The sequence below is a fragment of the Nocardia alni genome (assembly GCF_019038435.1).
GTDB classification, from domain to species: Bacteria; Actinomycetota; Actinomycetes; order Mycobacteriales; family Mycobacteriaceae; genus Nocardia; species Nocardia alni.
This window is the reverse complement of sequence record NZ_JAGPOX010000012.1, coordinates 1-101,039: the sequence shown is the minus strand read 5'-3', so window position 1 is coordinate 101,039 and position 101,039 is coordinate 1. Positions and strand designations below refer to the sequence as shown.

The 101,039-nt window shown below is 65.5% G+C and carries 80 protein-coding genes, 1 pseudogene and 1 CRISPR repeat array; of the genes and pseudogenes, 41 read left to right on the top strand and 40 right to left on the bottom strand.

What is annotated here, in order from left to right:
* Positions 1-5: 5 nt before the first annotated feature.
* The 3 genes from JZ791_RS07520 to JZ791_RS07510 all read right to left on the bottom strand — a co-directional run bounded on the left by JZ791_RS07520 (position 6) and on the right by JZ791_RS07510 (position 2,934).
* Positions 6-1,508 carry a relaxase/mobilization nuclease domain-containing protein gene (locus tag JZ791_RS07520; RefSeq protein WP_216893456.1) on the bottom strand — a complete coding sequence of 501 codons (1,503 nt, stop codon included), beginning with the start codon at positions 1,506-1,508 and terminating at the stop codon, positions 6-8.
* Positions 1,505-1,915 carry a plasmid mobilization protein gene (locus JZ791_RS07515; protein WP_216893455.1) on the bottom strand — a complete coding sequence of 137 codons (411 nt, stop codon included), beginning with the start codon at positions 1,913-1,915 and terminating at the stop codon, positions 1,505-1,507. The genes JZ791_RS07520 and JZ791_RS07515 overlap by 4 nt, the downstream gene beginning before the upstream one ends.
* Positions 1,916-2,178: 263 nt before the next feature.
* Positions 2,179-2,934 carry a DUF4145 domain-containing protein gene (locus tag JZ791_RS07510; protein ID WP_216893454.1) on the bottom strand — a complete coding sequence of 252 codons (756 nt, stop codon included), beginning with the start codon at positions 2,932-2,934 and terminating at the stop codon, positions 2,179-2,181.
* Between the two features lie 297 nt (positions 2,935-3,231).
* On the opposite strand from JZ791_RS07510, the gene cas1 reads away from it, so the two are divergent.
* The gene (cas1, locus tag JZ791_RS44790; RefSeq protein ID WP_254205340.1) at positions 3,232-3,645 is read left to right on the top strand and encodes a CRISPR-associated endonuclease Cas1; all 414 of its coding nucleotides are present in this window, start codon (positions 3,232-3,234) and stop codon (positions 3,643-3,645) included.
* 167 nt (positions 3,646-3,812) lie between these two features.
* The gene (locus JZ791_RS07500) at positions 3,813-4,028 is read left to right on the top strand and encodes a CRISPR-associated endonuclease Cas2 (protein WP_254205339.1); all 216 of its coding nucleotides are present in this window, start codon (positions 3,813-3,815) and stop codon (positions 4,026-4,028) included.
* A gap of 285 nt (positions 4,029-4,313) precedes the next feature.
* A CRISPR array of direct repeats spans positions 4,314-4,921; the repeat unit is 33 nt; unit sequence GTGCCTCCGGCCGGAACGGCCGGACTCCATTGC.
* Positions 4,922-5,172: 251 nt separating this feature from the next.
* On the opposite strand, the gene csb2 is transcribed toward JZ791_RS07500, so the two are convergent.
* From csb2 to cas3g, 4 genes are read right to left on the bottom strand one after another with little or no spacing between them, the layout of a single operon-like run.
* The gene (csb2, locus tag JZ791_RS07495) at positions 5,173-6,549 is read right to left on the bottom strand and encodes a type I-G CRISPR-associated protein Csb2 (protein WP_216893453.1); all 1,377 of its coding nucleotides are present in this window, start codon (positions 6,547-6,549) and stop codon (positions 5,173-5,175) included.
* A 2-nt stretch (positions 6,550-6,551) separates the two neighbouring features.
* Positions 6,552-7,511 (bottom strand): type I-G CRISPR-associated RAMP protein Csb1/Cas7g, encoded by a 960-nt coding sequence (gene cas7g / locus JZ791_RS07490; protein WP_216893452.1) that lies wholly within the window; start codon positions 7,509-7,511, stop codon positions 6,552-6,554.
* Entirely contained in the window at positions 7,508-9,598 is a 2,091-nt protein-coding gene (gene cas8g1, locus JZ791_RS07485) for a type I-G CRISPR-associated protein Cas8g1/Csx17 (protein WP_216893451.1), read from the bottom strand. Before cas8g1 ends, cas7g begins: the two co-directional genes overlap by 4 nt.
* On the bottom strand, positions 9,598-11,928 hold the full coding sequence (cas3g, locus tag JZ791_RS07480) for a type I-G CRISPR-associated helicase/endonuclease Cas3g (protein WP_216893450.1): 2,331 nt from the start codon (positions 11,926-11,928) through the stop codon (positions 9,598-9,600). The genes cas8g1 and cas3g overlap by 1 nt, the downstream gene beginning before the upstream one ends.
* A gap of 388 nt (positions 11,929-12,316) precedes the next feature.
* Between cas3g and JZ791_RS07475 the strand changes: the two genes are divergently transcribed.
* The gene (locus JZ791_RS07475) at positions 12,317-12,682 is read left to right on the top strand and encodes a hypothetical protein (RefSeq protein ID WP_216893449.1); all 366 of its coding nucleotides are present in this window, start codon (positions 12,317-12,319) and stop codon (positions 12,680-12,682) included.
* Between the two features lie 85 nt (positions 12,683-12,767).
* Positions 12,768-14,441, top strand: a complete 1,674-nt coding sequence (locus tag JZ791_RS46270; protein WP_216893448.1) for a transposase — start codon at positions 12,768-12,770, stop codon at positions 14,439-14,441.
* A gap of 333 nt (positions 14,442-14,774) precedes the next feature.
* Here the strand turns inward: JZ791_RS46270 and JZ791_RS07465 are convergent, their stop codons facing one another.
* The 3 genes from JZ791_RS07465 to JZ791_RS07455 form a co-directional block, all read right to left on the bottom strand.
* The gene (locus JZ791_RS07465; protein WP_216893447.1) at positions 14,775-15,260 is read right to left on the bottom strand and encodes a hypothetical protein; all 486 of its coding nucleotides are present in this window, start codon (positions 15,258-15,260) and stop codon (positions 14,775-14,777) included.
* Positions 15,261-15,295: 35 nt separating this feature from the next.
* Positions 15,296-22,330: a helicase-like domain-containing protein gene (locus tag JZ791_RS07460; RefSeq protein WP_216893446.1), complete on the bottom strand. Its 7,035-nt coding sequence runs from the start codon at positions 22,328-22,330 to the stop codon at positions 15,296-15,298.
* Positions 22,331-22,476: 146 nt separating this feature from the next.
* Positions 22,477-22,770, bottom strand: coding sequence for a hypothetical protein (locus tag JZ791_RS07455; RefSeq protein WP_216893445.1), 294 nt, complete (start codon positions 22,768-22,770; stop codon positions 22,477-22,479).
* A 382-nt stretch (positions 22,771-23,152) separates the two neighbouring features.
* Here JZ791_RS07455 and JZ791_RS07450 point away from each other — a divergent pair, with 382 nt between their 5' ends.
* The gene (locus JZ791_RS07450; RefSeq protein WP_216893444.1) at positions 23,153-23,320 is read left to right on the top strand and encodes a hypothetical protein; all 168 of its coding nucleotides are present in this window, start codon (positions 23,153-23,155) and stop codon (positions 23,318-23,320) included.
* Positions 23,321-23,370: 50 nt separating this feature from the next.
* Here the strand turns inward: JZ791_RS07450 and JZ791_RS07445 are convergent, their stop codons facing one another.
* From JZ791_RS07445 to JZ791_RS07420, 6 genes are all read right to left on the bottom strand, one after another.
* Complete coding sequence (locus JZ791_RS07445) at positions 23,371-23,784, bottom strand: hypothetical protein (protein ID WP_216893443.1); 414 nt, start codon at positions 23,782-23,784, stop codon at positions 23,371-23,373.
* A gap of 131 nt (positions 23,785-23,915) precedes the next feature.
* Positions 23,916-25,409, bottom strand: coding sequence for a hypothetical protein (locus JZ791_RS07440; RefSeq protein ID WP_216893442.1), 1,494 nt, complete (start codon positions 25,407-25,409; stop codon positions 23,916-23,918).
* A 27-nt stretch (positions 25,410-25,436) separates the two neighbouring features.
* The gene (locus JZ791_RS07435; RefSeq protein WP_216893441.1) at positions 25,437-26,105 is read right to left on the bottom strand and encodes a DUF8176 domain-containing protein; all 669 of its coding nucleotides are present in this window, start codon (positions 26,103-26,105) and stop codon (positions 25,437-25,439) included.
* Between the two features lie 6 nt (positions 26,106-26,111).
* Positions 26,112-28,067, bottom strand: a complete 1,956-nt coding sequence (locus JZ791_RS46440; protein WP_216893440.1) for a glutaredoxin domain-containing protein — start codon at positions 28,065-28,067, stop codon at positions 26,112-26,114.
* A gap of 253 nt (positions 28,068-28,320) precedes the next feature.
* A complete protein-coding gene (locus JZ791_RS07425) occupies positions 28,321-28,524 on the bottom strand; it encodes a hypothetical protein (protein ID WP_216893439.1) in 204 nt (67 codons plus the stop codon).
* 207 nt (positions 28,525-28,731) lie between these two features.
* Positions 28,732-29,163, bottom strand: coding sequence for a hypothetical protein (locus JZ791_RS07420; RefSeq protein WP_216893438.1), 432 nt, complete (start codon positions 29,161-29,163; stop codon positions 28,732-28,734).
* A 307-nt stretch (positions 29,164-29,470) separates the two neighbouring features.
* On the opposite strand from JZ791_RS07420, the pseudogene JZ791_RS44765 reads away from it, so the two are divergent.
* Positions 29,471-29,602 (top strand): annotated as a pseudogene (locus JZ791_RS44765) (ATP-binding protein); the annotation flags it as partial.
* 205 nt (positions 29,603-29,807) lie between these two features.
* Here the strand turns inward: JZ791_RS44765 and JZ791_RS07415 are convergent.
* Positions 29,808-30,725, bottom strand: a complete 918-nt coding sequence (locus JZ791_RS07415; RefSeq protein ID WP_216893437.1) for a hypothetical protein — start codon at positions 30,723-30,725, stop codon at positions 29,808-29,810.
* 12 nt (positions 30,726-30,737) lie between these two features.
* Complete coding sequence (locus JZ791_RS07410) at positions 30,738-31,079, bottom strand: hypothetical protein (protein ID WP_216893436.1); 342 nt, start codon at positions 31,077-31,079, stop codon at positions 30,738-30,740.
* Between the two features lie 128 nt (positions 31,080-31,207).
* Here JZ791_RS07410 and JZ791_RS07405 point away from each other — a divergent pair, with 128 nt between their 5' ends.
* The 3 genes from JZ791_RS07405 to JZ791_RS07395 all read left to right on the top strand — a co-directional run bounded on the left by JZ791_RS07405 (position 31,208) and on the right by JZ791_RS07395 (position 41,051).
* Positions 31,208-35,599, top strand: a complete 4,392-nt coding sequence (locus tag JZ791_RS07405; protein WP_216893435.1) for a CHAT domain-containing protein — start codon at positions 31,208-31,210, stop codon at positions 35,597-35,599.
* Between the two features lie 725 nt (positions 35,600-36,324).
* Positions 36,325-39,930, top strand: a complete 3,606-nt coding sequence (locus JZ791_RS07400) for an NACHT domain-containing protein (RefSeq protein WP_216893434.1) — start codon at positions 36,325-36,327, stop codon at positions 39,928-39,930.
* A gap of 23 nt (positions 39,931-39,953) precedes the next feature.
* Entirely contained in the window at positions 39,954-41,051 is a 1,098-nt protein-coding gene (locus JZ791_RS07395) for a hypothetical protein (RefSeq protein WP_216893433.1), read from the top strand.
* 85 nt (positions 41,052-41,136) lie between these two features.
* On the opposite strand, the gene JZ791_RS07390 is transcribed toward JZ791_RS07395, so the two are convergent.
* Positions 41,137-42,300, bottom strand: coding sequence for an IS110 family RNA-guided transposase (locus JZ791_RS07390; RefSeq protein WP_216893432.1), 1,164 nt, complete (start codon positions 42,298-42,300; stop codon positions 41,137-41,139).
* Positions 42,301-42,733: 433 nt separating this feature from the next.
* Between JZ791_RS07390 and JZ791_RS07385 the strand changes: the two genes are divergently transcribed.
* Positions 42,734-43,681: an IS481 family transposase gene (locus JZ791_RS07385; RefSeq protein ID WP_216893461.1), complete on the top strand. Its 948-nt coding sequence runs from the start codon at positions 42,734-42,736 to the stop codon at positions 43,679-43,681.
* Positions 43,682-43,802: 121 nt separating this feature from the next.
* On the opposite strand, the gene JZ791_RS07380 is transcribed toward JZ791_RS07385, so the two are convergent.
* Both JZ791_RS07380 and JZ791_RS07375 read right to left on the bottom strand, forming a co-directional pair.
* Positions 43,803-44,339 (bottom strand): flavoprotein, encoded by a 537-nt coding sequence (locus JZ791_RS07380; protein ID WP_254205338.1) that lies wholly within the window; start codon positions 44,337-44,339, stop codon positions 43,803-43,805.
* Between the two features lie 5 nt (positions 44,340-44,344).
* Entirely contained in the window at positions 44,345-45,544 is a 1,200-nt protein-coding gene (locus JZ791_RS07375) for a helix-turn-helix domain-containing protein (protein ID WP_216893430.1), read from the bottom strand.
* A gap of 227 nt (positions 45,545-45,771) precedes the next feature.
* Between JZ791_RS07375 and JZ791_RS07370 the strand changes: the two genes are divergently transcribed.
* The 17 genes from JZ791_RS07370 to JZ791_RS07290 all read left to right on the top strand — a co-directional run bounded on the left by JZ791_RS07370 (position 45,772) and on the right by JZ791_RS07290 (position 63,338).
* Positions 45,772-45,942 carry a hypothetical protein gene (locus JZ791_RS07370; protein ID WP_216893429.1) on the top strand — a complete coding sequence of 57 codons (171 nt, stop codon included), beginning with the start codon at positions 45,772-45,774 and terminating at the stop codon, positions 45,940-45,942.
* A gap of 433 nt (positions 45,943-46,375) precedes the next feature.
* Positions 46,376-46,972, top strand: a complete 597-nt coding sequence (locus JZ791_RS07365) for a hypothetical protein (protein WP_216893428.1) — start codon at positions 46,376-46,378, stop codon at positions 46,970-46,972.
* On the top strand, positions 46,969-47,472 hold the full coding sequence (locus JZ791_RS07360) for a DNA-directed RNA polymerase subunit beta (RefSeq protein WP_254205337.1): 504 nt from the start codon (positions 46,969-46,971) through the stop codon (positions 47,470-47,472). Before JZ791_RS07365 ends, JZ791_RS07360 begins: the two co-directional genes overlap by 4 nt.
* Positions 47,466-47,810, top strand: a complete 345-nt coding sequence (locus tag JZ791_RS07355) for a hypothetical protein (RefSeq protein WP_216893427.1) — start codon at positions 47,466-47,468, stop codon at positions 47,808-47,810. Before JZ791_RS07360 ends, JZ791_RS07355 begins: the two co-directional genes overlap by 7 nt.
* A 320-nt stretch (positions 47,811-48,130) precedes the next feature.
* Positions 48,131-49,171, top strand: a complete 1,041-nt coding sequence (locus JZ791_RS07350) for an NAD-dependent epimerase/dehydratase family protein (protein ID WP_254205336.1) — start codon at positions 48,131-48,133, stop codon at positions 49,169-49,171.
* The gene (locus JZ791_RS07345) at positions 49,140-50,105 is read left to right on the top strand and encodes a thymidylate synthase (RefSeq protein WP_216893425.1); all 966 of its coding nucleotides are present in this window, start codon (positions 49,140-49,142) and stop codon (positions 50,103-50,105) included. Before JZ791_RS07350 ends, JZ791_RS07345 begins: the two co-directional genes overlap by 32 nt.
* Positions 50,102-51,814 carry a carbamoyltransferase family protein gene (locus JZ791_RS07340; RefSeq protein ID WP_216893424.1) on the top strand — a complete coding sequence of 571 codons (1,713 nt, stop codon included), beginning with the start codon at positions 50,102-50,104 and terminating at the stop codon, positions 51,812-51,814. The genes JZ791_RS07345 and JZ791_RS07340 overlap by 4 nt, the downstream gene beginning before the upstream one ends.
* On the top strand, positions 51,796-52,845 hold the full coding sequence (locus JZ791_RS07335) for a CgeB family protein (protein WP_216893423.1): 1,050 nt from the start codon (positions 51,796-51,798) through the stop codon (positions 52,843-52,845). The genes JZ791_RS07340 and JZ791_RS07335 overlap by 19 nt, the downstream gene beginning before the upstream one ends.
* A 50-nt stretch (positions 52,846-52,895) precedes the next feature.
* Positions 52,896-53,414 carry a P-loop NTPase family protein gene (locus tag JZ791_RS07330; protein WP_216893422.1) on the top strand — a complete coding sequence of 173 codons (519 nt, stop codon included), beginning with the start codon at positions 52,896-52,898 and terminating at the stop codon, positions 53,412-53,414.
* A gap of 27 nt (positions 53,415-53,441) precedes the next feature.
* Positions 53,442-54,257, top strand: a complete 816-nt coding sequence (locus JZ791_RS07325) for a class I SAM-dependent methyltransferase (RefSeq protein ID WP_216893421.1) — start codon at positions 53,442-53,444, stop codon at positions 54,255-54,257.
* Between the two features lie 2 nt (positions 54,258-54,259).
* Positions 54,260-55,006: a phosphotransferase gene (locus JZ791_RS07320; RefSeq protein ID WP_216893420.1), complete on the top strand. Its 747-nt coding sequence runs from the start codon at positions 54,260-54,262 to the stop codon at positions 55,004-55,006.
* Between the two features lie 111 nt (positions 55,007-55,117).
* Positions 55,118-55,768 (top strand): histidine phosphatase family protein, encoded by a 651-nt coding sequence (locus JZ791_RS07315; protein ID WP_216893419.1) that lies wholly within the window; start codon positions 55,118-55,120, stop codon positions 55,766-55,768.
* A complete protein-coding gene (locus JZ791_RS07310) occupies positions 55,678-56,601 on the top strand; it encodes a phosphotransferase (protein WP_216893418.1) in 924 nt (307 codons plus the stop codon). The genes JZ791_RS07315 and JZ791_RS07310 overlap by 91 nt, the downstream gene beginning before the upstream one ends.
* On the top strand, positions 56,598-57,890 hold the full coding sequence (locus tag JZ791_RS07305) for a UDP-glucose dehydrogenase family protein (protein WP_216893417.1): 1,293 nt from the start codon (positions 56,598-56,600) through the stop codon (positions 57,888-57,890). Before JZ791_RS07310 ends, JZ791_RS07305 begins: the two co-directional genes overlap by 4 nt.
* A 631-nt stretch (positions 57,891-58,521) precedes the next feature.
* Positions 58,522-59,100 (top strand): RNA polymerase sigma factor, encoded by a 579-nt coding sequence (locus JZ791_RS07300; protein ID WP_216893416.1) that lies wholly within the window; start codon positions 58,522-58,524, stop codon positions 59,098-59,100.
* Positions 59,097-62,141, top strand: a complete 3,045-nt coding sequence (locus JZ791_RS07295) for an ATP-binding protein (protein ID WP_216893415.1) — start codon at positions 59,097-59,099, stop codon at positions 62,139-62,141. The genes JZ791_RS07300 and JZ791_RS07295 overlap by 4 nt, the downstream gene beginning before the upstream one ends.
* A gap of 123 nt (positions 62,142-62,264) precedes the next feature.
* A complete protein-coding gene (locus JZ791_RS07290; protein ID WP_216893414.1) occupies positions 62,265-63,338 on the top strand; it encodes an MrcB family domain-containing protein in 1,074 nt (357 codons plus the stop codon).
* A 268-nt stretch (positions 63,339-63,606) separates the two neighbouring features.
* Here the strand turns inward: JZ791_RS07290 and JZ791_RS07285 are convergent, their stop codons facing one another.
* Positions 63,607-64,050, bottom strand: coding sequence for a hypothetical protein (locus JZ791_RS07285; RefSeq protein ID WP_216893413.1), 444 nt, complete (start codon positions 64,048-64,050; stop codon positions 63,607-63,609).
* Positions 64,051-64,100: 50 nt separating this feature from the next.
* On the opposite strand from JZ791_RS07285, the gene JZ791_RS07280 reads away from it, so the two are divergent.
* Positions 64,101-65,159, top strand: coding sequence for a nucleoside triphosphate pyrophosphohydrolase family protein (locus tag JZ791_RS07280; protein ID WP_254205335.1), 1,059 nt, complete (start codon positions 64,101-64,103; stop codon positions 65,157-65,159).
* Between the two features lie 3 nt (positions 65,160-65,162).
* Here the strand turns inward: JZ791_RS07280 and JZ791_RS07275 are convergent, their stop codons facing one another.
* Entirely contained in the window at positions 65,163-66,224 is a 1,062-nt protein-coding gene (locus tag JZ791_RS07275) for a nucleotide kinase domain-containing protein (RefSeq protein WP_216893412.1), read from the bottom strand.
* Positions 66,225-66,344: 120 nt separating this feature from the next.
* Here JZ791_RS07275 and JZ791_RS07270 point away from each other — a divergent pair, with 120 nt between their 5' ends.
* Positions 66,345-66,623, top strand: coding sequence for a hypothetical protein (locus tag JZ791_RS07270; protein ID WP_216893411.1), 279 nt, complete (start codon positions 66,345-66,347; stop codon positions 66,621-66,623).
* A 784-nt stretch (positions 66,624-67,407) separates the two neighbouring features.
* Here the strand turns inward: JZ791_RS07270 and JZ791_RS07265 are convergent.
* Positions 67,408-68,265 carry a nucleoside triphosphate pyrophosphohydrolase family protein gene (locus JZ791_RS07265; protein ID WP_216893410.1) on the bottom strand — a complete coding sequence of 286 codons (858 nt, stop codon included), beginning with the start codon at positions 68,263-68,265 and terminating at the stop codon, positions 67,408-67,410.
* Positions 68,266-68,362: 97 nt separating this feature from the next.
* Here JZ791_RS07265 and JZ791_RS07260 point away from each other — a divergent pair, with 97 nt between their 5' ends.
* The 4 genes from JZ791_RS07260 to JZ791_RS07245 are packed head-to-tail and all read left to right on the top strand — an operon-like array spanning position 68,363 to position 70,717.
* Positions 68,363-68,635, top strand: coding sequence for an acyl carrier protein (locus JZ791_RS07260; protein ID WP_216893409.1), 273 nt, complete (start codon positions 68,363-68,365; stop codon positions 68,633-68,635).
* Positions 68,632-69,000 (top strand): helix-turn-helix domain-containing protein, encoded by a 369-nt coding sequence (locus JZ791_RS07255; protein ID WP_216893408.1) that lies wholly within the window; start codon positions 68,632-68,634, stop codon positions 68,998-69,000. The genes JZ791_RS07260 and JZ791_RS07255 overlap by 4 nt, the downstream gene beginning before the upstream one ends.
* A complete protein-coding gene (locus tag JZ791_RS07250; protein WP_216893407.1) occupies positions 68,997-69,926 on the top strand; it encodes an ImmA/IrrE family metallo-endopeptidase in 930 nt (309 codons plus the stop codon). Before JZ791_RS07255 ends, JZ791_RS07250 begins: the two co-directional genes overlap by 4 nt.
* Positions 69,923-70,717, top strand: a complete 795-nt coding sequence (locus JZ791_RS07245; protein ID WP_216893406.1) for a thymidylate synthase family protein — start codon at positions 69,923-69,925, stop codon at positions 70,715-70,717. Before JZ791_RS07250 ends, JZ791_RS07245 begins: the two co-directional genes overlap by 4 nt.
* Before the next feature lie 37 nt (positions 70,718-70,754).
* Here JZ791_RS07245 and JZ791_RS07240 read toward each other — a convergent pair whose 3' ends face one another.
* The 6 genes from JZ791_RS07240 to JZ791_RS07215 all read right to left on the bottom strand — a co-directional run bounded on the left by JZ791_RS07240 (position 70,755) and on the right by JZ791_RS07215 (position 78,438).
* A complete protein-coding gene (locus JZ791_RS07240; RefSeq protein WP_216893405.1) occupies positions 70,755-70,985 on the bottom strand; it encodes a hypothetical protein in 231 nt (76 codons plus the stop codon).
* Positions 70,986-71,447: 462 nt separating this feature from the next.
* Positions 71,448-73,574, bottom strand: coding sequence for a hypothetical protein (locus JZ791_RS07235; protein ID WP_216893404.1), 2,127 nt, complete (start codon positions 73,572-73,574; stop codon positions 71,448-71,450).
* Between the two features lie 314 nt (positions 73,575-73,888).
* Positions 73,889-75,127, bottom strand: a complete 1,239-nt coding sequence (locus tag JZ791_RS07230) for a hypothetical protein (protein WP_216893403.1) — start codon at positions 75,125-75,127, stop codon at positions 73,889-73,891.
* Positions 75,128-75,640: 513 nt separating this feature from the next.
* The gene (locus JZ791_RS07225; RefSeq protein ID WP_216893402.1) at positions 75,641-76,081 is read right to left on the bottom strand and encodes a hypothetical protein; all 441 of its coding nucleotides are present in this window, start codon (positions 76,079-76,081) and stop codon (positions 75,641-75,643) included.
* 850 nt (positions 76,082-76,931) lie between these two features.
* Positions 76,932-77,285: a metallopeptidase family protein gene (locus JZ791_RS07220; RefSeq protein ID WP_216893401.1), complete on the bottom strand. Its 354-nt coding sequence runs from the start codon at positions 77,283-77,285 to the stop codon at positions 76,932-76,934.
* A gap of 19 nt (positions 77,286-77,304) precedes the next feature.
* Positions 77,305-78,438, bottom strand: a complete 1,134-nt coding sequence (locus JZ791_RS07215; RefSeq protein WP_308162818.1) for a septum formation family protein — start codon at positions 78,436-78,438, stop codon at positions 77,305-77,307.
* A 127-nt stretch (positions 78,439-78,565) separates the two neighbouring features.
* Here JZ791_RS07215 and serS point away from each other — a divergent pair, with 127 nt between their 5' ends.
* From serS to JZ791_RS07200, 3 genes are all read left to right on the top strand, one after another.
* Complete coding sequence (serS, locus tag JZ791_RS07210) at positions 78,566-79,825, top strand: serine--tRNA ligase (protein ID WP_216893399.1); 1,260 nt, start codon at positions 78,566-78,568, stop codon at positions 79,823-79,825.
* Positions 79,826-80,105: 280 nt separating this feature from the next.
* On the top strand, positions 80,106-81,986 hold the full coding sequence (locus JZ791_RS07205; RefSeq protein WP_308162816.1) for a putative bifunctional diguanylate cyclase/phosphodiesterase: 1,881 nt from the start codon (positions 80,106-80,108) through the stop codon (positions 81,984-81,986).
* Between the two features lie 65 nt (positions 81,987-82,051).
* A complete protein-coding gene (locus JZ791_RS07200; RefSeq protein ID WP_216893398.1) occupies positions 82,052-83,089 on the top strand; it encodes a Gfo/Idh/MocA family protein in 1,038 nt (345 codons plus the stop codon).
* A 4-nt stretch (positions 83,090-83,093) separates the two neighbouring features.
* Here JZ791_RS07200 and JZ791_RS07195 read toward each other — a convergent pair whose 3' ends face one another.
* Entirely contained in the window at positions 83,094-84,632 is a 1,539-nt protein-coding gene (locus JZ791_RS07195) for a Rieske 2Fe-2S domain-containing protein (RefSeq protein ID WP_216893397.1), read from the bottom strand.
* Between the two features lie 40 nt (positions 84,633-84,672).
* Positions 84,673-85,563: a hypothetical protein gene (locus JZ791_RS07190; RefSeq protein ID WP_216893396.1), complete on the bottom strand. Its 891-nt coding sequence runs from the start codon at positions 85,561-85,563 to the stop codon at positions 84,673-84,675.
* 78 nt (positions 85,564-85,641) lie between these two features.
* Between JZ791_RS07190 and JZ791_RS07185 the strand changes: the two genes are divergently transcribed.
* Both JZ791_RS07185 and JZ791_RS07180 read left to right on the top strand, forming a co-directional pair.
* Entirely contained in the window at positions 85,642-86,415 is a 774-nt protein-coding gene (locus JZ791_RS07185; protein WP_216893457.1) for a lysophospholipid acyltransferase family protein, read from the top strand.
* Between the two features lie 32 nt (positions 86,416-86,447).
* Positions 86,448-87,233 (top strand): lysophospholipid acyltransferase family protein, encoded by a 786-nt coding sequence (locus tag JZ791_RS07180; RefSeq protein WP_216893395.1) that lies wholly within the window; start codon positions 86,448-86,450, stop codon positions 87,231-87,233.
* 79 nt (positions 87,234-87,312) lie between these two features.
* Here the strand turns inward: JZ791_RS07180 and JZ791_RS46435 are convergent, their stop codons facing one another.
* Positions 87,313-88,158, bottom strand: coding sequence for an AraC family transcriptional regulator (locus tag JZ791_RS46435; protein ID WP_216893394.1), 846 nt, complete (start codon positions 88,156-88,158; stop codon positions 87,313-87,315).
* An 87-nt stretch (positions 88,159-88,245) separates the two neighbouring features.
* Here JZ791_RS46435 and JZ791_RS07170 point away from each other — a divergent pair, with 87 nt between their 5' ends.
* Positions 88,246-89,100, top strand: coding sequence for an NAD(P)H-binding protein (locus JZ791_RS07170; RefSeq protein WP_216893393.1), 855 nt, complete (start codon positions 88,246-88,248; stop codon positions 89,098-89,100).
* Between the two features lie 171 nt (positions 89,101-89,271).
* Positions 89,272-90,282 carry an agmatine deiminase family protein gene (locus JZ791_RS07165; protein ID WP_216893392.1) on the top strand — a complete coding sequence of 337 codons (1,011 nt, stop codon included), beginning with the start codon at positions 89,272-89,274 and terminating at the stop codon, positions 90,280-90,282.
* A 6-nt stretch (positions 90,283-90,288) separates the two neighbouring features.
* Here JZ791_RS07165 and JZ791_RS07160 read toward each other — a convergent pair whose 3' ends face one another.
* The 6 genes from JZ791_RS07160 to JZ791_RS07135 are packed head-to-tail and all read right to left on the bottom strand — an operon-like array spanning position 90,289 to position 98,169.
* Positions 90,289-90,951, bottom strand: a complete 663-nt coding sequence (locus JZ791_RS07160) for a hypothetical protein (RefSeq protein ID WP_216893391.1) — start codon at positions 90,949-90,951, stop codon at positions 90,289-90,291.
* 8 nt (positions 90,952-90,959) lie between these two features.
* The gene (locus JZ791_RS07155) at positions 90,960-92,630 is read right to left on the bottom strand and encodes an ABC transporter family substrate-binding protein (RefSeq protein ID WP_216893390.1); all 1,671 of its coding nucleotides are present in this window, start codon (positions 92,628-92,630) and stop codon (positions 90,960-90,962) included.
* A 40-nt stretch (positions 92,631-92,670) separates the two neighbouring features.
* A complete protein-coding gene (locus JZ791_RS07150; RefSeq protein ID WP_216893389.1) occupies positions 92,671-94,350 on the bottom strand; it encodes an ABC transporter family substrate-binding protein in 1,680 nt (559 codons plus the stop codon).
* 23 nt (positions 94,351-94,373) lie between these two features.
* Positions 94,374-96,242, bottom strand: coding sequence for an ABC transporter ATP-binding protein (locus JZ791_RS07145; protein ID WP_216893388.1), 1,869 nt, complete (start codon positions 96,240-96,242; stop codon positions 94,374-94,376).
* Positions 96,239-97,192: an ABC transporter permease gene (locus JZ791_RS07140; RefSeq protein WP_216893387.1), complete on the bottom strand. Its 954-nt coding sequence runs from the start codon at positions 97,190-97,192 to the stop codon at positions 96,239-96,241. The genes JZ791_RS07145 and JZ791_RS07140 overlap by 4 nt, the downstream gene beginning before the upstream one ends.
* Positions 97,189-98,169: an ABC transporter permease gene (locus tag JZ791_RS07135; protein ID WP_216893386.1), complete on the bottom strand. Its 981-nt coding sequence runs from the start codon at positions 98,167-98,169 to the stop codon at positions 97,189-97,191. The genes JZ791_RS07140 and JZ791_RS07135 overlap by 4 nt, the downstream gene beginning before the upstream one ends.
* A 250-nt stretch (positions 98,170-98,419) precedes the next feature.
* On the opposite strand from JZ791_RS07135, the gene JZ791_RS07130 reads away from it, so the two are divergent.
* Entirely contained in the window at positions 98,420-99,286 is an 867-nt protein-coding gene (locus JZ791_RS07130; RefSeq protein WP_216893385.1) for an HAD family hydrolase, read from the top strand.
* An 87-nt stretch (positions 99,287-99,373) separates the two neighbouring features.
* Here the strand turns inward: JZ791_RS07130 and JZ791_RS07125 are convergent.
* Positions 99,374-101,039: N-acetylmuramoyl-L-alanine amidase (locus JZ791_RS07125; RefSeq protein WP_216893384.1), on the bottom strand; the 1,666-nt coding region annotated here is incomplete at its 5' end.

Below are 101,039 nucleotides of genomic sequence, written 5' to 3'. Positions count from 1 at the left end.
GGTCATTATCGGGTACTCCTGATAGTCGTCGGATGCGGTGGGACGGCGGCGGTGCGGCGGGCGGACTCGGTCGGGTGTGGCGGCCGACGGTCGGTGTTCGCTGTGGGGGCACGCCGTGGCTGCGTGGATGCGGTGGCGGCTACGCCGGTAGCGACGGCGCGGGCTTGCTCGGCGTGGTAGGGGCGCTCTCTGATCTGGTGCCAGTGGGCGACCTCGTTCACGAGTTCGGCCAGGGCGGTGGCGAGTTCGAGTATCGGGTCTCGGCGCACGCCGAGCAGAGTGCGCAGTGTGGCGAGGTCGGCGGCCACCTGTCGCAGCCGGCGCGCGGCCAACGCGGCGGGCGGTTCTGGGGGCAGGACGATGTGTTCGTAGTCGTGCAGCAGCTCGCGTAATGACGGATCGGAGGTGACGACCGTGTACGCGGCGAGCACGGTGTGCAACTCGTAGGCGATGTGCTCGGAGGCCCGCGAGTTCGGGTCGGTGCGAAGCCGGGACGCGGCGTCATGCAGGGCGGTCGCGGCTTCATCGAGGGTTTCGCCGGCCGGGCGCGGTTGAGTCGTGGTGGTCCATCGGCCGGTCAGTCGCGGCCACGACAGGTCGGGAGAGATGTCGCGGGCGACGGACCACCAGATGGGCTCGCCGGTGCGGGCGGACACATCGCCCGATGCGGCTACCGCCCAGCCGATGATGCGACCTCGGGAACTGCGGCGCAGCTGCACGAGTACACCGATCTCGCGCAGTCGCTCCAGCAGTTCGTCCGGGCCGTTCGCGAGGGCGGCCGACTCGCGAATCACTTGACGCAGCTGTACCCGCGCAGCCGTACCTGGTTGGGCGGTGTGCACGCCGGGACGTCCTGTGGCGGCGCGACGGGCGGCCTTCTCCTGTTCGCCGCGTGAGGGCTCCGGCGCGGTGCGCGACCGGCGCGGCGCGGCGGTGGCCCGCAGACCGAGCTTGGTCTCCCAGCGGCGTACGACCGCGCGGACTCGGGCGTAGTCGTTCTGTGGATAGAAGCGGCGCCCTGTGTCTTGGCGGACGAGTACGGCCGCGATGTGGATGTGGTCCGAGCCTGCCCGGTTCGCGCCGTGATGCACGGCGATCCATCGGCAGCCTCCCGTGTCCTCGGCCGGGGCGATGCCGGTGGCGGCCATGATGTCCGCTGCAAGGGATGCCCAGGTGTCGAAGTCGAGAAGGCCGTCGGCGGGGTCGAGAGTGACCGAGGCGTGCCACACATAGCCGTGCTTGGTGTAGCCGTACTTGCCGGGCAACGGCTGAACACAGGGCAGGCCAGCCGCGTCGGCGGCCGCGTTGACATGGGCGCTGAGTTTACGAACTTCACCAGGGGCATAGTCGAAGTCATCCGGACCGATGCGCAGCGGTTGCAGCGCGGCCGGGTCGGCCTGCCACGCTGCGATCACGGTCGGGCGGGTGTGTTCGTTGTGCCGACCGGGCCCCATCAAGTAGCCGACCAGTTTGGGCGCGTTCCAGCCCTTGCGGATCTTGCCGATCACGGCCGGTCCTCCCGCAGCCGGGTCATCAGCCAGTCGTCGATGCGGGCGACGACACGTCGTGTGAACGACAGGGCGGCGGCGATGTCGCCGACGGGTTCGCCGGTGGCGTTGGCGCGGGCGGCGATCTGGTTGAGGTTTCCGCCCGCCAGGCCGAGCAATCGCCGTAGTTCGCGGACCTCAGCGCGTAGGGCCTGTACATCGGCGCCGGTGCGCGGTGCGGTCGGAGGTCGTGGCAGCACACGGGCTTTCGCCGCGGCGACCGCGGCGGAAGCAGCGAAGGCCCCCGGTTCCAGTCCAGCGGCAGCCGAGGCTTGTTCGACAAGGGCGAGCTCGTCGGGGGTGTAGCGGACGCGGCGGTGAATGTCGCGCTTGGCCGCGGCATGGGACCGCCGGGCTCTGCCGACCACGCGACCACCGACCTCCCTGTTGTTCTAGTTGTTCGCCCCTGGACGAACAATTAGAACAACTAGACACACTCGAATCACTTTCGAGTGTGTCCGCGCCCGTCGCCGGGCGCAACGAAAAGGCCCCCTTTTCAGATATCTTGCTCCCCCGAAGTGGGACGTGTTCATCGTCAGTGAAGCTTCCTGATTCGACGGACTGCTCGCCATCGACGAGTCGACCAACTGCTCACTGACCGAGTGGCTCGATTACCGCCATGCTTGTTAAATCAACAGTCGACGGCTGACTCTGCTCGGTCTGACTGGTCACGGTAGGCGACGCTCTTTCGGTTGGAAGATGAGCGAGCACCCTTTCGGCTGGACCGGCCAGGTGGGAGTGCCTTCGGTTCATCTCTTCGTTCGATCGCTTCGCGGGCACCTGCGGGCAGGGTCTCGAACAGGGCCTCGACCTGCCGCGGCCGGGTGAGGACGTGGTGAACAACCAGGTTCAGTATTTCGAACAAGGCTGGCACAAGTTCGGCGTCACCGTCGACATCGAGTCGACCTGGATGGACCGCGTTGTTGCCGACCACTCGCAGAATGTCCATGGCCTTCGCGGCCGACGGCTCCAAGCCTCGCTGAACGAGGCGTCCGATCTTGTCGTTGACAGACCCTGCTCCCGGCTCCAACGTGTCGATCAAGTTTTGCAGGGCAAGGCGCAGGAGCCCTGCGGCGGCTCGCGGCGATATCGCGAGAACCTGACGGGCTTCCTCATAGGTCGCCAGGATCTCTGGAGGCATGTCCTCGTTGGCGCAGGGGCCGGGCAGCGTTCTGTTCGGCCAAACAAGCAGCTGGTGATGTCCCCACAGTGCGAGTGTGTCGCAGTGTGAGCAACAGCTCCACTTCCAACCGTGGTAGAACCGCGGCTTGACGTTCCACCACTTGGGCCATTCGACGTCGGTCCAACGTTGTGTGGCGTACACGTTGCAGTACGGGCATGAGAATGCGTCGCCCTCGTAGCTCGGCACACGACCGTTGCTTGCCATTGAAGCTCCCCCTCATCCGGATTCGAACCGGGGCCACATTACTCAATATGGCAACTCGTTGGCGAGCAGGTTTCACGTCGGGCAAGTCCTGCCTCGCCGGACAAGGTTGTCCCGCTCGAAGCGGACGTGTTCGCCAACAGCCGAACCCTGTTGCACCGCAATGCTCGCACCGACGTCGCGGAGACCAATCGCCGCGCTCGACCGGCTGTCACGGGCCGCACGCACGTGTGATACTTCGCGCCTCGCTGCTCGGCATCGAAGGCACCACTGCGCGCCTACTTCCTCTCGTTCGCGGACATGCTGTCGCCCGGCGCGGCGATGTTAGCCACGGAATTCTCGGCCAACGGCCGCAACCGGCAATCGCCACGCTATCCGGTCAACGCACTGCTGTCGTTCTGGTATGTGATGCTCACCAAAGACCTCGTCGTCACCACTATCGGGGTCGGCCTTGATCCGTATCTCGGTGTCTACCACCGTTCTCGTTGCGGTCGGCCTGTGCTCGCATTGGACCTCGCCAAGGAGTTCCGGCCACTCATAGCTGACTCGACGGTGCTCGGCCTGCTCAACAACGGCGAAATCGGCCCCTCCGACTTCATCCGCCGCGCCGGTGCCGTGGGCGTTGACGCCAAACGGACGCCGAACTGTGCTGCGCGCCTACGAGCGCCGTCTCGATCTCGAAGTCCGGCACCCGACCTTCGGATATCGGATTAGCTACCGCCGCGTCCTCGATCTGCAAGCTCGAATGCTCGCCGCCGTCATGGTGGGAGAACTGCCGGAGTACATTCCGATGACTACAAGGTGAGCGATGTCCCGCCGACGCTATCTCATCGCATACGACATCGCTGATCCCCGACGGCTCCGGAGGGGTCTGCACCCTGATGGAGGATCACGGGCGCAGGCTGCAGTACTCAGTGTTCGTTTGCGACCTCTCGCACGCCGAACTCGCCGAATTGGAAACCGCCGTGCACCACATCATCGACTTCAACGCCGACAGCATCATCCGCATCGATCTCGGCGACGCCGCCCACCCGGCACCGATCGTGACCACCGGACACCGTCGCTGGCGACCGCCGTCTGGCCCTCAAATCGTCTGACATCCCCACCCACAACTATGAACACGTCTGCGCATCCGCCCGATCCGCCCGCGTCTGGGATTCGGTACATTCGGTACACGAACAGCATGGTCCTGGATAACAACACAACGAATCACGGCGAGCGGTCAAGTGGTGGCACGACACGCCTTCACCGCTCGCACCCAGGTCAGAAGGGTTATCCCGCGCGTGCCGGGCACTGCCTCACTCGGCGTGTCGCACACACTATCCGGACTGCTCGCAAAGCCGGGCATTCCTGCAGGTCACACCCGCCACATTCACGGAGCTGTGCCTCCGGCCGGAACGGCCGGACTCCATTGCGGGTCCCACCCGTACCCGGATCTCGCGCGTGCGGGGGAGGTGCCTCCGGCCGGAAGGGCCGGACTCCATTGCGGGCTCAACGGTGCCGCGCGCTGGGTGCCGATGGACGCGTGCCTCCGGCCGGAACGGCCGGACTCCATTGCGGGCGGGAGATCCGCGCGTGGCGCGGGCAGTCGCTCGAGGTGCCTCCGGCCGGAACGGCCGGACTCCATTGCGGCGTGCAGGATGCGCGCGGGCGTCTCATGCTGTCCCCGCTCGTGCCTCCGGCCGGAACGGCCGGACTCCATTGCGGCAGGACGTCTACGATTGGGCTGGGCAGTTCCGCACGGTGTGCCTCCGGCCGGAACGGCCGGACTCCATTGCAGCCTGGTGGTCAGCACCGGCCCCCACGGGGCCAGCACCGCGTGCCTCCGGCCAGAACGGCCGGACGCCATTGCGGCCACGAGACCGCATTCTGTTTCGCGTCGGCCTACTGGGTGCTTCCGGCTGGAACGGCTGGACTCCATTGCTGCCAGATTTGCGTGGCGATCGACAGTATCCATCTGCCTCCGGCTGCAACGGCCGGACTCAATTGCGGCATCGAAGGACAATTGCACGATGTCGTGGACACTCACGTGCCACGGCTGGAACAGCTGGACTCCATTGCGGCACGGGCCAGGGCCCGCCAGGTGCCGGGCGCGGTTAGGACGTGCCTCTGGCCCGGAACGGCCGGACTTCCATTGCGGCTAGGCATCTAAACGGCTGTCAACACAAGAATGCCTCGGCCTGGTTCCCGGGGATTCGGGCCTGATGGTGCTTGGCTTGGGGATGGACGGCAAGCCCGGTGTCAGGTTTCGGGAGTGAACAGTCCGAGGCCGAAGTGGTTGAGTCGGCCGAGCGCGATGGGACCGGTGATCGGTTGTTCGAAGTGTAGGCGGAGGAATTCGGCGGGTTGGCGGGCTTGGCCTTGCTTTGTATCGCCTCTTCGGCGGGCGCTGGGGCGGTGGCGGACGAAGGTAGTCCAGGGGCGGTCGAGGAATTCGATGCTGGTTGGTGGTGGAATGTGTGGTGCGAGTTCGCGTTCGATCTCGCGGATGATGAAGCTGTGCCGGTGGTCGCGGTTCTTTTTCGGGTACCGGGAGGGGGTGAAGGGGGTGACGCTGCGCCAGGTTGCGGCCAGTTTGGCGAGTTCGGGGGCGATATGGCCGATTTCGCCGATTCCGGCCACCCGGACGGGGGTGTGACGTTTGTGGTCGTAGAGGGTGCGGACGTCACAGAGTGCGTCGAGTTCCTTGTCGGGCAGGGTGCCGGGGATCCAGACGACGAGGCCGGTGAGTCGGCGGTTCTGGATGATCGGCAGGTAGTGAGCGTGACCTGCGTTGCGCATCGGTTGGTTATCGAAGGTTCGGCCGCCGAGCATGGTGCCCTGCGGTGCGCGGCCCAGTTTGTCGATGGCCGCTTGGCGGAGGAGGTCGGTGTAGATCGCGCTGTGGGTGTCGGGGGGGAATGCGGGCTGTAGCAGGTCGAATCGGACTGCGGTGACCTGACGGGTTGGCCGTGGCGCGGTTCGGGATTGCGGGCGGTGTGCGGGCGGTTGACTCTGGTACGTGATAACTCGTGAACCGACGGGCAGCCGACGGCCGCTGCGGCGGACATCCACGGGGCGTGCCAGCAGTGCGTCCAGGTTCAGTGGGGTATCCGGCGCGAGGACAGGGACCGCTTCGCCCTCGGGCTTTTCGGCGTCGGCAGTTGGCCGCCATATCGTGTGTTGTCTTGGTGTCCAGGCGTTGTCGATGGAGCCGTCGCAGATGCTATCGGCGCGGCCGAGGTACGGCAGGGCTTCGGCGAGACGCTCCAAGATACCGCGTTGTTCGGGGTCGAGGTCGCATGGCCATGACACCGCGAGCTGGTCGTCAGGGCCGAAGGCAGCGAACGCGTCGAGGATACGGTCGGTGCCGTCCGCGGAGTCCGGGTAGTAATGGCGAGTGTGCGAGAGCGTATGGGGCGGTATGGAGAACGCGGGCGGCTCGGCGAGCTCGGTCAGCAGCGCGTGAACCATCGACTTGGGCAGTTCCGGGCATCGGTTCTGCCATACCGCGTACAGCGCACGCAACAGCCGCCACGGTGAGGGTGGCAGTTCGACGGCGCCCTCGTTGACATGCCGGTCCCAGGGGGTCGCGTGATATCGCCCGAGAGGGAACGTCAAGACCAGTGTGGTCGGCACGGTCAGCCTTTCTTCCCGGACCAATCGACGGTGATCGGGTCCCCGCTGCCGAAGATCCCGTTCGAGTTCGCGACGAGTTCACGCAGTTGAGCGGTGAGTTCGTCAGCGGACGGCAGTTCGGGCCCCATGCGGGCGTTCACCGGAGAGTTCAGCGTGAGGTCGCAGGCTGTGCGCAGCCGCAGACCACCGTCGAGCAGATGACGGATCTCCCACAGAGCCAGCGTCTGCAGGGTCGCGGTGGCGGCGTCGGGCAGACCATAGGACCGCAGCAGTTCGACGTCGACGACGAACGAGGCGGCGATCCGTTTGGCGGTCCATTCGGTGCGGCTGAACGGCACCGATCCGTATCCCTCCGACGTTCCGCCGGTGCCGTCCTCGCCGAGTTGATGCCGGACGCGGTCGGCTTTCCGGCCTCCGCTGACGGCCGGCTGCACGTCGTGGGCTTCGATGACTGCGGAGACAGCGCGGAGAAACCGTGGCTGGCCGAGCCATTGTTTGTGGGCGAAGAAAACCCCGTGCACGAGGCAGAATGGATCCAACACGGCCACTGCGGCGGCCATGGATCGGTAGTCCAGTGGCGTGTCGGCTGCCAGCTTAAGCCTAGTACCGATGACGTCGAGCATTTTCGCCCCGTCCAAGGTTGCTTCGCGCACAAAGGGCGAGGCAAGGCGGTGTGCCTCCAATCGGCTCGAGGTGAGGAATTCACCGGTCTTGGCTCGCACGACCCGGACCCAGGGCAGGCCCGCGACCGCTGGTGCGGGCTGGTTGTCTGCACGGTTCCATGCAGTGGCTTCCAACCGGTTCGCCATGGACTGCACCGATTCGACCAGCAACGCGTCGACGGGGTGACCGTCGTCGAAACGGGTGAACGTCGCGGCACCGATGTCGGGAAAACCGGTGGGCTGAAAGGTGCTTCCGGCGATCGGAGCGAGCTCGACGTCGTAAACGTACCGGTTGGTCATATGGTTTCCTTCTGGCGTGCGGTGATTCGAGGTGTGCCGACGACCGCGACCCGCGCCAGCGCGGCGCGGCGATCGGGCAGGGTGGGTGTCATGAGGAGGGCTGCGGCCAGGCGTGTGCCGTCGAAACTGCTGGCCGGGGAGGTGATCACGTACCGTAGTCCCGCGATGCGCAGTCGCCGGGCGGCATCGTGGAGAACTCGATCGGTGTGGTGCGCAGTGAGTCTTGCCACCCATTCGTGGCCTGGCCGGACGAACAGCGATCGTTTCTGGCCGTCGAGATCGGTGTAGTCGAGCTGCCCTGGATCGGTGAAGAGCGCGAGCAGGTCGGTGGTCGGATCGGATGCGGGCGCTCCCGGTAAGCTCGGCGCGCCTGTGACGGGCCGCCAGTCGACGCAAACCAGCCCTTCCAGTAGCGCCGCGATGCGGGTGTCGTCGACGGCGCCGAGGATGAAGGCGAGGACATCGGCGGCGTGCAGCCGCAGACCGTATTCGAACGCGATCCGGGCACCGCGCACCGACGGAACACGGTCGGCGACAGTCTCCAAGGTGGCCTGCGGAAATCCCCGGCGGCGCGCGATATCGGCGAGATCCGCGGCCAGCCGACTGTGCTCCAGGGGTGCACGAAGCCAGTCGACGAAGGTTGTCTTGCGGTCGCGGGAGGTCGCCAATGCCAACGCGATGCGCAGCTCGGGATCGGTCTCCAGGGCCGGTTTCAGGTGGTCGAGGAGTTTGACGCCGGAGGGCACGCGTGCTGCGCTGGTACTGCGCCGCACCGTGCCGGATCGGTCGGCCGCGGCCCGGCAGCGGCCGAGTGCTGCGAACACCTCGGCCAGGGCCGCGGCGGAACCGCTGGTGGCATGGCTGAACAGGGCTTGATCGAGAGAACGCAGTCGCGCCGCGACCTGGGCAGGCGGATCGGTGGAACGGACGGCGTCGCGCCAGCGGTCCAAGGGCGCCAGCAGATCGACCCCGCCCCGCACACCCACGGTGATTTGCCCGGCCGGCACCGCGATCGGGTTCTGGCCCAGCCGGTCCACGAAGACATAGCGCTGGAACGCCGCGATCCCGCGATCGACGCCCAGCGTCGCCGCGGCGCGCGCCATGTCCAGCCCGGATCGTGCCGCGCCCGAGTTCCAGTCCGCGCGGCCCTCCCCGAACAAGTGCTCCACCTCGGGGATCTGCATCGGCGACGGCCATTGCGGTGTCCACAACTCCGCCAGCGGCCGCTCCCCGGCGGCAGCGGAAGCGAATCCGGCCGCCGACCCCGCCACTTGGAAAGGCAACGCGGCATTGGCATACGCGGCGCCGAATTTACGCACCATCGCGGTAGCGAACAGCAGAGTGCCCTCGATCGCAAGCAGGAAAGTCCAAGGATTGCCCACGGAGTTCGGTTCATCGGACATGCCGACTCCGCCGGGATCGTATTGTCCCGGTGAATCTTTCGGTAGCAGTGCCCGGGGGACGCCGTCGAGTGCCGAGGCCAGCCATGCGGCGCTGTCGCGGTGCTCTAGCACGGCTCGTGCCTGCTGCAGATAGGTCGCCGAGAGGTCTTGGCGGCCGAGGTTTCCACCGGTGCCGAGCAATCGGGAATACGACGGGCTGTCCTCGCCGAGCGCGACCGCAGCATCCAGCCACGCCAACGCGGCGTCGGGAAGGTTGTTGCGGCACAACTGGAGTAGATCGGGTTTGTGCTTCTTGTCCCAGGGATCGTCGGCGCCGCGTTGCCGCAGCTCTGCAACCACACCATCTGCGGCGGACACGGCGCGCCGTAGGGCGCTCCGGCGGTCGTCGGTGCTGTCGCGGACCCACTGGAGAATCTTCTCCGCCGAGACGCTCTTGCCGTTCCCGGCGAAACCGGACCCGGAATTCCATGGTGACACCACAGATTCGGGGCGGAACGCCGTCGACAGCGTCTCTGTCAGATCCTCGACATCGTCGAAGGAGCTGTGCAGGACGTAGACGCCGGAATCCCAGCAACCGGCCACTGCTGGATCGAGCAGCCGATGCACCACCCGATGCACACCCAGAGCCGACAAGTATCCCGACAAGGGTGTCGTCCGGCACCCGGACAAGGCGAGTTCACCCATCACTCACCATCCTGACCGGCGCTGGCCTGCCAGTCCGCGGCCCGCACCGCTGCCTCACAGAACGCCAACCGGAACGGCCCCACATCCGGACGATCCCGCAAGCGCAACGCGCGCGCCGTCAGCGACTCCTGACCATGCGTGGTGTGCTGTAGTGACACGGTGACCGGCGGGATCGACCATCCGTTCAGATCGATACCGAGGGTGCTGCTGCCGTCCGCCACACCGAGCACAACGCCCACCGACTCGTCCTTGCGGCCTCGGATCGTCACCCGCACCTTTCCGTGATGGGCCGCAACCAGATATACGACGAGATCTGGTTCGGCAACATCCTTGAGCAGTCCGGACGATTCGTCCAGCAACCACAGCGCGCTGACCAGCTCATGGCGAAAATGCGGTGGTCTGTAGATCAGTCGATTACGGCTGGGCGACTTGCCCCACACCGAGGTGCGATCCGGTGGCGGCGAATCGGGATTCGCCGCCACCAACGCGGCTGTGAAGGTGGGGTGGGCCTTACCCAGGTCGTGCAACAACGCCGCGCGGACCACCGCAGCACACTGTTCAGGCGACAGGTCGAGCACGGAGTCGAACCGTGAAATCAATTCAGCAGCAGCCTGTTCGGTATCCACGAGATGCTTCGCCAGCGGTATCCACGAACCGTAGCCACACGACAGCGGATCATCATCGAAGCCGCTGTTGCCGCGCACCGGAACCGGGACCGGCTCGACCGGCAATCGGCTACCGGGATCGAACCCCCGATCAGGGAGGTATCCGCCCTGACTCGCGTCCATCACGATCACCGCACCTGGGCGCACATCCCGCGAGACGGCTGGCCGCCAGGCGCCGTCGGCCTGATCCCAGATGTGTGCCGACCCGCTAGCGGCCACGGCCTTCACGTCGCCGATCGGCGCTTGGCACAGTTCACTCCTGTCGACCGCCGGCATCTGCGGGGAGGGGTCACGCCAGGCCACCGACACAGTGCGGTCGGCCGCGTCCCGGATGAAGGGGCTCACGTCGATGTCATTGCCCGCGAGATCGGGCGTGGTATCGAACAGGTCCAGCAGGTCCCGTCGGCGCAGAACCGGATACAACGGCCGGGTCGCGGCCACATCCATTCCCGCGAGTTCCTGCCCGGTCACCGCAGTGCCTTCCAGTTTCGTCAAAGCCCTAGCGCTGCTGTCCACATCGCTTGCCTCATAGGGAAGATGTGCCTTGCCGCCGAGCGGGAGCGTCCACAACAACCGGGGCCGCTTGGCCCGGCCGTCGCGGTTACACCGCCCGGCACGCTGCACAATGGACGACCACGGCGCGGCCTCGGTAATCAACGTCTCCGAGGTAACGTCAACACCCGCTTCCAGAACCTGTGTCGCCACCACGATCAGCCCCTCGGCGTCGGGCTCGCTCAACGCTGCCCGCGTGTGGCGGTCACGATCCTCGGGGCGGAATCGCGAGTGCAGCAGCACAATCCGGGCAGCTGGTGCGAGCTTGCCTAGTGTGGCGTGCACGCCCAACGCCCGCTCCACCGTATTGACCACGACCAAAGTCCTTGTCCCCTCCCTGTGCTCATCGACAACACGGGCCGCCAGCGCCTTCTCGTACGTCCGTGCATCGGCAGCCAACGCCAGCCGGTGAACCGTCCGCGTCGCGGCCAACCGCCGTGCCAGTTCGTCGTCCCCGCTCGTGACATCCAAGACGCGCAGTTCGCGACGCAGATCAACTGTGGATAGTTCGGATTCGTCGATCGTTGCCGACATCCACATCGACTGGCACGGTATCGCGGTCCCGAACTCCTCGCGGAGCCCCTGCAACTGCAGCGAGGTCTGCAAACCAGGGCCCATCAACTGCACCTCGTCGAACACGAACTGCACACCGGCATGCAGCAGACCGAAACTCATCGGCCACGCAGCACGGGACTCGGCGAAGCCACGCATCAACAACCGTGACAACACCATGTCCTGGGTCCCCACGAAGATGTGTTCACCATCCGGGTGCGCCTTCCACTCCCGATCTGTCTTGTCCGCACCACCCATCAGGACGTGCACGCCGATCGAGAGGTCGAGCGCGGTCACCCACTCGCGCACTTTGCCGACGGTCTGCTCCACCAAGGTCCGCTGAGGCAACACCACCACCAGCCAACGCGGAGTCACCTCACGCACACCCGGATCCGGATGTGCGACACGCCGATACAACCATGGCAACACCGCCGCCAGCGTCTTGCCCGACCCGGTCGGTGCACGCAGCACCTCGGGCAGACCCCACTCGGCCATCCGCGTCTGATACTTGTACGGAACCTGCCCGCCGGTCGCCGTAGCGACGAAATTCTCGAACAACATGCTGATCCCCCAGGGAACGACCGCTTTTCGATACGCTCGGCACACAGTACGTGGCCCCACCGACAAGTTGCTGAGCATCCAAGAACTCGGGCCCGAAACAGGCAAAGTAGTGGACCTCGCCAGACTGATGGCAACGAACCACGTGCCAGTGCAACGGATCATGCATCAACGGCACGAACCCACAGCGTGAGCGTTCGGCTGCCGTGATTTCACCATTGGTCGCAGCGTGGTCCGCCGCTGCGGCGCAGTTATTTGGCATCATTGGAATAACTGCTCTGTTCGATGTGTCCCCGCACCCGAGCGTCGGCGATCCAAATTCACGCCGATCGGCTTGGGTGGCGAGGCGGCCAGCCGACGAACAGCGGCGGCTCACGGAAAGGAAGTGGTGATGGCGCGAAAGGAAGATCCGGCTGCCGCCGGCCTCGAGGCGTACCAGCGGGTGATGATCGGCTCGCGGATCGAACAGGCGGTACGGGAGTTGGCGGTGAGCATTGGCGAACATCAACAGCGCGTGCGCATTCGGGAGGAAGAGACGGAGCGGCTGCTTGCCGAGGAGCGTGCGGCCGAGGAAGCGGCGTGGGCGGCTTACGAGGCCGCGAAGGAGGTCGGCGCGAAGGTTGGCGATCTCGACCGCGCCGGGCTCAAACCGAGAACGACGAATCGGTCGCGCCGGGTCCGCTCGGACAGCCCATCGGAGGCCGCAGCCAGGGGGCCGCTCACGCCTCCTGCTGTCGGGCTGGAGCTGTCCGAATAGCGCTGCGGCGCAATGTGGCACGACGGTGGCTAGGTGGTTGGTGTTTTTCGTGCGGTGATCGGCCGGGCTCGAGCACGATGCTGGGGTGACGTTGGGGTGTGTGCCGAGTCAGGGTGATTTGCTGCGGTCGACGGTGGAGTTCTGCGCCGGGCGGATAGCCGGGGACTCGATTTATGGTGTGCTGCACCGTGACTGCGGCCGGTTGTTCCCGGATGAGATGTTCGCTGATCTATTCACCGATGTGGGGCGCCGGTCGGTGCCGCCGTCGATCGTGGCGGTGGTGATGGTGTTGCAGCGTATCGAGGGACTCTCGGATCGGGAAGCGACCGAACGCTTCGCTTTCGACGCCCGCTGGAAATACGCCGCTGGTGGTCTGGACTTCGATTATCCGGGGTTCGTGCATACGGTGCTGGTGGACATGCGTGCCAGGCTGGCACGGTCGGAGCGGCCGAACCGGATCTTCGACGCCGTGCTCGAGGTGGCTCGGGCCGCGGGGCTGGTGGGCCGGCGCCGCGTGCTGGACTCGACTCCGTTGTATGACGCGGTGGCCACGATGGACACCATCACCCTGGTCCGGTCGGCGATCCGCGGCCTGCTCGCCGTCGCCGGCACTGAGCTGGCGGCGTTGTTGCAGGCGCAGGTCAGCAGCGGTGACGACTACGCCAGCGCAGCCAAACCGGTGATCGATTGGGACGACCAAGCTGCGCGTGAACAGCTGATCGATTCCCGGGCCCGTGACGCGATGGCGATGCTGGCAGTCCTGGACGGGCGCGATCTCGACAAGCCGATCGGCAAAGCCGCGCAGCTGCTGGCCACCGTGCTCGGTCAGGACATCGCCGAAGACGACGGATCCTTCCTGATCGTGCGTGGCACCGCCGCAGACCGAGTGATCTCCACGGTCGATCCCGAGACCCGTCACGGGCACAAGACCTCGGCGCGCGGGTTCGACGGCTACAAGGGCCATATCGCCCTCGACCCTGACAGCGAGATCATCACCGCCGCCACCGTCACCCCCGGCAATGCCGGTGACGCGGACCCCGCCACGGAACTGCTCGCCGACATCCTGCCCTCCGAAGCCGAAGCCGAAGCCGAAGCCGAAGCCGAAGCCGAAGCCGAAGCCGAAGCCGAAGCCGAAGCCGAAGCCGAAGCCGAAGCCGAAGCCGAAGCCGAAGCCGAAGCCGAAGCCGGGCAGGCGGCGGTGTTCGGTGATGCCGCCTACGGTGCCGGAGACTTACTGAAATTGTTGGACGACAACGGGATTCGCAACCATATTAAGGTGCAGCCATCACCGGCGGTGAAGGGGCACTACTCCAAAGACCGTTTCACTATCGATCTGGACGCCCGCACGGTGACCTGTCCGGCCGGGGTCACCACGACTCTCGGTGCCCGCACCGGCCGCCGCACCGGCACTGCTCATTTCGGTGAGGCCTGCACGGCCTGCCCCCTGCGCGGGCAGTGCACCAACGCGGCTGGTGGGCGCACGATCACCATGGGTGCCCACGAGAAATACCTTGTCACCGGCCGCGAGCGGCGCAACGATCCGGACTGGGCCGCCGAGTATCGCGCCACCCGCCCCAAGGTGGAACGCAAGATCGGACACCTGATGCGCCGCCGACACGGCGGACGCCGCGCCCGCCTGCGCGGACGAGACAAGATCAATGCCGACTTCGGGCTGCTGGCCGCCGCGGTCAATCTCGCCCGCCTGGCAGTTCTCGGAATCACCCCCGCCGCCGGGACCTGGACCGCCGCCGCTACCTGATGGCACTCGACACCACCATGAACGCCGAATCGCTACCGATGCAACCGGAAACAACCCCCCAGCCACTGCGACCCGGTTACCGACAAAGAACCCCCGGTGCGGGGCCGGCAACCTTACCGGGCCCCGCACAAGGGGCCGTTCGACACCAAACACCTAGGGCTTGTAGTTACGGGCGGTCGCCGAGACGAGGGCCCGGCCAGAGTATCGGTGCGGGGTGGGAGGCGGTGATCGCAACTGTTGTTCGTCTACACGGATTTCTACCGTACGGCCTTGCCGAGCGAGTACTTCGAGGAAGTTGGCTATGGATGGGGACGAGAAGTATGTGCTCAGCGGCTACGCATTGTCCCATCCGCACGACAGCTCGGTGTGCCCTGCCAGCGTGCCGGTCCCCCCTTTCCTTTCGGCGGCTTGGTAGTCGTCGATGTGGATCAGATACGGCAGTGGAGAAGGGGTCCAGGTGGTCTGGACGTCGTAGGCAGCGAATAGGGAGGCGTCCGCGGGGATTTGGGTGAGTTCGCGTAGGCGCCGGTCGAAGACGTTGCCACACATGGGATGAGGGCAATCACGGTGCGCGAGGTGGTCCAGTGCGACCAGCGTCAAGCCGCGCTCGGCGTATATGCCGACCAGTAGTCGAGCTGGGTCGACAGGGTTGGCGAAAGCAGGGAACGGATTTATCCAGTCGAACGACAGGTCTGCCTGTCGAGAGCCGTGCGTGTAGTGCCCGGCCAGCGCAGCCGGGACCACACCGAGAGTCGAACTGTCCTCTTCCAGTAGGTGATTGAGGGTTTCGTGGTGAACCGGTGTTATCTCGGGTGTCATTGAGGGTCCTTCAGGGATAGGCGGGGTCATTCCGGTCAGCGGCCGAGACCATTGCCGGGCACGTCTGCGTGGCGAGCTGGGCCGATGTGGCCGAACATGATTCGCCCGGCCATGAATCCGCCCGGAACGGGTGGGGTCGGTGTTCTGGGGGTGGGTTTCTCCGGTGGTGGCGTGCTGGTGGAAGGAGAGTTCGAGTGACCGCGATCGATAGCTCGGACGAGTTCGTCGCGTCCGGTGTGCAACTGCAGGCGGTCGCCGAGGTGGGGGCTTTCCCAGTCGAAGGCTGCGCCGGTGGCGTCACGGGCGGCTTCGAGGCGGTTGGCGAAGTCGAGGGCGGCGTCTTTGTTGGGGTGTCCGGCACCGAGGGGCATGACGGTGCCGGAGTGGATGTGGAAGACCTCCCAGACGGCGTTCGGCCGTGCGCGGGTGATTAGGAAACGGCCGCCGTTGGATAGTTGTGAGCCGCGGGCGGGCCTGTAGTAGTGGAAGACGTCGGAGCTGAAGTCGATTCGTGCTTTTGCCTTCTCGTCCGTTGTTGCGTCGGCGACTGTGACTTCTGCGCGCATTCGGGGTGGTCGGGACCAGCGTGGCGGTTTGCTTCTGCCGCGCAGGTGGGTGATGGCCGCGGTGACGCTGCCGTAGCGGCCGATGCTGCTGGGGCGCTGTGTCGGGGCGTGGTCGGCCTCAGGCTGCTGGTCGGCTCGGTCGATGTCGGTGTGTTGGTGCGGGTTCGGCTGAGACGTCGGCAGCGGTTGTGAGGTAATGGACCGTAGCCGATGTTCGTCCGGACGGATTTCCACGACGCGGCCTTGTTGTGCGAGTGCGTCGACGAAGTTGGCGACCGACAGCGCGGTGGTGACTGCGAGGGTGCTGGAGGGGCTGACCCATGCTTTAGCGTTGCCCGACCAGGTGAACCCGCAGGAGCGGATGAGTTTCTTTATCTCGTCGTCGCGTTCGGTGCCGTGGATGTGTGCACGTCCGTCGTCGTAGTGGATCCATATCGGATCGCGGTCGGCGGTATCGACGTGGGTGAGCAGGTGCTGTCGAATGACGTGATCGAGGAGGTCGCGGGGGTAGGAGGGGCCGGGGACTGCGCGTCCGTCGCGCATTTCGGTGATCCAGGCGCTGTGGTGACGGGTGCGATGGCGGTGTCGGGTGCCTGTGGCGATCATCGTCCCGTCCGGTCCCCACACCGTGATGTGGTCGGCGGGGGCGAGTGCGTAGCGATAGATGTCGGCGCCATGGGCGTGGGTTTCAGCGTCGTCGGGCACGCTGGCCTGCCAGCGGGCCCGGGTGTCACGGCTGGTGATGGTGTCGCACATCCCGCGACCACCAGGGGAATGCAGTCGGTCGCGCAGGCCGTCGCTGGACCAGTCGAACGGCACTCCATCCACGGTGAAGGTGGCCAGTTCGCTGGCCCAGCGGTGGGCGGTGTCGCGGTTGGCGGCCGGACCGGCGATACGCAGCGCAGTGCCGATGTGCAGCACGGTCCAAGCGCTCGTGCCAGTGGTTGCAATGAGGAAGGTGTCGGCGACGAGCTCGGCGGTGGCCGCATCGAGGTCATCGGCACGTTTGAGCGCCGATCTGATTCGAGCCACCGATTCTGAGCGCGTCTCGGCGACCCGGTAGCCATCCGCGCCCTCGCGCCAGTGCGCCAACACCGTGTCGACGTCCGTGAACCGGGAAATGGAGACCTGGTCAACCTCCTCGGCCCGGAGGTGCAAGGACGGCGCGGGCGGGTTTGCCTGTATCAGGGCCGTTGTTGTCACCGCGGTCGCAGGCGTGAGCACTGCTGTATGTGTGTCGAAGGCGGCCTCCTGTTCTGGGATCGCGAATTGGGGGCCGTCTGCGGTGATGAGTTGGCGGGTCTGGCCTTCGACCTGCGGAGTCCTAACGATCGTCGCCGAGTGCGGATCGGGCTCGACATCGGCGGCGGTTGGCCCGGTGGATGACGCGCGGGCCTCGTGCCGATCGGTGGGCGCATCGTCCGGCGGGGGTGGTGGTGTGGTGGCCTCATTGGTGGGATCGGTCGCAGCCCTGGGCGGCGTCGACTCGATCGGCTCTGGCTGGGACGGAATTGCCCGACTCGGTGGGGCCTCGAGTTCCTCGCCTTTCTGGATGCGGTGTTCCTTGGCGATCTCGGTCTTGAGGCGGTCGACTTGGGCGTTGGTTTGGTCGAGTTCTTCGCGGAGGTGCTCGGGGATGTTGTCTCCCACAGCTCGCGCGAGCAGGTTGGAGTGTTTCTCGTTGGCGACGACGAGTTTGCCGAGAAGGCGTTCCTCACGTTCCTTGGAACGGGCGGTAGGTCGATAGGGGTTGTCGGTTTTGGGGGCCAGACGCCCGGAGATGGCGTCGCGCTCAATGCGGTTGTCGGCGAGTTGGGCGTCGATCGCGGTGATGTCGTCGTCGAGTTTGGCCAGGAGTCGTTCCAGCGCGAGGATCGTCTGCCGGGCTGGATGGTCGTTGTGTCCGTCGGTGTCTTCGGCCTCTGAAGCCTCGGCCTCGTCGGCTATGGCGATCTGCTCCAATTCCTGTGCGGTCCATAGGGGCCGACGGTCCATCAGGAGGCGGGGATCTTTCCAGCCGAATCCGATGCGGCCGACCCGCAGGCCGGCGTCGAAGTCCGTGAGGACTGGCAGCCCGCCGAGCTGACCGACGGCTACGGGATGGTCGGGTGCGGGGCCTGCCGCGATGCGCAGCAGCTCCTGTGTGAGGGCTTGGGCGGCGTCGGCGCGTTTGCGGTGGATGCTGCCATTTATGGCCATGGCGAACCGGTCGCCGGTCGTTGCTGTGCGTTGGGTGGCGGCCGCGCGCATCACCTCGACAACGGGCGCGGCGAGTTGGTGCCAATTGTCGAGGTCGGCGAGTTCGGCGGCGCGGGTGTCCTGTTGGCGATCCCAGGTGCGGGCGAGTCCTTCCAGGCGGGCACGTTCGGCGGTGGCCTCGGCCAGGTGCAGCAGGGTGGGGTCGCCGGAGGCGAGGGCGGTCAGCATGCCGAAGTTGACGGCGTCCTCGCCGATGTCCTCGATCTCGCGCAGGTTGAATCCGCGTTTTTGCATCTGGTTGATGAAGCGGGCTTTACGGGCGAGGGTGTTGAGCCGGAACTCGTCGAAGGTGCGTTCGGTGATGTAGTACAGGACGCGGACCTCGTCGGGGGTGCCCGCGATGTCGGGGTGGTTGAGGTTGCCCTGGCGTTCGATGCGGCCGTCGCGCTGGGCCATGTCGGCAGGCTTCCACGGGTACGACAGGTGGTGCAGCGCATACGCGCGGTCCTGGACATTGGTGCCGGTGCCCATGGTCGGGGTGGACCCGATCAGCACGGTGACGCGACCGGTCCGGCACTCGGCGAACAGTTTGTCCTTCTTGGCATCGGTGCCTGCGTCATGCATGAACCGGATTGTGTCGCCGGGCATTCCGAGCGCGACCAGCCGCTCGCGCAGCTCCTCGTAGAGGTTGACGCGGTGTTCGGCTTGGGAGTTGGGGGTGCCGTCGTCGAGGAACACCAGCTGCAGCGCGCCGGGCAGCTCCTGGGGTGCGGGGTCGTCCTTGGATCGTGGGTAGAGGATGTCGCGGGTCTGTCGCCAAATGCGGGTGATCTGCTCGGCCGCGACGGGCAGTTTGCTGCCGTCTTCGCTGCTGTAGCCGACCAGGCTCATGTCCAGGCTGGCGCGAAGGCCTTCGCCGAGGGCCTTGAGCACACCGCCGGGCTTGCGAACCCACGGCTGGGACGGCAGCAGTTTCACGAACTGGCGCTGTTCGGCGCTGGCGGGGATGAGGAACTTCTCGCCGCGCTGTCCATCCTCGCCGGCCCGCACGGGCGGGGTGGGGAGCTTCAGGTCTTCGGCGGTCTGGACGTCGGCGAAGCCCCAGTAGACGGCAAGCAGTTCGGGGACGTTGAAGAAACGCGCGAAGCGGGCCTTCATCCTGTAGCCCTGGCCTTTGGGGTCGGGTTCGAGCGAGCTGACGACTTCGCCGAACGTGCCGGCCCAGTTGTCGAAAGCCTCGAGGCCCATCTCGTCCAGGATCTCGGGCACCATGTAGCGCATCAGCACGTAGGCCTCGGTCACGCTGTTGGCGATCGGGGTGCCGGTGGCCAGCGTCGCGACGCGGCCGGTGCGGTTGTTGCGGCGCAGGAAATCCAGCAGCATGTGCAGCTTGGTGGCCTTGTCCGCGCCGTCGATCGCGGCGCCGGGGATCGCGCTGACGGTCCGCAGATTCTTGAATTCGTGGCTCTCGTCGACGAAGACGTAGTCCAGGCCCGTGTCTTCGAGGTAGACGCCGCTGCGGTCGCTGGTCTTGGCGATCTTCTGCTTGATCTTCGCTTCTGCCCGCGCCAGCGCGGATTCGATCTCTTTGACCCTGCGTTTGTCCATGCCGACTTCTTGGGCGCGGTCGACCTGGCTGCGCAGGTTGGCCATTTCGCGGTCGATGTAGTCGGTTTGGGTCTGCGGGCGCAGCGGGACGCGCTCGAATGCCTTGTGGGTCAGGATCACCGCGTCCCATTCACCGCCGGCGATGCGGGCCATGAACTTCTTGCGCCGCTTCTCACTCAGGTCCGAGGCGGTGATGGCCAGCAGTTTCGCGTTCGGGTAGAGCCGTCGGAAGTCGCGGGTCCACTGCTTGAGCATGTGGTTGGGCACCACGATGGCCGGTTTCTTGGCCAGGCCGGTGCGCCGCAGCTCCATCGCCGCGGCCACCATCGTGGCGGTCTTGCCCGCGCCCACGACATGCGCCAACAGCGCGGTGTTGGAGGCCAGGATGCGCCGAATCGCGGCGTTCTGGTGTGGCCGCATCTCCCAGTCGGTGACCAGACCCGGCAACGTCAGGGGCGCGGGGGAGTGTTCGACAGCGACGAGGTTGTTGAAAGCGTCGTTGTAGATGCGCGCCAACTGCTGCGCGCGGTCGGGGTCGGTCCATACCCAGTCGGCGAACTCGATGGCGATCTCGCGGGCCTTCTCGCGTGCCGCGTCGGTGGCCTCGCGGTCGACGTAGGTCTTCTTGTTCGCAGTGCGGGTGATGGTGATAGTGGATTCGGTCTGGCTCAACAGCGCCGAGAACAACTCCTTGGCGTTGCGGTCGGGTGTTCCCCACTCCGCTTCGGCCAGGTCGCCGTAGGTCGCGCTGTCGCCGCGGACCTCCCAGGCCGTGCCGCCGGCGTATTTGACTCCTGCATCACCGAATCCGAGATGACGCAGGAACGCGGTGTAGACCTCGGCGGGAACCCAGGGGGCACCGATCTTGGCTTTGATCTCCGAGGGGTGCAGGTCCGGCGGCAGCACCGCCTCCAGCGCGGCGACGTTGGCCCGATAGGCGGGATCACGCTCAGCGACCGCTTGGGCGGCGGCGAGTTTGGTTTTGACGTTCCCGGACAGGTACAGGTGCCGCGGTTCCCACTCGCCGGGCCGATCGGGGTCGCGGTAGGCCAGGCCCGCGGATCCGACTCGGTCGGCAGCTTCGAATGCCGAGACCTCCAGCAGCGTCGCGACGCGGTTGATGTCCAGGCGGCCACCGTCGTGTTCCAACGCGATGGCGATGGCGTCCTCGGGTGTTGCCGCGTGGGTCGGCAGGGCCCGCGGCGCGAGGACTCGATCGTGTAGAACCTTCTGCTCAATGCCCTTGCCGGCCTTGTCGTCCCACACTTCGAGGCCGAACAACAGGGCTGAGTCGGGATCGTCGTCGATCCAGCCGTACGCGGTGCGTTGCTTCCACTCGTCGGGGACCGGGATGCCATCGGCCTTGGCTCGCTGTTTCGCCTCGCGCGGAGTGAACAGCCGGTACTGGCCGGGCTTGGCCAACACCGGGTGCCGGCGGCGATAGGTGCGCAACGCCTCACGCAGCCGGGCGCGATGGGAGGCCAGCTGCGGGGTTTCCTCCTGTGCGGTGGAGGAGGCTTCGGCGGCGTAGAGGCGGTTGGTGAGCTGCTTGAGGCGGATCAGTTCGACCAGCTGGGCGCTGTAGTCCGGGTGGATGTCGACCGGGACCATCACCCCGTCCTCGACGACGGTCGGGGTGCCGGCCGCGTCCAACCCCAGCGCGCCGTCGGGCAGCTCCTGTTCGTCGAAATCGTCTTCCGGTTCCGTCGCCGCACCGATGCGGGCGGCGGCTGCTGCCAGGCCATCGGCAACCTGCGCGTCCGGGTGCAAGACGACGGTGGGTTCGGGCCCGAACCGGCCCATACGGGAACGCAGGTCACCGACCACTTGCTCCGGATGATCCAGAAAGTAGGAGTTGACCTCGACGGGCTGATGATGGCCGGGCAATTCCAGGATCTCGGTCCGCAGCCAGCTGGCATCACCGGGCGGGTCACCGTCGGGACGGCGCCGTAGGAATAGGACATCGGTAACGACGTCGGTTCCGGCGGCGGCGATATGGGCGCGGGTAGGCAGTCGCACCGCGCCGACCAGGTCGCCGACCGCGTGTATCGCCCGGCGAACGTCATCATCGGAGGCATCCAGCGTCCAGCGGGAGGTTATCAGCGCGACAAGGCCGCCGGGCTCGACCGCGTGCAGGGTCTTGAGGATGAAGTGGTTGTGGATGTTGAGCTTGAGGTCCGGGTTGTGGACTTCGTCGTACACCGGATAGTCGCCGAAGGGCACATTGCCGATCGCGGCGTTGAAGCGACCGGCCCGCAGTCGCAGCGTCTCGAAGCCCTGGGCGTGGATCTTGGCGCCGGGGTGCAGCAGTCGCGCGATGCCCGCGGTGGTGGGGTCGAGCTCCACGCCGGTCATCCGCACCGGGGTGGCGGTATCGGTGGGGGCCAAGGCGATGAAATTGCCGCTGCCGCACCCCGGCTCCAGTACCGCGCCGCCGTCGAAGCCCAACCGGCGCATGGCCTGCCAGATCGGGCTCACCAAGCCGACGTCGGTGTAATGGGCGTTGAGGGTGTTGCGGGACGCCGCGTTCCACTCGGTGTCGGTCAGCAGACCGCGAACCTGTTCGCGCTCGGCCGCCAGCGATCCCCATCGCTTGAGGGCTCTAGCGTGTTCGTCGTCGGACTCGAAGCCCGCAGGCACCGGTTCGGTCGCGAAGATGCTGGGAAGCGCGCCCCATCCGGACCACCGGGCGAGCACTGCTTGCTCCTCGGGTGTGGCCGGGCGAGCGGCCTCGCGCAGGGTGTGCAGTAGCCGTATCGCGGCGAGGTTGGCGTGCGCCCGCGCCTTCTCCCCCGACGGGGCCAGCTCGTCCTGGCTTGCGGGCCGGAATCCGTTGGGAGTGGCTACATCTCCAGGTGTTCGGTCCCCGGTTCCTTTGGCAGCCAGATCTTCTCGGCGTAGACGATCTCCGTCGCTTGAGCCCGCGTCGCGTTGCGCGCTGTCGCCCGCTGCGTCAGCGGCAGCTTCGCCAACAGCTCGTCGGTCAACGTCCCGATCCGCTCGCTCACGTTCAAGTCCAGAGCGTGGAAGTACGCCGTCTGCGCGGCTGGGTCGCCGAGCTGGTGCAGGGCTTTCGGCCGGTAGGTCTGCCAATACCGCATCGCTGTGCGACCGTGTCGGCTCAGTTGCTGTGTCATCATGATCCCCTTCCGAACCGGCGGTGGCAGAGTCGTTCTCGTCGTCCGACGGTACTGCGGTGACAGGACCGGCATCGGCCGCGTCGCCGATCTCGACGTCGCCGGTTTCGATGACTTGGTCGGCGTGATTCGTCTCGGCGGTCCCGCCGGGCGGGAGCAGAGGTGTCGACTCGGCGGAAGGCTGACGAGGCTGCGGGGCAGGCAGATCGGACTCGGCCTCCGCAGCCTCCGGCTGAGGTGCGGCCGGGAGGGCAACGGCGGGAGCCTGGCTGGTGTCGGGTCCGGGTTGATCGGTCGTGGGCGGAGGAACCCAGCCGAACCGCAAGACCGCTTTGGCGTCCAGAGACCGTGGGTCCACTCCGAGGGCGTTGAGGCGGCGCTCGTGCTCGGCGACAGCGTCTTCCAGGACGCGGTAGTCGGCCAGCAGCGCGTCCCGGCGATCGACGAGCCGCTGGATCGAGCCGCGCATCCGAGCAGCCAGGCTACGGTCGGCGGCAGCGGTTTTCCGGGCGCTGTCCAGCGCCCGGCGCGTTTGCATCCCACGCGATAGGACACGGTCGCGGTCGCTGACCGCGCGTGCCCAGCCGGTGACGAGCTCGGCTAGCCCATTGATGCCGCGCTGCGGCGCAGCTGGCTGGTCACCATCGCCTCCAGCTCCCGGCGCAGCGGATCGTCCGGATCGATCGGGACCGGCATCCGATCCTCGATCCGCTGCTGCACTAATGCCGTTGCCAGCTCCCGGAACTCCAGCGGCAGCGGCGCCGCCCACAGCCGATCGACCATGCTCATCGCTTGATCCTGCTCCGGACACGCCGTCACCAGCAGCTCTCGCCACCGGTCCGGATCTCGCTGATCCCGTAGCAGGCGGGCCTGCTCCTCGGTCCGGTCCTCCCAGTCCGGTGCCGACTCGACGGCCTGCGTCAGATGTGGGTGGTTTTCCGGTGTCCACGGCACTGCGGCGGTCGTCGTTTCCCGGTTGTGTCGCGACCACACCGCGCGACGGATGTTGCGCATCGTTGTACCCCTTCTGCTCGAGGACCGGGTCGTCGAACTCGGCCCACAGCGACTGCTGCCCGTTCTCGGGCGGTCCGCCCGTTCGACCGGCCACTCTACCGTGATCCCTTCTACTTGTTCTAGTTATTCCCTCAATGCGTGCGCTGCGGTTGATCCTGCTGCTGGTGAGGCAATGCGGTTCTGGAAGATGAGGCCGCAGGCCGCTGCGGGGGCTCGGCCGCCGCGGAAGCTTGACTCGATGCGGGCGGCGGGGTGAGCGGCCCTAATGCCGTCTCCAATGCGGTCGATTCCTGTGGTTGGGCGGTATCGGCATCGCGCGTGGTTTCTCGCACGCTCTCGAGCGCTGGCTTGGTGCCGAGATCCTGGCCGTGTAGGAAGTTTGTGACGCTGTCGCGGGGCGGCAGTAGATGGCGTGGGAGGGCAGCCTTGATGGAAATCTCGAGGTCCGTGGACGCTGCGGTGAGTGCCTGGTCGGTAGGCATCCCGGCGTAGCGAGAGCCTTCGAGTTCGGTGGTCCAGTCGATGTCTTCCCAGAGTCCGGGTTCGTGGTAGCTGGACTCGAACCAAGAGCCGAGCCAGTCGCGCTTCAGATCGTCGGTGACTTGGGGCCACAGAGTGACGGCAGTGACGTAGTTGGCGTCGAGTTCCGGGATAGGAGGGATGCCGGAATTGTGGGCGCTCAGGCCGAATTCGCCAGCCATCCACAGCACTTCGACCGGGCCGGGAATGGCGACCTCCTCGGCGCCGCGCCAGCCTTGCAGGTACAGGTCGCTATGAACAGTGCGGCCGTTGCGGGTATCGCGAAGCTGCCACAGTTGATCGGTATCACGGTCGGACAGATGGGCCAGGATTCCGGCGGGCGCGGTATCGCCGGGCTCGGCGACGACCTCGTACAACGGTTCGTCGAGGTGGTCGATGGATAGGAAATGGACGCGGCTGCCGAGGCGAATCGCATTGTCGCTGGTCTGCGTGTGGCGCAGGATGAACTGGGGCTGCTGCCCGGGGAATCCGGTCGGCAGGGCGGAGGACTCGGCCCGTACCGCCGCCGGGTCCTCCCGTCCCTCCTCGGCGTAGGGGCTGAAGATCCCGGCTATCTCGTCGGACTCGGCAGTGCTGCCGAAGTCTGCGTACCAGCTCCCCCAGTACGGATCGCCGCCCAGGACATCGCGGTGCTGTTGCAGATACACCGACAAGCGGGCATCGGCCTGGCTGATCACTGCGGCCTGCTCGGCGGCTTCGGCGTCGTACTGTGCCGTGGCGTTTTCGACGTAGACGTATGCGTGTCGAGATGCCTCCTCGAACACCGATTCCAGATGGCGGGCATGGGCTCTGATCTGCGCTGGGCCGGTCAGGCTCGCGGTGTTGGGCGTACCAGGATGTGCGGCGATGTCACGTAGAACATCGTCGGTTGTCCGGTTTTCGGCGGTGGCCAGGTCCGACACGGCCCGGCGAAGCACCGCCGGATCGTCGGGGTATTCGATGCTCGCAGGGACGAGCAGCCGAACATCTGAGTCGTTCCGGGTCCAGACGGGGGCACCGCGCCAGGTGCCGTCCTGCCGCCATCCTCGATCGACCAGGTATCCGAAGAGCGCTTGTGAGTTGATCTCGTTGTCGGGCTGGGTCATTCGGTGCAGTTTCCTTTCGGGAGATTGCTACGAGGCAGGGTTGATGGCGGTGATGAGCACGCCCTCGGTGGTGGTCGCGGTGGTCACGATTTGCCGGTAGGTAAACGGTGCGTCGTGGCCGTGGCGGGTGATCAGGTCGACGCGGTAGCGGCCCGGCCCGTCGGCGGTGATTGACAGGCAGTGCTGGGTGCCCGCAGGCACGGTGGTGATACCGGCCTGGAGTCGTTCGATAGAGCCGACGGCTGCGGTCGGCGCGACGAAGCTGCGGGCCGCGGCGGCGTCGCGCAGCACGTAGTAGGCGTAGTCGAAGCCCAGAATGGCGTGCGGCCCAGTGTCGGTGCCGCCGGGCTCGCCGCCACGCACGACGGTGCCCGCCTCGCTGGTGCGGCACGGTCCGCCATCGGCGAACGCCGTGGGAGTCGTGTGGGCCGACAGAGTGGGCGGCGCGGAGCGTGAGGGATTTCCGTTGTGGGAGAACAATATTGCGACCAAGGTCACCACCGCGCCCGCCGCGAGGACACCGGCGGCCACCACGGTGACGCGGTGACGCGATGGCGGGGCGCGATGCGGCCGGTTCGGTCCTTGTGCTCCGTCGTCCTTCGGTGCGTTGCTGTAGATCTCCCGCGGGGGGCGCAGAACCGGGCGGTGACGCCGCGGTGAGGGTGCCGGACCGGAGTGATCGGTTGTGTCGATCATGGGCGGTCACCGCCGGCGGGCATGGGTGGGGCGCGCCGGCGACATGGGCCGCGCCGCCCAGGTCGGCGGCCGCGCCGAGATGGCCGGCTGTCGATGCGTGGCGTCGGCGGCGGTGATGACGCCGTTGTCCACGCGCCAGGTGTCGGCAGGCTCCTCGAGCGGGGCAGTGGTGATGACGCCGTTGTCGATGTGCCAGCTCGATTCGGGCTGTGCGGAAACTGGATTCGGCCTGTGGTCGGTGTGGGACTGGCCAAGGGCGGCGAGTCTGTCCGGGCGAAATCCGGCGAAGTGGCTGTCTCCGGCGAACACGACCGGGGCCGTGGTGTAGCCCATCCCGAGCAGCCAGCGGCGGGCGTCGATGTCGGTGCTGACATCGACCTCGGTGTAGTCGACGCCGAGACGCTCTAGCGAACGTTTGGTCGCGGCACACTGAGGACAGTCCGGCTTGGTGTAGACGGTGATCGGATCGTAGGGATCAGGCATGGCGAGTTCGTCCTTCCGGGCTGGGGTGTTGTTGGGATGCGGGGGCTGGCTTTCCCCGGTCACGGTGACCTCGGCGGGGTCGAAGAGGAGGTAGGTGAGATGGTTGCCGATGTCGGCTTCGCCGCCCTCGACCGTGAGCAGGCCGGCGTAACCCTGCGTTCGGAGGTGGCCGGAGAACAGCTCGCCGCAGCGTTGGGTGATGCGTTTGAGTTCGCCGACCCTTATCTGGTCGCGGTGCAGGATCTCTCGTAGATCCCGCAGGTTGTTGATTCGGATCCAGGACGGGCGTTCGGCGCGCTCGGCCAGATCCTTTTCCGCAGCCAGCACCTGACGGAATCCCGCCATCACCTGATCAAGGGTTGTCTGGTCGGTGAGGTCGATCAGACGTGCGTCGCGGACGGATACGGAGTACAGCACCGGTGTGTCGGTGCCGACCTGACGCGCCCGGTGCCGGGCGTATCCAGCGGCGATATGTTCCTGTGCGAGATACACGCCACTGCCGACCGTGTCCTCTTCGGCCTTTTCGATCCGCTGAATCCCGGATGTGGCTGACCCGTGCCACAGTGTGGCGCTACCCAGCTGTACCTCCGACCACCCTTCGACTAGCGGGCTGGCCGACCGCAGCGGCACTAGTTCCTCAGGTTTGAGACCAGCGGCGAGATGATCGGAGATGTCCTTGCCGACTGCGGCCTCGACGATCTCCACCGAGCCGACCCGTCCCCGCAGGAGCTCCGCGATGGTGACGGCATGACGGCGGCCGGCCTGGTCACGGTCGGTCACGATCACCACCCGTCCCGCCCCAGCCAACTGATCGGCATGCTGGACGCGGAACTTGCCCGCTCCCATCGCATTACAGGTGGCGGTTAATCCAGCCTGGGCTGCGTTGTCGGCGTCCTTCTCGCCTTCGACCAGATGAATCGTCCGGCCGTCGCGTACTGCGGCGATCACCTCGGGCAGTCGGTAGAGCAACGCGGGGAATCCTCCGCGCGCCCAGGTACGCCCGTCCCATCGGTGCTGCCAGAAGACGCGCTCGGTCCCTTTTTCGTGCGGGATGTAGGCGCGGGTGACTCGCCCGGCCGGGGTGCCGTCGGGCAGCCGGTAGTAGTAGCGGGCCGCGATGCGCGGCTGCCCGGTTCGCGCGCCGAGCGAAGCGTCGCGCGGGGTTGGGGGGACCGGGCGCGGCGAGGAGGAACCACGTGCCCGATAAGGGGCGGCGTGGCGGGAGGTAAGGCGGCGTGCATCGTCGAACAGGTCGGGCACGCCCAGACCGATCGCGGCCAGCACCTCGTGATCGGCGCAGCCAGTGAAGCATCGCAGGATGCTGCGCTGCTTCGCCGGGTTGTAGACCAGGCCGAGGCTGGGATCGGAGTCCTCGTGCGTCGGGCAGTTGTAGAGAGTCCAGGCGCCCGAGCGCCTGCCGAATCGCCCAGCGTCCTCCAGGGCCGCGTTGATGCGGTCGAAGGAGGTCGTTGAGCTCATGGCGTTGTTCCACTTATTCCAGTAAGGAGCCCGGAGGTAGGGGCGCGGCCTCGTCGTGGTCGCATCGCTGGGGTGAGGACGCGGAAACCGATGCGACGAGGTGACTTTCCCGCTGGCTGTGCAGCGTCGAGGCTCTTCGTCTGCCGTTCACGGTGCTGTCTTCGCTTCCGTCGATCACCCTATGATTCTACTTATTCTAATGGCTCGCAGCCGCAAGGCCCTCGGCAATCGGAAGGCGACCGCGTGCGAGACGCTACGACAGGCGCTTGCCCACGCCGGCAAAGCCGATCAGGATAATGATCGGTGCGGTGATCAGCACGCCGATCACGAATGCGACGGCCCGCAGGATCGGCCGACCGGCACGGGCTTTGGTGGGCCAGGGGCCGGTGAAGCGCACAATCGCCAGGACCGCGGCAACGATGAGTAGGACCGCAGGATAGACCAGCAAGATCGACATTGGATCCTCCTCCTTATTCCAATGGTTCCAGAGTGTAGAGCGCTGGGGCCACATCAGGGAAGAGGTTTGCGTCAGATGCGTGAACCTCCTGGTCCGGGGCACGGCCGCGCTTCTGGTGGCCTGATAGGGAACTACGATATGGGATGCGTGGGAGTGACTGTAGCTCAATAGAATTGACCGGGCGACCACAGCTGACGGCGCCCGTTGCTACCGATCATTGTCTGTCGGCGGTACATAATCGGCCTTCTTGGTGACGGCGTCCTCGGCCCAGTCAGCCCAGTCCGGCCAGTCATCCCGGTCCGCCCACCACGCATCGCGCGCCTTGTCCCAGATGGCAGGGGTGCAGGTGAATCCGCGTTTGATCCGACCTCGAGGAACTGCGGGCGGCAGGCGGCGACCCGTGGGCAGACGGTCTGGGGCCGGTGGGAAGTCTTCAGCTTTTCGCAGGCGGTGGCGTTTGCGGGTGGAAGCGGTCTTGTCGGCCAAGGCGGCTTCGAGCCAGTCGGACCACGCAGGGTAGAGGTCGCGGTCGGCGATCCATTTCTTCTTGGCCGCTTCCCACACTGGGTCGCTGATGGAGAGACCGCGTCGTTGGCGCCGCCAACCCGCGGAGGGGTCGATTCGAGGCTGCTCGTCCACCCGTTCCCTTCCTCCAGTGATTCCAACGGCCGGAGGCAATGGTACCTACGGGCACTGGGTTCGGCGGCACTCAACATCGTCAGTACGAATGAGCCGTTGTGGCGTCGGGTGCCGTACCGGATCGCGGGTTTGAAGCGCCTGTGGTTCGGCGCACAATAGGCGTGCGGTGCCCGGTGTAGTTCATCGTCCCGCAGGCGCTCTGCCCGATCCAGGAAGGGGCTCCGGATCGGACAGTGCGCATTCACGATGATATTCGCGCCGTGCAGTGGGCGACATCGCCTGTCAGCGGCGACTGAGAAATCCCCGTGCCCTCCTGGACCGGCTGCTCCACCGCTCAATCGTCATCAACCTCGACGGCGACTCCTACCGCCTGCGCGACCACGAAGCCGCCGCCGACAACCTCCGCCGAGCCACCACCGGACACCGCGAACCCCTCTAATCGACTTCGCTCACGGGTGAGAAACTTCGGCGAGCGCAGGCTGGACTTCGGCGAGCGCCGTCAACAGAAGGGTGAAGTTCTCGAGCGCACTCTCCGCGTCGACACACCGGCCGATCGCCGACCTAACTCGCTCCGGTCGGCGACAAGGCAAGCGGTTTGAAACCCGAGGCAAAAGACAAGCTCTGAGACTGAGGGGCCGCCCGGCTCAGGTTGCTTTGCGTGCGCGTGCAGTGATGAGGCGGCCGGTGTGGCGGTGTACGTGTCCGTCGATGGTGGGGATGCCGAGGGCCTCCGCGAGAGTGGTGGCGTATAGGTCGGTGGCGGTTTCGACGAGGTCGCTGAGGGAGGCGATGGTGCTGCGGGCCTGGTACCAGGCTGCGGTGTAGGTGCCGAGGCCTGCGAGCAGGGCCGGCCACCATCCGGTCCATGCGCCCACGAGGGTGTAGAGCAGGCCCCAACCCGCGAGGACTGTCGTTCGATCGAAAGCTATACGCGCGGCTGTGATGTCGGCGCGCATTGTTTCGGGCAGCAGCGGCCACAGTCGGGGCCACGTGCTGCTCAGGTCGATGCCGTACTGGTTGTCGATGCGGGTGGCGGTGGCGGCGACCCTGTCGCCGATCCACGTGGGCCGCTGCGGTGGAGCCAGGCAGATTCTGTTTCGACGCTGCTGGGCGTCGTCCGGGTTGCGGCGGTTCCACCAGTACAGCAGCCGCATCGACAGGGGTGGTTGCCCGGGCGGTGGGGTGGCGCCGAGCGCGGAGTGTTGCGCCGCATTCCAGCGTTGGGTGCGCCACCAGGTCAGGGGCTTCCCCAGCCAGTTCAGGCGCTCCGCCAGCCATAGGCGCGTGATCAGCCAGCTCGCGGCATTCGCGGTCAGACCCGCCGCCGCGGCCGCGAGCAGGACCGCCGTCGCGGCTAGTGCGACCGCGACATTGCCGTGGCTGGTCAGGGTCTGGGCACGGCCGGTCAGTTGAGTGCTCACAGAGGTCGTGTCGTTCCATGCCTTCCCGCGCGTCAGATACGCGCAGGCGGCTGTGGCAAGCAACAAGAGCCCTGGAAGGACGAGCAGGGTCAGCCATTTGTCGGCGAGCTTCTTGGCGAGCTCACCCATGAAGGAGGACACCGAGGTCGCCCCCTAGACCAGCGCCATATTGCGTGAAGTGGCGCGGTCACGGTGGCACTCGGGGACGGGTCCGCCCGGGGAACGCCGCGCTTGCCGTCCGCACTGTGGGTCGCGGGGGCATTCGTAGAGTTCCGAGATGGGTTTTCCGCCGGCCGTTCCCGGCAGGCCGACCCGTTCGTCCAGATCGGGGGCATCAAGATCGCGTCGCAGTACGGTTATCGGATCGGTGATGTCGATTCCGGCGGCGGCGGCCGAGATCAGACTCTCCAATTCGCTTGCCCGGCCTTTGACGGCCGCGGCCTGCCGCAACTCGGGCAGGGTTTCACACAGTTGGGCCAACCCGATCGCGACCATTTCGATGTCACCGGCTCTATGTTTGTCATCATCTTGGCATGGACGTAACTAGTATCGGACAACGCTGGCCAGGTAGCGGATAAACCGGCGAGACTGTAGCGGGGCCCGCGCTGACAGGGGGTCGATCGGTGACGACGTTGATGAGCATGGGGCGGTGGCTCGCGACGCTCCGCGCTGCGAACTCGCTTCGAAGTGCTATCCGCACAAGCAATCTGGAGCAGGTCAACCGCGCAATCGTCGGGTTCACGGGCGTGCTGGAAACCCTTCCCACCGCCGATGCGGACCGGGCCGCCTTGCTGAACAATCTGGGATATGCGTTGCTAATCCGGTTCCTACAGGCCGAGGACCCGGATGACCTGGACGAGGCGGCGCGCCTCATCGGGTTGGCCGTGAACGACGACCCCGCAAATGCGTTGTACCTGAACAACTTCGGGGATGTTCTGCTGACGCGGTTCGAGTGGTCCGAAGACACGTCCGACCTGGATGAGGCGGTTCGAACCGGGCGCTCGGTCATGGCCCGCGCAAGTCGTTCGGGAGTCATCGATCGGAGGTTCCGTCGCCGGTTGCGCCGTGCGCGTTCGATTTTGGCCGGAAGACTCGGTCCCCGCGATCGGCTGGCATATCTGATCCACCTCGGGAGGGCGTTCCAGGCCCGGTTCGAGCGGCTCGGGGACGTCACAGACCTCAACGAGGCGGTACAGGTCGGACAACAGGCCGTCGACGCCACTCCCAGCGACCACTCCGATCGGGCGGTGTCCCTGAACGGACTCGGAAACGCGCTGCGAGCTCGTGCCGAGTTGCTCAGGGATCCAGCCGATCTGGACGGTGCGGTCCAGGCGCTGCGGCGGGCCGTCGACGCCGTCTCCTCTGACAACTCGCTCTTGGCTATGTGTCTGACCAACCTCGCAAATGTGCTGCTGACCAAGTTCGGGTCGTCCCGGGATACAGCTGACTTGGACGACGCGATACAGGCTGGACAGCGGGCTGTTGACATCGTCCCCTCGAACCACCCTGCAAGGGCTACGTGCATGAACACATTGGCAGTCGGGTTGGTGACCAGGTTCGGGTGGTCCGGGGATTCGGCTGATCTGGACAATGCGATAGACGCCGCAGAAATGGTCGTCGCCCTCGCCCCGATCGGCCACCCGCAGCGGGCGACGTGGCTGAGCAACCTCGGAAGCATGTCGCTGACCAGGTTCGGGCGGCTTGAGGATTCGGCCGATCTGAATAATGCGCTTCGGTTCGGGCAGGAGGCTGTCGACGCTGTCGCCATGGGCGACCCCGACCGACCGGGCTATCTGAGTAACGTCAGCAACGCCTTGCTGACCAAATTCGAATGGTCCAGATCTGCGGCTGATCTGGATGACGCGGTGCGATTCGGGCAGGAGGCTGTCGATGCTGTGGCCGTTGGCGACGCGAACCGAGTGGCGTCCCTGAACAGCCTCGGGAATGCACTGCTGACCAGGTTCGAGCGATTCGGAGCTGCGGCTGATCTGGATGACGCGGTGCGGTTCGGGCAGGAAGCTGTCGATGCTGTCGCGGTGGGTGACCCGGACCGGGTGGCCTGCCTAAACAACCTCGCGAACGCCCTTCAGGCCCGGTTCGACGCGACCCGGGATCCGGCCGATCTGGACGCCGCGCTTCGAGCCAGACAGCTCGCCGCCGACGCCGTTCCCCCACACCACCGGGACCGCGCAAGATATCTGTGCTACATGGGAAGCACGCTGCTGACCAGGTTCGAACACCTCGGGCACACGGCGGATCTGCGCGATGCCGTACGAGCCGAGCAGCAAGCCGTCGACGCCGCTCCCCTGGACGACTGCGACCGACCCAGGTATCTGGACAGCCTCGGGACCGCTCTGAGAGCCAGGTTCGAGCGATTCGGAGACTCGGCCGACTTGGATAAAGCAGTCGAAGTCGAACAACAAGCTGTCGATGCCATCACCGACCCCAACCGGCCGGGCTACCTGAGCAACCTCGGGAATGCATTACTGACCAGGTTCGAGCGGTTCGGAAACTCGGCTGATTTAGACCGAGCGGTAGCAGCCGAGCAGCAGGCCGTTGACACGATCACCAACCCAAACCGTGCGGGCTACCTGAACAATTTCGGGAATGCGCTGCTGATCAGGTTCGAGCGGTCCGGAAATCCGGCCGATCTGGACAAGGCGGTACAGGCTCATCGAGAAGCCGCTACCGCTACCGCCGTTGATCACCCCGAGTCGCCGAAATACCTCAACGGCCTCGGAGTAGCACTCCGGACCAGATTCGACTGGGACGGGGACTCGGTTGATCTGGACGATGCGGTACGAGCCGAGCGGGATGCCGTCGATGCCACTCCCGTCGACCACCCAAGCCGATCGGGGTACCTGAGCAATTTCGGGAACGCATTGCTGACCAGATTCGAGCGATTCGAGGACTCGGTCGATCTGGACGATGCCATACGCACCGAGCAGGGTGCCGTTGATGCCGCTCCTGCCGACCACCCCGACCGGGCGATGTATCTGAACAGTCTCGGGATCGCGTTGCGCGCCCGATTCGAGCGAGCGGGCGATCCGGTCGATCTGGACGATGCGATACGAATCGGACAGCAAGCCGTCGATGCCGTCGCCTCGGACCACCCTTACCGGGGGAAGGCTATGAGCAACTTCGCCGACGCTCTTCGTGCCCGATTCGAACGGTCCGGGGATCCGGTCGATCTGGACGATGCGATACGAGCCGGACAACAAGCCGTCGAAGGCACCGCGATCGACCACCCCGACCAGTCAGCGCTTCTAAACAGTCTCGGGATCGCGTTGCGGGCAAGGTTCGAACGAATCAGGGATCCAGCTGACCTGAAAGCGGCCGCGCTCGTGCACAAGCGGGGTGCAGGCATTCAGGGCGCATCACTGCCGATGCAGTGCAACAACGCCGCCGGTTGGGGGGAATCGGAGGGGATGCTCGGTCGCTGGGATACCGCCACGATCGCCTATCGGCAGGCGGTAGAGCTGCTTCCGCAGCTCGCCGGTCGCGAGTTGGCTCGCACCGATCAAGAACACCGGCTCGGTCAGTACACCAACCTCGCCACTCGGGCCGCCGAGGCCGCTTTGCACACAGGAGACGCGCCTGCGGCGTTGGGGTTGCTTGAGCAGGGCCGTGGTGTCTTGCTGGCCCAAGCACTGGAAGTGCGCGACGACCTTGCAGCGCTACGGGAGAAGAAGCAGCTCGAACTGGTTGCACGCTTCACCCGCGTTCGTGACGCATTGCAGCGCGAACCCACTCTTGTCGCCGCTGTGGCGGCCACACTTGCCAGTCGCGATGAGGCTTTGCATGAAAAGCGTCGCCGACTTGAGGCCGAGCGGGTCGCCGTGCTGGCCGAGATCCGGAAACTGCCGGGCTTTGAGACATTCTTATTGCCTCCGAATGCCGCCGAACTGGGTGTGCTGGCCGTGCCCGGGACGATCGTCGCTGTAACTGTCAGTGCCACCGGAGGTACCGCACTACTGTGCACCGCCCACCACGATCGCTCCGGCAACCTCATCGGCCGGGTGGAGCGGGTAGATCTTCCGGGCGCCACCGAATCAGCCGTGCTGGCGCAACTCGCCGTGTTCCGGGCAGCCACCATGCCGCGTGCCTGGGGTCGCGATGAAAAGTTGCGCGCTGTGCTCGGCTGGCTGTGGGAAAACATAGTCGGCATCGTCCTGGACAAGCTCGGCCGCGACATCACCCCGCACTCGGAGGCACCGACGCCGCTACCCCGCCTCTGGTGGATGCCGACCGGACCTCTCGTTGTGCTGCCCTTACATGCCGCGGGCCGGTACCCCAGCATCGAGGAGGCCGAGCAGGGTGTCCAACCTTGGGGCGCATTGGATTTGGTCGTATCCTCCTATACGCCCACCCTGCGGGCACTGCAGCACGTCCGCGGCCGGCACGCACACGACGCCGCGGGGCAATGCCCGCTCATCGTCGGTGTGAATGTCACACCCGAACGCGACGGAACCTTCTACCCAGCCCTGAAGTCCGCGGTAGCGGAAGCCGAGCGTGTCCGCGAAATACTCGCCGCGGTAGACCCCGTTCTTTCCGACAACCAGGCCACTCGCGCCGAGGTTCTGGAGCGGCTCCCACAGACCGATATCGCCCACTTCGTATGCCACGCAGCCACCGATCCCTACGATCCGTCGGCCAGCCACCTCGTTCTGTACGACCAGAACCTGTCCGTCGTCGACCTCGTCGAACTGCGCCTCGCGGAGGCGCAATTGGCCTTCTTGTCCGCATGCGGTACCGCCGACCCCGGCGGCACCCTGCTCGATGAGGTGATTCACATCGCCGGCGCTTTCCATCTCGCCGGTTTCGCCCACGTCATCGGGACGCAATGGCCGATCAGTGACAGCATCGCCGAAAGTCTCACCGAAACCATCTACGCCAGCCTCGCCGGCGACCCGGCCTGCGCCGCCCGTGCCGTCCACGCCGCCGTGCATCCCCTCTATCAGAAGCGCCCCGCCGAACCACGGTGCTGGGCCGCATATATCCACATCGGCCTGTGACCGTGCGTGGCTGGGTAGTAGCGAGGCGGCGCGGGAGCCGTGCGCACCGTGCGACGCATGCCGCTGACAGCCGCCGATCGGGACGGCGAAGTCCGCGGTGACTATCGGCTCAACAACGTCCATTGGCATCTCCCACAACGCCGAGACCTGCTTGGTTACATCGGATTCCAGATAGATGCTGGGTAGCACTGCGCTGGAATGATCCGTACCGGGAGAATCACCACGGCTCCACTGCGTCCCGTCCCACCAATACACAAAGGTCAAACAGCGGGTTTTGACGCGCGAGTCCAGCACATAATCAGTTACCCACTCCGGAGCGCCGCTTTACGTCCTACCCTGCATGGGCTTGAGTCGAGGTCCGTCGCCGCGGGCTCCGAGATGGCGGGGCGGGTGGGGAGCTCAGCAGCGGCTTGCCACCATAAGCACCCTTGTCTGGTCGAACGTACTCATCTGCTGCGTTTCGGTCGTTCGACGGGGCGTAAGTTGAAGCCCGACAACCGATCTCCCTAATCATCCGGTACTGTCCAATATCGCCCCGTACTCCGAGACCGCCATCTCTGTCGTCGTCCGACGGTGCAGTGTGGGTGGCGAGGGGTCGGTCCGCGGCGTCGTTAAGATCGTCACATGCCCCTTCGAGGTGACCCGTCCACTCCGGTCGTGCGATGAGCGCGAGAGCCTCAAGCGGCGGAGCTGCGGGTGCGTCTGGCGTCCGATTCCAGGATCGCGTGTTTGCGTGGGCCGCCGCGCCGATGGTGGCCGAAGAGTCGACGCTGATTCCGCTGGTGGCTGGCACGGTGGTGGGTGTCGGCGCGCAGACCGGGTTAGCTGTGGACGATGTCGCGGTCGTGACCGATGCCGGCGACTATGCACTGTTTCAGGCAAAAGTGGGATTGAAGCTGGGCACCACCGAGGACGGTCCGCTTGCCAAGGCACTTGCCCAAGCGGTCACCCAATATCTTGCAGATGCTGTGCCGCAGCGCGCGGGAGGCTCCCGCCCGATCGACTCTCATCGTGACAAACTCGTGCTTTGTACCGATACCTCTGCGCCTGCCACCGTACGCGAGGATTTGGCCAGTGTGATCTCGCGCATCGGATCCGCAACGCCAGGAACACCATTCGACCATAACCTGACCGGACCGGAGGAGAAAGCGCTCAACGTGGTGCTTGCGCACGTTCGCCGGCTGTGGACAACAGGTGGACGTGGGGTGCCGGATGAAGAGGACCTGCGGGGTTTTTTTCGCGCTCTGCACATCCTCGTGCTCGATATCGAGCCCGGCAGAAGAGATCATCAAGCAGCCGTGACGGCACTGGCACGAGGACTACCCAACGCGGCAGATGCTGCGCTGGCCTACGACGTTCTTGTCGGCGAGGGCCTTGCCGCGGCAACCGCGCAAGAGTGGCGGCACCGGCCCGAGGTTGGTCTCGCCCTATCGCGAGCAGCAATAGCACTGTCGCCTCCTGTGAGATTCGCGGCGGACATCGCCACACTCCGGCAGCAATCCGCGACAAACCTGAAGTTGTTGCAGGCCGACGCCCAGCTCCCGGTGCCCGGCGGCCTATACATCTCCCGGGCAGCCGCTACCGACCTCATCGCCGACGCCGGTCATGAGAACCTACTGATCGTGGGCGATGCGGGTGCCGGCAAGTCTTCGGTCGCTCAGCAGTTTGCGGCCGACCGCGAGAAAGTCGGGGAATTGGTGGTCCTGCGTGCCACCGATATAGCCGGGATGAACCCGCTCCCTCTTTCCGCGCCGTTGGAGCACATACTCGATGCCTGGGTCGGGCTGCCCGGCGTGGTCCTGATCGACGGTGTCGATGCGCTGCGCGGCTCCACAAACCGGGACTTCCTCAGTAAGACGATCGATGCGCTGAAGGGATCCCGCTGGCAGATCATCGCCACAGTACGAACGTTCGACGCCCGCAACAACCGCCAACTGCAACGAACGTTTCGGGGTACGCCGATATCGTCACGTCTCGAGGCACGCGACGACCGACTCGCGGCTGTGCGCCATTTACTGGTCGGCGACCTCACGGAGACCGAACTCGACGAGGCGATCCGTCCCCCGATGGCTCTGGCAACGCTGCTCGCCGAAGCGAACCCGGAACTTCGTCGCCTGCTGCGCAATCCGTTTAATCTCCGGCTCGCCGCCGAACTGGCCGACGGGCTCCCACAAACTCAACACGCGCAATTGGTCTCGGTCCACAGCCGTATCGGACTGCTCGAAGAATTTTGGTCTTGGCGAATTCGTGACGAGGACACGACCGCCCGCGAAACGCTACTGGCGCGTCTGTGCCGGGCCATGACGGACCAGCGCGGCCTTGAAGTGGCGCAGGAAGAACCTCATGTCCTTTCCACCGAGTCCCCAGTACTTGACGACTTGCTCAGCAGAGGCGTGCTACGCAACGAGGGCGGGATTCTGCCCGGTATCCGGCCGGTGCTGTCGTTCACCCACAACATTCTGTTCGACTACGCCACGGCCATCTACGTGCTCTTGTCTCCAACCGACCAGGACGGGCTTGTTCACACGCTGGACACGGATCCGACGCTCCCGCTCATTGCAAGGCCGAGTTTCGAGATCCTGGTAGACCTGCTCTGGAATCGCCGCGACGCCGGAATCTTCTGGCCGGTGTGCCGGGCTGTGGCGGCCTCCCCTCACCTTCTCGCGTCGCTGGCCTTCGCGTCACGGATCGTGAACCTGGTTCGTCGACCCGACGATTTACTCCCGCTCGCACCTACCCGCGGTGACACAGACGTCTCGACCGCCATGACACCGACACAGCGTTTGGTCAGTCAACTGATCGGCGCGTTCCGCTCCGCCGCAGTATTACCCGACGAGTCCGCGGCCATTGTTCCGCTGGCGAGCCTTGCCCGCCGATTGGCCGAAAACTCCCCCTCATCCGATATCGACGGGTTCTTGGCCATAGCTCTTGTCGACGTTTTGCAGGGCCGCGCTCCCGCCGTTGCATTGGGTCCGTCCCTTGATGACAGATGCCGGGCTGTGGCTGTCCTTCTCGATCGATGCCGGACCGAGCCCGAACGGATGGAATCTCTCGCCGGCGCGACTGCACGGCAGCTCCAGCACCTCGTCGCGATAAGCGAGGAGGTGCGCAGAGCCGTCGCGCGGCTTCTCGATGACAGCGAGGCGCTGGCTCAGTGGGGTGGAACCGTCGTCACCTGGCTTGCCGAATGCGTCGCACCCACAGCGTCCCAGGACCCGGCGCTGACGCGTCGCATGGCGTCAATCGTGATGACGCTGAAGGAGACCCGCGACGAGCAAGTGCCACTCGGCGGCGGGGGAATCCTGTCCTTGAACGAATCCCGTCGCCAACAAGCAGATCACGGCGCCTTCATGCTGGCCGAAAAATTCGGAGATGTCTGCGCCGCCGACCTACCCCTGGCAGCGGAGATTTTCTGCGACTTCACCGACAACGAAGACGGCTCACAGGAACAGACGACGTGGCCCATCACCGTCGCGGGCGCCTCTGGGTTCCTGGTGCATGGGCTCGATCTATCTTTGACCCGTCTCGACTCCGGCACAACAGCTGCCGCAGCCCTCTCGAACGCACTGGCCCAAAGCCAGCCGCAGCAGACAGAGCCCGCCATCAGGGTGCTGGTCGGACGACTTCACAACAGCTCTGCCTGGGCTGCCGTGCTCACGTCCCATGGAGATCCCACAGCGCTGGGTCGCACGGTACTACCAGCGCTGGAGACCGGATCACTGCTGACGCACCCAGACACACATCCGGCCGCAGCCCGCCTACTTGCAGCACTTGTGAACGACGACAGCATTCCCCCTGACAGCCTGGAGGCAGCCGTGGCCGAAGCGGTCGCGCTCGCCGAACGCAACGGCATACACCATCAGGTAGGTGATGTCCTGATCGGGATCCTGACACCCGACAGGATCATCGACCCTGTTTTGGGAGCCAGACGCTCAGCTCTCGGCGATGCCCCACCCGACATCCCGCAACCGGTCACAATCGTCGGGCGAACCACACCCTGGACGATCATCGACTCCGTGCTGGACTCCGGCGCCACGTTGGCCCCCACCGTCGAGACCGCCGCACGCACCTTACACACGGAGTTGAACCTCGCCCGCCCCGACGGAAACCCATCGACGGTCACCCGCCCCGAGATGACCGAAGCATTTCTGCGGACCGATCAAGCCTTCGTGGAAGCAGAATCAGTACCCGACCAACTCCAACAGCTACTCATCGACGCAGCAACGGTGCTCGCCCGCGCCGACGAGATCACACCCGGAACTCCGGTCGGGGACCGGGTTGTCGCGATCCTCGTTACGGCGACCGCAAGCCCGAATGCAGGATCGTTCTGATGGCAGTCGTCTGGGGGCCCGGGATGCGGGACATGGCCGTCGGGGGTCTCATTCACTTGCTGAACCGGCCGGCATGGAGAGAGTCCGACCACGGACCCGACATACACCGGATCGTCAACAACGCGCTGCACGACGACAGCGAGGTCGTCCGGATGGTCGCCGCTCGAGCCGCGCGTCTCGTACTCGCCGATTCGACTCCACCACAGCGGGTCAGAGCATTGGGCGGCCTCCTCCTCGCCGAAACCAACACAACGGTCCAGACCGTTCTGATTTGCCGTCTTGCGGAGGAACTCGGTTCGGCACCTACCGAAGTCGACGCCGTTCTCGAACGTTTCGCATCCAGAGACGACCGGCCCGACGCCACCAGCGAACTCGGCCGAGCATACGTGAGCACCCTCAGCTTTCTCGCGGTCGACCAGCAAACCCCATTCGCGACCCGAACCATCGAAACATGGATGCGGACTGCACCCACCTTCGCCGACGAGGCCCAATTCGTGGCCCAATGCACCCGCGAATACTTGACACCGGGCGAGGAATCCACCCAAAGCCGAGTGTTCAAGCTGCTGACACAGGCCGCCGACAGCGCCGCGGAACGCTGGGGCCGCCACCCCGAACAGCTTCTGGCCACTGCCGAGCTTTCCGAGGACGAGCGCTCCGAACTCCAGGGTGCGGCGAAGATCGCGGACACGGTAGCCCAACAACTCTTCTTCGCCAGCGGAGCGTTCCAACACCAGCACAAGCAAGGCCCTCCGGCAGGGCCCAATCTGACGAATTTCGCCGACCTCGCCTTTCCGATCCTTGCGAGGTGCGCGGTCACATGGATTCCGCATTCGGTCCACTATGTCGTCGAAACCATGAAATTCCTGGCCCCGCTCGACGAAAAAAGAGCCCTGATCGCCATCAGCGATGCCATAAACGGCAATGGAGCGTACGCCCAGGACCGTATCGCCAGCGACGCGGTAGTCCCACACCTGACACACCTCCTCACCCATCACCGCCCATTGGCGCTGCACGATCATGACGGAGCAGCAGCCTTCCAACACCTACTCGCCACGTTCGCCGCAGCGGGAAACGAGGACGCGCTCGTCCTCGCCTACACCTTCGCAGACGTCTTTCGGTGAAACCTGCAATAAGCATTTCCGGATGCTGTCGACGGTCAATCTGGCGATAGTTATTCATAGTGAGCGATAATGGCTCCCCTTTATGTCAAGTGGCGGTTGGGAGTTCGCCGTTAGACTGGGTGGCGGTAGGTCCGGGTTGTGGCTTGTCCGAAGGATCGGTGTGCGGGGTAGGGCCGGTCGCGCTGGAGTCAGTAGTCGCCCCCGAGTGCCCTCCCGGGCTTGCCGCGTCTCGTCGCCGCTGGTCTGTGAGCATCCGCTGGTAGACGACGTTGGACAGGCGTCGTTTGAGGGCCCGCATCGCCTCCATCGAGGTTTTCCCGGCAGCCTTCTTTCTGTCGTAATAGACCCGGCCTGCGGTCGGGTGACGCAGCTGGACTACTGCCATGGTGTGCAGGACGTGGTTGATCTTGCGGTTGCCGGCCCGGGACAGTCGGTGTCGCTTCTGATCTCCCGATGACGCGTCCAGGGGCGCGGCGGGGTTCCAGGACGCGAACCGGTCCCGGGAGGTGAAACGGTAGACGCTGTCGGTGTCAGCGAGAAGCCGTGCCGCACCACAGGGCCCGATGCCGTTGAGGTCCATCAGGGTCGATCCGCGCGCGAGGACCAGTTGTTTGAGTTCTTTGTCCGCCGCTTTGGTTTTCCGGTCGACGACCTCGAGGTCGTCGATCAGTTCGCTCACCAGCCGCAAACGGACCCGGGCCGCGGCATCGCCGGGTTCGATGATCTCGGCCAGGGCGCGGGCCTGCATGGCGGAGAGAAACCGTTTGGCGCCTCCGGGCACCAACTCCAGCAGCAGGCGGTGGATCCGGTTCAACAGCTCGGTGTGGGCCCGGCCGAGTTCGTCACGACGATCGACCAGCAGGCCCAACGCGAGCAGCTCCGGATCCGCCTGCACCCGCCGCAGATTCGGCGACCGCAACGCCGCCAACGCGACCGAATGCGCGTCGACTGGATCGGTTTTGCGGCCGTTGCCGGTGGCGAACACCCGCACCTGCGCCGAGAGTTTCGCGGGCACATCGATGACGGTTTCCCCGTCGGTGACCAGCCGGTGCGCCAGGTGCCGGCCGACACCGTTGCAGCCCTCGATCGCCCACACCCGCTCGGGGAATCGTTGTGCGGCGGTGAGCATGTCACCGTATCCGGCGGTGTCGGTGCCGTAACGACCGGTCGCGAGGATGCTCGCGTCACGGTCGATGAATTCGATGGTGGCCGAGCGTTTGTGCGGGTCCATTCCGATGATGACCGGCATCGGTATCCTTCCAGATCGACGGATAGGTATCCGTGCAGGAAGGCACCGCTACTTCGAGCCAGGGCAAACCCCTTTCCAGCCACGCCCGTACGGTAACCCGATGGGACGCAAGCCATTAGCGAGCCACACCGATCACACTGGCGGGCAGCCGCATAGGGAGCCTCCCACCGGGTACCTGGGACTGATCCTGGCCGGGATCAAGCCCTACCACCAGTCTTAAGTAGCCGCATATCGCTCATTCTTTAGACGCCCACCGAATCCCGGTGGGGTTGCCACTGCGGCCAGTCGACTCCCGCCACGTGGCTGCTGATGGGAAGTTGCAGCTGGCCGCCGACAATCGTCCTGGTTACGGGTGCTGACCTATAAAACTGACGGAGATGCTTGACACTCGGATCCCTTGAACAGTAGGGAGATTCGGGTGAGTGAGCTTGTCATGGACCGCGAGGTGCGTCGGTGCCTGGCGGTCCTTCGTCATGTCGAGGAAGTCACCGGCAACGTCGCGATGACCTGTCGGTACTTCGGAATCAGCCGCCCCACGTACTACACGTGGCTGCACCGGTATGAGAACGAGGGCGTCGATGGGCTGCGTGAGCGATCGCGGCGCCCGCGGACCAGCCCGACCGCGACCCGCGCCGACGTCGTCGAGAAGATCATCCATCTCCGGCAGCACTACCACTTCGGGCCGGACAAGATCCGCATGTACCTCGCGCGCTACCACGACATCCAGATCAGCAAATCCGGGGTATGGCGCATCCTGAAGCGCCTCGACATGGGTCGGCTCCCGGCCTCCCAGCGTTACAAGCGGCACGACCGCCGCTGGAAACGGTACGAGAAGCAACGCCCTGGCCATCACGTGCAGGTCGACGTCAAGTTCGTCGAACCCCTGCCAGGCAAGGCCGGTACCCCGACGGTGAAACCGGTTGGCCGGCGCGGGAAGTTCTACCAGTACACCGCGATCGACGACTGCACCCGGCTGCGGATCCTGAAGATCTACCCGCGCAACAACCAGAAGACCGCGATCCAGTTCCTGGACTACGTCGTGTCGCAGCTGCCGTTCGCGGTCGAGACGATCCAAACCGACAACGGGGCGGAGTTCCAGTCCGGGTTCCACTGGCACGTGCTGGACAAGGGCATGAACCACGTCTACATCAAGCCGCGAACGCCCCGCTTGAACGGCAAGGTGGAGCGCTCGCACCGGATAGATGCCGAGGAGTTCTACCGGCTGCTCGAGGGCGTCGTGATCGACGACGTGAACGTCTTCAACGCGAAACTCAAAGAGTGGCAGGACTATTACAACTACCACCGGCCCCACGGCGGCCTGGACGGCCAGACCCCGTATGAGAGACTTCAGCAGAAGACACAATCCGGGATCCGGGCGTAGTCGATCTCCGTCAGCCGCACAGGTCAGTGCTTGGTCTGCCCCGAAGGATATCGATAAGTTCCGCCGGCTCGGGCTGGGGTGTCGCCCAGCCACCAATACCCCGGCTCCTACCGACGATGGCTCATTTCGTATTCGTTGGAGCTGGTTCCAACCGATCCAGCGCCAACTCCCATGGAAAATCTGCGCCGCTGCCACCACCGAGACCATGTGGTCCTTCCTCACCGAGGAGAATCTGCACGCCGGCGCCGCGAAGGATCTCCACACTGCGTGAAAACGCTGGATGCTTGGCTTGTGCCTCGTTCAGAAATGGCAACGCTACCAGCGGCAGGCCCTTGCCGATTGCCTCAGTGATCAGCCCGAGTGGCAACGTGTCGCTGATGCCGGCGGCCCACTTGTTGATCGTGTTGGAGGTAGCCGGTGCTACCAGCATGGCGTCTGCCGGTGGCAGTACGTCGGGCCGCCCGGGCAGCTTGTAGTTGGTTCGGATCGGGTTTCCGGTGAGTTCAGTCAGTGTGTTGGTTGAGTCGGCCAGCCAGCGGTCCGCGGTCGCTGTCAGGATCAGGCATGTATCCCAGCCTCGGTCGATCGCGCTGGTGATCAAGGTCTGGATCTTCAGGACCGGCGGAGCGGCGCATCCGATGACATACAGAACTGGCATACCGCTCATCGAACCACGCCGGATCGCTGGGCCAATCCTTGAAGGGCCCAAGACCCGCTGCCTTTCGCTTGGTGCAGCATGTCACCGATCAGTTGTCGCGTCGCAGGTCGGCAGTGAACTTCTTGCGGCGCATGGCGTTCGGCGTCCAGCAGGTAATCCAGGGCATGGTCATCTTGGTGGAGACCGTGGTGGGCCACAGCGGTGTCGATGAAGTGATGCGTTCTACGTTCACGGGACAGCGCGGCCAACGCATCAGGAGTGATACGGGCGGCGGCGTCGATGGCAGCGCTGTACTCACCGAACTGACCCAGCACCGACGCTTCGTGCAGCAGACAGTTCGTTATACCGAAGCAGGTATGGAAGTCGTTCCGATTGTCGCCGGTACGTCCGGCCGCTTCTTTGGCTTCGGCAATCAAATCCCTCGTGGTGCTGATATTTTCAGTTGCCGCAACGGCAACGGCGGCCTTCAGGAACATGCTGCCGTAAACCGACCATCCCGGTGGTCCGAGGGCTTGCAGCTCGGCGGCGAATGTCTCGGCGGTGCTGATCGACAGCTCCGCACCCGCTTGTGCTTGTCCCTGACCGAACATCGCGTAGGTGAACATCTGAGCTGCCAGCCCGATCGAGGCCGCGTCGCCGCTCCGATGAGCGGTGGTCAGGGCGCGATCGGCAGCGTGCCAGGCCAGTGTCGCATCCGAGAATTTCATCAGCACCAGCGCCGTCACATGGTAAATGCTCGACAATGTGGCAAGCGCCGCTTGGTCGTTGGATTGGGCTGCTCGTTGACCCTCGAGGATCAGATCCGGGAGGACCCGGCCCAGAGTTGAGTAGTGCGCCGCTTGATACGCCTCGAAGCAGTAGTCGGCACGGCGGGCGAGCGAGTGTAGATCAATCGGCTCAGCGGTGGCGTGGACGCCGGTGATGACGTCCGGCCGCAAAAGAGTATCGCGAATCAGTGCGATTTCGGTGGCGTCGACGCATTCCCGACGGGGCATCTCCGCACCAAGGAGTACCTCGAGTGGGATCGACAGCGCCGATGCAACCCGCTCCAGCACGCTGATACGCGGATCTGCCTGTCTGTCACCGGATTCGAGCTTCTGAACCCACGATTTCGAGCCAGCGAGCCGAACGGCCAAGTCGCTCTGTGTTAGACCGCGCCGATCGCGCCAATACGCGATCCGCCGGGGGATGCCGTCGATGTCCATAACGATTCAATCCTCCCGGGCCGGATCACGCCAACAGGCACACAGTTCGTGTGCCCTGGTAGCCATCGGTTCTTCATAGCGTTGACGACATGGATCCCTTGCCGCTCACAGCCAAACGGTTCGATACCAGGGTATATCCGGCCCGGGTATCGGAGACGGTCGAACGTGTCCGAAGTGGGCCAGGGCAGACCAGAGGTCCCGGCAGCGGTACCGGTCGAGGATCTGCGTTGCTGATGCTGGACACCTCGATACGCGAGGAATGCGCGGCGGAGCCGACTGGCTTCGCCAACTCTCATGAGGCATACGCGGACTTACAGCACCACGACGGGCACGGGCCGGAGTGCAGGCGCTACCTGGCCGCCCACGCCTACGTCTCAGCTCAGTTGAACGACGACTGAGCGCGGGGCGGCGGCGGACGGAAGGGCACGTATGGAACTGCACGTGATCGTCGAGTTCCCTGTCCTGGACCGCCCGCTGCACTTCCGTGCCGAGGAATCCGCTGAGCCTTTCTCACCGATATGGCGCGATGGAATGACCGGGCCGCGGTCCGGTTGGACCGGGCGATCACAGCAGGGATGCGTTTGCTGCCGAATCACCGACTGTTCGAGAAATAAGTAAGAGGAATCCATGACCTCCAGCCACAGACCCTCGCCACTACCTCGGCACACACTCGGGACTACCGCGATTCCGGCGGCGGCCGGGCCGATCGAGCGGGAAACGGACCGGTATCACATTGGTCATGTGCTGGCTGGTCTCATGGCCCTTACGCCCGATTCTCCGGGCGATCAAACCCATTGTCCTGGTTACCGATTGGAACAGGAGCAAGAACCCATGTCCGACGAGGAAGTGACTCGACTGCTCATTCCGGCCGAGTCGGAGCAGCCCGATGTGGACGCATGGAATATCGCGACTTTGCCCCGGCCGCGCGGCGCCACCGAGGCGGAATGGCGATTGTTCGCGGCGTACGGGCCGATGCGGCTGGATGAGGCGCACGAATTCCTGTCCAAGCTCGGGTGCACGGCCGTCAGCGTCGAAGATCGGTCCGAATTCCCAATTCTCGAGAGTCTGAATCTTCCCCCGGCCGAAGTCATGATGAGGGCCGACGACGACAGCCCGCTGCCGCGGGCCACTGCGCTGGTCACGCAACTGAACAGGGAGTACGGATCCGAGTACACGAGGCTGCTTTCCCTCGCGGTCCAGGACGCCTCGCACGGTTACCAACACAGCTACATGGCGGGTCTGAATGCGGCAATCGATGTGCTGACCAGGGGAGTTGGTGACCGGCCGAGATGCAGGGCATTGGCCATCAACCACGTCGGGCTCTTCCTCACCGAGATCCGCGCTGACCTCCGCACCGCCTCGCATGGCGGTGCGGTGCCGGACATGCCGCCTCCGACGTATAGGCGTTCTGAGGAGGAGCGACCATGACCGCGGCAGCCGAGCTCACGACGGTTCTGCCGATGCTGCCCGCCGACACACTCGCGTCTCGCTGCCGGTTCTATCGGCGAACCTGTCGGCTCGATGCCCGGATACGCCCGGAGTTGCGGGCCATTGTCGCCGTCGCTGGCGACACGATCGGCGCGATCACGATGCCCGCGGAACTCGCCGCACGGGTCCGGCTGCATATGCAGCGGCAGGGCATTCGCTTGGGGCCGATCATCTCGCATCCTCGGTCTTCGCGCTGGACGTTCCTCTGTAAGCCGGACATCCCGGACGACATCACAACGTTCGCGCGCCTGTTCCGGGCTCAGATCGCGGTGGCGCGGCCTGGCACGGAGATCGCGCTGCCGTCCCCCGGGCGCCGCAGCGGCGGGTTCCGGTGCTGGTCGCAAGCACCTGCGGACGACTATCGCCCTTCCGGCGCGGTTGTTCTGGCCGCGGTCGATGCGTGCGGCGGCGGACTGAGCAGGAGGGCTTTTCGATGCTGATGCATCCGGGCCACACCATGATCGGCAGACCGACTGCGGACGCGATGCTGTGGCTGGACCGTCATGATGTCGCGCGCTCTGTGGGAGCGTTCTCGAGCGAGGTGGCCCAGAAGTGGGCATTGCAGCCGTGGGCCATCGACGCCGCGAGCGAGACCTCTGCCCGGCTGGCGGGCAATCTGCTGCGCTGGAACGACACCCGTCCTGATGATCGCCGTGCCCTGGTAGGACAGCTGGCACTGCGCTGGACATCGTGGCGGATGTTGATCGTGGAGGTCTGGGACAACGGCAACCCACGCTGCTCGCCGGCATGGCCGGAACGGGACGCCTGGGCGACGTAACGATATTTCGCGATGGCCCGCCTGCGGGTGCGCTGATGCCCAAGGGACGGTGTGTCATCTACCCCAAGCATGGAGGGATGAGCAACAACTCCAGACGGACCGCCCAGCGGCGCGTGGTCCACGAGGTCAAGGATCGTTCGTCCCGTCGTCGGATATGAACCTCGAAATCTGTTTGCTCCCAAGAGAAAGAAAGAGTCCATGAGAGCCGAAAGACGTGCTCGCATCTGCTCGTATGGCGGGGCCGTCGTTGTCGAGTTACAACCCGCTGTAGTTGAGCGCCACGCTGTCAGCGTCACGCAGGAAGTCGGAGAGACGCTGCGATGGTGACGATTTCGGGCTCACCACCATCCTCACGCGTAGTTGTGACCGGCGCTGCGGGGTTCATCGGTTCCCACCTTGTCGATGCCCTGCTGGTGCACGGCTACGAGGTCGTGGCTGTCGATCGACGGGGATCAGAAAGCATTGTCGCCGTTGCGAATTTGGGCGGCGCAATGGGGTACGAGCGGCTGCGGATGCACTGCGGCGATCTCGCCGAGATGGACATTTCCTCGATGCTGACCGGAGCTGATGTGGTATTCCACCTTGCTGCCGTGCCCGGCGTACGTGACTCGTGGGGCGCACGGTTCGACGAGTACGTCCGCACCAATATCAGTGCTACCCAGCGGATTGTGCTCGCCTGTGAGCAGGCCGGAGTACGTAGGTTGGTGCTGGCGTCCTCCTCGAGTGTGTACGGCGAGGCCAGCAGCCCGAGTGCAGAATTCGACCACGCCGCTCCCTGCTCGCCGTACGGGGTCAGCAAGTTGGCTGGTGAGCAGCTTGCGCTGGCACACGCCCGGCGCCGGGATACGCGGCTGAGTGTGGTTGCGCTGCGGTACTTCACGGTGTTCGGGCCGCGCCAGCGGGCTGGAATGGGCATCAACCAAGCATTGGTAAGCGCATTGTTCGATGTCGCGGTACCGCTGTTTGGGGACGGCACCCAGCGCCGGGAGTTCACCTATATCGACGATGTGGTCGCCGGGACTCTCGCGGCCGCGTGGATCCATGCCCAGGCCGAGGTCATCAATATCGGTGGCGGCGCCAGTACATCGATGCGTGAAGTGCTCGATACCGCCGAGTCCGTCACGGGCCGCTCGACGACGGTGTACCCGATGCCGGAGCAGGCAGGTGATGTGACCACCACCTGCGCCGACTTGCAGCGCGCCCGGCAGCTGCTGGGTTATCAGCCCGCGGTTGGTCTCGAAGAGGGGATGAGACGGCAGGCCCGATGGCTGCAAGACCTGCCGCCGGATGTGCGGATATCTCTGCTGCCAAGCGAATCAAGGAGATTCGATGATTACCGTCGCTGCCGATTCGGCAAATGAACTGTTCGCCGGCGCATGCCAGCAACTACTCCAGTGCGGGGTTGCCGTGAGCCCTCGCGGTATGCCTACCCGGGAAGTGCTTGGGGCGCACCTGCATTTGCGTGACCCGCGTCGCCGGCTGGTGGATCTGCCGCCTGGCCGGTTGCTGAATCCGGCCTTCGCGGTCGCGGAGACCTTGTGGATTCTGTCGGGCTCGGATGATCCGTGGATCTTTCGCTACAACCGGAATCTGACCCGGTACACCGATGATGGTCGCCTGCAGGGGGCGTACGGACCGCGGATGCGGCGCTGGCACGGGCGCATCGACCAGCTCGATCGGGTCCGTGACTTGTTGTCTCGGGACCGGGATTCGCGTCAGGCGGTGATACAGCTGTTCGACCCTGAGCAAGACACCCGCGGGCACCGGGATGTGCCGTGCACGCTGAATTATCGGTTCTTCGTCCGAGACGATCGACTGCATATGCACACTACGATGCGCAGTCAGGATCTGTGGCTCGGATTCGGCTACGACATTTTCGCGGCGACCATTCTGCAGGAGCTGCTGGCGGGCTGGCTCGATGTCGAACTAGGCGAGTACCACCACGTCGTGGATTCGCTGCACCTCTACGACAAACATCTCGCCGGTGCGGGTGAAATTCCTTGCACACCAGAGGCTTCGGAGTTGATGTCGCCGATCTCGGTGGACTGGGCTCAATTCGACACGGTGCTGGCGGCTACTGTCGCGGGACGGGATCCGGCCATCGAGTGCCCAATATGGACGACGTTCGCTGCGGTGATGGCGAGCTATTCGCAGTGGAGCGCCGGCGAACGCAGCCGCGCACGCGAGCAGGCGACGCAGGTGCCAAGCGAGCTGGGGCGTGCACTCGAACGCTGGCTGGACCATCTCGCTACCCAGGTCGAGCCGACCGGAGACACGGTAGGAGCGATCGGATGAACGCGGTAACAGGGCCTGTCCTTGGCTTGTGTTCGGACACTCACGATTCCGCGGCTGCGCTGCTGCTGGACGGCACGCTGGCCGGGTTCGTTGAAGAGGAACGTCTCGCAGGGGTGAAACACACCGGCGCCTACCCTGCTCGCGGCGTGGATTGGCTTCTGCACGAACATAATCTGTCTCCGAACGATATCGACTCGGTGGCCTACAACTTTCAATTTCGCTCGTATCTTGCTGCGTTGAAACAACTTCCGCGCCACCTCTGTCACACCGAAACCTTGGCTCGGGCGCTGCCGCGGGCGGGTAGTTTCGTGCGGGTCGCGGCACGTACCCGGTCGCGGGTTCGGCGGATCGCCGGACGGTTTCCGAACGCGGCGGTGCAGCCGGTCTTGCATCATCGCGCTCACGGGCTGTATGCGTTCGCCTCGTCCGATTACGATGACGCAGCGGTGCTCATCGTCGACAGCCTGGGCGAGTCCCAGTCCACCACGATCGGTCACGCCGTCCGCGAACCGGCCCGGTACCGGATCCTGGACTCCATTGCCGATCCGGCGTCGCTGGGATTGGTGTACGGCGCAGTGACCGATCATCTCGGCTGGCGGCGAGGTGATGAGGAGGGCACGGTCATGGCCTTGGCCGCGCTCGGAGATCCCGGGCGGTTCGCCCAGCTGTTCGAGCGCGCCGTGCCGCTCACCGACGAGGGCTTCGCGGTAGATCCGGCGATATTCCCGTTGCGGGTGCTTTCGAGTCGCTACACCCGCCTCAGCGAAGCGTTCATGCGCGCCACCTGCCCACCACGGGACAAGGATGCCGCTGTAGAGCAGGTGCACCGCGACCTCGCCGCCGCCCTGCAGCAGCGCACCGAGCAGGTCATGATTCATCTCGCTGTGCGAGCTCGCGCACTGAGCGGGTCACGGCTGCTGTGTGTCGGCGGTGGTGTCGCAGCAAACTGCGTCGCGGTCGCGAAGATCGCCGAAACCGGTCTGTTCGACGAGGTCCATGTACCCCCGGCACCCGGTGACTCCGGGACCGCCATCGGCGCCGCCCTGGATGTCTTCCTCGCCGAGACCGGCGCGTTTCCGGCTGACGTGATGAACCGTTGCTATCTGGGACCGTTCTATCCGGATCTGCCGTTGCCGCCCCGCCCGGGTGAGGGGACGACCGCGATCAGGCCGGACCAGCCGGCCCGATTCCTGGCCCGCCAGCTCGCCGAAGGCCGCATCGTGGGACTGTTCCAGGGGCGGGTGGAGGCTGGTCCGCGGGCCCTGGGTAACCGTTCGATCCTTGCCTCCCCGCTGCGTCCCGATGTCGTCGACCGGCTGAACTCGGCGGTGAAGTTCCGGGAGCCGTTTCGTCCCTTCGCTCCGGTTGTACTGGCCTCGTCGGCGGCGGAGTATTTCACGCTCGGTCAGCCGGCACCGTTCATGTCGTTTGCATCCGGCGTCACCGCGCTGGCACGCACCGCGATCGGAGCGGTCGTCCACGCCAACGACACTGCCCGAGTGCAGACCGTCACCGCGGACCAGAATCCTTTCCTGGCTGCGGTATTGAGCGAGTTCGCCAGGTTGACCGGGGTGCCTGTGCTGATCAACACCTCGCTGAATGTCAAGGGCAAACCGATCTGCGGGACGCCGGACATGGCTTTGGATTGCCTGATCGAGTCAGGTCTGGATGCGTTGATGATGGAAGGCTGGTGGGTAACGAAATGCTGATCGGCTACAGCTTCTGGGGCTTCCTGGGGCCCGGTGTTCTGGACACCCCTGACGGTGGCCGCTCCCACCGTCGCACGCTGATCGACGGGCTGCGCGCTCGTGGCCACGACGTGGTCTTCCTGCAAGCCGACCGCGATCTCCTCGAGGCCGGACACAACCTGACCAGTACCTACCGATGGGACGACGGGTTCCCCGAGATCGACGCCCTGTTCCTGGAATGGCGCTGGCCGATCCCCGCCCGCAACACCACCCCGTGCGGCGCAGAAGGCCACACCTGCGATCTGCACCGCCAGCAGGACCTGCTCGACCACTACACCCTTCACGGAGTCCGCACGATTATCTGGGACAAGGATCTTCGCCAGGCTCCGCACGATCCGGTACGAACACTGGGCCACGTCGTGACCTGTGAGGCGGCGCTGCACCCTAGCAGCGAGGCGATCTCGCTGCTATTCCCCATCGACGACATGGCACTGGATACCGCCGACCCTGCCAGCTTGGCTGGGCAGACCCGGGATCTTGATTTGGCCTACGTGGGAAACCAATACGACCGCGACGATATGTTCGATCACTTCTTCGCCCCGGCCGCCGCCCAGCACCGCCACTTGGTCGCGGGCAAGTGGACACGCACCATGCGGTGGCCACGAGTGCGATTCGCCGGTCGAATGCCGTTCACCGAGGTTCCGCACATCTATGGCCGAGCCGTGACCACCATGCTGCTGCTGCCACAGAGGTACGCGATCGCCGGCCAGATGACCCAACGCATCATCGAGGCCGTCACGGCCGGGTGCCTGCCCCTCACACCCGCACCCATTCACGCTGCGGAGGTATTTGCCCCGGCCCAGCTGCACATCACAGACGGAGCACATGCCTCACGCCTGATCACGGGGCTGTGTGCCATGGTCGGTACGGATCGGCACATCGAATTGCTTGCCGACTGTCTGCACAGACTGGAGATCTTTCGGCTGTCCAGACAGCTCGACATCCTGGACACATTGCTCGCGCCGCGACACACCGCCGGACTGGTGTCATGACCGCGACGCCTCCACCGCCGCCCGGGGCGCGGCCAGTAGCCTCTCGGGCCATGGACAGGATCGCCATCCTCGGTTGCGGCGGCTCGGGCAAGACCGTCGTAGCAAATCAACTGGCCGCGCTGCTCGACCTTCCCCTGACCCATCTCGATGCGGTGTACTACGACCAACAGTGGAATCCGTTGCCGCAGGACGAATTCGCCGCGCTGCAACGCCAGCTCGTCGCCCCACAGCGGTGGCTGCTGGAAGGCAACTACGCGGGCACCCTGCCGATCCGGCTGGAGGCCGCCGACACGGTGATTTTCCTGGATCTCCCGGGGATCACTTGCTTGGCCGGGATCCTGCAACGACGTCTGCGCTACCAGGGCGGCCAGCACACCAACGGCGTCTACGACCGCATCACCTGGAATTTCGTGAAATACATCTGGGGATACCGCAAGTCCATGCGTCCCAAGGTCCAGCAGTTGATCGCCGAGCACGGTGCCCATGTGCAGCTGATCACGCTGTCCAGCCGCCGCCAGACCAACCGATTCCTCAAAACCCTGCACGCGGAGCACTCCACGCACCGCTGACACTCGCGCCTGGGAGGCGACCCGTCCATGCCCGCGACTCCCTTCACAGACCCCCACCTGATCGCCAACCTCTACAACTCGCCCGCACGCCTCGTCAGGCGAACCCGGAGCCTGCACGCCGCCAAAACCCGCGGCGCCGACGCTGCGGCCACCATCACCGAACTCGCAGCACAACACACGTCCCACCTGCAGACGGTCTGCGATATCGGCTGCGGACGCGGCAGCACCACACTGCGCTTGGCTACAGGTCTGCGACCAACCAAGCTGCTGGCTCTGGACCAGTCACCCGCGCTTCTAGATGTCGCTGTCGAGCGGTGCCGCGCCGCCGGACACGCGGTGACGCCGATCTGCGCCGACTTCCATACGCTGCCGATGCCATCGGGATCTATCGATCTGGCCGTCGCGGCGTTCTGCCTCTATCACTCCACACGCCCAGAGGCGGCCGTGGCAGAGATCGCCCGTTGCCTAGCACCGGCAGGACGCGCGGTGCTGGTGACCAAATCGGCCGACAGCTACGCCGAACTCGACGAGCTGGTCGCGGCGGCCGACCTGGATCCCGACGCAACCACACGTCCCAGCCTGTATCAAACCTTCCACGCCGCAAACGCACCTACCATCGTCGCCACCAGCATGACGGTAATCGAGGTCGTCGAACAGCGTCACGAGTTCCGATTCGATGACCTTGAAGCCGTCTCGACCTATCTCGCGACATCCCCCAAATATTCAGTCGCCGAACACCTTCGAAGCTACAACCGGATCACCGACGAACTGCGGCGCCGCCTGCCGAACACCCCTGTGCTCACTACCTCGACTGTTAGTTACATTGTCGCGGAGGCGAACTAGAAATGCGAAACACACAGGACTGCAAATATTCACACGGCACGTGTCGGCAAACTTGCTGCGGTAAAACAGTATTCAGGAAAATCTACGCTGACCCCGAACGTGCCGCTGCTGCTGCCGCTCACTACCGCTGGATCTCGGCACTCGGCGCGGTGCAGGTTCCCGCGCTTCTGGCGGCAACGGAATCGGAGCTAACGTTCGAGGATCTCGGCAGCCATCATCCAGGGCCGGACGACCTGGTTACCATCGCTTCGGCCATGGGGGACCTGCACGCCGCTGCCTGGGACAGGCATCTGTACCGAGCCCGACTCGACCGTCCGTTCCGATGCGGCGAGCTGACGATCAGCGATTTCATCTCACCACGTCGAAACCTGCTGGCACGATTTCCTGCTGCGGCGACGTCCGGGCCGGTGGCGTTCTACAAGGACTGCAACATCCGCAACTTCATGACCGACAGCGGTCTGGCCGTGATCGATTTCGACGATCTCACCCTCGCGCCATTCGGATACGACTTGGGCAAATTGATCGTCAGCAGTGCCATGACCCACGGCCGCCCCGACCCCGTCGTCGTGTCGGACGTCCTGGACGCCTACAACGACCGGCTCCCGGCCGGCGCGACATGTTCAGTTCAGCGTCTACGTCTCTATACCTATATCCACCACGAGCTGACATCGCGGTACTTGCACCAGCACGGCTACCGCTACCTCTGGCCGGACGTATCACCTTGGCCCGCTTTCACTTACACGAAGTGAGCTCGGCACAGATCTGCACACGATCCGGCTGATCTATCCGAATTCATTCTCGCTCTGCCCTGTTCAGGACCGATCGTGCTCGCGAGCACGATGGTCGCCTCAAGGAGTGACATGCCTGCTACCGAACTGCTGCTTGCTCGACATGGTGAAGCCGTGTGCAACGTCGAGGGGATCGTCGGAGGGAAACGCGGCTGCACTGGCCTGACCGACCGAGGACGGCGCCAAGTCGTTCAGCTGGCCGAGCGCCTGCTCGCCGAGCACGCCATCCGCCCATTCGACGTCATCTACAGCACACCCCGGCGACGCTGCCAGGAAACCGCCGAGATCGTCACCACCGTCCTGGGCATGCTGGTGCACGTCGACCCCGAGCTGCGCGGCGCCGACCACGGCGACGCCGACGCACGGCCGTGGCGGGAAATCAAAGACGCGTTCGGCGGTCTCCCGCAACACGATCCGCACCGCCCCTACGCCCCGGGCGCCGAATCCTGGTTGCAATACCTGCATCGCAGCACCGCCACACTTGCGCGCATCATCGCCAACCATCCCGGGCAGCGGATTCTCATCCTGGCCCACGGTGAAACCATCGAGGCCGCACACACTCTGCTTCTCGGCTTACCACCGGAGACGTGCATCCGTACCCGGTTCGCCACCGATCACGCCAGCCTCACCCGATGGCAGCAGCAGACCAATCGACTCAGCCAGACCGTGTGGATCCTGTCCGCGCACAACGATATCCAGCACCTCACCGAGGACCACCGGTGACCGAACTTGGCGCCGCCGGACTGCTCGAGCTGTGCCGACGTCACCTCGATCCCGGCAGCCAACCCCTGGTCGAACACGCCAGCAACACCAACACCACGGTCCTGCGCGTCGCGACGCCTTCGTATGGCCCGGTCATCATCAAAGCCCACCGCAGTTTGGAACGCTATGCCAACGAACTTCACGCCTACCTGCACTGGACCTCCGCGATCCCGGATGAGGTACCCCGGCTACTCGCGCATATCGACGAGCCACCGACGCTGATCGTCACTGCCGTGCCCGGATCAGTGCTGACCGAGCTGGACCTACCAGTCGAACATGAGCGCGCGGCGTACGAGCAGGCCGGCGCGCTGCTCGCCGCCTGGCACACTGCTCAACCGCCCACCCACACCGTCGATATGACGAGCTGGTTGGCCGACCGCGGCCACGCCTGGCTCGAACTGGCCACCGACGTGCTCTCAACCGGGGACCGCAACACAATCCGTGCACACCTGCGCGACCTTGCCACCATCAGAGATGTCCCCGTCGTGCCGTGTCACCTTGACTTCACACCCCGCAATCTCATTCTCGCGCCCGACGCAACAGTGCGGCTCATCGACTTCGAGCACGCGCGAATGGACCTCGCCGCCCGCGATCTCGTGCGCCTGACCGACCGCTATTGGCGCCACCGCTCGGACCTCGAAACCGCGTTCCTAATCGCGTACGGCCCGTTGACCGATCTCGACCGCCAGATCATCGAACACTGCACCTACCTCGACCGGCTCACCAAGGCAGTGCGCGCAACCGGATGTCATCCGCCGCTTGAGCCGAACCAAGAACCTGGAGAACACCATTGAGCATCGCCGGCCACATCGCTGTACTCGGCGCCGGCTACGTCGGCCTCACCACCGGTGCCTGCCTGTCCTCGCTCGGCCACACCGTGACATGCATCGATCACGATCGTGCCCTGGTCGATTCGCTGCGTACCGGTCACACCTCACTCGCCGAGCCGGACCTCCCCGGCCTCCTTCGACATAGTCTGGCAGCAGAAACGCTGCGCTTCGACACCGACATCGGCTCTGCTTTGACCTGTGCGAATACCGTCATCGTGTGCCTGCCGACCCCGTCTCAGCCCGACGGGGCGGCCGACCTCACGACGATCGACGATGCGGTTGACCGCATCAAGCACCACACTCGCCCTGGCACGGTGGTCATCATCAAATCGACTGTCCCCGTGGGAACATGCGCACGCATCGCCAAGGAAATCGAGTGTGGAGATATCGCAGTCGTCTCCAACCCAGAATTTCTGCGCGAGGGCCACACCGTCTACGACTTTCTCCACCCCGCTCGAATCGTCATCGGCAGCCACGACCCGGCAGCGGCCAAATCCGTCGCGAACCTATACGAAGCACTACGGACCGAGGTCATCTTCACCGACCCCGCCTCCGCCGAGCTCGCCAAGTACGCCGCCAACGCGTTTCTGGCCACCAAACTGTCGTTCGTCAACGACATCGCCACCCTCTGTGACACGCTGGCCGCCGATATCACCGACATCACGCACATCCTCGGCGCCGACCCGCGCATCGGGAGTGACTATCTGCGACCAGGCCCTGGCTGGGGAGGCCCATGCCTACCGAAAGACACCACCGCACTGGCCCATCAAGCCCGGACAGTGGGTATCGCTCTGCCAGTCGTCGACGCTGCTATCGAGGCCAACATCGCTCGGCAGCAGCACATTATCTCTAGAGTTCTTTCCGAACTCGGTGAACAAAACCCCCTACGCATCGGGATCCTCGGTCTTACGTTCAAAGTTGGTACCAACGACCACCGTCACTCACCGGCGATCGACATCGCCCAGGCGCTGGCTCGCCATGGTGCCCGCATCACAGCCTGTGACCCAACAGTCGAAACCAGTGCCGACAGAATCAACAGCACCCCTGATCCATACGACGTCGCGCACGGGGCACACGCGCTGCTTCTGCTCACCGACTGGGATGAATACCGACGACTCGACTGGCGTCGAATCGCGACCGCAATGACCGGACGCATCGTGTTCGACACCCGGAACTTCTTGGATCCGAACGAACTACGCGATGCCGGCCTCCATCACATCGCGCTAGGCTCTAGCAGAGTCGGGCCCGCATGATTCCGCCGCAGGCCACTCGCCCGGAATGCGCCAATCCAGACGAAAATCGCAGCGAGTCTCCGGGATCCGCCGGTCACATCAACGGCACCGCCAGGCGCAACGCCGCGGCCCCCGACAGCTGTTGCAGTACTCCAGTCGCCAACCAATCTCACCACGAACCGCGCTCGAACGCAGTCGTATACGGGCCGTTGACAACAGCGAGGCAACATCTGTGGATTCGGCAGGTGGTGCGGAAGCGACATCCCTCGGAACGATCGTGAACTGCATCTGTTGATGCCGCCTTTCTTGCGGCTGAACTGGGCTTCTCAAGGTTTCTGTTATGCGTGCGAGAACCAGGTGTGACAGCAGTACAGGTGGTGGAGTTCGTGCAGTCCCGTGCGGCTGGCCCGGGGACGTGGGCTGCTGCTGTGGTGCTTTTGCTCCCGGGATTCATGTATCTGGTTTTGATGCGGGTGCGTGATTGCCAACAGCACTTCATAACTCGCATGATCCTGCGAGAATCTAAGCCCGGCACGGTCGTTCGGATCATAGACACGAGGCGAGGGGGTTCGGTGTCCAGCTACACCGTCGAGATCGCCCCGGAACCGGCCACATCGGTGTGCGCTCGATCCCGGCGAGCGAGGTCGTCTCGGTGACCAACGGGGACCGCCTGCTGACGGCGCACATCGAAGCCTTGTACAGACAATACGCGCCGGCGGTCTACCGTCTGGCGTTCCTGGGCCTGCGCGGCGACGCCAATGAAGCGAACGATGTTGTCCAGCAAGTATTTGTGGCGGTCTGCGAACAGTACGACACGCACTTTCGGAACCACTCCGCCGATCGGCAGGGCCGACTGATCACTACCATGACCAAGCGTCGCGTGATCGACTGTTACCGGCGCGCCCATCGATCCCGCGAGATCCTCTGCGGCGAACTCGCCGAGCTCGATCGGCCGACCAGCGTGCTGTCCGAGTTCCCTCACGCTGTCGAACGATCCGATCGGATCACCGAAGACCCTCAGCTCAAACAGCTTTGGGACGTGCTGACCCGCGATCTCACTGGAACCGAGTACCGGGTGGCGTTCATGACCTGGGAGCTGGATATGACCCCGGCCGATATAGCCAAGACGCTGAACACGACCTCCAACGCGGTGTGTACCCACAGGTCGCACGCCAAGAGGAAGATAAGAGAAGCACACGATATAGGGCATAAAGGAGGTGCCGACGCATGACGTCCGACAACAACGGACCCGACGAGCGGCGGCTCTTCCGGGAGCTCGACGGATATCTGGCCGACAGTCAGCACCTCGGCTACGGCTTCGATGTTGAGGCTGGTTTGGATCGCCTGAAGTCTGCCCTGAATGATCGCGCGACGGAGGCTGGCACAGCAGAGGGCACGGTGGAACCCGAGAAGACCATTGCGGATTCGGCAGCTGCTGCTACCTCGCAAACAGAGGGGCGGAGTCGGTGGGGTCGGCAGGTGATCAAAGGCTCGAATCGGGAGGTTACCCGTGAGGATCTCGCGGCGATGACGACCCCGACCGAATTCGGCGCGGCGCTACGGAAAATGCGGGATGCGGCCGGACTGTCCATTCGTCGGCTGGAGCAAAAGGCGTCCGCCCAGAGCAACGGTGCGGCCCGGCGATTCGTCGATCTGTCGAAAAATCTCATCGAGGATATGGAAAAGGGCAGGCGCCTCGAGGGCAGCCGGATCGCCGGGGAGAGCGACAACCGGTTGGAGGTGTACCTGTGGTGTTGCGATGTGGTGCGGGAGGATATGCCGGCCTGGCTGGAAACCCGCCGCCGGGTGCTGCTGGAATCGCCCGTCGCGCCGGAACCCGCACCCGAGACCGAGGCGCCGCTGCGGCCCGCGGTCACGACCGCACTGCGGCGGGATATCCGCACCTTCCTCGGTCGGGACGTCGAACTACGGCGCATTCTGGCCGCGGCCGATGCCGGGGCGTCGATCTACACCATCGACGGCATGCCCGGGGTCGGTAAAACCGCGCTGGCGACCCACGCCGCGCACCTGCTGTCCGACCGCTTTCTCGACGGCCGGTATTTCGTCGAGCTGCACGCGCACACTCCGGGCCGCGCGGTCGCCGACTCGACGGATGTGCTCGCGGGCCTGCTGATCGGCCTCGGCGTCGATATCCATTACCTTCCGGATACCTTGGAGGGCCGCCGCGATCTGTGGCGCGATCGGCTCAGCGGCAAACGGGTGCTGCTGGTGCTGGACGATGCCCGCGACGCCGAGCAGATCGAGCCACTGCTGCCCGGCACCGCAGAGTGCTTGGTGCTGGTCACCAGTCGTCGTCGGCTGATCATCCCCGACTGTGCGCTGGTAATGGCGTTGGACATCCTAGAACCAGAGCCGGCCGCCGAGCTGTTCACCACCTTGGCGCATCGCGTCGCGGTCGACGCCGAGGATCGGGAGGCCGTGGCGCGGATCGTGCAGATGTGCGGCTATCTGCCGTTGGCGATCACGCTGCTGGCCGGACGTCTGGCGCGTCATCCACGCTGGAGGAAGATCGCGGAACTGGTCGATGGATTCGGGGCCGCGACCAACCGGCTCGGCGAGCTCGACGCCGGGACCCGGGTTGTGCGCGCGGCAAGCGATCTCTTGTATCGGGACCTGCCGCCAGCGCATCAGCTGCTGTTCCGCAAGCTGGGTCTGTACCCAGGATCTGACATCGACGCCCACGCCGCAGCCGCGCTGACCGGTCTCGACGTCGCGACCGCGCGCTGGGATCTGGAATCCCTGTACACCGACCACCTGCTGGATGAGCCCGCCGTAGGGCGCTATCGCCTACACGATCTGCTGCGCGAGTACGCCCGGACGCTGGCCGATGCCGAGCTGGGCTCCGAACAGGCCGAGGCTCAGCTGTTGGACTACTACGAGCACACTGCGGCTGCGGCGGACCGGTGGCTGGCCCGCTGCACACGTCCGGACAGCGAAATCTCCACTGGTTCACGGACATTCGACAACGAGATCCAGGCGCTGGAATGGATGCGCCTCGAGCGCGACAACCTGCTGGCCTGCCTGGACCATGCGGCGAACCGTCAGCCGGCGCGGATCGTCGCGCTGACCGGTGTGCTGGCGGGGCTGCTGGATCGCGACGGGCCGTGGACGCTGGCGTTCCGGCTGCACCAACGCGCCATCGTCGCGGCTCGTGGTCTCGATGACCGGTTCGGCCAGGCCGGTGCGCTCAATGATCTGGGTGCTGTGCATTGGCGGGCGGGGGATTACGAGGGGGCCATGGATCGGCTCGGCTCGGCCCTCACGCTGTATCTCGACCTCGGTGATCGGCTCGGTGAGGCGAACGTGCTGAACAGTCTGGGCAATGTGCACGAGGGCACCGGGGATTATGCTGGCGCCGCGGAACTGCACCGACGGGCGCTGGCGCGGTATCGCGAACTCGACGATCCGCTGGGTGAGGCCAATGCCCTCAACAGTCTCGGCAATGTGCACGAGGAAACCGGGGATTACACCGAGGCCGCCGAACTGCACCGGCGGGCATTCGAGCTGTATCAGATGCAGGGAAATCAGCTGGGGCAAGCGAACGCGCTGAATAATTTGGGCATCGTGCGGACCAGGACCGGTATGTCTGTCCAGGCGATGGATCTGCTGCAACAGGCCCTGGTTCTGTATCGCGAACTGGGCAATCTGCTAGGTGAGGCGAACGCTCTGAACAATTTGGGTATCGTGCGGACGCGGACGAGTTCGCACGGGGAGGCGGTGGACCTGCACGGGCAGGCGCTGGCGTTGTATCGCCAGCTCGGCAACCGGGCGGGTGAGGCCAATGCGTTGAACAATCTGGGCATTGTTCGCACGCGAACCGGTCTGTACGGGGAGGCGGTGGATCTGCATCGTCAGGCGTTGGTGTTGTTCCGGCAGTTGGGTAATCGGGTGGGCGAGGCCAGTGCGTTGAACAATCTGGGCATTGTCCGCACACGGACCGGCCGGTACCCTGAGGCGATCGACCTGCACCGGCAGGCGCTGGCCCTGTTCGATCTGCTCGGCAATCGGCCGGCCGCGACCGAGGTCCTGATCGATATCGGGACATTGTTGCTGGAAACCGGCCAGGCACGTACCGCGCTCGGCACATTCACCGAGGCGCTCGAACTCGCCCACGACATCGGACTAGAAACCGAACAGGCCCGTGCACTGGAATGGATCACCAGATGCCGGGCCGCCATGGGCGAAACGGACAGCATCGAGGAGTTCCGCGTCTATGAGTTGAAAGAGGCCATTGCCATATTTACGCGCTGAATTCGTCGTCGCTCGGGCGGTCATCGGTACTTGCGATTTGGCCCCCACCCCGACGGTCCAGCACTGTCGCCACCACTTCGAGGGATCGGAAGCTTGTCGGTGGTCGCGCGTAGCGTCTTGCTGATGGAGCTCGCTGACATGCTGACCGAAGTGTTGACCCTGCAGAAGGCCTGGACGTCACGCAGCGCCGATGTAGCTATGGTCCGGCGCCGAGAGCTTGTGGAGGTGAATATTCCACAGTGGTTGCAGCACGAACTGGCCACCTTCCCGACCTGGATTGCGAAGGGCAGCAACGGCAAAGGGGGAGCAGCTGAGGTCCCGTGGACCCGGATCTTTGATCCGGAGAGCAGTCCGAAAGCTGGGATCGGTTGGTACCTGGTCTACCTGTTCGACATCAAAGGCGAGTCGGTGTACCTATCCTTGATTCAGGGCACGACGCAGTGGAACACGGTCCGCAAGGACTTCGACTATCTGCCTGACAAAGTCCTCTCGAAGCGCGTGGCATGGGCAGCTGACGTGCTTGCGGCGAAGGGCCTCCACAAGCGGATTCCGATCGACTGGCTCTCGGATGGGCGGCTCGGCAGGATCTACAAGCTCGGCAGTGTCCATGCGATTCGGTACGATCGAGATGCGATTCCCTCGGACGCACAGCTCCGGGCTGACGTGCTCACCATGGGCCAGCTACTAGCGGCAATCTACGAGGCATCCGCTAATGCCATCTACCTTCCCGGCGAAGTGCCTCCGGAGATCGCGATGGTCGAAGTCGCGGCGGAAGGACGTGACCGGCCGCGGCGTGGCGGTCAGGGGTTCGGTACGAACTCGGTCGAGAACAAGATAGTCGAGTTGCACGCTGTCACCTCGGCTCGGCAGTACTTCGAGGGGCTCGGGTACAAGGTTCGCGACACTGGTAGCAACAACCCGTTCGACCTGGAAGCCACCAAGGGCGACCAGAAAGTTCGTATCGAGGTGAAGGGCACCGTATCGCCAGGCGACCAGATTCAACTGACCTACGGTGAGGTGAAGTTCCAGCTCAAGGCATACCCGAATAACGCGCTGGTCGTGGTTCATTCGATCCGGCTCGATCGCGCCCAGACTCCGCCGAAGGCTTCGGGAGGTATTCGTGAGGTGATGCAACCGTGGGTGCTCGACGAGTCTGCGCTACAGCCGATCTCATACAAGTACACAATCAGGGGGTAGATGGTGTGGCATCCGTGACGGAACTACACCACACCTGGGGGAATTACCTGACGGTTGATAATCGCGGTTCAGTGCGATGTCGGTGCGTGCGGTCGCAGGTTGGGTACGTCGACGGTCGTGTCTACGCATGTAGTCACCGGACCGCGGAAGCGCGCTAAATCTGGCAGTTGTGCGGAGTCGTCGAAGTTGTGCCGGACGGCATCGTTGCGTATGCATCCGCTGGAGATGCAGCCCACAGGGTGATCTGTCAAGAGCCTTTCAGTGACGGCTAGTGTCCGGCGATGGTCAATATGCCGGCGATGACGAACAGCGTGAGGGAGAGCTGCATTCCTTCAATGATGAAGCGGTAGGAGAACAGTCGGCTCGCTCGTGCGTCGCGGGCTGCTTCGATAAGTCGCGGGCTGATGTTGTCCTCGGTGGAGGCGCGGGCATCCTCGAGCCGAAGTAGCGCGGCTTCGGCGACCTGAACCAGCTGGCGAGTACGCGCATCCAACAGTGCGAACCCGATGCTCGCAACCGCGCCGGCGATACAGACGCCCGCGGCGACCGCCGGCATCCGGCCGATCCGGGCCTGGACATAGGCGGCACCGAAGAAAGTCACTGCGACCAGCCAGAAGTTGACCAGCTGCATACGTTGCCCGGCGTGCAACGCGAACCAGTTCCACGCATACGCCTGAGCGTCCGAGGTCGAGTCCGACACCTCACGAATCATGCGGTTTGCCCCTGGATGCAGGTAGTGGGACCGTGAAATGACAATCGATCATGCAAAAGGGGTGGATGATGGATTTCGACGACTACCAGACCGAGGCATGGGCTTACGACCAGCAGCGGGAGGGTGACCAGGGCCGTGCGCTGACGATCGCTCTGCTGGGACTGGGCGGCGAGGTAGGGACCTTGCAGACCAATCAGAAGAAGTTGGTCCGTGACGGCCCCGTCCATCTCGATCGTCACGCACTCGTGGTCGAAGACCTAGGCGATATCCTGTGGTATATCGCCGATACCGCCACCTGGCTGGGAGTGGGCTTGGACGAGGTGGCACGTGCGAACCTTTCGAAAATCGCCGCGCGCTGGCCACGCCACACCAGCCAGCCCTCGGCGATCTCGAGTTCGTTACCCGCTGCGGTACCCTCTTCGCCTACACACCGGATCGGTCCGGCACGATTGTTCGACGGCGCCGATGTTCCGGACTCCCAGCGCCTGCCGCGGCGTCTGGAAGTCCACATCGCCCCCTTTCCCCACAGTGATACCGACACCGACGGACTACCGCCGCGGGTATTGCCGGTTCATGACGGCCGACCGTGTGGAGATCCCTTGGGTGACAACGCTTACCGCGAAGATGGTTACCGCTACCACGACGTGTTCCACCTCGCCTACCTCGCCATCCTGGGGTGGAGCCCGGTGATGCGGGCACTGCTGAAGCGTAAAAGGAAAGCCAGTCCGCTGGTCGACAACGTCGAAGACGGCGGGCGCGCGATAGCGATCGAGGAAGGCCTGTCCGCCTTCATCTTCGAAGCGGCCGGACGCGCCAGCTATTTCACCAGTGCGTCACTGGTCGACAGTGAAATCCTGCGCCTGTGCCGTCGGATGACAGCGAATCTCGAAGTCGGCCTGTGCACCGAAATGGAATGGGAGCGCGCCATCCTCGACGGCTTCCGGGCCTGGCGTGCGGTGCGAGAGCACGGCGACGGTTCGGTCGTCTGCGACCTGGACGCCCGAACACTGGTGGTTCGTCCGCTGACCGCCACGGAACGCGCTCGTCATGCACAAGTGTGGGCTCCCGCGATCGGCGACCTCCGAGCGCGCGATCAGGCAGATCACTAGAGCTCAGCCGAGCTCCCATTTCGGTGGGAACCAAGCACCGACCCGATCGGGCACTGGTGCGAACAACTGCTTGATGCGAGTGCGGCCACTGCGCCCGGCAATGTCGGGGTGCATGACCCGCGCGTACTTGTCCACCTCGCAGAACAGGTTCTGGCAGTCGATCAGCTGCAGAGGTCGACGCCCGCCTAGGCCGTCGAATCTCAAGCCCAGTCGCTGGAAGTGCGGCTGCTGGTGCTCGGCCATGTACCGGATCACCTCCGATTCGATACCGTCGGCCTCGGAGCCGAAGCATTTGCGGATGCCGTCACGAGCCCCGGGGCCGGGCACGACGAATTCCATCTCGTCGAATTCCAGCGCGCTGGAATAGTTGAGGTCGATCGCGAACTGATAGGCCAGGAAATCCCCCATCGCCGGATAGTCCAGCAGGGTGAGGAACACCTGCTGCAACGACGTCGCCGCCGCCAGGTGCTCGACCAGCCCGGTGGTCATCATGTGTTGCAGCAGCCGCAGATGATTGGTGTGTTTGCGCTCGGCCCCCAATCGTGGTGGCGGCACGACGTACGCGGCCGAATACAATTTCACACCGCGGGCGAATGCTGAGGTCAGGACCTCGTCGTAAGCGCGCAGATCGAACTCACGCCAGCTCACCTCACCGAACGCCTCGGTCAGCAACTGCCACGTGGACACTCGGTTGAACAACTTGAACAGCAGCGTGCGGAACACCACCTCGTCCAGATCCTGGGACCCCTGGTAGGAGACTTCCCGGATCAGAAACTGACTCACCCGATCAGCGGCGCGGTAACAGTTGGTGAAGCGGTGCCGCCGCAACACCGGGTCATCGGTCCACGGACCCGCCCGCCCGGCCAGCCGGGCCTCGTAGATGGCCTGACGGCGCGCGGCGAAATACCAATAGGTATCGAACACCGGCGTCGGGTACACCGTCCGTCCGCCGATCCGCAGACCCTCGGGCAGGGGCGCGGGACGGTGCGTGCTTGACGGCGAGGCCGTGTCGGAGACATCCAGATCGAGCTCACCTTGGGTGGAGACCGTCGCTGCAACCGCCATTCGCGTTTGTCCTCCTTTATGCGTTACACGATTCGCGTAACGCGTTACATTATAGAGGTGTCACATGCCGAAAGAGACGCGATCCGGGAGCGATCGGCAGCGATTTTCGGTAACCGCTACATGGTCGATGTTGCCGCCGCGATCGCCGATCTCGCAGCACGCTCACCCGGCGGCATCACCGTCCGGATGATCCACTCACAAACCCGGATACCGGATGGCCAGGTCAAACAGGTCGTCAAACGGCTGGTCGAGGCCGGACTCCTGCTGGAACTACCCCGCAACACCCCACGTGCGCCTCTGTATCACGCGATTGACTACTCCGGCGGAAGCTGGGTGGCGTTGGTCCAGACGTGCCGGACCTTCCAGACGACGACCACCGATTCGCAGGTGGCGCAGTAACAAGACGGGCCCGGGGCACCCGTGACGATACCGACTGGACGGATAATCGGCCCACGGCAGTATGCGCCCGAGTGAAGTGGCATCCCGGTGGCCGGGGCGCCGCCGTTACTGCGGCTCACACCGGGATGGCCCGCACAGCGAGCAGCTCCTCATCCGCTCACGCCCGGGACGACTCGGAGGCCGATGGTCGGGGAACCCCGATGATCAATGGACCGAAACCGAGCTGTCCGGAGGGAGGATGGCGTAAGCCATTGCAAGGCAACGCTATACGGTGTCCTTCCGAGGGTCCGCGAAACTCTACAACAATCTGAATCGATGGTCTGCCACCTACCCGCTCGGGGAACGACCAGCCCCGCCAAACACAAAGTTCTCTTCCGACTCGATCACGCGGGCAACCTATCCATGCGGCTCCCACGCCGAGCTTTACCACCTGCCCCAACCTCGGATTAATAGGGCATGCACAGGATCTGTCAGTTGAACAACCCTGTGATCAGCGCGCCGCATTCGCATGACGCGCTGATCGGTGCCAGGGAGGAAGATAGTCGACGTGAGTTGCCGGTGTGCGAGCTGGAACTCAAAGAGCCACGATGGCAACCGATCTGGGCGCCGTGCACCCGGTCGTCGCCGACCGCGTCCACATGCTGACGGCTATGACGGCTCGAACGTCTCACAGGGCACGCTCATCGGCCGAGCTGGCGGGAACGATGACCGCACCGGCACAGTGCCGGATGACCGAGTCCGGGTGCGCCTCCCACAGGATTTACGGACACTACGCGAGGCGATCTCATGCTTGCGGCAGGTACCGCAGCGTGCGGTGGTCGGCGTCGAATTCGACCGCGCCGCCGCCGTGGGCCAGCAGCTGCCGGAACATCGCGTGCCCCTGCAGGATTGCCGATTCCCACTCTGCGGCGGAGCGTACGCCGACTTCGAGTGTGGCGGTCATCAGCGTGATGGAGTCCAGGATGGCCTGGTCGAGCCGGGTGATGCCATCGAAGTGGTTGTGCAGCGAGGCGTAGGTGAACACGAACGAGGAGACGCCTTCCTCGATGACGATCCCGCGGCCGCCGTCTTCGGCCTCGTCGATGTCGGCCACGGACTTGCGTTTGCGCCGCAGCAGCGACCGGGTCACCGGAGACCAGCCCAGAATGGCGGCATAGGCCAGGTGAAACACGTCGTGGAATCGGTAGCCGTCCTCGTTGAGCGCGTTGTCGGTCAGCGGGTTACCTACCTGCCGGCCGTCCATGTGGACCTGGACTTCCCAGCGGCCTGCCGCATTGCGCTGCTGGCTGAAGATATAGGTTCCGCGGCGAGGCAACTGCTCGTCGGGCGGCACGGAGATGTCGAGTTGGTGGCCCGGGCTCGGTAGCCAACGGGCGCGAGTGCGGTGCAGGTTCGCCTGCGCGATGTCATCGAGGTCCAGGCCGACGTCGTCGGCGATGGCGGCGACATGCCACAGGATGTCACCGAGTTCCTCGCGGACCTGCTTGCGCCAGCCGCCGAACGCCTCGCCGTACCGCATCCGGGTCTTGGACACCGAGGCCATCGCACCGGTCTCGGCGCACAACCCGATGAGATGTGCGGTCAGGTCGATGTCGGGCTGGTTGGTCTCACGCGCTCGCCGCTGGTACTCACTGAGCTTCATCCGCTCTCCTACGATGGAAGATCAAACAAGCTGTCGGGATACCCGACAATGATGTACTATCGGACATGATGTTGGCAAACCAGACAAGGTGGTGGTGATGACCGAGGCCGAAGTGTCCAATCTGATCGTGGATCTGCTGGCCGAAGACGCCGGCTGCGATCCCGGGCAGCTGTACGCCGAGCTCGCCGAGCTCGGTGAGGATCTGCCGATCGACTCCTTGCTGGCTGTCGACATCCTGGCGCGGGTGCAGAAAGCAACCGCAACCTATCTTCCGGCCACCGAGGAAACCGCCCGCGCGATGCGCTCGGTGCGCGGGTTCGCCCGCGCGGTGTGCCGCAGGCTCGATGCGCAACGAGAGGACACCGCATGAGCAGCGTGGAACCCGAAAGCGTGGAACCCGAATTCGATCAGTCCGAGCTGGCCCGGCGGCTCAGAGAAGTCCGCGAGTATCTGGGGTTGTCCCAGCAGTTCGTCAGCTCCTCGACCGGGATCGCCCGTTCGGCGATCTCGGAGATCGAACGGGGCAACCGCAAAGTCGACAGTCTCGAGCTGCGTAAGCTGGCGCGGCTGTACCAGTACCCGGTCAGTTACTTCCTGGGCGGGGACAACAGCCCCACAGTGGAGCCCGCCTCCGTGCTGGGCCGGGTCCTGGTCGACCTGACCGACGACGACCACGAAGAGATGCGCAAATTCGCCGAGTATCTCAGCTACACCCGCCGTGCACGGCGCTCGTGACCGGGGTGCTGATGTCCTGGCAGATGGCCAACCGGATCGCGTCGATCGAGGCCGCCCACGCCCACGACGAGTTGGATATCGACCTCGCGTGCACCCCGATCGCCGTCGGACCCGCGATCACCCGCGCCGGGGTGGCATTGATCTGGAGGCCGATGCCTGGACTGTTCGGCGCCTACATCGCCGAGGAGCTCGAACGCGACCCGGGAATCCTGGTCAACTGCAGGCTCACCCGCGCGGTCCGCAGGCATTCCGCAGCCCACGAACTCGGCCACCACCGCCTGGAACACTCCACGGTGCTGGACTGCGGCGCCGGCCACGACCCCACCCTCGAACTGGGTGCGGCGGTCCGGCACTGGACGCCTGTGGAAAAGGCTGCCGAGGCCTTCGCCGCCTGGTTCCTGATGCCCCGTCGGGCTGTCCTGGCCACCCTCGCCGACCTCGACTTGCCTCGGGTTGAACAACCCGCACAGGCCTACCAGCTCGCACTACACCTGGGCACCAGCTACGCCTCCACCGTGCGGCACCTGGTGTCACTGCGACTGCTCACCGGCGCCGACGCCGACACGTGGGCACGCATCGCGCCGTCCAAGTTCAAACGACACCTCGCTGGCGACCTGCTGGACTCCACCCGCGATATCGATGTGTGGCACCTGGGCCGCGGACACCACAGACCCCTGCACACCTCACCCGGCGATCTGCTGCTCGTACCGGCCCCGGCAACAGTCCACAGCACCCGCGGCCCGGTCGAGGTGGCCGCCGAGGGCGATGGCGGTGTCCACTTGCGCTGCACCGATCCCGGCGAACAGCCGTGCCCGGCCACGATCGTGACCGACACCAGCGAGATCACCCTCACCGTAGAGCCCCGCCCCTACGGAATCGAACGCTCCAGCCTCCCGTCACCGATCTCCCCAGGAAACTCACGATGAGTCACTACGTCGACATCACCGCGCACGACCTGTCCACCGCATGGCTGCAGACCACCCTGGCCGTGCACGCCCAGCCACAACGGCGGGCCTTCCATACCGTCACCCGAATCGCCGACACCGCACACCCCGAACGGCTGCGCATCCGCGTAGCAGCGGACGATCTGCTGGCCGAATTCGACCTGCCACCGGTCCAGACCGTCGCCAACACGATCTTCCCGGCCGCCCTCGCCGCACAAGACGCCGACCCCGTCCGGCTCGCAGCCCGCTACCAGGCCCTCTACCCCCAGCTCAAGCGCCTGGAACCGCGCAACAACAAGGGCACCTACTTCCAGCGACTGATCGCCTACCCCACCCCGCACGGCCAGGTGAACCAGCTCGAGCGCCTCATCGCCACCCTCACCATCGAACGCGCCACCGCCGCACCCAAACGCGCCCGCTACGAAACCTCCGTCGATATTCCCGAACCCGATGTCCCCGAACCGATTTCGGTGCCGGTGTACGAACCGCGCCACGACACCTCCGCGATGGCCTTCCCCTGCCTGTCGATGCTGTCCTTCCAGCTCGACGGCACACGCCTGCACGCGGTCGCCCACTACCGCTCCCAGTACCTGCTGCAACGCGGATACGGAAACTATCTCGGCATCAGCCGATTACTGGGATACATCGCCTCCCGCACCGGGCTCACTCCCGGCGCGCTGACCGTCGTGGTCGGCCAGGCCCACGCCGACCGGCTGCGTCGCGACCTCGCACATGCACTGCGCGAGCTGGCCACCGATCTGACGACCGTCTGACCCCGTCCGGCAAGTGATCCCGGGCCGCGCGCACGACTCACCAGTGGCGCGGCGCGGCGGCCTGCAGTCGTGAAGACAACGCCGGGTCGTCCAGAAGCTCCTGGCACGACCTGGCATACGAGAGCAACTCGGTTCCGGCCGGGTCGTGATCTCCGGCTTCGAGCATCTCCGGACTGAACTGCGCCTCGACCCGGACAGTCAGCCGCTCGAGCGCCCGCACAACCAGCAACAATTCACGGTCCGAATCCTGTTCCTGCCCAGTGGTCATCTCTCTCTCCTCATCCAGGGGGTTCACACCTTACGCATCCAGCAAGATGTCGGTGAACCCGCAGCATTCGGCTGGAGTCCCAGACGGACGGAAACCATCTCGGACAGAATTCTCGGGGCGATGCGACTCCGTTCGCCATGCCTACAGCGAGGACGTGCGGCGACCGCTGAGAGGTTTGTTGCGCCCCAGTACGTGCAGGCTCCTGAGCCGAACCAGGAGCCTGTCCACAGGACGTACGGCAAACAGCCGTAGTACTCCTAGTAGGACCGTCACTATGACCTCCCAGTGATCAGCAACCCTGCCGCTGTCACCAGCGAGACTGCCAGCGACGGCGCTGTCAGTGGATGGCTCTCCCGGATCGGAGGATCCGTCTACCTCGGTCATTGAGAACTCCCAGAACTGCAGGAATTCTAGTGAGGGAATAGATTGGCTTCGTTCGCTACTGTGACTGGCTGCGGTTGCTCACGGGGGCACATCACCTGGTGCTAGCACGACGTGCGTGCATTCTTGCTCGGCGTGAGCGCATCGTGCGCAATCAACCTGCCGGAGTCTCTGGTCGCCCGGCGACCGTGCCTTGCATGGGTGCGGTCCGGGCAGGTGTCGCCCGGCGGGACCCTGTAAATCGAGGCTTTCCGGGCGCGGAGTCGTTGGTTTGACCGACTGCGGTGGTACACGGGTGGAGAAGTCGAGGGTCTGCGGTGAGACTCCAATCTGTCTACGGATCAGCGCCTGGGTCGGGGGCGTGGGTGGGCCTGCGGCAACTACCGCGGCGAGGTAGTCCTCGGTCTCGTGTGTCTGCCAGGGGTCGGCGTGTTCGTACCGATCGCGATGTGCGAGCCAGGCTTTCCAGAGGGCGCGCTCGCGGCGGTGGCGCGCGGTGCGCTCGTTGTGCGCGTGGTGCAGAGCATGCGCGTGCGCGATCGAGTCCAGCGTGGTTGGCCCGGGGACTACGGTGCCGTGCGTGTGGACGATGAGTCCGCTGGTGGCGAGGGCGGCGAGGGATGTGTACCCGGTGCTGCGGGTTAGGCGAGCGGTGGCGAACGCGTCGGCGGGCGTGGTGCAGCCCTGGTGCACGACGGCCTCCCACAAGCGTCGGTGCCGGATCCCCAGCACCGACCAGGCGGGATGGACGGGCTCCACTCGGGCGAGGTCGGCTTGGGTGCGGGTTGGGCGCAGACGGCGGCCATTGGTCTGGGGGGTGACCAGTGCGTAGCGATCCGCCAGGACTCCTGCCGCACGACGGATTCGCAGCAGCGGTGCGCCGGGCACCTCACGGACTTCATGGAGCACCTCCCAGACCGTGGTTTCGGGTAGGGATCCGGCCATCAGCGATACGGATCTGCCGCCCAGTTCGACGACCGGCACGCCTTTCACGACCTCGCCGCCTACCGCTGCCGCATACGCCATCGCTTGTAGGACTGCCAAGGCGTTGGCTCGCCGGGGAGATCCGGGCCATTGGGTATCGACCCAGGCGATCGCAGCTGCGAGCCAACGTGCGTGCGTTCTCGTGTACGCAGTTGCGTTCTCCCCCCTGCACCCCCCTGTGCGCTCTTGTGTCTTGTGCACGGACGACCGGAATTCGCGGCCGTGCTGCGCGACCCATCGGCAGGCCTTGTCCCAGTCGCGTGCCATGGCGGCATCGGCCGCAGTCTCGTAGCGGCTGTAGGAACGAGCCAACCCTGCCCAGGAGCCGCCGGCGGCGGGAAGCTGAGCTTGGACGTCGGCACGCGACATCCCCTGCAAAATTGCTGCGGTGAGCACGGATTGGCGCGCGGCGCTGCGGTCGAGGCGACCGTCCTGCGCGCGCCACCGCTGATCGGTGGGCGCAGCGCCGTGCACGGCGAACGCGGTAACCACCGCCGACATGGACGACCAGCGCCGGTGTTCGGTGCGCAGGCGTGCCTGGTCGCCTGTGCCGTCCCACATCAGATCAGCGGCTACGGGCGCGCTGGGAGTGCGCGTGCGCGGTGCGCGCGGGCTGAGCGCGACGCGCGCCGTGTCGTGCGCGGCAGTGCGTGCACGAGCGATACGCCCACCGCTCAGAAGCATCATCAGCCGCGCGAGGAAACTGCTGTCGCTACGTACGGTCAGCGCATCGACTGCGGCATCGAGCGAACCAGACAGAGTGCGGTATCCGCCCTCCTTGCAAGCTGATCCAGGCGGGGTGATGCAGCCGGAGACGTCGCCCAACATGGGCGTGATGTCCAGCGTCGGCAGTCGTGCGGCCAGCAGCCGCACGATCGGCTCGATCTGGGCCTTGGGCACTGCCATTCCGACCGAAAGCGGAATCAGAATGTGCTGGCCGCCGCTGCTGCTGCGGTCAGTGATCGCGCGGCCGCCGCATTCGCTGATCCAGGCAAGGCAGCGGTCTACGTCCTCGGTAACCGCGGTGGGCCCGAGATGTTTGGCGTCGAAGTCCAATGCCAGCAGCCGGGTACGTCGTCGTCGATACAACGGCAGCGCCGCAGGGAATTCGGGGAGTCTCTGGGTGAGTGGCTGGGCGCGGTCGCGAAAGCGACGATGGGCCGGGTTCCATAGGCGCATGGAACGACGTGCTGCGAGCAGTGGGCTCAGACGCTCCCAGGCCATCCGTGCCTCGACGTGTGTTGAGGCCGGATCGGTTGGGGCTATGGATGATTCGGGAAGCAGGAATAGCGGATCCGCGAGTGCGACAGGTCTGCCGCTGGCCGGTACGCCAGCGGTTGAACCCGCATCGCGGCATGCGCTATCATCAGACTTGCATAGCAGCACAGCAGCCTTCGGGTTGCGGCCCTCAGTTCGCACCTGAGGGCCAATGCTTTTCGGTTATCTATTCGTGTGGGTGTGGCGATATGCTCGGCACACCTATCACACGAAGTCCACCGGCATTCACCGTTTTTCGGCGACGAGCCTCGTAGCAGTCACTACGCTGCGCGCGTCGATTGGCCGATAAGATCACCTCCCATCGGATTGGTTCGGAATCCCAGAGTGTCGGCGCATCGAATGAGCCGATCGACGGTGGATCGTTGCCATGAGCCGTCCGTTTCTCGGTTCATCCGAGCCGTGACCGCGTTGGCGTTCATCCCCTGGTCGGCGAGCCGAAGAATCTGCACGAGATCGGGCACCGACTTCAGAGACTTCCTGGTCTCTACCATCCGCACCGCGACCCACCAGTAACGATCCGTAGCCTCATTCCGGTCTTCGGCCACTGAGTTTGTCTCGCCGACAAACGAATTGCCGAGAACTGTCGGGGGCGGCCCGATGACGGTTGGGGCCAGATCGGGCAGAGACGCGACCGAAGTGCCATATCCCCGCGTCAGCACCGGGGCCGGTTGATTGCCGGGAACGTCGGCGGCGCTGTTCGCGCCGGCGACCGCGGCGATCAGCGTGGCGTAGCGCGCAGCGATCCAGGCGTGCACCCACATCAACACCACGACCATCATTGGCGCGACAGCGTATTCCGCCGCCCGCCCGAAGTCTCCTGCGGCCAGGTGTGGCCCGCAGTTCAAGCCCACCGTCGTCAGCAATAACCCGGCCTCGAAGATGATGATTTTGTCGCGCTTCACCTTCCGGCCCAACCGAGCGGCAGCCGCGGACTGAGCCATGATTTCCAGAATCGGCACCGAAACCATCGCTTCGAGCCCGAACGACAAGATCCACTGCAACCACCAGACAGCGCCGGCGGGGCCGACGACGGGCATGAGGTTCCTGCCGACATTGACCGCCGACCATGCCAGCCCGGCCGCCATCACTGCCCGCAATCGCAGCGAAGCCCATGTCGCTCTCCGGTGGAGAGCGGCCTCTTGAGCGTCGGCGTTGGTAGCCCGGTCTCGGCTTGCCCGAGCGCGGGCAAGCCATCGCTGCTGGTGTTCGTCGTGGCGGCGGATCCGCGTAGCTTCCCGGCGGCGCTGGTGCTCTGCGGCAAGATCGGCGGAAAAACTGCGTTCAGTGCGACGGCGATCCTTGCGGCGCATGGCCTTCCGACTGAGGCGTATCTCCTCGATTTCGTCGTCGTCCATCGCATCGAACAGATCGTCGATGTGCTGCAACGGGATTCGACCGCGCGCCCAGGCAACCCGGTCCGTGAGATCCATCTGTGCCTGTGGCGGATCGGGCGATCGCCACAACCGGAACATCGTGTGCGGGCGGGGGATCAGCTTCATGAACGTGTCCTCAGCGCGTCGGAATCGAATGTGGACGTCCCGGACAGCGATACACCAGTTCGCGAGGTGTCTGTCCGTGTCCAACGCCGGGCCTGAGAGCGGCCGAATCGCGCTGAGTGAGCCCGACCTCAACAGGGTCGAGCTGCCCTGATTATGCGCTACTACCGATGCCTTGGCAAAGGGGAGAGCGCGGAAACATCTGTCGCACACCGGACTCGGGCCACGGGACATCCGCTGCACCATGGCGGCGTGAGGAATGCGCGTGATTCCCATGAAAATTGAACCCGAGTACCACGAGTACCCGGCGAGGGTGTGTCGCTGTGGGAAGCTGGCGAGACAGCTCCTCACGGGTCCCTGAGACCGACTACCGCCCAGGCGGGGCGCGATTCCCGACGCGCGGCCTAGACGAGTAGGAACTGTTTCTCGACAGTCGGCTGATCCTTCGTCCCCGTCCTGGGTATGCACGCCGCATGGAGGTTCGGCTGTGCTGCTGGGGAGTCCGGCCGGGTGCAGTCAAGCTACATCGACCAGGGTCGGCGTCGGTTCGATAACTTCGGCTGCACCGAGGCTCTCCGTTCGAGGCAACCCACCGCCGATCATCTTGGCGAACTCCTTGGCGGCGAGCGAGTGCATCGGAATGACCGCTGCGATCATCACCGGTGCGATGCTGTACTCGAAGGACTTCTGAAGGTCACCCGCGATGACATACGGCGTGATATTTATCACAAGGCTCAGCAGCAGTAAGCCGATCTCGATCGGGGCAATCCGAGCCTTCGCGATGACCTGTCCCTCTCGGGAAGCCGTCGTCGCCAAATACATCATCGCGACGAGCGGCAGCGTGATGATCGGTTCGTACAGGTACGCCAGCCAGTAGCGAGGATCCGTCAGCGGCGTGCCCGCCATGAGGTTGTGCTGCACGTTGAACGAACCCCACACCATGCCGACCACAGCCACACCGGTCAGCGTCCGAGACACCCACCGTGAACTCCGAAACAATCGGCCCACCCGTGCCGTGGGGCTTGCCGCACGTCGATACGCGGCGTCGGCATCGGCGTATGCCTCCTCATCGGCTCGCTCGTGCTTGCGCCGCAGCTCTTGGCGGCCGTGAGCATCCCGAGCCTCGTCCAGCCGAGCTGTTCGTGCGAGTGTCCGAATCTCCTCGGCGGCCGCTCGCTCCATCCGCAGCTCGTTATCAGACATGGCCTGGGTCCAAGACGGATCCGCCTGCTCGGCCAAACGCTGTTGCGCGAGCTCCTGCTGTCCTGCGAAGTCGAAATCAGCGGAGAAGGGGTCTGCGGTCCTGGGACCGCGGCGCCGAGTAGGCATGGTGATAATGGTCATGTCGGGAAGCCTTTCTTCCTGGCATCAGCCCCTTGGCGGATGGTCTAGATCCGCTGAGGGGCATTTTTGTGGCCACCTTCGGGAGGGTCTAGCTCCCGGAAGTGGATAGCTATCTGCGGATTCGACCACCCGGCAGAGCAGCGCGTCAACCTCGCCAAACAGGCATTCGAATAGGAAAAGACCAGGTCAGCGCAAGGTGAGACTTCGCGGAGTGGTCTAGTTCAGCCGTGTGGCAAACATTGGGTGATCAAGGCTCGAGTCACGATGATTGCAGGGATCCTCGGGGAATTTCGGGGAAATCTGTGCCGCCGAACCCCGCTCAACGCCGCCGAAACCGACCGAATCGACGGCGTCGAACAGCTCGACACGATTGATTCCCGGGCATCAGATGGTGGCGATCAGCCCATGTCAGGCAGTATTTCTGCTGGTTAAGAATCTTGAATCGGAAGTGTGTGAGGCGGCGTCAGCCCCAACCCAGCTCATGCAGCCGCTGTTCGTCAATCCCGAAATAGTGCGCAATCTCATGAATCACTGTGATCGCTACCTCCTGCACGACTTCATCCCGAGTCGTGCACATCGCCAGAATGGGTTCGCGGAAGATGGTCACGGTGTCGGGCAGGACGCCGCCGTACTGGCTGTCGATCCGCTGGGTCAGGGATATGCCGTGGTACAGGCCGAGGAGGTGGGGATCCCGCCTGTCGCGCGGTTCGATCAGCACAACCACGTTGTCGATGGCGTGTGCCAGCTCGGGCGGGATCAGATCCAGGGCGTCGCCGACCAGCTCCTCGAATTCTTCCGGTGACATCGATACGGTCATCGCGTTCGGCTCCGCGGATTCATCGCGGCGGTGCGGCGGCGCCGGGCAGTGGGGCCGGGGTCGAGCGGCCCGATTTCGGTGGTGGCACAGGCGCTTGGCCGTCGATGAGGATGTTGCCCTTGGCCGAGCCGGTGATCGAGGAGAAGCCGTCCTGGGCGCCCTTGCCGACCAGGCAGTTCAACTTGTGGCTGCCGACCAGCCAGCTGCGGACGTCGAGGTCGTCCCAGAAGACGGTCAGCGTCTTGTTCATCAACGAATCCGCACCGCCCATGTAGCTGCCGGCGACCCGGGCGCACTGGTTCTGCATGAACTTGTCCTGGTCGGTCGCGGCGGGCGGGTCGCCGGTGAACTGCGGGCCGAGATCGACGGTCGAGATCACCTCGTATGCATGAGGTTTGGCGCAGTCGACCGGCTCGTTGGTGGGCAGGTTCTGATTGATGCCGATGCAGGTGCCGGGATCCCAGATGCGGGATTGATCGCTGTCGCGGACCCGGCCGACGGTGTCCTGGGTGGCGTTGCCGGTGGCGCTGACCAACTGCAGGCCGCAGCGGATCGTTCGGTCGCCGCTGGTCCACGCGGGCTCGCCCGGATTGATCATGCCGACCACGAACCGGCCGCGCGGATCGAGCCGTCCGCCCAGATAGGTCTGCGCCGCGGTGACACAGTGCTCGTCGCGTAGTTCGGCGAAGCGCAGCGAATCGGGAAAACGGGTGCCCGGCCCGAACTCCCGGCCCGGATAGTCGGCCAGGTCGATATCGGCGGTGACCTCGAACAGGTGCTTATCCGCGCAGTTGACCTTCGACAGGTCGAGCGTCCGGGGATCGGCCCAGGTCAGGCAGTCGCCCGCCGTCGCGGTGCCGAAGGCGGTATTGACCCGGCCCCCCGCGGCCCCGCCCGCCGGTTCGTGCGCCTCCAGTCCGTGCGAGTTGCGGAATCCGGAGATGGACAACGTCACGATCGCGGCGAGCACCGCGCCCACCGCCACCGCGAGCAGGCCCCACCGCATCTTGTGTGCCGGCAGGTGGGTTCGCCCGGCCGCACGCCGGGGGGTCGGGGACGGCTCGAAGGTCCCGGAGGGGGATTCGTCCCACTCGGAATCGGCTCCCGGCCAGTCGGATACCGATTCACCCCATTCGGGCTCTGGTCCGTGCACGGGCACATGGTCGGATGGCATCGCGGTCCATCATGGCAGCGCCCACCCCACCCCGCCACGATCGGCTCGGCTATTCGCTGTGGACCTGCGGAATATCGGTGGACGAGCCCCGTTAGGCTGAGTACCCATGATCGACCTTCGATTCCTGCGCGAGAACCCCGACGCCGTCCGTGCCTCGCAGCGGTCCCGCGGTGAGGATCCGGCGCTGGTGGACGCCCTGCTCGAGGCCGACGCCGCCCGCCGCGCCGCGGTCGCGACCGCCGACACGCTGCGGGCCGAGCACAAGGCACTGGGCAAGAAGGTCGGCAAGGCGTCCCCGGACGAACGGGCGGGTCTGCTGGCACAGGGCCAGGAGTTGTCGGCCAAGGTCAAGCAGGCCGAGGTGGCCGAGAACCTCGCGGACGCCGACCTGGACGTGGCCCTGCGCGCACTGCCCAATGTGGTCCAGCAGGGCGTACCCGCCGGCGGCGAGGACGATTACGTCGTCCTGGAAACCGTCGGCACCGCACCCGAATTCGACTTCACCCCGAAAGACCATCTCGAACTGGGCGAATCGCTGGGGCTGATCGATATGGAGCGTGGGGCCAAGGTGTCCGGCGCCCGGTTCTACTTCCTGACCGGTTACGGCGCGCTGTTGCAGCTCGGTCTGCTCCAGCTGGCCGCCCAGCAGGCTATGGCGAACGGGTTCACCCTGATGATCCCGCCGGTGCTGGTGCGCCCGGAGATCATGGCGGGCACCGGATTCCTGGGGCAGCATTCCGCCGAGATCTACCACCTCGAGGAGGACGACCTCTACCTGGTCGGCACCTCGGAGGTGCCGATGGCGGGCTATCACTCGGGCGAGATCCTGGACCTGTCGGGCGGTCCGAAGCGGTACGCGGGCTGGTCCTCGTGCTTCCGGCGGGAGGCCGGAAGCTATGGCAAGGACACCCGCGGCATCATCCGGGTGCACCAGTTCGACAAGGTCGAAATGTTCGTCTACTGCAGGCCCGAGGACGCCGACGCCGAGCATCGGCGGCTGCTGGGCTGGGAGAAGGACATGCTGGCCGCGATCGAGGTGCCGTATCGGGTGATCGACACGGCGGCCGGTGATCTGGGCACCTCGGCCGCGCGCAAATTCGACTGCGAGGCTTGGGTTCCCACCCAGCAGACCTATCGGGAGCTCACCTCCACCTCGAACTGCACGACCTTCCAGGCCCGCCGGCTGTCGGTGCGCTATCGCGACGAGAACGGCAAACCGCAGATCGCGGCCACACTCAACGGCACCCTGGCCACCACGCGCTGGATCGTCGCACTGCTGGAGAACCACCAGCGGGCCGACGGTTCGGTCCGGGTGCCCGAGGCGCTCGTGCCGTTCGTCGGACGGGAAGTCCTGGAAGCTGTCTAGGGCCACACACGTGGTCCGCGCCGCGGCGAATCCGGTTGTCGTGGCGGGGTGGTCCGGTTCGCGCAAGGTTGGTAGCTGTTAATTTGCGATTAAAACAAAGGTGGCGCTGTGGATTTACGGCGCGCCCGTATCCAGGCGTCGTCCGATCCACGATCACACCCGGATTGTGCAGCCGGACATGCCAGTTCTCCGCGGACCATGCCGGTTCCCCGAAGACTTTGCCGGTGGATTCCTGCGGATGTCACTACTGCATGGGACAACTGTGTCTAGGCTAGGCAGCGTGCGCGGATTCGGCTCTCGCGGCGATGCCCGGACGCGGGTGCGGACGGTCTCGGCGCTGGCGACGGCAATGGTCATGGCCCGGACCACCGGGGCGTTCTACGTCATGGGTGGGGTACTCGGTCTGCTCATCACCGCCGTCGCCCCAGGTGATCAGGGCAACCGGCCGCTGGTGGGCGGTGCGGCCGGTATCGCGCTGCTGCTCGGCGTCAGCCTGCTGATCTGGGGCCCGCGGCTGCCGCATTCGATCCACCACGGCTACGTCGCGGTGGCCACCGTGCTGGTGACGATCGCGGTGCACTGGTTCCCGAATTCGGTCGGCGCGATCAGCCTGGCCGCGTTCTACGCATTCATCGCCTGCGATGCGGCGATCTTCTTCGCCTGGCAGCGGGTCGCGGCTCATGTCGCGTTCGCGGTGGCGCTGTGCCTGTGGGTGGTGCCCTCGCGCGGTCTGCCGTGGTGGTCGGGCATCATCCCGGCCGGTGTCACAGTCGGGGTCGGCATCGTGGTCGGGATCCTGACCAGGATGGCCTCGAACGCGGATATCGACGTGCTGACCGGACTGTTGAACCGCCGCGGTTTCGACCGCGTGCTGGCCAACGCGATCGGGCACGCCACCCGCACCGAACAGGGGCTGGCGCTGGTACTGGTGGATCTGGACCGCTTCCAGAAGATCAACGATCATCTCGGACATCGCGCGGGCGACGCGGTGCTGCAGCGGGTGGCCGACACCTGGTCGAAACTGCTCGGGCCGGACCAGCGGCTGGCGCGCTACGGCGGCGACGCGTTCGCGCTGCTGCTGCCCGGCACCACCGAACAGGCCGCGATCCTGCTCACCGAGCAGCTGCGCGCGGCGGTCACCACCGGATGTTCGGCGGGCGTGACCTCCTGGCAGCAGGGCGAATCCGGCTCGCTGCTGGTGTCCCGCGCGGATGTCGGGCTGTACCGGGCCAAGCAGGCCGGCCGCAACCGGACGGTGCTCGAGTCCTCCCGGCAGTTGCCGCTGGCGGTGGAGCTGCGCGAGGCGATCGATAAGGGTGCGCTGGACGTGCACTACCAGCCGATCGTGAGCCTGACCGAGAACGGAGCCGGCCGGGCGGTCGGTGTGGAGGCGCTGCTGCGCTGGTCGTCGAGCGCGCAGCCGGACGTGACCACCGAGGGCCTGATCCGGGTCGCCGAGGAATACGACCTGATCGCCGATCTGGACGAGCTGGTGCTGCGCCGGGCCTGCGCCGACGCCGCGCGCCTGCAGGAGACCTTCGCCCAGCTCGACCTCACCCTGAACGTCAACGTGAGCGGCCTCGAGCTGGCCGAATCCGAGTACGCCGAGCGCGTTCTGGGCATTCTGGCCGATACCGGATGGCCCACCGACCAGCTCGTCCTCGAGGTCACCGAGAGCGAGCTGGCCGCTGAATCCCAGACGGCCATCGGCAATCTGAACACGTTGCGCGACCGCGGTGTGCGCATCGCGATCGACGACTTCGGCACCGGCTACTCCTCGCTGAGCCGCCTCGCCACTATTCCGAGCGATATTCTCAAGATCGACCAGAGCTTCGTGGCATCCATCCGATCCGATTCACCGGCCCCGCCGCTGCTCGGGGTCATCGCCGCCCTGAGCAAATCGCTGGATCTGCAGGTGATCGCCGAGGGCGTGGAGACCGAATATCAGGCCGCGGTGCTCACCGAACTCGGTTTCGCGCTGGCCCAGGGCTACCACTACAGCGATTCCCAGCCCGTCGCCGATCTGATCAGCGACCTCAACGATCAGCACGGCCTGGTCGGCGCCGGTGTGCCGGAGCGAGAGTTCTCCAGCAGTGGCTGGATTCCGCTGGACCAGGGCGCCAACCACTACGACTCCGGGTCGTTCGGCGGACCGAACTGACGCGTGCGACCCGCCCCGCCGGATGATCGGGGAAGGGATACGACGATCCGAGCGAGAGGGCAGGTATGGCGGAGCTGGGCGTAGCCGTGATCGGATACGGGTTGGCCGGGTCGGTATTCCACGCGCCGCTGATCGCCGCGGATCCGCGGCTGCGAGTGGCGGTCGTGGTCACCTCCTCGCCGGAGCGGTCCGAGCAGGCGCGTGCGGAACATCCTGGCGTCCGGGTCGTGCCCACGGCGCAGGAGCTGTTCGCCGAACCCGCGGGCATCGATCTGGCGGTGATCGCGACGCCCAACCGCACCCACGCACCCCTGGCCCTCGAGGCCTTGGCCGCGGGCCTGGCTGTGGTGGTGGACAAGCCGTTCGCGGTGACCTCCGCACAGGGACAGGAGGTCGTCGATGCGGCCGGGCGGGCCGGGCCGGCCCTGACGGTGTTCCAGAATCGCCGCTGGGACGGTGACTTTCGTACGGTGCGGCGGTTGATCGAGGACGGCAGCCTGGGGGAGGTGCGCCGGTTCGAATCGAGGTTCGAGCGCTGGCGCCCGGCGGTCAAGGGCGGTTGGCGCGAGGTCGGTGACGCCGCCGACGGCGCGGGCCTGCTCTACGACCTCGGCAGTCATCTGGTGGATCAGGCGCTGACCCTGTTCGGACCGGTGGCCCGGGTGTACTGCGAGCTGGATCGTCGTCGGCCCGGCGTGCAGGCGGACGACGACGTGTTCCTGGCCCTCACCCACGCGAGCGGTGTGCGCTCACACCTGTGGATGAGTGCCGTCGCACCACAGCTCGGTCCGCGTTTCCGGGTCCTGGGATCCGAGAACGGCTATGTGACATACGGTCTGGACCCGCAGGAGAACGCGTTGCGCGAGGGGCGTCGACCGGACGACGGAAAGCCCTGGGGCGCCGTCGAACCCGAGCATTGGGGTGTCCTCGGCACGCCGGGCGAGACCCACCCGACCCCTACCGAGCCGGGCGACTACCCGGCGTTCTACGCCGCGGTGGCCGCCGCGCTGCTCGACGGCGCACCCGTTCCCGTCGATCCGCGGGATGCGGTCCAGGCGTTGCGCATTCTGGAACAGGCACGGGAGTTCGCGGTGGATCGGTAAGGATTCAGAGTCTGCGCGAACGCAGCTCATGCCCCTTGGAGGTCTTACACCGCCCGGACTCCAGGTCCCACTGCCAGCCGTGCAGGTTGCAGGTCAGCGTGGAGCCTTCCACCACACCGAATTTCGACAGGTCGGCCTTCAGGTGGGGACAGCGGCGCTGCACCTCCCAGCCGGCCAGTTCGCACGACGCCGAATCGTCGTGGGCCTCGGAGAACCAGCCGTCGGCGTAGGCGATCCGCTCGTCGGTGAGACATTTGAAGAAGGTGTACAGGAATTCGTTGTAGCCGCCGATGCGCCATGCTTGGAACCGGGTGGACAGGAAGATCGTGTTGACCCAGTCGGGCTCGTGGTCGCGCAGTACCGTGCGCACCAGCTGGGGATCGATGCGGAAACCGTACCGATACCGGCCCTCTCCCTCGATCGGCTCGCGCACCGAACGTTTGGGGAAGTCCAGTACGAAGGTGTCCTCGCCGAGCACCAGACCCACGGGATAGCCGATGCCGTCGCAGATCAGGTCGCTGGCCGCCATGATGGGCTCGAACAGGTCCTTGAGCTGGGGCAGCAGCGGCTCGTCGGCGGACGCGGCCCAGCTTTGCCTCTCCCGCTCGAGCACGGGGGCCAGGCGCTGGGCCATCTTCTCGATGTACCCGGCCTTGTCGCCGTAGATCTCGTCCGGATCGACCGGATGGGACAGCGTCAGCTCGGTCCCGCGCACATCGGCCACCGAACCCGGAATCATCAGCACCCCACCGGCACTGCCGTGGACGCTCATCTGATCCAGGAACACCATCTGGTCCGGGAAGATGTTGCCCTCGTCACCGCGATCGTCGTTGAGATAGCGCAGCTCGTCGTCCAGGAAGACCGGCGGACCGGCCGAGGGCACCACCCAGGTCGCCCCCACCTGCTCGATATAGCTGCGCGCGCGGTCCATACCCCGCTGGCGCTTCTGCTTACCGAAATTGGATTTCGTGCGCGCGGGGATGTCGTACACCATCGGATACCAGATCGCACCCGAATACTGCAGCAGGTGGATGTCGACGTGCCCGAACGCGTCGTGCAGGACGTCCATATCGACCGGACGCGCGTCGTTCATGTTGAAGCACACCGTCTCGCCATCGGCGACGACCAGCCCGGAGTCACCGATCGGCCCGTCGGCGGGGGCCCGCAGCGCGATGACCATGATGTCCAGCTCGCCGCCGGGGCCGGTGACGGTGTGCTTGACCGAATTCTCGGTCTCGAAGAACGTGGTGAACCCCAGCTTCTCCAGCTCCCGGCGCAGATCCGGCACCGGATAGTCGGGCAGCAGGACGGTGGCGTCCTTGTTCACGTGTGCGAGCAGATGCTCGGCGTCGAAGTGGTCGCGGTGCAGATGCGAGACGTAGAGAAAATCACAGTCGCCCAGTTCGTCCCAGTCCAGCTGGGTGTTGTCCGGGAACGGGAACCATGAGCCGAAATACGCCGGGTTGACCCATGGATCGCAGAGGATGGTCCCGGCCGCGGTGCGGATGTGGAACCCGGCGTGTCCGACGCTGGTGATCTGCACGAACTTCCCTTCTGACGTTGCCAGCCACTCAGATTACCGACTACGAGGAAACCTCGCCGATGCAGTAACCCCGTCGAGTGCTCTTCAGGGTGAATGTGAGGTTCTGCTGCTCTCCGGAGGCGGTCAGGACCGGTACCGAGACCCCGATGTAACCCCCACGGGAGGCCCGGGAGGTGATCGACTGGTCGATGAACGACATCACCCCGGACAGCTTGCCCGGATCGCTCGCCAACGGCGCGGCGACCGCCTCCCCGCTGCCTGTGGGATCCCAGCTCGGCGGGCTCGCCGGGCACAGCAGCGGATGGGTGGACTCCTTGTCGGCCGGGTCGAGCGGCGCGCCGGTGGCGCGGTCCAGGTAGCGGCGGACGGTGTGCCGTGCGTCGGCGCTGTCGAATCCGGCCGCCGTCCCCGCCGCGTAGACCCGGGGGCAGGCGTATCCGCTATCGATGTCGACACGCTGGGCGACCACGGTGACGGCCGCCGGGCCCTGCCCTCGCCAGGTGATGGCGGAGCCGTCGTCCACGCCCGGTCGTGCCAGGGCGTCGAGGATGGGTTGTTTGCTCGCGTACATGGATTCCACGTTCTGCGGCGCCATGGTCCAGCAGGCTTTCTCGAGCCGCTCCGGCGACAGATGCTGCAGGTCCATGGCCCAGCGGGTGATGGCGTCGGCGGCCTTCGGATCGCGGGCGGCCAGCGATACGGTGACCTCGAGTTCACCGGGCCCGGGTGGGGGCAGCAGTGGTGCGGGAGCCGCGGAGGTCACCGAGGAGGCGGGCGGCCCGGGATCGTCGGTGCTGAAGTCGGTGCCTTCGATACCGACGTGCGAATCACAGCCGACCAGGCACAGCGCCAGCGCCGCCAGCCCTCCTACCAGTGCATATCGTCCCTGTCGGGGGCCACGGCCACGCGATGCCAGGGCGGGCGAAACCACTGCGACGAACCTCATTCCTGTGCGTAGCTGTGTTTGATTGGGGCCATGAGTTGCACAAACGACTACGCTAGCGGAATTGTGGAACCCTTCTACCGGTCGATCATCGGCCTGGCCCGCACCGTGTTCTTCGCGCAAGGGCTGAAATTCGATGTCCGAGGGGCCGAGCGCATCCCCGCCGTAGGTGGCGCGGTCATCGCCATCAATCACACCGGGTACATGGACTTCACCTACGCCGGGCTGCCCCCGCGTGCCACGAAGCGGTACATCCGGTTCATGGCCAAGAAGGAGGTGTTCGACAACGCGATCTCCGGACCCGTCATGCGCGCCATGCGGCACATTCCGGTGGACCGATCGGCCGGCGCCGACTCCTACAAGGCCGCGGTGGAGTATCTGCGCCGGGGTGAACTGGTCGGTGTGTACCCGGAGGCGACCATCAGCCGCAGCTTCGAGATCAAGGAGTTCAAGTCGGGCGCGGCACGCATGGCGATCGAGGCGGGCGTGCCGATCATTCCCATGACTATCTGGGGCGCACAGCGGGTATGGACAAAGGGATATCCGAAACGCCTGGGACGGACCAACACCCCGATCCGGATCCAGGTGGGTGAGCCGATCGAGCCGGCGTCACCCGCCGTGGAGGATGTCGCCGCCGCGGAGCTCACCGAGCGGCTGCGTGCGGCAATGCAGAAGATGCTCGCGGAACTACAGCAGGGTTATGTTCACGAACCGGGCGCATACTGGGTCCCGGCTCGGCTGGGCGGTGGCGCACCGACCCTGGAGGAGGCCGACGCGATGGATGCCGCCGACGCCGCCGCCAAGGCCGAACGTGCCGCGACGAGGCGGGAACCCGCTTAGCTCGGGTCCGGCCGGTAGGAGGAGTTGTACCCATGGCGCGCGAGCCCGTGTTCGACGTTCTGGCCGGTTTGGTCCGCAGCCTGTTCTGGTTGCAGGGTCTGCGGGTCGATATCACCGGGCAGGAGAATATTCCGCGCGCCGGCGGCGCTGTCCTGGCCGTGAACCACACCGCCTACCTGGATTTCATGGAGGTCGGGCTGGTGGGCCGCGAGTCCGGCCGCAATGTCCGCTACATGATGAAGGCCGAACTCGAACACGGCATCGTCGGCTGGTTGATGAAGCACTGCAAGGCGATCGGCGTGGATCGGGGCCACGGCGCGCAGTCGTACGCGCGGGCCGTGGCCGCGCTGCGCGACGGGGAGATCGTGGTGGTGTACCCGGAGGCCACCATCAGCCGCAGTTTCGAACTCAAGGAGTTCAAGTCGGGCGCGGCGCGCATGGCGATCGAGTCCGGTACGCCGATCGTCCCGATGACCATCTGGGGCGCGCAGCGCATTTGGACCAAGGATATCCCGAAACAACTGGGCCGCAATCATTTTCCCGTCCACATTCATATCGGTGAACCTGTCGGGTCGCCCGGCGGCGAGGCGACGGCGACCGCCGTCGACGCGTTGACCGCCGAATTGCGTTCGCGCATGGCCGAGTTGCTCACCGAGGCCCAGCAGAACTACGAGATGCCGCCGGGCGCCCGCTGGGTTCCCGCCCGGCTCGGCGGCACCGCGCCCACCCCGGAGCGGGCCGTGGTGCTGGAGCACGAGGAACTCGCCCGTCGCCGGGCGGCACGGGAGCAGAAGGCGGCGCGCGAACAGGGCGCGTAGGAACGCCTGGCCACCGTGGATTCCGCCGCCGAGTTCGAATGGTCGCTGCGCCGCCTGCTGGGCCCCGAGTCGTGGGGGCTCACGCGGCGGCGTACGCGGACAGCACGGAGTGGCAGGGGATCGGGGCGGGGAGGTCGCCGTCGAGGAACCGGGTGGGTTGGATGCCCATGAGGGCGCGGAAGTCGGCGGTCATATGGGACTGGTCGTAGTAGCCGACCGCGGCGGCGGCCTGCGACAGCGGGGTCGTCCGGGCCTCGGACATCAGCCGGCGGACTCGGGCGATGCGGGCGAAGTGTTTGGGGGACACGCCGATTCCGGTGGTGAACAGGGCGCGGAGCTGGCGTTCGCTGACCGCGAGGCGGGCGGCGATCTCGGGGATCGGCGCGGGGTCGGTCATCAATGCCGCCAGCGCGGCGGACAGCAGTGCGCGCCGCGAGCGCTCGGCGGAATCGTCGGAAAGTCGCCGGGGCAGTGCGTCTTTCAGTATCGATACGGACTCCGAGAGGGGGCTGTGCAGCAGTCGATCGCTGAATTCGGCCAGGGGACCGGGTAATTCGCCGAGCACCGTGATGCGGTCGGTGAGTTCGGCCGCCGCGATGCCGAGCAGCGGGAGCGCCGCGCCGGGGGCCAGGCGCAGCCGCAGGCAGGTGGCGGGCTCGTCGGCGGCGTTGTAAGACGCGCGGGTGCGCGGGCCGATCACCACGACGTCGCGGCGGCCGGTCGGCTCGTGCCGCAGAATCAGCCGGATGTCGGTTTCCGGGATATGCGTGAACGGCCGCCGGACGGGGTCGAGCATCGGGATATGTCCGGCCGCGACGAACCATGGTCGCAGCGAGTGCGGCAGGGGTATTGCGCGTTCGTACCGTTCCGCGGTGTGTATGCGGTGTCGCGTCCGGGCGGGCGCCGCGGCGAGCGGGGTGGTCACCGGATCCACTGTAGGCGCGGCCGGACTGTCGCGGTTGTGCCGTTTTTTCCTATCGGCGCAGGTGGGTCGGGCGAGAGGCTGATAATCATGATTCTGGTGACGGGTGCCACGGGCACCATCGGACGTGATGTGGTTCGGCGGCTCGTGCTGCGCGGCGACAAGGTGCGGGCGTTGACCCGCGACCCGGGGGCGGCGATCTTCCCCGCCGGTGTGGACGTTGTCCGGGGGGATTACGACGATCCGGCCTCGCTGGACGCGGCCATGGCGGGAGTGGAAGCGGCGTTCCTGGTCGGGGTGCTGGAACCGGGTAAACCGGGTGGGGATGCGGCGCTGGTGGCCGCCGCGCGGGCCGCGGGCGTGCGCCGGGTGGTGAAGCTTTCGGCGATCGGCACCGGCGATACGACCCTGGGGATCTTCGCGACCTGGCATATGGCCGGTGAGCAGGCGGTTCGGGACAGCACGCTGGCGTGGACGATCCTGCGGCCGAGCCAGTTCGCCTCGAACACGCTGGCCTGGGCCGATGCCGTGCGCGCGGGTCGGCCGGTGCCGGTCCGGACGGGGACCGGCCGTCAGGGCACGATCGATCCGCGCGATATCGCGGAGGTCGCGGTGCGCACGCTGACTTCGGACGATCATGCGGGCCGGACTTACACGCTGACCGGTCCGGCGGCACTGTCGGAACCGGATCTGGCATTCGAGCTGGCCAGTGCGTTGCAGCGGCCGGTGGCGCTGCAGGAGCTGTCCTCGGAGTCGGTGCGTGAGGTGCTGCGGGCGCAGGGGCGGTCGGAGGAGTTCATCGATGGGGCGCTGGGCGGTACGGAGTTCATCCGGGACGGCGGCAATGTCGCACTCACCGATGATGTGCGGCAGGTGCTGGGGCGTGAACCGGGCGCCTATGCGCGGTGGGTGCGGGACCATCTGGATGCTTTCATAGCGGACTGACTCGCGAGTGTGCGTGTCGTCACACTCACCCCTGGGGAGCATCGCTGACCACGGAACAGACTGGTCGGGCGCCCCGACACGCTGTACGGCACGCCGATTGTGCGCCGTAAAACGGTCGCTTACCAGCTGGTTTATGGCGCATATCGGACGGAGTGGATACCGTCAGAGGTCATGACGCGCTATGTGATGCCGGCCGAGGGGGCGCCGCACGCCCGAACCTGGCTGGCATGGCCGGCGAAGGAGTCGGTGTGGGAGTCGCTGCTGCCGCAGGCGCGCGCCGACGTCGCACGCTTGGCCCGGGCCATCGCCGAGCACGAGCCGGTCGCGCTCCTGGTCCGGCGTGAGCACCTCGAACAGGCGCACCGGGCCCTCGGATGTTCGGTCGAGCTGGTGTCCGCGCCGCTGGACGATCTGTGGGTGCGCGATACCGGCCCGACGTTCGTGCGCGCGGCGGACGGATCCCTGGCCGGGATCGATTTCAACTTCAACGGCTGGGGGCAGAAGGCCGAGTACCACATGGATGCGAAGGTGGTGCGCAAGACGCTCGAGTACCTCGGAGTCCAGCGGGTGGTCGCGCCGATCGTGGCCGAGGGCGGGTCACTCGAGGTCGACGGGGAGGGCACACTGCTGGCGACCGAGAGCTCCCTGGTCAACCCGAATCGCAATCCGGGCAGCGACCACGACGAGATCGAGCGCGCCCTGGGCGAGTTGCTGGGCGTGACGAAAGTGGTGTGGTTACAAGGGGTCACCGATGAGGATGTGACCGACTGTCACGTCGACGCGGTCGCCCGGTTCGCCGAACCCGGTGTGGTGCTGGTGACCCGGCCGTTGGCCCCTCGGCCCGAGGACGCCTTCGCCCGCGCCGCCGCCCGCGCGCAGGACATTCTGCGCGAGGCCACCGATGCCAAGGGCCGTCGCTTCGACGTCATCGAACTGCCGCAGCCCAATCCGGTGGATATGCCGGGAAAACGGGAGCCGGAATTCCTGTACACCTACGTCAATTTCTATATCGGCAACGATGCGGTCTATGTGCCCGCCTTCGGGGACCGGCGCGGAGACGACCGCGCGGCGGGCATTCTGGCCGACGCGTTTCCCGGCCGCGCGATCGTCCCGGTGCAGTACAACACCGTCGCCGAGGGCGGGGGCGGAATCCATGCCTCAACCCAGCAGCAGCCGGTGTGACCGGGGTCAGCTGGGATCCGAGCCGCGAATCGCGCCGAACCAGACGGCGGCGCCCGCGGCGACGGTGAGCGCCGCGACGAAGGCGGGGAAGCCGCCGCCCGCGACATAGACCCAGAGCAGGGCGGCGAAGGGGGCGGCGACGGCGAATTGGGCGTCCAGCAGCAGGCGCCGGGTGGGACGGGCCGCGGCGGCGGCGTGGGCGAGGCCGTCCGGGTCGGGGCGGCTGGGGTTCTCGTGCAGGCGGCCGATCGGTTCGGTCTCGCGCAGGGGGCCCGAGGGATACAGTCGCCGAGCGCCGAGGCCGACCGTACCGCCGCCGAATTCGGCCGTCGATTCGGGCATGGTGACCAGCGCGGGGTCGAAATAGACCGGAAGCCAGTGGGTTACGTCATCGATGGTGAATTCCAGCCAGGATCGGCTCAACAGGCGGTGTTGCTGACGGAGCCTGCGGAAGGTGATCGTGCGCACTGCGTTCTGCCCCGGCGCGGTCGTGTGCCATGGCAGCACCCCGAGGGCCACCGCCAGCCGGAATGCGGTGTAGCAGAGGATCACCAATGCCACGGCCGCCAGCATGGCGAGCTGTTCGGTATCCGCGAACGGCGCCCAGGCGAGGCAGATCGCCAGGGCGCCGAGCGTCGTCAGCACCGGATAGGCCAGGGGGTGGCCCATGCCGGAAATCACTTCAGGAAACCGATTTTCGTCCAGTCGATGTTGGCCAGCCCGTACGCGCCGATGTTGGCGAGGTTGGCACGCACGGCGTAGGTCCCCGACGCCTGTTGCAGCGGCAGCGAATAGCCTTCCTGCCAGATCAGCTTGTCGCACTGGTTGGCCAGGGCGATCGCCTTGTTCGGATCCAGTTCGGACATGGTCTGCTCGATCAGGGCATTGAGTTCGGGGGAGCCGATACGAGCCTTGTTGCTCTGCAGGTTGTTCGGGTCGTAGGCGTAGATCTGCGGCAGGGAGATCAGCGGCAGGCTGCTGCCGCCCCAACTGAACTGGGCGAGATCGAAATTGCCCGGATCGATGACATCGGTGAACAGTCCGGTGCCCGGCACCGTCTGGATATCCACCTTCACCCCGACCTTGGCGAGGTCCTGCTGGACGATCTTGGCGGTGTCGACCCACTCCTTCTGATCGAACATCACATCGCGCAGTTCGAGCTTCTTACCGTCCTTTTCACGAACGTCGCCATGCAGTGTCCAGCCGAGCGCGTCGAGTTCCTTGGCGGCCTCGGCGGGGTCGAACGCGACCGGCGCCGAATTGTCCTGATACCCCTTCTGTCCCATCACGAAGATGTGATTGTTCAGCGGCTTGGGGTTGTTCACGATGCCCCGCTGCGCCTGGTCGACGATCGCCTGCCGGTCGACCGCCTTCGAAATCGCCACCCGCAGTTTGGGATCGGACAGCAGCGCGCCCGGGCCACCGTTGAACGTGATGTGGCTCCAGCTCGGTTCGGGGCTGCGCCGCACGACGACGCCGGGTGAATTCTTGGCGGCGACGACATTCGCCAGACCCGACACATAGGTGTAGTCGATCTCGTTGTTCTGCACCGCACCCAGCACCGCGCTCTGGTCGAGCCTGGTGTAGGTGATGGTGTCGAGCTTGGGCGCGGGGCCCCACCACTTGGGATTACGGCCCAGCACCACGCGGTCCTGCGTGCGGTCGATGCCGGTGATGACGAACGGACCGGAGGTGACCTTCAGATCGTTGCGGTCCATATCGCTGAAGGCCTGCGGGGACGCGGTCACCGCCTTCGGATAGAGCGGGCTGAACATGCCCTGCCACTCGGCGTACGGCTTGTTGAAGGTGACGATCGCCTGCCGGTCGTCGACGCCGCGTGCCACTTTCGAGACACGCTCGAAGCCCTGGGAGAAATTGATCTGGTACCCCTGGCTCGCGTTGCCGAGCGCATGGGCCTCGGATTGCAGGTCCTCCCACGTGATCGGCGACCCGTCGGACCATACGGCCTTCGGATTGATGGTGAAGGTGACCTGCTGCGGATTGGTGCCGGTCAGCTTGATGTCGGTGAAATAGTTGTGGTCGACCGTCAGGTTGCCGGCTGCGTCGCTGACGAAGGTATCCGGCATCAGCGGTTCGATGATCGAGTTGAGGTCCGCGTCGCCACCGTCGATATGCAGGTCGTTGAAGGTCGCCGGGAACGAGGAGATCGACAGGCGCAGGTTCCCGCCGTCGCGCAGGGCGCTCGGATCCTTCGGGTTGATGTCGTTGGTCGAGTTGACGTCGACATTGGCAACCTGATTATTGGTACCGGAACCGCATCCCGACACCACCAGTCCGACCGCGACCACGGGGATCGCGAGCGGGACTATTTTCGAACGAATCCGCATGGATCGATCCTTCCGTCGGGACGAGGTCATATCTCACTACTCATTTGACGAAGCCGATGCTGGTGTAGTCGTAGGACGCTAACCCGGGCGCCCCGATATTGGCGAGCGTGGTTCGCGTCGCCCAGTTGCCCGGATCCTGGGTGAGCGGAAGTGAATGGCCCTCGGCGAAGATCTGCCTGTCGACCTGGTTGGCCAGCTGAATCGCCTTGGCGGGATCGAGTTCGGTGAGCGTCTCATCGATCAGGGCGTTCAGTTCGGGCGAGCCGATGCGGCCGAAGTTGCCCTGCACGTCGTTCGGATAGAGGCCGAATTCCTGCGGAATGCTGCTGTATACGAACACATCACCCATCAAGATGTACTGCGAGACGTCGAAATCACCCGGAATGATCACCCGGCTGAAGAAGTCCAGCCCGGGCCGGGTGTCGATGGTCAGCTTCGCGCCGACCTCGGTCAGATCCTGCTGGATCATCTTCGCGATCTGCACCCAGGTCGGATCGTTGTACATGACATCGCGAATGATCAGCTGGCGACCGTCTTTCACGCGTACGTCGCCCTGGAGCTTCCAGCCGATGGCATCGAGCTGTTTCGCCGCCGCGGCCGGGTCGTAGGCGACCGGGGCCGAATTGTCCTGATAGCCCTGCTGTCCCTCGATGAAGATGTGGTTGTTCAGTACCCGCGGGTGTGCGGTCAGGCCCCGCTGCGTGGCATCGGCGATGGCCTGCCGGTTGATCGCCTTGCAGATCGCCACGCGCAGTGCGGAATCGGCGAGGATGGAACCGGGAGCGCCGTTGAAGGTGAGCCAGCGCCACATATTCGCCGGAGCATGCCGCAGGGCCACGGCCGGGGTGCGCCGAATGAGCAGGACGTCGTTGATATTCGACAGCCGCGCCGCGTCCAGCTCGTTGTTCTGCACCGCGGCGGCCCAGGTGGACTGGTCGAGCACGCTGTAGGTGACGGTGTCCAGCTTCGGCGGTGCGCCCCACCATTTCGGGTTGCGCGCCAGCACGATTCGCCCCTGGGTGCGGTCGGTGGACTGCACGATGTACGGTCCCGCTGTCGCCGTGATGTTGTCGGCCAGGCTGTGGTTGAACGCATCCGGCGTACCCGTCACCGATTTCGGGAACAGGATCGAATTGCCCGAGAACTGCCCGCGCCAATCGGCGTACGGCGTCGAGAAGGTCAGCACCGCCTGGCGGTCGTCGACGCCGCGCTCGACCTTCTCCACCCGGTCGAAACCATTGGTGATGGCGATCAGGAAGCGTTTGTCCTTGCCGTTCAGCGCCTGCCAGGTAGCGGCCAGATCCTCCCAGGTGATCGGCGTGCCGTCGGACCACACCGCCTTCGGGTTGATCGTGTAGACGACCTGCTGTGGGTTCGTGCCGGTCATCTTGACGTCGGTGAAGTAGTCGGTGTCGACCGTGAGTGCTCCGGCGGCGTCGGACTTGAACGCTCGCGGCATCATCCATCGGATGAGGTCGGCCGACTCGCCCTCGTTGCCGTCACTGGACTGCACATTCCAGTTCGACGGGTAGGCGGTGATCGCCAGCCGCAGATTGCCGCCGTCGCGGATGTTGGCGCGCGGCTGCGGATTGATGTCGTTGGTGGTACCCAGGGATGTGGGGCCGGTTGGGCCGGTGCCCACCCCGGACGAACAGGCTGCCGAGAACGCCGTCGACACTGTGGCCGCCGCGACGGCCTTGGCGAATGTGCGTCTCTTCACACCTGGGCTCCTATCGGACGAGGCTATCGGACAACGGCGGGTACGGGAATCGCGTCGATGAGGGCGCGGGTGTACTCATGCTGTGGATCGGTCAGAATCTGTTCCGCCGGACCGTATTCCACGATCTTGCCGCGATACATGACCGCGATGTCGTGCGCCAGATTGCGGACCACCGAAAGATCGTGGGAGACGAACAGATACGACAGTCCGCGCTCGGCCTGCAACTCGCGCAACAGATTCAGCACACCGGCCTGGATGGACACGTCCAGCGAGGACACCGGCTCGTCCAGCACCAGGATCTCCGGATCCAGCGCCAGCGCCCGCGCGACATTGATGCGCTGTTTCTGCCCGCCGGAGAAATCGGCCGGATAACGATCCATATGTTCCGCGCGCAACCCGACCTGCCGCAGCAGTTCCGGCACCCGGGTGCGAATCTCCGCCCGCGAGCGCCCGATGATGCGCAGCGGCTCGGCCAGTGCGTCGAAGATCGGCAGCCGAGGGTCCAGGGATGCGGACGGGTCCTGGAACACGATCTGCATCTTGGCCCGGATCTCGCGGCGACGCTCCTTGGTGAGCGTGGCGACGTTGCTCCCGAGCACCTCGATATCGCCAGCCTCGGGTGCGATCAGATCCATGATCTGGGTCAGCGTGGTGGACTTGCCGGACCCCGACTCGCCGACCAGCGCCAGCGTGCGGCCGGCGCGCAACTCGAAGCCGATGCCGTCGACCGCGCGCACCTCGCCCTTGCGGCGGCGGAATATCACGCCCGAGGTGATCGGGAAGACCTTGGTCAGATCCGAAACCCGCAGCACCACACGCTCGTCCGGCACGGCCTCGGGCTCGGCCTCGGTGATCTCGCGCCGGTAGGCCGCGAACAGGTCGGCGGTGTCGATGTCGGCGGTGCGGATACAGGCGGCGCGATGTGCTTGCGTGATGTCCTGCAGCGCAGGTTCCGCGGCCGTGCACTCCTCGATGGCGACCGGGCAGCGCGGTGCGAACGGACAGCCCGGGGGCAGCGCGTGCATGGCCGGCGGGGATCCGACGATGGGGATCAGCGGTGCGCGGGCCGGGCCGTCCATGCGCGGGATCGACCCGAGCAACCCGACCGTGTACGGCATCCGCGGTGAGTTGAAAAGCTCAGTAGTACTGGCTGTTTCGACGATTCGCCCGGCATACATCACCGCAATGCGGTCGGCGATGGTGGCGGCGATGCCCATATCGTGGGTGATCATGATGACGCCCGCGCCGGTGATATCGCGCGCCTTGCGCAGCAGATTCAAGATCTGTTTCTGCACGGTGACGTCCAGCGCCGTTGTCGGCTCGTCACAGATGATCAGTTCCGGATCGTTGGCGATGGCCATCGCGATCACCACGCGCTGGCGCATGCCGCCGGAGAATTCGTGCGGAAATGCCTTCGCCCGCACCCGCGGTTCGGGAATGCCCACCAGGTCCAGCAGTTCGACGGCCCGCTCGGCCGCCTGCTGTTTGGTCATCTTCCCGTGTGCCAGCAGGGCTTCGGCGATCTGATCGCCGATCCGGTAGACCGGCGTGAGCGCCGAGAGCGGGTCCTGGAACACCATGGAGATATTGCTGCCGCGCAGGCTCGACAGCCGGCGGTCGTCCATGCCGAGCAATTCCTTGCCGCGCAATCGGATCGAGCCACGCACGCGGGCCTGATCGGGCAGCAGTCCGATCACGGCCAGCGACGAGACCGATTTGCCCGAACCGGATTCGCCGACGATCGTGAGTACCTCGCCGTCGGCGACGGTGTAGCTCACACCACGCACCGCGTCGATGCGGCCCTCTTCGCCCGGAAAGGATACGTGCAGGTCCGAGACCTCGAGCAGGGGCGCTGTCTTGCCCTTCTCGGCGCTGACCGGGGTATCCGTCATGACGCCTGCACCTTCTGCTTCTTCCTGTCGGACTTGTCCGGCTTACGGCGGGCCCGGGCACGTTTCGAGGTGGGGTCGAACGCGTCTCGCAAACCGTCGCCGACCAGGTTGGCGCACAACACGATCAGGACCAGGAACAGCGACGGGAACATGATCATCCAGGGAAAGGTCAATCCCGCATCGGAATTCATCTCGATCAGCGTGCCCAGCGACAGATCCGGCGGCTGCACGCCGAATCCGAGGTAACTCAGGCCGGTTTCGGCCAGCACCGCCGAGCCGATCGCGAGCGTGGTGTCGATGATCAGGAACGACGCCACGTTCGGCACGATGTGCGTGACGATCACCGAACGCGTCGAGGCGCCCATATATCGTGCGGCCCGCACGAATTCGCGCTCGCGCAGGCTCAGGGTCAGCCCGCGCACGATGCGCGCGCTGATCATCCAGCCGAAAGCGGCGAGCAGCACGATGAGCAGCAGGATCGACCCGTTGCTCTTGGTACGCGGTGAGAAGATCGCGATGATGATGAAGCTGGGCACCACCAGCAGCAGATCGACCAGCCACATGATGGCGCGGTCGGTCCAGCCGCCGAGCAATCCCGCCACCGAGCCGGCGGTGACGGCCAAGATCGAGCCGATCACGGCCACCGAGAAGCCGATGATCAGCGATTTCTGCAGGCCGTGCAGTGTCTGGGCGAGCACGTCCGCGCCGCTGGCGTCGGTGCCGAACGGGTGATCCGGGCTCGGCGGCATATACGCCTGCGTGTTGTCCAGATACTGATAACTGTGCGGCAGGAACGGCGGTAGCGCGAAGGCCGCGATCACGATGATCAACAGCACGATGGCGCCGACGATGGCGGCCTTGTTGCGAAGGAACCGGCGCCACACCAGCTTCCGGCGTCCTGCCGCGGCGGGTTCGGGCGCGCCCTGGGTCAGGAGCTCCATCTCCGTCATGCCACACGCACCCGCGGGTCGAGCAGGGCGTACACGATGTCCGACAGCAGGCCGGATATCAGGATCACCAGTCCGGCGAAGGTCGTCACCGTCGTCACGATGTACAGGTCCTGTGAGTTGATCCCGTCCACCAACCATTCGCCGATGCCGTGCCAGCCGAAGATCTTCTCGGTGAAGACCGCGCCGGTGACCAGGCCGCCCAGGCCGTAGGCGAACAGCGTCGCCATCGGGATCAGGGCCGTGCGCAGGCCGTGTTTATAGAGTGCGCGCTTGCGGGTGAGCCCCTTGGCCCGGGCGGTTCGGATGAAATCGCTCTCCAGCACATCGAGCATCGCATTGCGCTGGTAGCGGCTGTACCCGGCCATCGAGCCGAGGGCCAGGCCCAGGGTCGGCAGCACCAGATGTTGGAGGCGATCCACGATCTGGTTCCACAGTCCGCTGATCGCCGAGGCCGAGGTCTCACCGGTATAGAGGAAGATCTGCTGCCCGGTGGCGTTGTTGAGTTGTAGCGCACCGTATTTCAACAGGGTCGCCAGGACGAAGATCGGCGTGGACAGGATCAGCATCGAGACGATCGTGGTGAAGTAGTCGCTGAACCGGTACTGCCGTATCGCGCCCGCCGCCCCGATCAGCACGCCCAGTACGGTCCCCACCACCGAGCCGATCAGCAGCAGCCGCAGGCTCACCCCGACGCGGCGGCCCAGTTCCGAACTCACCGGCTGCCCGGCCAGGGTCTGCCCGAAGTCGCCGTGCAGCACGATGCCCTCCACCCAGGTGCCGTAGCGCGGCAGGATGGGCTCGTTCAGATGCAGCTGCGCCGCCTTGGCATCGATCACGGACTGGGGTGGTCGGGGGTGACGTTGTTCGAGACTGTCCAGCGGGTGGAACGTCAGTGACGCCAGGGCGAAGGTCAGGAATGACGCGAGCACCAGCAGCACGACATAGTTCAACGCTCGGCGCAGCAGGAAGCCGGTCACAGCTGCGCCTCGCTGGCGCTCGGCTCCGCTGCGACCGCTGGTGCTGTGTTGATGGTTCCCTCGCTACGCTCGGTCACAGCTGCGAACGGTGGTGCTGTGTCTGTGATTCCCTCGCTGCGCTCGGTCATCTGTCCCCTCGGGTCGGTTACTAGCCCCTGATCATAGGGATAGATTTTCGGTCGGGCGTGTTACGTACCGCCCCCGCGGCAGTGTGGAGCGGGATTACTTCCGCGCGGGCGGTTCGGGCAGGATGGACTGGGTGACTCACCCGCACCTGCCGAAACCGAAGATGGTGGCTACCGACGTCGACGGCACCCTGATCGACGCCGACGAGCAGGTGACCCCGCGCACCAAGGCCGCGGTGGCGGCATTGGTCGCCGACGGGGTGCCGTTCGTGCTCGCCACCGGGCGTCCACCCCGCTGGATCGATCCCGTCGTGGCGGGGCTCGGCTATGCGCCGCTGTGTGTATGCGGCAACGGCGCGGTCATCTACGACAGCGCCACGGATCGCATCCTGCAGCAGATCTCCCTGGATGTGGCGAGTCTGGCGTGGCTCGCGGAACTGGCCGAGCGGGTGCTGCCCGGATGTGGTCTGGCCGCCGAGCGAGTGGGCGCGAGCGCGCACGACGCCGCGACCCCGCAGTTCGTCAGCTCGCCCGAGTACCAGCACGCCTGGCTCAATCCGGACGATACCCAGGTCGCACGCGCGGAGGTGCTCGCCGCCCCGGCCATCAAGATGCTGATCCGGCTGCCGCGCGCGACCAGCGCCCAGATGCACGACGCGATCGCACCGCGGCTGAACGGCCGCGCCGATGTCACCTATTCGACCGACAACGGGCTGATCGAGCTGTCCGCCCCGGGGGTCACCAAGGCCTCCGGATTGGCGATCGCGGCCGAGCGCCTCGGCGTGGAACATCGCGAGATCCTCGCCTTCGGGGATATGCCCAACGACGTCCCGATGCTCCGGATGGCCGGGCACGGCGTGGCGATGGGCAACGCCCATCCTGCCGCGCAGGCCGCCGCGGACGAGGTGACCGCGGCGAATACGGCCGACGGGGTCGCCCGGATCCTGGAGCGCTGGTGGCCGGCTGAATCGTTGAGTACCAATAATCATTGACGGACCGGAATTGATATCTGATCGAATAGTTGTCGGCGTGGGATCGACGATGCGTCGGAATCGTTGGCAGGTGTGGCGGACTCGCGCTCAGTTGGCCGGAGCCGCGGGTGCCGAGGTTCCGGCATCGGGCTGCCCTGCGGCCGTTTCGCTGTAAATCTTGTACAGCGCCGTGACGATCCCAGTGGCCGTGTTCATGATCAGTGAGCCGTTCTGGAAATCGGTCCGCATGCCGTCCGGGACGGGGTAGGCGTTCTTCAGCGGCAGGCCCAGCACTCCGGACTCGCCGCCGAGCTGGATGAACCGGTCCAGCAGATGTCCGGCGAGTTCGATGATGGCGCCGTCGGGTGCGGCGTATACGTAGCCGTTGACGAACTTACCGACCTGACCGCCGTCCGGCGTCTGCTCCGGCTCCGCGGTGGCCGCACCGAGGCGGCTGTTCGGACCGCCCTGTCCGGCCCAGTATTTCGCGACCGGGCTGGTTCCGATCATGTTGAGCAGCTTGGTGGTCAGGGCAGCCAGCGCGGCGATATCGGCCTGGGTGCGTTGGGATTTGGGCGTTGTCCCGGTGGTGTCAGTTGCCGCGGCTTCCGGCGCCGGGCTCGAATTATCGGCAGGCGCCGCGGCTTTCGCCTCGGTGCCGGGACTCAGGTTCGTCGCGTTCGCGGCATTCGCGGCGGCGTCGCGGATGCGATCCATCAACGCGTAGGCGGCATCGCCCGGGCAGACGGTGTTCCCGACGTCGCGGTGCGCGAAGACGATCGGCAACTGCACGGCCTGACCCTGTTTGTACTTGGTGTATTGCGTGCCTTCGGAATACATGGTGGTGCGGCCCTTGGGATCCAGCCCCGCTACCTTGGCTCGCCACCCGATGAACTGCCCGATCGCCTGGATCGCGGCGTCGGACGGTGGTTCGGTCTCGTAGTCGCCCATGATCGCGACACCGGAGGTGTTCTCGTTGAATCCGCCCGCGTGCGCGCCCTCCACGGGCTTGTCCAGCCCGCCCGCGCGGCCCTCGAAGATCTGCCCGTACTTGTCGACCAGCGCGTTGTAGCCGATATCGCACCAGCCCAACGTCTTCGCGTGATAGGCGTAGATGGCGCGGACGATGCCGGCGGATTCGGCCTGGCTGTAGTCGTTGCGACCGGCGGTGTGGTGCACGGTGATTCCGCCGAGGCCGTCGTCGTAGGTGGGTTTGTCGCACAGCAGCGACGGGTCCGCGCCCCACTGATCGCGGGTGATCACCTTGGGGCCGCCGCCGGGCAGTGCTGCGGCGATCGTGGACAGCGCCGAGTCGGCCGCGCCGCGGCCCGGATCGATCAGCACGGCCGAGATGTCCTGGCTCGCCGGGAGCGCCGGATCGTCGGCGCGGGCCGGGGTCACACCGGTCGGCGCGGCGGCGTCGGCCTTGTGCGTCGTCAGGACCTGCACGGCCTTGGTGTTGCCGACGTAGATCGGTTCGGTGCCGGTCCTGGTGTTCACCGCATGGTCGTTGCGGCCGGTGTCGACGCGCGCGGTGGGGTACCACGGTCCCCACGTGCCGTCGGAATTGCGTGAACGGATCATCGCGGTGGTGTCGGCCAGATCCTTCGCGGTGAGCGCGACCATGCTGAAGGGCTTGTCCCGGGTGAGTTCCTTGACCTGTGCGCCGACCTGATCGGCGAGATTCCGCGGGACGGCGCCGGGGGCCAGCGCGGGGCTTTCCGGATCGGCCCCGGGGACCACGGGAGCATGGGGGTCCGCCGCCGGGGTGGGT

Bases quoted from the DNA above. Each gene is read 5' to 3' on its own strand.
- JZ791_RS07290 (WP_216893414.1), top strand. From the start codon at position 62,265: ATGGAGCTCGCTGACATGCTGACCGAAGTGTTGACCCTGCAGAAGGCC.
- JZ791_RS07140 (WP_216893387.1), bottom strand. From the start codon at position 97,192: ATGACGGAGATGGAGCTCCTGACCCAGGGCGCGCCCGAACCCGCCGCG.
- JZ791_RS07310 (WP_216893418.1), top strand. From the start codon at position 55,678: ATGGCAGCAGCAGACCAATCGACTCAGCCAGACCGTGTGGATCCTGTC.
- JZ791_RS07180 (WP_216893395.1), top strand. From the start codon at position 86,448: ATGGCGCGCGAGCCCGTGTTCGACGTTCTGGCCGGTTTGGTCCGCAGC.
- cas7g (WP_216893452.1), bottom strand. From the start codon at position 7,511: ATGACCAACCGGTACGTTTACGACGTCGAGCTCGCTCCGATCGCCGGA.
- serS (WP_216893399.1), top strand. From the start codon at position 78,566: ATGATCGACCTTCGATTCCTGCGCGAGAACCCCGACGCCGTCCGTGCC.
- JZ791_RS07380 (WP_254205338.1), bottom strand. From the start codon at position 44,339: ATGCCAGTTCTGTATGTCATCGGATGCGCCGCTCCGCCGGTCCTGAAG.
- JZ791_RS07350 (WP_254205336.1), top strand. From the start codon at position 48,131: ATGGTGACGATTTCGGGCTCACCACCATCCTCACGCGTAGTTGTGACC.
- JZ791_RS07295 (WP_216893415.1), top strand. From the start codon at position 59,097: ATGACGTCCGACAACAACGGACCCGACGAGCGGCGGCTCTTCCGGGAG.
- JZ791_RS07315 (WP_216893419.1), top strand. From the start codon at position 55,118: ATGCCTGCTACCGAACTGCTGCTTGCTCGACATGGTGAAGCCGTGTGC.
- JZ791_RS07355 (WP_216893427.1), top strand. From the start codon at position 47,466: ATGCTGATGCATCCGGGCCACACCATGATCGGCAGACCGACTGCGGAC.
- JZ791_RS07330 (WP_216893422.1), top strand. From the start codon at position 52,896: ATGGACAGGATCGCCATCCTCGGTTGCGGCGGCTCGGGCAAGACCGTC.
- cas1 (WP_254205340.1), top strand. From the start codon at position 3,232: ATGCTGTCGCCCGGCGCGGCGATGTTAGCCACGGAATTCTCGGCCAAC.
- JZ791_RS07260 (WP_216893409.1), top strand. From the start codon at position 68,363: ATGACCGAGGCCGAAGTGTCCAATCTGATCGTGGATCTGCTGGCCGAA.
- JZ791_RS07475 (WP_216893449.1), top strand. From the start codon at position 12,317: ATGGCGCGAAAGGAAGATCCGGCTGCCGCCGGCCTCGAGGCGTACCAG.
- JZ791_RS07200 (WP_216893398.1), top strand. From the start codon at position 82,052: ATGGCGGAGCTGGGCGTAGCCGTGATCGGATACGGGTTGGCCGGGTCG.
- JZ791_RS07425 (WP_216893439.1), bottom strand. From the start codon at position 28,524: ATGTCGATCTTGCTGGTCTATCCTGCGGTCCTACTCATCGTTGCCGCG.
- JZ791_RS07245 (WP_216893406.1), top strand. From the start codon at position 69,923: ATGAGTCACTACGTCGACATCACCGCGCACGACCTGTCCACCGCATGG.
- JZ791_RS07240 (WP_216893405.1), bottom strand. From the start codon at position 70,985: ATGACCACTGGGCAGGAACAGGATTCGGACCGTGAATTGTTGCTGGTT.
- JZ791_RS07365 (WP_216893428.1), top strand. From the start codon at position 46,376: ATGTCCGACGAGGAAGTGACTCGACTGCTCATTCCGGCCGAGTCGGAG.
- JZ791_RS07165 (WP_216893392.1), top strand. From the start codon at position 89,272: ATGACGCGCTATGTGATGCCGGCCGAGGGGGCGCCGCACGCCCGAACC.
- JZ791_RS07360 (WP_254205337.1), top strand. From the start codon at position 46,969: ATGACCGCGGCAGCCGAGCTCACGACGGTTCTGCCGATGCTGCCCGCC.
- JZ791_RS07285 (WP_216893413.1), bottom strand. From the start codon at position 64,050: ATGATTCGTGAGGTGTCGGACTCGACCTCGGACGCTCAGGCGTATGCG.
- JZ791_RS07155 (WP_216893390.1), bottom strand. From the start codon at position 92,630: ATGCGGATTCGTTCGAAAATAGTCCCGCTCGCGATCCCCGTGGTCGCG.
- JZ791_RS07445 (WP_216893443.1), bottom strand. From the start codon at position 23,784: ATGCGCAACATCCGTCGCGCGGTGTGGTCGCGACACAACCGGGAAACG.
- JZ791_RS07390 (WP_216893432.1), bottom strand. From the start codon at position 42,300: ATGCCGGTCATCATCGGAATGGACCCGCACAAACGCTCGGCCACCATC.
- cas8g1 (WP_216893451.1), bottom strand. From the start codon at position 9,598: ATGGGTGAACTCGCCTTGTCCGGGTGCCGGACGACACCCTTGTCGGGA.
- JZ791_RS07170 (WP_216893393.1), top strand. From the start codon at position 88,246: ATGATTCTGGTGACGGGTGCCACGGGCACCATCGGACGTGATGTGGTT.
- cas3g (WP_216893450.1), bottom strand. From the start codon at position 11,928: ATGTTGTTCGAGAATTTCGTCGCTACGGCGACCGGCGGGCAGGTTCCG.
- JZ791_RS07145 (WP_216893388.1), bottom strand. From the start codon at position 96,242: ATGACGGATACCCCGGTCAGCGCCGAGAAGGGCAAGACAGCGCCCCTG.
- JZ791_RS07440 (WP_216893442.1), bottom strand. From the start codon at position 25,409: ATGACCCAGCCCGACAACGAGATCAACTCACAAGCGCTCTTCGGATAC.
- JZ791_RS07220 (WP_216893401.1), bottom strand. From the start codon at position 77,285: ATGACCGTATCGATGTCACCGGAAGAATTCGAGGAGCTGGTCGGCGAC.
- JZ791_RS07345 (WP_216893425.1), top strand. From the start codon at position 49,140: ATGATTACCGTCGCTGCCGATTCGGCAAATGAACTGTTCGCCGGCGCA.
- JZ791_RS07265 (WP_216893410.1), bottom strand. From the start codon at position 68,265: ATGAAGCTCAGTGAGTACCAGCGGCGAGCGCGTGAGACCAACCAGCCC.
- JZ791_RS07340 (WP_216893424.1), top strand. From the start codon at position 50,102: ATGAACGCGGTAACAGGGCCTGTCCTTGGCTTGTGTTCGGACACTCAC.
- JZ791_RS07385 (WP_216893461.1), top strand. From the start codon at position 42,734: ATGGACCGCGAGGTGCGTCGGTGCCTGGCGGTCCTTCGTCATGTCGAG.
- JZ791_RS07275 (WP_216893412.1), bottom strand. From the start codon at position 66,224: ATGGCGGTTGCAGCGACGGTCTCCACCCAAGGTGAGCTCGATCTGGAT.
- JZ791_RS07280 (WP_254205335.1), top strand. From the start codon at position 64,101: ATGCAAAAGGGGTGGATGATGGATTTCGACGACTACCAGACCGAGGCA.
- JZ791_RS07235 (WP_216893404.1), bottom strand. From the start codon at position 73,574: ATGGCCTGGGAGCGTCTGAGCCCACTGCTCGCAGCACGTCGTTCCATG.
- JZ791_RS07320 (WP_216893420.1), top strand. From the start codon at position 54,260: ATGCGAAACACACAGGACTGCAAATATTCACACGGCACGTGTCGGCAA.
- JZ791_RS07130 (WP_216893385.1), top strand. From the start codon at position 98,420: ATGGACTGGGTGACTCACCCGCACCTGCCGAAACCGAAGATGGTGGCT.
- JZ791_RS07395 (WP_216893433.1), top strand. From the start codon at position 39,954: ATGCGGGACATGGCCGTCGGGGGTCTCATTCACTTGCTGAACCGGCCG.
- JZ791_RS07510 (WP_216893454.1), bottom strand. From the start codon at position 2,934: ATGGCAAGCAACGGTCGTGTGCCGAGCTACGAGGGCGACGCATTCTCA.
- JZ791_RS07410 (WP_216893436.1), bottom strand. From the start codon at position 31,079: ATGGTCGCGATCGGGTTGGCCCAACTGTGTGAAACCCTGCCCGAGTTG.
- JZ791_RS07270 (WP_216893411.1), top strand. From the start codon at position 66,345: ATGGTCGATGTTGCCGCCGCGATCGCCGATCTCGCAGCACGCTCACCC.
- JZ791_RS07465 (WP_216893447.1), bottom strand. From the start codon at position 15,260: ATGACACCCGAGATAACACCGGTTCACCACGAAACCCTCAATCACCTA.
- JZ791_RS07230 (WP_216893403.1), bottom strand. From the start codon at position 75,127: ATGAAGCTGATCCCCCGCCCGCACACGATGTTCCGGTTGTGGCGATCG.
- JZ791_RS46440 (WP_216893440.1), bottom strand. From the start codon at position 28,067: ATGAGCTCAACGACCTCCTTCGACCGCATCAACGCGGCCCTGGAGGAC.
- JZ791_RS07455 (WP_216893445.1), bottom strand. From the start codon at position 22,770: ATGACACAGCAACTGAGCCGACACGGTCGCACAGCGATGCGGTATTGG.
- JZ791_RS07325 (WP_216893421.1), top strand. From the start codon at position 53,442: ATGCCCGCGACTCCCTTCACAGACCCCCACCTGATCGCCAACCTCTAC.
- JZ791_RS07435 (WP_216893441.1), bottom strand. From the start codon at position 26,105: ATGATCGACACAACCGATCACTCCGGTCCGGCACCCTCACCGCGGCGT.
- JZ791_RS07255 (WP_216893408.1), top strand. From the start codon at position 68,632: ATGAGCAGCGTGGAACCCGAAAGCGTGGAACCCGAATTCGATCAGTCC.
- JZ791_RS07160 (WP_216893391.1), bottom strand. From the start codon at position 90,951: ATGGGCCACCCCCTGGCCTATCCGGTGCTGACGACGCTCGGCGCCCTG.
- JZ791_RS07375 (WP_216893430.1), bottom strand. From the start codon at position 45,544: ATGGACATCGACGGCATCCCCCGGCGGATCGCGTATTGGCGCGATCGG.
- JZ791_RS07500 (WP_254205339.1), top strand. From the start codon at position 3,813: ATGGAGGATCACGGGCGCAGGCTGCAGTACTCAGTGTTCGTTTGCGAC.